The sequence below is a fragment of the Streptomyces sp. NPDC005374 genome, assembly GCF_042872225.1.
Lineage (GTDB): Bacteria > Actinomycetota > Actinomycetes > Streptomycetales > Streptomycetaceae > Streptomyces.
Genome location: NZ_JBIAKA010000006.1, coordinates 60,760 through 162,805 on the forward strand (window position 1 = coordinate 60,760; position 102,046 = coordinate 162,805).

A 102,046-nucleotide genomic window follows, 5' to 3' on the forward strand; every position below is an offset into this window, starting at 1 on the left:
CCCACCCCACCCCCCCAACCTACCACACCCCCCCCCCCCCCCCGCCCCCCCCCCCCCCGGGGGGGGGGCCCCCCCCCGGGGGGGGGGGGCCCCCCCCCCCCCCCCCCCCACCCCCCTTTGCCTGTCCGCTCAGCCGTCCAGCACCGTGAGCGGTACCTGGACCGCGATCGGGGTGCCCGCCTCGCTCGCCGTCCAGCCGCGGCCGGGGGCCAGCGGGGTACGGACCTGCTCGGAGGAGATCCGCACCCCGATGAGGTCGCCCTCGCCGATCGACTTCGGCCCGAGCAGGATGCCGCGCCGCGAGCGGCGGGCCATGCCGACCCAGCCGAGGGAACTCATCGACTCGGGCAGCCCGGCGAGCAGCAGGCCCTGCTGCCGGTCGCGCCCCGAAGTGGCGACCTGGCGGAGCACCTTGTCGGCCCCGCACGACAGGAGCAGGTCCGCGTCGTCCACGACGACGACCACCGGTTTCCCGGCGACCGCGCGCAGGGCCTGGGTGACCGTGTCCGCGGAGGGGTCGTGGTCGGTGATGACCTCGGCGAGGTCGTGTGCGGCGAGCTGGCGCAGCTGCGAGTCGCGCGGCGCGAGGACGACGAGTGCCGTGCCGCCCATCAGCAGGGACACACACATGGAGGCGAGCGTCGTACTGCGTCCCGAGCGCGGGGGCCCTGCGACCACGAAGGAGCCGCCGCCGGCCGCGAAGTCGAAGCCGAGGGGCTCGGCGGTGTCGCCTCCGATGCCCACCAGGGCCCACAACGGTCGGCGCTGCGACTCCGGGACGCGGTCCACCGCCTCCTGGAAGCCGATCAGGGAAGGGAGTTCCTCGATGCGGAAGGGGCGGCGGACGGCCGGGAGCGCGGAGTCGCGGGCGGTGGTGCGGCGGCCGATCTCGGCCAGCGCCTCGCCCTGGTCGGTGCCGTCCTCGGTGGGCAGCAGCGCGATCTGGGCCTCGACACCGCTGGGGGCGTGCCAGCCGCGGCCGGGCGGGATGTGCGCCGGAACCTTGTTGCGGCCCATTCCGGCGACGTTGTAGTCGCTGAGGTCGGCCTGCTTGAGCAGGAACCGGCTGTCGTTGTGGGCGGCGAGGCGGCCGCCCAGCAGGACGCGCTCCGAGGTGGCGATGACATGGATACCGGCGGCCGCGCCCTCCCTCAGCAGCCGTACGACCTCGGAGTACAGGCGGCCTCCGTCGTAGTCGTCGAGCATCGCGCTGAGCGCGTCCCAGCCGTCGATGAGCAGCAGCAGATGGGCCGGGCGGCGGTCCTTGGGGAGCTTGGCGCGCAGTTCGCCGATGCCGGCGGCGCTGTGCTGCGAGACCAGGCGCTGACGGCTCGTCAACTCCGCGGTGAGGCGGGCGATCAGCCGCTCCAGGCGTTCGGTGTCGTGCCGCGAGACGACCGCGCCGCAGTGCGGCAGGGACTCCAGCGCGGCGAGACCGCCGCCGGCCGCGTCGATGCCGTAGATGTGCAGGTCGGAGCTGGGAATGACGAGGGCGGCGGAGCCCGCGACGGTCCTCAGGACCTGGGTGCGCCCGGAGCGGGGCGAGCCGATGACGTAGAGGTGGCCGAAACTCGCGAAGTCGATGGTGCCGAGCCGCTGTTGCTGGAACTGCGGGACGTCCATGAGGGCGTACGGCACCAGCGGCAGCCCACCGGGCTCGGGCGGCGGGCAGGGCGGCAGGGACTCCATGCGGACGGTCTCGGCCAGCGGGGGCAGCCAGGGGCTGCGCTGCGGCTTGTAGTCGTCGAGGAGTTCGGCGGCCCGGCCGAGGGCCTCGACCAGGGCGCTCAGGTCGGTGACGGGTTCCTCGCCGCCGGTGAGGTACTCGGTGAGTTCGTGCTCGTCCTCCGCGGTCAGGTCGACGGGACGGCCCAGCCGGTTCCAGGTCAGCTCGACCCCTCGTACGGGACGGGAGGGCGTCGCCGATTCGGGGGTGGCGGCTCCGGCGCGCTCGGCGCCCACCCAGGCCGTCTGGAACGGGGTGGGGGCGCCGGAGCCGCGCCGGATGAGCGCGCGGCCCGGGGTGGAGGGCGAAATGCTGGCTGCCTCCGGCGCGTTGATGATGTCCTGGCTCTCGGAGCGGTCGGTCACCCGCAGGGCGATGCGGAGGTTGGTGTTGGCCTTGATCTCGTTGCTGACCGAGCCGCCGGGCCGCTGGGTGGCCAGGACGAGGTGCAGGCCAAGCGAGCGGCCGCGCTGGGCGAGGCTGATCAGGCCGGGCACGAACTCGGGCAACTCCCTTACGAGGGTGGCGAATTCGTCGATGACCAGGAGCAGGCGGGGCAGCGCGGGGAGCTTCGGGTCGCGGGCCCGCTTGGCCCGGTACTCGGGATGGTCCTTGGCCTCGACGTCGGCCAGCACGCGCTCACGGCGACGCAGTTCGGCGTCCAGCGAGGCCAGGGCCCGCTGCACCAGATGGCCGTCCAGGTCGGTGATCATGCCGAGGGTGTGCGGGAGTTCGGCGCACTCGCTGAAGGCGCTGCCGCCCTTGTAGTCGACCAGCACGAAGGCCAGTTCGTCGGGCCGGTTGACGGCGGCCAGTGAGGCGATCATGGTCTGCAGCAGCTCGGACTTGCCGGATCCGGTGGTGCCGCCGATCAGCCCGTGCGGCCCGTCCCTGACCAGGTCGAGGCGGAGCTCGCCCTCGTACCCGGCGCCGAGCGTGAACGTGGTGGAGGCGGGCCGGCGGGCCCAACTCGCCGCTATCGCTGCCGGGTTGGGCGGTTCCTGGCCGAGCAGTGGCAGCAGCCGTACGTCGGCGGGCAGCCCGGAGTCGCTGTCGACCGTGACGTCGCGCACGGGCGCGAGCGCGCGGGCGACCTCCTCGCACCAGTCGGCGCCGACCAGGTCGGCGCGGACGTCCTCGACGGAGGGCACCCCGGACGCCCGTACGGTCAGCCGGTTGCCCTCGGTCGTGATGACGGCGGTGCACTCCTCGGGCAGCAGCCGTTCGCGTTCGTCCACGCACAGGCTGAAGATCCGCACACCGGGTCCGCCGGTCAGGACCTGGACGACGCCGGGCACGTCCCGCAGCCGCCGGGCGCCGTCGAGGACGACCAGCACGTCCGGTTCGCGCAGCAGGGTGTGGCCCAGCGCGGAGGTGGCGGCGGAGGTCCTGGCCTGGATGTCGGCGATCAGTTCGCTGACGCGGTGGGCGGTGCTCTCCGGGTCGTTGCCGAGCGCGATGACCGAGCCGCGCCGGTCGGGCCGCAGGTGCGGCAGCCAGCGCACCCAGTTCCAGGCGTCCGCGTGCGCGTCGTCGGTGAGGACGACGATCCGCAGGTCCCGGGGACTGTGCAGGACCGCGGCCTGCGCGACGGCCCAGCAGGCCACCGTACGAGGGGTCTCGCCGGCGCCGGACAGGCCCACGACGCCGAAGTCGGCCAGTTCGACGCCGAACGGCACGTCGGCCAGGCGCCAGTGCACCTGGCGGTGGTTGGACTCGCGGGCCTGGTCGTCGATGCGCTTGAGGGACGGGCGGGTGACCGTGCCGAGCCTGAGGGTGAGGTGGTCGGGGTCGCGGCGGCGGCGCTGCCACAGCAGGCTGCCGGGGCCGGTGGCGGTGAGCAGAACGGTGGCCGGGTCGGGGAACGTGGTGTTGCGCAACTGCCGTTCCGCCACGGTCGCGTCGCGCATCTCCAGCTCCAGGGAGGCGCGGCGCAGCCGGTAGACGCGCAGTGCCTCCTCCTGCTGTTTGCGCCCGGTGCGGCGGCCCATGATCCAGTTGCTGACCGCCATCATCGGCGTGAAGAAGATGAAGATGATGAAGTAGAAGGAGCGGAACAGGCTCATCATGACGAGGCCCATGACCAGCGGCATCAGCATCATCAGCAGGGGGAACGGCCGTGAGCCGCGTTCGCCGGGCGGACCCTGCATACGGATCTGCTCGCCGTCCAGGTGCGGGGCGATGCGCGGCGGCCGGTTGTACTCGATGGCCAGGCCGTCGGCCGAGGGGTTGACGGCGGCGTCCGGGTCGAACATCTGGCAGAGCCTCAGCAGATGGTCGCCGAGCGACAGGTCGGCGTACGCGGGCCAGTCCTCGGAGCCGTCGTCCGGCGGCGGAAGCCAGCCGACCGGGGGCGGCGGGGGCTGTTGCGGCAGACCGTCGGGGCCCGGCCGGGCGGGCTGCGGGGTGTGCCCACCGGGACCGCCGTCCTGCGGGCCCGCCGGTTCCTCGGCGGTCAGCGGGGTCCCGGTCTCCGGGTCGACGGGCGGCGGCGGGGTCAGGCTGCGCAGCCCGCAGCGGGCCGGGTCGGCGTTCCCGGGCAGCCGGTAGGTCACCGTGCCGTCCGTGCCGACGGTGATCCACACGCCCTGCTCGGGCGCGCCCCCGCCGTCCAGCCGCAGGGCGCAGCCCCGGTCGGTACCGGCTTCGTGGCTGCCGGGCCCCAGCCGCCAGGACCGCCCGGCGCCGGGCCCGCCCACATGCCGGATCTCCACCAACTCCGGGTCGGAGGACGGCGGTTCCCATGCGCGGGCGGCGGTGCCGGTCGGCACGGGGGCGCCCAGGCCGACCACGGCGCCCTCCCGGATGCCGCTGGCACCGATGGGCAGATCGGGGCCGAGCAGCCGGTCGCCCAGATACAGCGGGCCCGCCTCCAGGGCGGCGCCGAGGTCGCCGACCGTGGCCCCCTCGGGCAGATCCAGCAGATGGTCCGCCCGGCGCCCGGCCGGGTCGGCGGTGGTGAGGATGAGGTTCACGTGGGTCCAACCGTGAGCGGAGGTCAGCTGTGCGTGGACGTGGTGCCGGGGCCGGTGGCCTGAGCGGAATCCGGGCGGCGGGTGTCGGCCGCGCGGGAGACGCCGGGGCGGGAGCCCTCGGAGAGGGAAGCTTCGCCGCTCTCGTGCAGGGAGGCCAGAGAGGTGGTGGCGGCCGTACCGGAGGTGGCGCGGGCGACGATCGCCGCTCCCTCCCCGGTCCCGGTCGGAGTGCCGCTCTCTTCCTCCTCCTCGAACAGGTCGCGCGCCTGGCGGCCGTCCAGTCCCGTCGAGGCCTCGGCGGCCGGGGCGGGCGGCAGGACGGGCGGGATCGAGGGCAGCACCCTGGCCACGGCTCGGCTCAGCGGGCCGCAGCGGGCCAGCAGCGGGGTCCCGGCGACGGCCACCCGGCCGTGCCGGTCGGTCAGCAGCGAGCGGACGTATGCCCGGCCGGGGCCCAGGACCACGGCCCGGACCGTGGGGTCGCCCCCGGGCGGGGCGGCGAACTCCGGGGGCAGCGGGTCCGGCAGTTCGGCCGCGATCAGCACGGGCGCGATACCGAGCCGGGGCGGGGTCTCCCGGGCGGTGCGGTAGGCGGACCGCACCGGAGGGCCCGGGTAGTCCCGGTGCACGCCCTCAGCGACGACGACCAGCGGGCTCGGCAGCCGTACGTCGAGCTGCGCGGCGACCGCCTGGACCAGGGCCGTGGCCGCCCGGTCGTTCCCGGTGACGGAGAGCACGGGCGGGCCGACGGCCAGGTCGAGGAAGGCCGCCGACCGGTCCGCCTCACCGACGGCGACGACGATCGGGCGGACGTCGGCCGCCTCCGGTGTCACCGAGGGCAGGTCCGCGCGGGCCACGAGCCATCGCTCCGGTTCGTCCGGCTCCGTCCACCACGCCCCGTCGGGGTCGGGCTGCGGGAGTTCGGTCCCGGCCAGGAGCACAGCGACCGAGTCGGAGCCCACCAGCGCGGCGTACGGCCGGCCCGGAGCGGCTGCCAACCGGGCCGCCGCCAGGGCCCGTTCGGCGTCCCGCCAGGTCGCGGGGGTGCCCAACTGCCGTACGAGCAAGCGCAGACTGCTCCGGTGGCGGTACCAGGCCCGCACGGGCGCGGTGAACGCGTAACGCGTGACGGCCACTTCACGGCGCAGCCGCGCCCAGGCGGCGCGCCAGCCGCCCCAGCGCATCGCCCACACGCGTAGCAGCAGGAAGACCAGCAGCAGCGCCCCGGCGATGCCGAGCAGACGGTAGATGGTGTCGCTGTGCTGCCGGAAGAAGACGAAGGGGTCGGTGTTCCTCATGCCGCCTGGATCTGGTCTCGTAGCGCTAACAGGGCATAGTGGTTGCGCGACTTGACAGTGCCCTGCGGGATCCCGATGGTCCGCGCGGCCTCCGCCCGGGTGTGGTCGCGCAAGTGGATGTGGAACAGCACCTCGCGGTGCTCGGGCGACAGTCCCGCCAGGGCCAGCCGGACGACCTGGCGGTCGGCGACGCCGTCGGCCAGGTCGCGGGCACTGTCCGGCCGGTGCACCATGTCGTCCGGAATCACGCCGACCGGGACGGCCCGTTCGCGCCGGTGGGCGTCGACCGCGAGATTGCGGGCGACGCGGTGGAGCCAGGCGATCCGGCGCTCCTCGTCGTGCCGGTCGAGGTCGGCGGCGGCGAGCCAGGCTCTCAACATCGTCTCCTGCACGATGTCCTCGGCGCGGTGCCGGTCTCCGGAGGTGAGCCGGTACACGTAGCGCAGCAGACGGGCCCGGTAGCGCTCAGCGGTGGGGGGAGAGCCGGATAATTGAGCGTGAGACATGGTTTGGCTCCAACGACGCTCTCTGTGGGGCGACATGGGGACACCGGGCCTGCTGGGCCGCGGTGGAACTCCGAGGCTATTGACATCTTGCCGATTTTTCCTGTGTCAGCTTTTGCCCAATAACGACAAACCAGAGCAGAGTTACCTCAGATATAGCTCAGAGTTCCATTTCCAATTAGTCACGGAAACAGGCAAGTTACCCAATCGGGAAGGAATGCGGCACCTTCGCGGGTGATCTTGACCGCGGGCTTCCGGTCTGTTCGGCAGGGAACTCGAAGTCCTGTCCGCCGTGACCCGGGGCAGAGCAACAAGCAGATCGCCCGCGCCCTGCGCCCGTCCGAAGCCACGGTCGGGACTCCGGATTCCGGCAGCACGGGGACGCGGGATCCTGGCAGGTACGGCGCATTTCACGGATGCGTTGCAACTCAGCCATCCAGCTGGGCGGCGCGGGTCGCGGCGACGCACCCCGCCCGGGTTCACTGGTGCGGCGAGTTGGTCATGCGGCGCGGTGCCAGGGTGGCGTGGATCTGGCCACGGATGTCGGCGAGGACGGCTTCGTCGCTGCGGTGCAGGTACACGGTGGCATTCGTGCTGATGTGAATGATCGCGGTGATCACGCGCGCCGGCGTCGCCGCGTCGGCGGCACCGATGGACTCCTCGCGGGCGAGCAGGCCGGTGATGCCGTCCTCGATGCGGGCGGAAAGAGCGAGACCCGCACGCCGGTAGAGCTCGGCCGGGTCACCGAGGACCAGCTCGTGCAGATACGCGCGGCCGTTCTCGATCTGCCCTCTGATACAGGCCACCACGGGCCGGATGAGAGCGACGACTGGCTCCAGCACACCCTGCCCGACGACGGTGTTCGCGGCAAGTGGCGGGGCCGGCTTCCCGGGCGGGGCGTTGACTCGCCAGGGCCACAGCCTGAGCATCGGACCCGGTGAACTTCCAGGTCAGAGCCAAATTACTCGTCAGGCGTTGGAGTGAACACCGATGCCGCCGGAGACGGTGAGGTTGTCGCCGGTGATGTAGCTGGCGGCGTCCGAGGCGACGAAGGCCACGGCTTCGGCGATGTCGTCGGGAGCGCCGACGCGGCCGAGCGGGACGTCCCCGGCCCAGGAGTCGATCATTTCCTGGGAGACACCCATCTTGCGGTAGGCAGGGGTGTTGATCAGTCCTGGGCTGACCGCGTTGACGCGGATGCGGCGGGGGGCGAGTTCGAGCGCGAGGGACCGCATGAGGGGCAGCAGAGCGCCCTTGGCCGCTGTCATCGCGGCCCCGAGCCCTTCGGCGGCGCCCACGGTGAACACGACCGAGGCGCCCTCGTTGAGGAGCGGCAGCGCCTTTTGCAGGGTGAAGAAGTTTCCCTTGACGTTGATGTCGAACAGCGCGTCGAAGGCGTCTTCGTCGGTTGATTCGATCGGGCCGGGGCGGGAGATGCCCGCGTTGAGGAAGAGCAGGTCGAGGGAGCCGAGTTGCCGGCGCGCCTGGTCCATCGCCTGGTCGATGTCCGGCAGGGACCGTGCGTCGGCCCGGACAGCCGTGACGTCTTCGGGAAGTCCGGCGTCGGCGACATTGCCGAGGCCGGTGACCATGACGCGATAGCCGCGGGAGTGGAGCAGTTCGGCGGTCGCCTTGCCGATGCCGCTGGTTCCACCGGTGATCAAGGCTGCGGGTGCAGGCATCGTGCAGCCGAAAGCGCTGGCATCTGGACCTCCCGGAGTTCTTGGCGCTCCAGGTCCGTGTACGGCTGGTACCGGGCGAGACGCCGGAACCCGGCGTCACCGAACTGTCCTGACGGCTGTAGGCAGACACACCAGCCGGGTGCGGGCCGGAAGCCGGGCTCTCCCGACCGCACCCACATCCTCGGCCCGAGCCCCTCATCGCTATGTGTGGGCGTACGGCTCCGCGGTCAGGTCGGCGAAATCGGCCAGCATGGCGGAGGTGTTCGGTTCGAGCCCGGTGAACTCCCGGAAGGCGTCGGCCGCCTGGTGGACGAGCATGCCCCCGCCGTGCATGACCTGACAGCCACGCAGGCGCGCGGCACGAAGCAGTGCCGTCTCCAGTGGGCGGTACACCAGGTCGACGACCCACAGGCCGCCGTGCAATATCTCGGCGGGCAGCGGTAGGCCCGGATGTCCGGCCATACCGATCGGTGACGCGTTCACCAAGCCGTCCGCGCCCGCCAGTTCCACGCCGAGCGTCTCCGGTGCGCATGCTTCGGCACGTTCGGCGCCGGCCTCCTCGTTGAGCGCCTTGGCCAGGGCGCGTGCCCGGTCCGCCACCGCGTCCACGACCGTCAGCCGTGCCGCTCCCAGGTCGAACAGGGCGTGCGCGACGGCAGAACCGGCACCGCCGGCGCCGAGTTGCACCACGTGACGCAGCGATACGCCGGGCAGCCTCCGCGAGAAGGCCGCGCCGAACCCGGTGATGTCGGTGTTGTGTCCGACGGCCCGGCCGTCCGGGGTGAAGACCACGGTGTTGACGGCCCCCAGCCGCACCGCGGTCGCGGACAGGTCGTCGAGATGGGGTACGACGAGCTCTTTGCACGGGTGCGTGATGTTCAGGCCGGTGAAACCGCAGTCGCGGGCGGCTCGGACGAGTCGCGAGACGTCCCCGGGCGGCGTGCCGATGCCATCGATGTCCACCAGCCGGTACAGGCAGCGTACGCCTTGGCGGTCGGCCTCGCGCTCATGGAGCTCGGGACTGAGGGAGTGGCCGATCCCCGATCCGATGAGACCGACCAGATATGAGTCCTGGGCCACGGCTGCTCCACGGGGTTAATGTACGAACCAGTTCGTTATGGATATCAGGGCGTGCGCGTCCCGGGGAACCCCGCGGCAGTGGTCAGTTGGGAAGCGGCCCCTGCGCGCCGGGTTCACAGCCCCAGGTACACCTCCCTGACCCGGGGGTCATGGCTGAGCGCGCCGGAGGTGCCGCTCATCGCCACCTCGCCGTTCTCCATGACCAGGCAGTGGCTGGTGGCGCCGAAGGTCAGTTTGGCGTTCTGCTCGACCAGCAACAGACTCAGCCCTTCCTCCCTCAGCTTCAGCAGTACGTCGAGGATGTTGCCTACGAGCTTGGGAGACAGCCCCATGGAGGGTTCGTCCAGCACAAGCAGTCGGGGGCGTGTCATCAGGGCGCGGCCGATGGCGAGCATCTGCTGCTGTCCGCCCGAGAGGGCGCCTGCGAGCCGGTCACGCATCTCCCCGAGGACCGGGAACAACTCGTAGATCTCGTCGAGTTGTTGGTAGGTCTCCTTGTTCCAGGCGCGTGAGTACGCCCCCAGCAGCAGGTTCTTCTGCACCGGCAGCCCGGGGAAGACGTGCCTGCCCTCCGGGACGTAGCCGATGCCGTGACGCACCATGTCACGTCCCTTGACCTTCGACAGGTCGCGCTCGCCCAGGGTGATGCTGCCACCGCTGCGCGGCACCAGCCCCATCAGCGCTTTGAGGGTCGACGTCTTGCCGGCCCCGTTCGCGCCGATGATGCCCACGGACTCGCCGGGCTCGACGCTGAACCCGATGGAACGGACCGCGCAGACGCCGCCGTAGTGGACGCTCAGGTCCCGCACTGTCAGCTTCTCTGCGGGGCGGGCTTCGACGGCGCTCATGAGGTGGCCTCCTTGGCCCGGGCCGAGGACTCAGCCGTGTCCGGGGCGAGCCCAGCCATCTCGGAGTCGCCGAGGTAGGCCTCGATGACCTCGGGCGACGCCACGACCTCACTGGGTGTCCCCTCTGCGATGACCCTGCCGCTCGACAGCACGGTCACCTTCTCGCAGAGCGACATCACCAGTCCCATGTTGTGTTCGATGAGCACGACGGTCGTCCCGCTGTCGCGGATGGACCGCACGATGCGGATGAGCTGTTGGACCTCCTCGCCGTTCAGTCCCGCCGCGGGTTCGTCGAGCAGGAGCAGCCGGGGCCTCGTGGCCATGGCACGGGCGATCTCGATGCGCCGCTGGATGCCGTACGGCAGAGAGGTCGGGGCGGCCTCCGCGAAGTCTGCGAGGCCGTAGCGGTCCAGGATCTCCTGCGCCTCGGCGCGCAGCCGACGCTCACGGCGGATGACGCCCGGCTGCCACAGTGCGTACTGCCAGATGGAGTGGGTGCGGGTGCGGTCGAGCGCGACGAGGATGTTCTCCGCCACCGTCAACTGCCCGAACAGGCGCAGGTTCTGAAACGTGCGGGCCATGCCCGCGAGGGACAGGGTGTAGGTGGGGGCGGTCGTGATCCCGGCACCCGCGAAGCTCACTTTGCCTGCCGTGGCCCGGTAGAAGCCGCTGATGACGTTGAACAGCGTGGTCTTTCCCGAGCCGTTGGGGCCGACGACCCCGCGGATCTCGCCCGCTTCGACGGCCAGGGACACCTCGTCCAGTGCGCGCAGGCCGCGGAAGTCCTTGCTGACCGCGTCGATGGTCAACAGCAGCTCGTCCTGGGGTGGTTGGGGAGCCGGGTCGTAGGGGACGAAAGGGCGCAGGTCCGCTCGCGCCACGCTGCGCCCGCGCCGGCGGTCGTACAGGCCGCGCAGGCGGGCGGGGACTCCGGCCAGGCCGGTCGGCGCGAAGACGACCATGAGGACCACGACGACGCCGTAGCCGAGTTGGGCGTACGTCGAGAAGTCCGAGAGCCACTCCCGAACCAGTGTGAGGCCGATCGCCCCCACCACGCAGCCGACCAGCGATCGCCGGCCGCCGATGATGACCATGGCGAGCAGGATGAACATGTTGCCGATGGAGAAGGTCTCCGGTGCCACGTACCGGATGAGACCGGCGTAGAGGACTCCGGCGACCCCGCCGAAAAGGCTAGCAAGCAGGAACGCCGTCATCCTCAGCAGCGGGATCTCGGCGCCCATGGCCCCGGCGGCCAGGGCGTCGTCGCGCATCGCGCGCAGCCGGCGGCCGAGCGACGTGTGGACGACGAACAGGCCGAAGGCGAGGGCCAAGGCGAAGACGACCGCTTCCAGGTAGTAGTAGAGGTACTCGCTGGAGAGGTCGATGCCGGGCAGGGTGGGCACCGGGATGGCCGAGATGCCGTCGGCCCCGCCGGTGATGTCCGCGTTGGTGATCCAGTTGATGAAACCCAGGGCGAGGCCGAGGGTGACGATGCCCAGGTAGTGGGACTGCATGCGCAGGGCCGGGACGCCGACGAGCAGACCGGCGGCGACCGAGGCGAGCATCGCCAGGACCGCCGCCGCCCAGAAGCCGTATCCGGAGTGGGTGGTGAGGATGGCCACGGCGTAGGCGCCGACGCCGAAGAAGGCCACCTGGGCGAGGTTGATCTGGCCCGAGACGCCCATGGCCAGGCCCATGCCGAGGGCCAGCAGGGCGTAGATGAGGGCGATGTCCACGACGTGGATCGTGTAGCCGCCCACACCGTAGGGCAATGCCCAGGCTGCGACCGCCACGGCGCCCACGGCGGCGATACGGGACTTCACGCGCGGCTCACCGTCCTCTCGCCGAAGATGCCCGTCGGGCGGATCATGATCGCCACGGTGAAGACGAGGAAGGTGACGAGGACCGAGTACCCCTGGAAGTGGCCCGCGGCGTAGGAGTCCAGGACGCCGATGGCCACCCCGCCGACGACCGCACCGGGGATGGAGCCGAAACCGCCGAGCATCGCCGCGGCGAAGCCCTTGATGCCCAGGGCGCCGCCGAGGGAGGCGTCGACGTAGAGCATGGGGCCGACCAGGCCGCCGGCGAGGGCGGCCAGACCCGCTCCGATGGCGAAGGCGAGGGCGTTGCTGCGGCCGACGTCGATGCCGACCGCGGTGGCCGCCTCGTGATCCATGGCCACCGCCTGCATGGCCGCCCCGCGTTTGGTGCGGGACAGGAAGAAGGCGAGTCCGACGACCGCGAGCGCGGTGACGGCCATCACCAACAGGTCGTACGTGCGTACACGGACCCCGAAGATGTCCAGCGGCGCGGCCCGCAGCGGGGACGGCACGGCACGACCGGTCGTCCCCCAGATGAGGATGGCGACAGCCTGGAGGACGATGCCGAAGCCGATCGTGCCGATCAGCATCAGGTCGAAGTCCTTGTTCTCCAGCGGCCTGAGCACGCGTTCGATGACCAGGCCGATCGCCCCAGTGATCACGATGGCCATCACCATGGCCACGGCGAAGGGGAGTTTGGCGGTCAGATAGAAGGTGGAGGCGGCGTACGCACCGATCATCGCGATGTCCGCGTGGGCGAAGTTGACCAGTCCCATGGTGCGGTACACCAGGGAGAAGCCCATCGCGACCAGGGCGTAGACGGCCCCGAGGCTCAGGCCGCCGACAAGTGTCTGAAAGGTTTCCTGCACGTCCGTCTCACTTCTGTGCGACGAGCTTGCCGTCTTGGATGATGCCGATGCTGGTCCTGGTGATCCCGACACCGTCCTCGCCGTAGGCGAACTGCCCCAGAAGCCCGTCGTACTTGGTGGCACGGATCGCGTCGGCCAGCTTCTTGCCGGTGGCGACATCACTGTTCTTCAGGGCGGTGAGCAGGATGCTGGTGCCGTCGTAGGCCTTGGCTCCGTGAAGTTCGGCGTCCTCGCCGTAGGCGGCCTTGTAGGCGGCGGCGAACTTCTGGGCGGCGAGGCTGACGTCGTTGCCCAGGTAGGGCGAGCTGACGATGGTGCCCTCGGCGGCGGCCTTGCCCGCGGTGTTGATGAAGACCGGAGTGCCCTGCGGGGCGGCGCCCGCGAACGGGGCGGTGATGCCCAGGTCACGGGCCTGCTTCACGATGAGGCCCGCCTCCACCTCCTCCGAGCCGATGAAGATCGCCTGCGGCTTCTTGGAACGAATGGTGGTGAGGGCGGCACTGAAGTCCTTCTGGTCGGTCGTGACCACCTGGTCGGTGACCGGGCTGACGCCGAGTTCCTTGGCGGCCTTGATGAAGGCGTCGTGCTCGCCCTTGCCGAAGGAGCCGTTGTTGGTGATCATCGCGATCTTCTTGTAGCCCTTGTCCTCAAGCAGGTACTTCGCCAGGGTCGTGTCGTACGTCGTGCTGGTGGGCCCGTTGAGGAAGAGGAACTCGCTCTTCTGCTCGACGAGGGCGTCCGCCTGGCCCGAAGTGATGTTGGGGATCCCCGCCTGCTTCAGCACCGGGGCCATGGCGATGGTGACCGCGCTCTCCGCGGTGCCGATCATGGCGATGTACTTCTCGTCGGCTATCTTGCGCGCCAGGTTGGTGCCCGCGGTCGGGTCGCCCTGGTCGTCGAACGACTTGATCTGGATCTTGCGGCCGTTGATGCCGCCCTTCTTGTTCCACTCGTCCACGGCAAGCTTGGCGCCCTTCCACTCCCACTCGCCCAGCGAGGAGAGCTGGCCGCTGCGGGCGTCGACGACGGCGATCTTGATCGGGCCCGAGTCGGACTTGGAGTTGTCGCTGCCGGACTCGCCGGGCGCGCTGCAGGCGGCCAGGGCCGCAGCCAGGGCGACGGCGCCGACGAGCGTGCTGCGGGGGGCCGGAGGCCTGAGGGAGCGGTTCATTGTGGTCACCTCATGAAGGACGGATGGTGGGTGAGGAAGACAGATCCCGGCCCCTTGGGGTGGATCAGACGGCGTCGGCTGGGAAGTCGCCCGCGTAGATGTCCTTGATGTTCCAGTGGCCCGGGGTGGGCACCGGCTCGTTCACCATCGGTACGTCGATCACGGCGGGACGCCGACTGGTGATCGCGTCCGACAGCGCCTTGCGCAGATCCCCGGGAGCACCGACCGCGTAGCCGTCGGCTCCGCAGGACTCGCCGTAGCGGGCGAAGTCAGGGCTGTACGGACGGCCTTCGGGGTCGGTGAACTCACAGCCGTACGACCGTCCGAAGGACGAGGCCTGCAGGTCGGCGATGGTGCCGTGGGCCCGGTTGTTCATCACCACGAAGATGACGGGGGCTCCCTGCTCGACCGCCATGGGAAGGGCGGGCAGTTGGGCGCTCATGCCGCCGTCGCCGATCAACGCCACGACCACGCGGTCCGGTTGGGCGATCTGTACCCCGACGGCCGCGGCAGGACCGAAGCCCATCGTGGAGGCGCCACCCGGCGTGATGAAGCGGCCCTGTTCTGGGAGTTCGTAGCACTGGGCGACGCCGTTCTTGTTCCAGCCGACGTCGGTGACGAGCACGGCGTCGTCGGGGAGGCAGTCGCGCAGGTCGGCGAGGATGCGCTGAGGGCGGAGCGGGAAGTTGTCGCTGCGGCCCGCCTCCCGTGCCGCGCCGAAGACCGCGCCCCGCGCGGCGGCGATGCCCTCGCGCAGTCCGGGCCGGGTGACTGGCGCGTCCTGCCGGGCGCGGACGGCCGCACCGATCGCTTCGAGCGCGAGGCCGGCGTCGGCCACCGCCCCGGTGTCCACGGGGTAGTTGCGGCCGATCTCGGCCGGGTCGATGTCGATCTGGATCAGGCGGCTGGGTGGGAAGTTCCAGGTGTAGGCGCTGTCCCAGGAGCTGGCGTCGGTCTCGGCGAACCGCGTGCCGAGCGCGAGGACGACGTCCGCGCCCTTGGTGTGCTCGTGGGTGGTCTCCAGGCCCCAGAATCCGGGCATGCCGAGCAGCAGGGGATGCCGGTCCGGCAGTACGCCCTTGCCCATCAGGGAGTGGGCGAGCGGGATGTCGAGGTGTTCGGCGAGACCGAGGAGGGCGGTGCGGGCGCGGGGGTCGCGGATGCCGCCGCCGAAGTAGATGAGGGGACGCTCGGCAGTGAGGAGGGCCTCGGCGATGCGGGCCGCGGTGGGCTCGTCCAGGCCGGGGCGGCCCAGGTGGGCGGGGAGCGGGTGGTCGTCGGCGTAGGGCTGGGCGGGACGGTTGAACAGGTCCATGGGGACGTTGACCAGCACGGCTCCGGGGCGGCCGCTGGTCGCGGTCCAGAAGGCGCGCTCGGCGGTCCTGGCCAGGTCCTGGACGCGCTGGACGTGCCAGGTGCGCTTGGTGAAGGGGCGGTAGATGGCGCTCTGGTCGGCGTCGGCGTGGAGGTTGACCTCCTGGTGCGGGTGCCGGCCGTGGTAGTAGGAGGGGATGTCGCCGCTGATCACCACCAGCGGGATCGAGTCGAGGGCGGCGGTGGCGACGCCGGTGACGGCGTTCATCATGCCGGGGCCGACGTGGGTGAGGAGTACTCCGGGTCGGCCCGTGGCGCGGGCGTAGCCGTCGGCCGCGTGGGCGGCGGCCTGTTCGTGGCGGGCGATGACGAACTTGATCGGGCTCGGTCCGAGCGCGTCCAGCAGGGCGATGTTGGTGTGTCCGCAGGTGCCGAAGACGTGACTGATGCCGTAGGACTGGAGTTGGGTGACGAGGGCCTCGGCCGCGGTCACGGTGGTCACGGGGTCTCCTTCGGCAGCTCGCGAAGTTCGCCCCAGGGGGACAGGCCGCGCAGCACGAGGGTCTTGACGACCGTGTAGTCGTCGATGAGCCAGCGGGGGGCCTCGCGGCCGAAGCCGGAGTCCTTCACCCCGCCGAACGGGACATGGTCGAGGCGGAAGTTGGAGGAGCCGTTCACGATCAGCCCGCCGACCTCCAGCCGCCGCCAAGCGGTGATGACGCGGCTGATGTCCTGGGTGAACAGGCCGGCCTGGAGGCCGTACCGGCTGGCGTTGCACTCGTCCAGCACGGCGTCGAAGTCGTCGTACGGCATGACGGCGACGAGTGCGCCGAACACCTCGTGCACGACGACCGAGGCGCTCCTCGGCGGGTCCGCGACGATGGTGGGGGCAGCTGTGGCCCCGTCCCTGGTGCCGCCGCGTACGACGGTCCCGCCGAGGCCGGCGGCCTCCTTCGACCACTCCACCACGCGTTCCGCCGCCGCCTCGTCGACCATCGAGCCGACGTCGGTGGCGTCGTCAAGGGGGTCGCCGACGACGAGCGCGTCGACGGCGGCGGTGAACGCGTCGAGGAAGGTTGCGTAGTTGCTGCGGTGCACGTAGACGCGCTGGACGGAGATGCAGCTCTGGCCGGAGTTGCTGTAGCCGGTGCGGGCGCAGACCGCCGCCGCGGCGGCCGGGTCGGCGTCCTCGCACACGATGGTGGCGGCGTTGCCGCCGAGTTCGAGGGCCATGCGTTTGGCACCGGCGGCACGGGCCACCGCGTTTCCGGTGGCGGCGCTGCCGGTGAAGCTGATGACGTCCACCTCGTCGGCGGCACAGAGCGCGGCACCGGTCTCGCCGCCGCCGTGCAGGAGTTGGACGGCCTGGTGGGGCAGCCCGCTGTCGAGGAGCAGGGCGACCACGGCGGCTGACACGGCCGGGGCCTGGGGAGGCGCCTTCACGAGGGTGGTGTTGCCTGCCGCGAAGGACGCGCCGAGTTTGTGGGCGAGGAGATTGGCCGGAGCGTTGAACGGGGTGATGGCCAGCGCCACTCCGGCCGGGGCACGGTAGGTGAGGGCGGTGTTGCCGATGCCGGTGGGCCAGCCGGCGACCGGCAGGTTCTCGCCGTCGATGCGGCGGGCCTCGGCCGCGCACACGGCGAAGGTCGAGGCCACACGGTCGATCTCGGTACGGCTGTCCTTGCGGGGCTTGCCGAGTTCGAGGGCAAGGAGCCGGGCGAGTTGGTCGCGGTGGGCGACGGCGGTTCGGGAGGCGGTCTCCAGGATGTCGGCGCGGGCGGCGGGAGCCAGTGAGGCGATCTGCGGGGCGTAGCGGCGGGCGTGGCCAAGGGCGCGCCCGATCTCGCCGGAGGTTGCCGTCGGGGCTCGGCTGACAGTGCGCCGCAGGTAGGGGCCGGTGCGGTCGAGAGGCGAGCCCTGTCCGCCCCAGGAGCCGGAGACGAAGGGAAGCACGTCGACGATGTCGTTCGCGCCGGCGGCTTTGAGGAGGTCTTGCAGCATCACACCTCCAGAAACCATCTAGTGGTTTTCATGGACTGCTGTGCGGGTTGGCGTGTAACGTACGGGCGGCTCGGAGGCCGTGGCAAGAGGCCGGGCGAATCGAAGTGGAAACCGGTGGTTCTCTCGGGAGCCCGGACTGGTGGAAGCTGTCGCTCCAGGTGCCGGCGCCCGCTCGCCGGGCGGTGCCGGCTTGTTCGCTGACTCGCGAAGGAGAAACCGTGGACGCGGACCAAGGCCAGGGTGGGGTGCGGAGTGTGCGTCGGGCCCTGGACATCCTGTCGCTGCTGACCGAGGATCAACCCGCCGTCCCCCTGCGGGACATGGTCGAAGCCACGGGTCTGCCCAAGACCACCGTGGTGCGGCTGGTGCAGACCCTCGAGCAGTACGGGCTGCTGTGGGCGGCACCCGGCGGTTACACCGCCGGGCCCGGCCTGTGGCGATGGGCCCATCTGGCGCACACCAGCTGGGAGTTGCCCGCCGACACACAGAAGCTGCTGCGCGAACTGGCGGAGCGACGTGGTGAGACGGCGAACCTGATGATCCGCCGCGACATCCACCGGGTGTGCGTCGCCCAGCAGGAGAGCCCCCAGCCGCTGCGACACGTGGTGCGGGTGGGAGACGAACTGCCCCTGTGGGCGGGTGCCTCGTCCAAGGTGCTGCTGATCGGTGCGACCGAAGGGCTGTTGCAGCGAGTCGCCGCCTCCTCCCCGCACGGGGTGGCACACATCGAGCAGTTGCGGCAGTGGGCCGAGGAGGCGGCGACGCGTGGTTACGCGGTCAGCCACGGTGAGCGCGACGTCGGCCTGACGGCTGTCGCCGTGCCGATCCGGACCCACTCGGGTGTGGTGGTCGCCTCCCTGTCGCTCAGCGGCCCCAGCGCACGCATTCCCGAACAGCTGACCGAGGAGTTCGCCGAGCACCTGGCCCAGGTGGCGGCGCGCGTCGCCTCGCAGGGATTCGACCATCCCCTGGGGCCTGGCACCTGACAGAGCTGCCGGCATGCGGCGCCGTGAACCGGCGCCCGGAAGGAGACGTCACATGCACGTCCGCCCACTCGACGGAATACGCGTCCTCGACCTCACGAACGTACTGGCCGGACCCTATTGCAGTTACCAACTCATGCTGCTGGGGGCCGAAGTGGTCAAGATCGAGCGCCCCGGCCAGGGCGACCTGGCTCGCAACCTGGGCCCCGATCCCTCCCTCAACCGGGACGGGGTCGGGGCTTCCTTCCTCGCTCAGAACGCCGGCAAGAAATCCCTGGAGCTCGACCTCAAGGACACCACGGACCGCACCGTGTTCGAGGACCTGCTCGTCGGCGCCGACGTCCTGCTGGAGAACTTCCGGGCAGGCGTCCTGTCCAGGATGGGCTATGACGCCGAACGCCTCGCTGCACTCAACCAACGGCTCGTCTACTGCTCGATCTCCGGCTTCGGCCACACGGGCCCGATGAGCGACGTACCGGCGTACGACCAGATCATCCAAGGGCTCACCGGCATGATGAGTGTGACCGGCACACCCGAGACCGCACCGCAGCGCGTCGGGTTTCCGGTCTGCGACACGACCGGTGGATTGATGGCCGCGCTGGCCATCAACGCCGCGCTACTGCAACGCGAGCGCACCGGCCTGGGCAGCAGGCTGGACGTCTCGATGCTGGAGGCATCGTTGTCCGCCATGGGATGGGCCGTGTCGAACTACCTGGTCAGCGGGGTACCTCCGGAGCCGCTCGGCGATCAGAACGCGACGGCCGCTCCCTCCGGCACCTTCCACGCCCTCGACGGTCCGCTCAACATCGCCGCCAACCAGCAGCGGCAGTTCGAGACGCTGTGCCGTCTGGTGGGCGCGGAGGAGCTCGTCGCGGATTCCCGGTTCCGGGAACGCGAGCAACGCAAGATGCACCGCACGGAGTTGAACGCGGCACTCAACGACGCACTCTCCGCCCGTCCGGCCGCCGACTGGGAGCGGGAGCTGAACGCGGCCGGGGTCCCCGCCGCACGGGTGCTCACCGTGCCGCAGGCCCTGCGCCAACCGCAGCTGGAACACCGACGGTTCCTGACCGAGGTGGAACACCCGGGGCGCGAGGGGCAGAGGCTACGGGTCCTGGGCAACGGCGTGCTCCACGACGGCGTGGCGTTCACCCCGCCGTCTGCCCCGCCCCTGCTGGGCCAGCACAACCGCGAGCGGGAACACCTCGCCCGTCGCTGGGCGTCCGATGCCGCCGAGGAAGCGGCAGCGTCATGAGCGCCCCCCAGGAGGAGGCCGCCCTGTGGTGGGCCACGGCGGTCAGTCACATCGAGCCGGGCAGCATCGAGCTGCGCGACCGGCCCGTCCAGGAACTCATCGGGACCACCAGCCTGGTCGACGTCATCTGGCTGCTGCTGCGCGGCGACCTGCCGACGTCCCGCCAGTCCGCCTTGCTGGAGGCCGCTTTGGTCGCCGGGGTCGACCACGGTCCGCAGGCCCCGTCGATCGCCGCCGCCCGCATGGCGGCCACCTGCGGCATCGGCCTCAACAACGCCGTCGCGACCGGCGTCAACATGCTCGGTGACACACACGGTGGGGCCGGCCAGCAGTGCGTGGAGATGCTCGCAGACGTCCGGACGCGGCACAGTGAGGGGTTGACCTGGCCCGGCGCGGCCCGCAAGGTGATGGCGGACTGGCAGAGTCGCTCACGCTACCTGCCCGGCTTCGGACACCGTTTCCACCCCGTGGACCCGCGCCGCGACCCACTGCTGAACCTGGTTCAGGAGGCGGTCGCCGACGGCGTGGTGGACGGCGAGTACCTCAAGGCGGCCCTCGCCGTGGAGGAGGCGCTTCGGGTACGCCGCGCCGGCGCCCGGCCGGTACCGATGAACATCGACGGAGCCACCGCCGTCATCTACGCCGAACTGGGCTTCCCCGCCCCGCTCGCACGCGGCCTGTTCGTCCTCAGCCGCTCCGTCGGAGTCCTCGCCCACGCCTGGGAGGAGACCGGGCAGGGCCGCCGCAACAAGGGCCCCCTCCCCCGCAGCATCCTGCCCGCGCGACTGACGGCTCCCCAAGAGATCTGAACTCCCCTCGTCCCTGCTCTTGTCACGTCGGCGCCCTGTCCCTAACGTAGCTAACCGCCAATCGGCAACCATCATGCGGGTTCTCGAAACCGCACAGCGGACCAAGATCCGTACGACTCTCCCTCCCCCTCCTCAGTCCGCGGGCCCCACACCTCCATCGGACTGGTCAGGTTCATGCCACGAAAGTGAGGGATCATGGACAGACGCAGCTTTCTCACCTCGACGGCCGCTGGAACAGCCACGACGGTCGCCCTGCTCAACACCTCCGCCGCCCAGGCCGCCGAGTCCTCCGGCGCCCTGGCGCGCCCGGTGCCGCCCCAGTCGCACGGGGCCACCGGCAGGAACTTCCCCAAGGCGGGCGGCAACCTCGGCAACCACAACCACTCGTCGCTGAAGCGCATCACCGCGGACAACGTCCGCAAGCTGGGCGGCAGCTGGCACATCAACCTGGAGAACGGCTCCACCAGCAGCGCCCAGCAGTGCGCGGTCGTGGCCCAGGACGGCGTCCTCTACCTCGCCACCACCCAGCAGAACGTCTTCGCCGTCGACGGCCGCACGGGCGCGGTGCGCTGGAAGACGAACATCGGCACCGACACCACCAACATGCGCGGCATCGCCCTCGGCGACGGCCTGGCCTACACCATCTCCGGGTCCAACCTGGTGTACGCCCTGGACCAGAAGACCGGTGCCGTCGTCTGGACGCGCGAGCTGCTGGTCGAGGACCAGGGCGACCCCGGCTGCGACCCGCAGAGCGGCCAGTGCGGGGGCAGCAAGGGCGGGCTGGCGGGCGCCGTCGTGTACTGGGACGGGCTCATCTACGTCGGCACACAGGGCAGTACGGCCGGCGCCCGCGGCCGCGGCTACGCGCTGAAGGCGGCCACCGGCGAGGTCGTCTGGACCTTCTGGGGGACCCCCGGTCCCGGCGAGTACGGCCACGACACCTGGGAGGGCGACACCTGGAAGACCGGCGGCGCGGTCTGCTGGATCCACCCCGCCGTCGACCCCGAACTCGGCCTGGTCTACTGGACGTTCGGCAATCCCTATCCCCGCACCGACGGCTCCACCCGCGGCGGCGACAACCTCTTCGCCAACTGCCTCGTCGCCATCGACGCCAAGACCGGCAAGCGGCGCTGGCACTTCCAGTCCGTGCACCACGACATCTGGGACTACGACGGCGTCATGTCCCCCGTCCTCGCCGACCTGCTCATCAAGGGCAGGAAGCGCAAGGTCGTCGTCTACGGCAGCAAGACCGGGATGTACTACATCCTCGACCGCGCCACCGGCGATCCCGTGCACGGCATGGAGGAGCGTCCGGTCCCCCAGCACGCAGCGCAGAAGACCGCGCGGACCCAGCCCTTCCCGGGCGGCGAACCCTTCGTGGAGACCGAGCCCCGCCTGGACAAGGCCACCCGCCCGGTGCCCTTCTACCCGACCGGCGGCATCTTCGCCGCCCACTGGGACCGCGCCACCATCATCTTCCCCGGTGCGGGCGGCGGCGCCGACTGGTCCTTCCCCTCCTTCAGCCACCGCACGGGACTGGTCTACGTCGGCTACGGCCTGATCAACTCCGCCTACTCCAACACCCACGGCGGCCGCGTCAACACCGCGCGCCCGCTGGGCGAGTACTTCGCCGGAGGGCTGGCGGCCGTCGACCCGCGCACCAACACCGTGGCCTGGCGCAAGGAGGGCGACTGGTCCCTCGCCCATGGCAACAGCGTGCTCAGCACCGCGGGCGGTCTCCTCTTCCAGGGCCGCCCGGACGGGGTACTCACCGCCCTCGACGACCGCGACGGGCGAGAGCTGTGGAGCTGGCAGTGCGGCGCCGGGGTCCACACCAGCCCGCTGACGTACGAGATCGACGGCGAGCAGTACGTCGCCGTCCTGGCCGGCGGCAACGGGCTGCCCTACCCGGACGTCCCCAAGGGCGACCACCTGTGGGCGTTCAAGCTCGGGGGCAAGGTCGCACCGGCCGCGGCCCCCACTCCCCCCTCGCGCCGCAACCAGATCCGCACGGCCGCCGTCACCGGCGCCGTCGCGAACAACACCGTCACCCTGGGCCGCATCTGGGACAGCGCCAAGAACGCCCCCGGAACGGCGGAGAACCTGGTCGCCCAGAACGCCATGTCCCCGCAAGCCCTGCGCATAGCGAAGGGCACCACCGTCACCTTCACCAACCCGTCGGACAACAAGTCCGCGCACGGTGCCGTGTCGTTCTTCGAGGCCGAGTTCGACACCGGCCTGCTCATGCCGGGCCAGTCGTACACACACACCTTCGACACGGCCGGCGAGTACTTCTACAACGACCCGATCGCTCCGCAGAGCACCGGCAAGATCGTCGTCCAGTGAACCGGAGGACACCCGTCATGTCTCCCACCACCAGACCGAGATGGCGCACGAAGCCGCTGTACGCGGCGTTGACCGGCGCCGCCACCACGCTGGGCATCAGCGTCGCCCTGATCGCGACCGGCGCCCTCAGCGTGGCCCAGGGCCGGGTCAGCCAGGGTGCCCAGGAACTCGGCGATCCGGACTACGGGGTGTGCCGCGGGGTCGACTCCGACTGCTACCACGACTGGGGCAACTTCGACGCCTCCAAGGGCTATCGGGTCCTCCTCTACACGCGCACGGCAGGTCCCCATCACGCCGACCTCGGTCCGGCGCTGACCGGTGGCCTCAACCCGCCCGTGACCGCCGCGAACGTCGTCCAGAACGCGATGCTCAAGCTCGGCGCGGACAACGGCTTCCAGGTCGACTACACGGAGGACGTCACACAACTCGCCTCCCCGGCAACCCTGTTCAAGTACAACGCCGTGATCTTCTTCTCCACCAGCCGCGACACCCTCGACGACGCGGCACAGACCTCGCTGCGCCAGTACATCCGCGGCGGCGGCGGCTTCGTCGGCATCCACAACGCCTTCGGCACAGAGTACAACTGGCCCTGGTACGAAGGCCTGTTGGGCGGCGCCAACTTCTACGACCACGGTCCCGAGCAGTCCGGCACCGTGCGCACCGTGGACCGCAAGGACACCTCCACGAAGAACCTGCCGTCCTCCTGGACCTTCAGCGACGAGTGGTACAACCTCGTCCCGGCACCGAGCCGCGTGCGCGTGCTCGCCGAGGTCGACGAAAGCACCCTCGCCAAGGGGGTCACCGGCAACTACCGGCATCCCGGCCACGGTAGGCACCACCCCGTCGCCTGGTGCCAGTACTACGACGGCGGCCGAGCCTGGCTCACCACGCTGGGCCACGACGCCAAGGACTTCTCCACCGATGGCTCCTTCCCCGGCGCCGCCGAGTTCCAGAAGCTCATCCTCGGGGGCATCGAGTCCGCCATGGGCAAGAAGCCCTTCTGCAAGTAACCACCTCAATAGGAAAAGGAGTTCACCATGCCCGAATTGTCTTCGGCACAGCACCGGCCCGAGCCGGCCGAGACCGCCATCCTCTGGGAGACCCCCGACTTCACGGTCGTCGACACCGCGCTGGAAGTCACCGCCTACTCACTGCGCTCCGAGTAGTGGACCGCCGTGCTGCTGCGGATCCTCGGAACAGCAGCCGGTGGGGGCCTGCCTCAGTGGAACTGCGCGTGCCCCGGTTGTGCCGGGGCACGCCGGGCCCCCGCCCGGCGGCGACTCCATGACGGACTGGCCGTGCACGGACAGGAACCGTCCTCCTGGTTCCTCGCCAACGCCACACCGGACATCGCCGAACAGCTCGAAAGCCACCCCGGCCTGCGACCGGACGCCGGTGACACCCGCACGCCCGTCGTGCGCGTCGTCCTCACCGACGCCGAACTCGACCACACCCTCGGTCTGTTGCGGTTGCGCGAGGCGTCCCGGATCGAGGTCTGGGCGACCGAACCGGTGCGCCGGGCGCTGGTCTCCCGGCTCCACCTCGCCAACGTACTGGCCCCGTACACCGACCTGACCTGGCACGACCTGCCCCTGGCCGGAGACGGGCCGCCCGCGGACATCGCGGGCGTGGCGGTCGGGGCGGTGCCCCTGTCGGCCAAACGCCCACGCTATGCCGTGGACGAACCCGCCCACCCCGCGTGGAGCGTGGCTCTGTCCCTGCACGACGCACACACCGGAGGATCCGCGCTGTACGCGCCCGCTCTCGCCGCATGGAGCGACGCCTTCGACAAGGAGATCGCCCGGGCCGACTGCGTACTGCTCGACGGAACCTTCCTGGACGACGACGAACCACGCCGCACGGGGATCTCCGAGCGGACGGCCTCCGGCATGGGGCATCTGCCGATCGAGGGCCCGGACGGTACCGCACGCCGCCTGCACCGCTCGGCACCCACCCGGTGCTACTACACCCACCTCAACAACACCAACCCCTTGGTCGATCCCGACGACCCCGCGCACGGCCGACTCGCCCGTCTGGGCCTGCGTGTGGCCGCCGAAAGGATGGTGATCTCCCTGTGACCGTCACAGCGCCCGAACCGATGACGGCCGACACACTCGGCACACGGCCCGCCTGGAGTCCAGACGCGCTTGAGGCACACCTGCGCGAACTGGCCGCCATGCGCTATCACGACCGCCACCCCTTCAACCGCCGTATGCATCAAGGCGAGTTGAGCCCCGAGGAGCTTCGCCGATGGGTGGCGAACCGCTTCTACTACCAGTGCAACATCCCCGTCAAGGACGCTCACATCCTGGCGAAACTGGCCCTCCCCGCCCAGCGGCGCTCCTGGTTGCGGCGCATCCAGGACCATGACGGAGTCACCGAGGGCGACGGCGGCCTGGAGCGCTGGCTCCGCCTCGGCGAGGCCGTCGGACTCGACCGGGAGGAACTCCTCAGCCACGAACACCTGCTGCCCGGCGTCCGCCTCGCCGTCGACGGCTACGTCAACTTCTGCCGGCACGGCACGGCCCTCGAAGCCGTCGCCTCCTCCCTGACCGAGCTCTGCGCACCGAACATCATGCTGACCCGACTGGAGACCTTCCCCCTCCACTACCCGTGGATCGACGCCTCGGGCCTGGCCTACTTCCGCAGCCGGGTCCCCCAGGGTCGACGCGACGGCAGCGAGGCCCTCACATGGGTGAAGGAGTGGGCCGTGACCCGCGACCAGCAGGAGCGGGCGCTCGCGGCCCTGTCGTTCAAGTGTGACGTGCTGTGGGCGCTCCTGGACAGCGTCGCCCTGCGATCGGCCCCGCGATGAGCGGGGCGCCCACCGACTGGCGACCCCGGGTGCCCCGGACCGCCGTGCTCCGCCATGACCACGTTCGCGGCGGCGACGTGCTGCTCCTGCCGGAGCGCGTGGTCGTCCTGCACGGCTCGGCGCGCGCGGTCCTCGACCTGTGCGACGGCAGCCGCACGGTGGACGAGATCATCACGCTGCTCGGCCACGCACACGAATCCCCGAAGGACGCCGTACGGCACGACGTCACGTCGTTCCTCGACCGCCTGCACACCGAAGGGTGGCTGCAGTGACCGCTCCCCCTCCGCCCTGGGCCCTCCTGGCCGAACTCACCCACGCCTGCCCCCTGCACTGCGGATACTGCTCCAACCCTCTTGAATTGACCCGTCGTTCACGCGAACTCACCGCATCCCAGTGGGAGGACGTCTTCCGACAGGCGGCAGACCTCGGCGTACTGCACACGCACCTCTCCGGTGGCGAACCGCTGCTGCGCAACGACCTGGAAGCCATCACGCGCGCCGCCGTCCGTGCCGGGCTCCACACCCAGCTGGTGACAAGTGGAACCGGGCTGGCGGAACAGCGCCTCGACGCTCTGGTGCAAGAGGGTCTGCACAGCGTGCAGTTGTCCGTGCAGCACGCCGACCCGGACCGGTCCGACGAGCTGGCCGGCAGCCGCGCCTTCGCCGCGAAACGAACCGCGGCCGGGCTGGTGAAGGAAAGGGAGTTGCCGCTCGGGGTCAACGTCGTTCTGCACCGACACAACCTGGACGCGATCGACGGTCTGATGGAACTGGCCCTGTCCTGGCAGGCGGACCGCATCGAGCTCGCCAACACCCAGTTCTACGGCTGGGGCCTGCTCAACCGCGCCGCCCTCCTGCCGACCCGTGAGCAACTCGCTGTCGCCGAGGCCGCCGTCGAACGATGGAGGACGCGCCTGAACGGCCGTATGGAGATTGTCTGGGTGATCCCCGACTACTTCTCCGGCACACCCAAGCCGTGCATGGGCGGTTGGGGCGCCGTGTCCCTCACCGTGACCCCCGACGGGACGACTCTGCCGTGCCCCGCCGCGGCGGCACTGCCCGACCTCGACCCACCCAGTGTCCTCCACCGTCCACTGAGATGGATCTGGGAGGAGTCCCAGGCCTTCAACCTCTACCGGGGCACCGCATGGATGCCCTCTCCCTGCCGCGCCTGCGAACGCCGCACGGACGATTTCGGCGGCTGCCGCTGTCAGGCGTTCGCCCTCACGGGAGACGCCTCCAACACGGACCCCGCCTGCTCGCTATCACCCCATCATGCGGACCTCACAGCTCTTACGACCGTGCCGGAGCGACGTAGCGCAATTGTGCCGCGCCGACCTGGCGCACTGGGAGTTCCTTCGCGATGACCTCCACGCCGTCGGCAAGCATCAGGCCAGACCGGTGGACCCGGCCTGGTTCATGACTCGCTCGGCACAACCGGTGCAGATTCCAAGAGACTTGGAAAGGGAAGGGTCTGCGGCCGACGACGAAAGGGAGCCGGATCAGAAACGCGAACCGAGCCAGGGCTCTCTCATGAGGGTTGCGCGCCCGCCTTTGCGGCCTGCTGGGCCGGTGGCGCGCTCTCGACCAGGTTCCGCATGAGGCTCCACACGACCAGAGACCGGCTGGCGCTGTCATGCATCTGTTCGGCGACCGAAGGATCTTCGGCCAGGACGGCGAGCAGCCTGTCGGGATCGGAAGGCAGTAGCCTCGATCGTTCATGAGGGCCCGTCAGCTTGCTGAGGGACCCTTTGTGGTTGGACGTGGTGGAGTTTTCACAGTGCGGTCAGGCTGATGGCCCGGCTCTCGCATCGGGTGGGCGCCGGGTTCCACTGCCTGGTGTGTTGATGCGAGTTGTCGGGATGGGTGAAGTGGCTGGTCAGCCGGGGTTCGGCAGGGCATGGAGCCGGTCGATTGCGTGGGTGATGACGTCGGTCCAGGGCCATCGGGCGGGCAGGCGGAGCCAGTGGCGGCGGCCGGTGTTCACGAACCGAGCGGCGGCAGAGAAGAGCCGCAGGCGAAGCCGTTTGGGTTCCCAGCGGCGGGTGGTGCCGGTCAGGGCGAGCATCGGCATCCAGGCGAGGAGGTCGAGTGCGAGGGAGACGATCTCCAGCCAGATCCGGTTCTGCGCGGTGTCGTGTAGGGGCAGATTCCGCAGTCCGGTGTCGCGGGCGTTTCGGATGCGGTCCTCGCAGCGGGCCCGGCGGCGGTGGCGCAGTTCGAGATCGGCGAGCTGGCCGCCTTGGGTGTTGGTGGCGAGGCAGGTCAGCCGTAGTCCGTCGAGGTCGGTGAACCGCAACTGGGCGCCGGGATTCGGGCGTTCTTTGCGGACGATCAGCCGCATCCCCTTGGGCCAGGAGGAGAGGTCGGGCAGGTCGGTGATCTCTGCGACCCAGGCGCCCGGTCGCTCGGTGCCGCCGGCGTCGTAGGCCGGTGCCCATGCCTTCTTCGGTATCTTCAGCACGGCCTGGTGGATGGCATCGGTGATGGTCATTCCGACGGAATACGACAGCCACCGGCTTGGCCTGGAGAGCCAGTCGAGGAAGGCATGAGTGCCGCCGGCGGAGTCGGTGCGGATCAGTGTCTGGTGTCCCCGCCGCAGGCGTTTGGGTAGTTGGGCCAGGGCGAGTTGGGCGGTTTCGGTGTGGTCGGCAGCGGTGTTGGAGCCCGCGTTGCCCGGCCGCAGCAGCGCGGCCACCGGTTCCCCGGACCCGGTCCGGCCGTGGTCGACGAACGCGACAAGCGGGTGATGGCCGAAGGTCTTCTTCCAGGTCGCGGTGGCGTCCTGCTTCTCGGAATGCGCGAGGACCAGCACCCCGTCGATGTCCACGGTCACCAGGCCGTCGGCGGCCGGACTGTCCGCCCCGGCCAACTCCCAGACGCGCGTACGTACTTCGGAACGTGCGCCCCGGATCGCCGCGAGTGCCTTCGGGCCGGACGTGGCGGGGCGTCGACGAGCCGGGAGACCGTGGGGTCGGAGGCCACCGGGCCGAACACGTCGGGCTCGGCCCGCAGCATGGCGACATCGGCCAGGCAGTCGCCGCCGAGTGCGACGGCCAGGCCACATCCAGCAGGATCTTACCCGGATCGTGCACCGTCCGCGGCTTGCGCCACGGCGCCAGCGCCGCCGATATTGCCGTGTCCAGGCCCGCCTTGCGACCGTTTCGACAAGCAGCACCGCCCCGGCCTGCGAGACCACCCCACGGCCGCTGCCCTCGACACCAACACGCGGATAGGACCCGCTACGCTTCTTCACCTGGGGTGTCGAGCACCACCAGGCTCGGGGCGGCTAATCGTCCCCGGCTCTCACGAACCTGCCAGCGCAGCAGGTCATGGATGACTTCGTCGGTGCCGTCGTCGCGCCATTTGTAGGAGAGTGCTTCTTTCCTTGCAGCTGACAGGACCCTCGACAAGTCCTATCGTTGCAGGTCAGTGGTACTCTCCATCTATTTGATCAAGAGTCGGGCGACCCCAGTCCCGCCGGCGTGTCAGTCGGTAAGGCGTCTGGGCTCCGGCGACCAGGACAGCGGCAACGGGATCTCCTCGTCGTGGTCGATCAGCAGCGGGAAGCGGTCGTGCCACCACCTGCCCTGCGTCGACGACCGCCTGGTCTGAGGGCCCTGCGGTTTGATCAGCCTTGTCGCCGCGAGATACCGGGCATCCCACCTCTCGATCACGGGCTGACACAGCGCCCGCAGCGTGAGAGTGAGCAGAGGCAGTGCCTCGACCAGCCAATCACGGCAGCTGAGACCGCTGTGGTACTCCCAGATCCATGTCGTATCGAAGCCTGCCTCAACGCCGACGACGAAATCCTGCCAGGACCTCATCTGACGGAAGAGAGTAGGGGAGCAACCGGACGAGCCTGCAAGCAGTCGTTGGGCACGATCGGCGGACGCATAGTCCTCGGCCCTGAGTAGAGAGACGTCCACACTGCGCAGCGTTGCAGACGCATCCCCCCGCGTCACGGCGTTTTGTCTTGTCCATCATCGGCCCACTCTGCACCCACGAGGTGCAGAGTAAGAAACGACGGCCGCCGGAAAGCAGCGGCGCATCGTGCCTGGTGAGCAGCAGACGTCAACCCCTCAGCTACAAACGCCCTGCACCCCTCGTGAAAGCCCGAGGGTAGAGCAAGAACGAGACAGGGGGCGGTCATGAGGCCCTGGCTCTTCTGGAGAAGTAGTACTTCACCGCGCCAGGCGGTGGCAGGTCGTGGGGCAGGTACTCCCATTGGCAGCCGGTCCGGGACTGGTACAGGAGCGCGTTGACGATCTCTCGCTTCTCGTAGTTGCCCTGGTGGCCGCTGACGGACGGATACTTCGCCTTCCATGCAGTGGTCACCGGCTCGATCAGCGCCCAGCGTCCGTCGGATAAATCGCTCTTGTAGGGCTTGCGGTCGCTCGCCCCGTCACTCCAGCACGGCCAAGCCCGTCGGCTGGCCGGGAGTCCCCGCAGCCACACGATCAGGCGATACCGAACCGGACATCAGGTCACGTACCACCCTCTACGTGCCCGAAAAACAGGATGTGCGTCAGGTGCCAGGGCGAGCACGCCACGCATCCTGGAGCGCCGGCTGCACGCCTTCCCCGAGAACGAGGTGTGTCGCCCTGCCCGGCAGGGTGGGCAGCTCAGCCCAGTGAGTCACCGTGTCATCGTCGGCACGACCATAGGGCAGACGGACACATCCGTCCGAGTCGACGAAGCAGTCCCAGTGTTCCGTTCCGTCCTCACTGAAGTGCCGAGTCGTGAAGTACATCGGCCTTACCAGCCAGAACGCCTCCCCCACCGCGTTCTCGGGCTCAGCGCTGTCAGCTGGGTACCGGCCCGTGATCGCCGCAGCCACCGGTACACCGTCCCGCGGCAGTCCTTCACGTGCGTCAATCCAGGTCGTCTGGGTGTTCAGATTCGCCATCCCTCTCCTCAGTCAAGCGTTCGGACGCCTGTTTTCTGCCCATGCGCCCGCACATCGGCAAGACCGTTGTACCGATCTCGGCATCCGGTAGGACTGCCCAGCGCTCGCGCAGGTTGAGTGAGCCGGGACGAACCCGGACCGAACACTCCCGACTGCCTGCCCTCCCTCCCGGATCGCCGCGGGTGGTAGCCGAAACCGCGCTTGCAGGTCGCCGCTGCCTGCTCCTTCCCGGAGCGGGAGGTGACCCAGGCGGTGGCTGTGGCCGAGCGCAGGCGCGCGAGTGCAGCCGAATGATGCCGGCCAGCAGGCGCCAGGCGGTCGGAGCGGAGGCAGGGGACGCAATGGCCATCGGCCGACACGACGAGCTGGGGACGCGACCGGCTGGGGTGCACGCAGAAAGTGCCTTCCTGCCGCGATGACAGAGACCTTCGACAAGCCGCAGTGCGTACCGGGGGACGGAGATACCCGTGCCACCACAGGGAGTTGAGGGACCGTACAACCGACCCCCGGAACGCAACCTGAACCCGCCCCTGAAGCGGCCCGAACTCAGACAGTCCCAGGTATCACAAGCCCCGACTCGTACGCCACGATCACCAGCTGTGCCCGGTCCCGCGCCCCCAACTTGCCCATGATCCGGCTGACATGGGTCTTGGCGGTCAGCCGGCTGAGTCCCAACGCGTCGGCGATCTCTTGGTTGTTGAGACCGCGCCCGACCAGCGCGAGCACCTGCCGTTCCCGTTCGGACAGCCCGCCCGGCCCGCCCACCGCGGATGTCGTCGCGGTGTTCGGCGCGCGCAGAAAGCGGGCGATCAGCCGCGAGGTGGGACCGGGCGAGAGGAGGGACTCCCCCGCCGCCACCGTCCGGACGGCGTCGAGGAGTTCGGCCGGCCCGATGTCCTTCACGAGGAAGCCGGACGCCCCGGCCCGCAGCGCCTCGACGATGTTCTCGTCGGTCTCGTACGTCGTCAGGACGAGCACCTTCACCCCCGTGAGATCCTCGTCGGCGGCGATGAGCCCGGTCGCCTCGATCCCGTCGAGGTCGGGCATGCGGATGTCCATCACGATGAGATCCGCCCGCGCCGACCGGGCCAGCGCCACGGCCTGCCGCCCGGTGCCCGCCTCGGCGACGACCTCCATGTCCCCGGCCGACGAAACGAGCATCGCGAAGGAGGCCCGTACGAGGTTCTGGTCGTCGGCCAGCAGTACGCGGATGGTCATCGGACCTCGTCCTGCCGGGACAGCGGCAGTGTGGCGGTGACCTCGAAGCCCCCAGCGGGCCCGGGGCCGGCGTCCAGTGTCCCGCCCACACTGCGGGCCCGCTCCCGCATTCCGATGAGCCCGAACCCCGGCCTGCCGCCGGACGGTTCCACTCCGCCGCCCGGGCCGTCGTCCCCGCCCGTCCCGTCGTCCCTGACACTCACCCGCAGTGCGCCGTCAGCGGTCCACAGACCCACTCGCACGGTGAGGTCCTCGCGGCCGCCGTGACGTGCGGCGTTGGTGAGCGCCTCCTGCACGATGCGGTACGTGGCGGCGCCCACGGAGGGCGGGATGCCGTCCGCGCGGACGGACAGTTCGACCTTGGCCCCGGCCACCCGGCCGGTCTCCGCGAGACCGGCCAGTCCGTCGATCCCTGGCAGCGGCCCCCGCATGTCCACGGCCCCGGAAACAGAACCGGACACGGAACCGGGCCCCGGATCCGCGCCCACTCCCCCGAGCGTGTCATCCGCCCGCAGCACCTCCAGCGTCGTACGCAGTTCCCCCCGGGCGGTCCGGCAGGTCCCCGCGATGTCGTCCAGTGCCTGGGCGACGGCCATGCGGTCCAGGCGCTCGGGGTCGGCGGTCAGGACGTGGGCCGCCACGGACGTCTGCACGCCGATGAGCGTGATGCTGTGGGCGAGCAGATCGTGCAGGTCACGGGCGATCCGCAGCCGTTCCTCTGCGACGCGGCGCCTGGCCTCCTCCTCCCGGGTGTGTTCGGCACGTTCGGCCCGCTCGACAATGGAGGCCACGTACAAGCGGTAGTAGCGGACGGCGATACCGACGAACAGGACCGCGATGATCCAGCCGGAGATCTCCAGGGACTCCAGCGCCCCCTCCGAGTTGGTGAGGCCGTTGCTGATCAGTGTCGGGCCGAGGACGGCGACACCGGTGAGCAGCGTGCGGCGTACGGCGCCGGTCGCCGCCACGGTGTAGAGCGCCAGGACGACCGCGGGGACGGGCAGGGCGGGGTTGTAGTCGAGGGCGTAGTACGGAGCCATGCACGCCACCACCCCGAGCAGGGCCACCAACGGACTGCGCCGCCGCCCTACGAGGGGCACGTGCCCGGCGAGCAGCAGCATCCAGCTGAGATGGTCGGGCCGGGTCCCTTCGCCGCCCATCAAGGTGATGGCTACGGCGAGCACGGCGACGCCCAGCGCGAGGACCGCGTCGTTGCGGGTGCGGTGCGGTGCGGTCAGCGGTTCGCGGTTGATGGCGGACATGATGCGCTCGACGCGACGGGACCGCCCGTCGCCACCGTCCGCCGTCTCCGCCGCCGACCGGTCGCGTACCCCTGTGGTCGTTCCCCGTTCTTCCACGGCTCCCTCTTCCGGTAGTCGTGCGGGGGCCTGGGCGCCCCTCCTGAAGGAGGGGCGCCCAGGCGGGCCCGCCGGATCAAGGCGCACGGTCAGCGTGCTCGGTCAGAGCGTTGAATCGAGGCCTTCGGTCTGCGTGCTCAGGGTGAACTGACGGTTTCCGGCTGCCGGGGCGGCTCGGTCGGTCCGTTCACCCCGGCCGGTTCGGCCGGACCGGGCTCCCGTGAGAGCACGCCCGGCCACCACACCTTCCGGCCCAGGGCGACGCTGGCGCTGGTCACCAGATACGTCCGTACGAGGAAGGTGTCGAGCAGGACGCCGACGGCGATCACGAAGCCGAGCTGAACCAGCTGCACCAGGCCCATGTTCGTCAGCACGGCGAAGGTCGCGGCGAGGACGAGTCCGGCGCAGGCGATGACGCCGCCGGTGGTGCGCAGTGCGGTGAGTGCCGCCGTGGCCGGTTCCGCTCCCGCCAGGGACTCCTCCCTCATCCGGTGCATGAGGAAGATGCCGTAGTCGACGCCGAGGGCGACCAGGAACACGAAGGACAGCAGTCCGAGCCCCGGATCGGTGCCCCCCAGGCCGAGGAGCGGTTCGAAGACCAGTCCGCCGATCCCCAGGGAGGCGCCCCACACCGCGACGACCGCGACCACCAGGAGCAGCGGTGCGACCAGACTCCGCAGCAGCCCGACCAGGATGAGCATCACGAAGACGAGGACGAGCGGTACGACGATCTTCGTGTCCCGGGCGTTGGTGACCTCCAGGTCGATCTGCTGGGCGCTGTCCCCGCCGACGTAGGAGCCCTTCAGCTCGTTCCGCAGGGACTTGATGGTGGCGGTCTCCCCCGCCGACTGGGGTGCGCTCTTCGCGAAGACGGAGATCTCGGTCCAGCCGTCTCCCGTACGCCCCTTCTCCGCACTGCCCACGCCCGGGGTGCCGCGGACGGTCGCGAGGGTCTCCTCGGCACGCCCCTGCGGGGTGATCACGTCGATGGGCTGGCTGCCACTGTCGGGAAAGGACCTGGCGAGAGTCTCCATCGCGACGACGGACTCCGGCTTCTTGACGAAGGAGTCCTCCTGCTTGAGCGATCCCGGCAAGTTGAACGAGCCCAGCGCGAGGGCGCCGAGCAGTACGGCACCGCTCGCCAGGACGGTCAGCGGCCTGCGTCCGGCAGAGCTGCCCATCGCCGAGAACAGGCTCCGCCGCTGCTTGGGCGTGCTCCCGAAGGCGGGCACGAGCGGCCAGAACACCCGCCGTCCGACCAGTACGAGGACGGCGGGGAGCAGGGTGATCATCGCGATCAGCGCGCACAGCACACCGACGGCGCCGAGCGGGCCCATGCCCCGGCTGCTGTTGAGGTCGGCGGCGAGCAGGCACAGCAGTCCGGCGGCGACGGTGCCGGAGGAGGCGAGCACGGCGGGCCCGCAGCCACGCAGGGCGGCGACCATGGCCTCGTACGGCCGTTCGATGCGCCGCAGCTCCTCCCGGTAGCGCGAGACGAGCAGCAGCGCGTAGTCCGTGCCCGCCCCGAACACAAGGATCGTCATCACACCCGAGCTCTGCCCCGTGACGGTCGTGCCGAAGGCCTGGTTGAGGCCGTAGGCCACACCCATCGACATGTAGTCGGCGATCCCGGCGACGACCAGGGGCACGAGCCACAGCACGGGGCTGCGGTAGATCAGGATCAGCAGGAGGGCGACGACGGCGACAGTGGTGTAGAGCAGCGGTCCGCCGAGCGAGTCGTAGACCGCGCCGGAGTCGGTGCCCAGCGCGCCGGTACCGCCCACATCGACGCTCAACCCACCTTCGCCCCGGGCGACTTCGCGCACGTCGGTGACGAGCTTGTCCTGCTTCTTCTCGTCCGCCCCGGGCTCGTTGCTGGCGACCGGGTACATCAGGGTCGTGCCGTCCCTGGACTCAATCCCCTTGGGAGCACCGCCGATCAGCTCGTGCTGCCCGGCGATCTCCGCGACCTGCCCGGCCGCCGTCTTCCGGTCGGCGGCGCTGAGCCCGCCGTCCCGGTGGTAGACGAGCACCATCTCCGTGGTCTCGCCCCCGGGCAACTTCTCCTCGATCTTCGCCGCCTGCGTCGAGTCCGCGCTCGCCGGCAGGTAGTCGGTGACCTTGTCGTGCTGCACGTCGGCCAGCTTCGCCGCGAACGGCCCGACGAGCGCGATCACCGCAATCCACAGCCCGAGCACCGCCCATGGAACGGCTCGCCCGCGCCCCGTCCTCGTCCTCGTCCTGGTTGTCTCTGCGGCCCTCATCGACCGAACTCCCTCCGGATGACGTCTGCTTCGGTCCCCAGACTTCCGGTGAGAACCACGGCTTTCGTCGGGCGGGAGGGCGAGGTGACGCGTACTGCCGGGGGCGACAGCGGGTGCGGATTACTCCCCGGGGTGTAGGCCGTGTCTCCCAACTCCGGCTGGGTGAAGGGCTTCGTCAGCTCCTGGGCTCATGACGTGGCACTCATGAGCACCCCGCACTGCTGCTTCCTGTGATCGGAAGACGTTGAGGGCGACGCCGTCCGGCGTCGCCCTCCTTGATGTGCCTGCTGCATGAATCACGCCTTGCCCACTGCCCGTTCCCCTCCCAGGCAGTCAGTTCTGAGCGCGCGCAGACACCGTCTCTTCCCTTCACCCTTGCAGGAGTGCCTCGTGCCCGTATCGCTTTCCCCTGCCCTCGAACGGTTCCTCGACCTGCTGCGCTGCCCGACGTGCCGTACACACCGGCTGCACCCCGACCGCGGTGCGTTGCGCTGCCCGGTGGGTCACGCCTTCGACGTCGCCCGTCACGGCTACGCCGCCCTGCTGACCGGCACCCGTGCCACCAGCGGTGATGACGCAGCCATGACCCAGACCAGGGACCGTTTTCTGTCCACTGGTATGTACACGCCTATCCGTGAAGTCGTGGCCCGGCCGGCCGCGGACTCTGTCGGCAACCGACTCTTCGTAAGGAGGCCCGGGGCCGGCTGCCCGGCCGGTTTCAGACAGGCCCTTGTCAGTATCCTGACAGGATTCGCATATCGTTCGGCCACAGTGGCCGCCATGACGAACCCCTCTCATCGCAGCCGGCCGGTCACCGGCCGCTCCGCGCGGACAGCCCTGTTCAACGCCATCGGCGCAACGGGCCTTGTCGTCCTCACCGCGTGCGGTGGCGGCGGCTCGGGCAGCGGGAGTGACAGAAGCACTGCCGGCGACAGCGATGTCGCCTCGATCGCGAGCCCGAGCAAGGCAGTTGGGACAACGACGCGGACAACGGACCCCGACGCCGGCCGCCCCGTCATACGGCTGGACAGCTCCACTGAGGAGACCAACCGGATGTGGGACAGCTGGAACGCCTGCCTGAGGGCGAAGGGCGGGCCGCTGAAGGGTGCGCCGACCACCCCGGCCGAGAAGGCCGGAGCGAAGGCCTGCGCGTCGAAGCAGCCGATTACGCCGCCGGAGCTGGACCCGGCCAAGAATCCGGACTACTCCGACGACCTGCGGGTCTGGGTGAAGTGCCTGAACGCCCACGGCGTCAAGGTCACCATGGTCGGCGACTCCGACTACTCCTTCGACTCGAGCCAGCCGAATCCTCCGCACTTCGAGGAGATCGAGACCGCCTGCCAGGTGAAAGCCTTCCAGAAGTAGGCGCATACGCAAGGGCGTTGGGCCCCTCAACGGCCCAACGCCCTTCGCTCATGCCGTTCATGCCGCTCATGTCGTTCATGCCGACGCGAGGGCCTCGGTGGGGGTGAGGCGGGCGGCTCTGATGGACGGGTAGACACCGGCGATCATGCCGACGAGTACGGCACCGCCGAACCCTTCCGCCACCGAGGTGAGCGGGACGACCGGCGGCCAGTGCTGGTAGGTGGCGTAGCCGACGGTGGCCAGGACGCCGAGGACCGTACCGGCCACGCCGCCGAGCGCGGACAGTACGACGGACTCGGTGAGGAACTGGCCGCGGATCTGGCCCCGGTTGGCGCCCAGCGCGCGGCGTAGGCCGATCTCACGGCGGCGTTCGAGGACCGAGATGACCATGGTGTTGGCCACTCCGATACCGCCGACCAGCAACGCGACTCCGGCGAGTCCCAGGAAGAGGGCGGAGAAGGTGGTCTGGGTGGCGCGCTTCGCGGCCAGTGCATCGGACGGGCGGCTGATCTGGACCATGCCGGGCAGTTCCGGGTAGACCGTTGCGGGCAGCACGCCCCGGACCGCCTCCATGGCGGATTCCCTGGCCTTGATGTAGATCACCGTCGGATGTCCGTCGAACTTCAGCTGGGTGCGGGCGGCGTCCCATCCGACGAGTACCGAGCGGTCGATGTCAGGGGAGAGCGGGGTCCGGGCGAGGATGCCGATGACCGTGAACCAGCGGTCGTTGATGTAGATCTGCGGAGCCGGCCCCCGGTCGTTCAGCTTCGCGAAGCCGAGCCGGGTGGCGGCGACCGAACCGAGCACCGCGGTGGGGAACCTCTCGGTGGCGGCGTTGAGGAAGCGGCCCGACCGCACCTCGGCGTTGATGGCCGGGAGCAGGTCGACATCGCTGGCCAGGATAGTGAGTCCGGCGTAGTCGCTGGGGTCGACACGGTCCGAACGGTGCACGGTGGCATGGGTGTTGGCGACGGCACTGGCCATGGTGACCGGACCGATACGGCGGACCATGTCCACCGATTCCGGCGGGAGTAGCACCGGTGAGTTCGGATTGGGGACCGGCTGCGCCTGGAGCATGTTGGTGCCCATCGCCGAGAGCTCGTTCAGCAGCGCCTTCTGGCTGGAGGCCGGGATCCCGGTGACGACGATCATGGTGGCGATGCCGATCGAGATGCCAAGGGCCGACAGCGCGGCCCGCATCTTCCGGGTACGGATGCCGAGCAGACCCAGCCCCAGAAGATCCAGCGGGGCCAGCCGTACCGGCCTGCTGTTCCCCTCGGTGACGCTGCTGTTCCCCTCGGTGACGGTGGTGTTCATGACCCCTCATACGTGTCGGCGACGAGACGCCCGTCGAGGATCTCCACCCGGCGGGGCAGCCGTTCGGCGATGTCCCGGTCGTGGGTGATGATCGCGATGGTGGTGCCCTCGCCGTTCAGCTCGGTCAGCAGTTCGAGGACGGCCCGCCCGTTGGCGGTGTCCAGCGCGCCGGTCGGCTCGTCGGCGAGCACCAGCGCGGGGTTGTTGACCAGCGCCCGGGCGATGGCGACACGCTGGCGTTCACCGCCGGAGAGCTGGTGCGAGAGGTGTCCGGCCCGGTGGCCCAGGCCGACCCGGGCCAGTGCCGCCAGCGCCAGCGGACGGCGCCGGCCGCGCGGCACACCCGCGTAGAGCAGACCGGTGGCGACGTTCTCGGCCGCGGTCAGCCCCTCGGTGAGATGGAACTGCTGGAAGACGAAACCGAGCCAGCGGCCACGCAGCGCGGACAACCGCCGGTCGGAGAGCGAGGAAACGTCCCGGCCGCCGATCTCCACGGTGCCGCTCGTCGGCCGGTCCAGGGTGCCCATGATGTTCAGCAGAGTGGACTTGCCGGACCCGGAAGGTCCGACGATGGCCAGCAGTTCACCGGTCCCGATGGCCAGCGAGACATCGTCCAGCGCATGGACCCCGCCGGGATACGCCATGCTCGCGTGGCGGACGGTGAGTACCGGAGGTATGCGGTCACTCATGAGGCGGTTGCCACCTTGGTGCCCGCGGTGATGCCGGTGCCGCTCACTTCCACCAGTCCCTTGGCGAACATCCCCGTCTCGACGGCCAGCAGACGCCCGCCGGGGAGCTGGAGCGCGTAACCGCCGCCGCTCAGCGCGAGCAGCGCGCCGACCGGCACGGCCAGCACACCCCTCTTGGTCTGCCCGGTGAACTGCACTTTTACGGGTGCGGAATTGAGGCGGCGAAGCGCCGCCGTGCTGTCCAGCGAGAGGGTCACCACCAGCTGCGGTGTGCCGCCGGAGTCACCGCCTGCCTGGTCGGCGGCCTGGGCATCCGTGCTGATGGCCGAGACTGCGCCCTGGGCCGCGGAGTTGTCGGGCAGCGTCACGGTCGCCGTGTCGCCCTGCTGGATCGAGTCGACGTCGGTCGCGTCCACCGGCACCGACACCGACTTGGCGGTACCGGTGACCGCCATCAGCGTTCCGGTGGCCGGGTCGCCGGGCTGCGCCTGTACCGCACCGACCCGTACCTCGCCCGGCAGCACCGCCACGTCGCCGGCGCCCAGGACCCCGGTGGAGGGCATACCCACCTGGGTCTGCCACCTCCCGACCGCCGCGATCAGGGAGGCGGTGAGCACCCCCTCGCCCGGCTTGACCCGGACGTAGGACGGCGACGGCGACGGCGACGGGGAGGAGGACGGCGAGGCGCTCGCCGCGCCGGTCGGCTCCGGCCGCTGCGCGACCCAGCTGCCCGACGCCGGCTGGGCGCCGATGTCGTAGCCGAGCGCCCTGAGGTTGTCCGCGACCACCTTGACGTCCCTGCCCATCAGACCCCTGGTGTCCAGGGGGCGGAACAGCGGTGTGGTCCCGTAGAACACCGGCACCGGACGATCGTCCAGCCGGTACAGGGATTTACCCCTGGACACCTTGGCCCCCACCGCCGGCAGCTGGGTGACCAGGCCGTCCTTGCCGCCCTTCACCGATAGGGTCCTGCCGTAGCCCAGGGTTCCGTTCAGCGAAAGGGTGCTGGACAGGTCGGTCCTGACCACCGCGACGGTGCTCACCGGGGGCGCACCGCTCGCCGCGGCGCCCGACGGCTTCCCGCCACTCCTCACCCCGGTCAGGCTGACCCCCACCACGCCTGCCGTGAGCAGTGCGGCCACCGCGATGACGACCCGTTTCCGCGCTTTCCCCGGCGCCGCGCTGCCGGGCGGCTCGTCGGCCTGAGCGTGCTCACTTCTTCGCACTGAACGCCTCCAGCAGGCAACTGCTCTCGATTTCATCCGAATTGGCCGGCTGGTTGGTGGAGGCGTAGTTCCAGCCCGCGTTGTCGGGCAGCCCGACAACTTTGAGCCCCCTGTAGTTCATGCACCTGATCCATTCGCGGAAGTCATCCACGTAATGCGGGTTCTTCTTCGGGTCCGTCTCCACAGGCTGAAGTGGCTGCTTCAAGGCGCAGACCTTCGCCGATGCGGGAAAGTCCGAAGCGGTCACGCCCGGGAAGATCCATTCGGCGCCCGCCGAGCCTTTCGTGTACGTCTTCACTCCGTGGTCCTGAAGGCAGGACACCCAGGCGTTGTTGAGCTTCCGGTGTTCCTCCTCGCTGCCGTCCAGGCGCAGTTGGGGGCGGCCGGAGCCGGGGTCGGCGCTCGGCCCGGCCGATCCCGCGCTCGCGGCCGGGCTGGACATCGAGGCCACGTCGGTGTCACCGGCCTTGCCCGCACCGGAGGATCCGCCACCGCACGCGGTGAGCGCGGACATCGCCACCACCCCGAGGGCGGCCAACACGACGGATCGGGACCTGGTGCTGTAACCGCATTGGTTCGCCAGGTTGCGCAGCCCTCGGCCGCGCTGTGTCCGCAATCGTCGGACGGGCTGATTGCAGCCCGCCCGACGAACGAGGACAAGGCACAAGGGCCGTCCAGCGGCGATGGAGAACGAACCGGCTACCGGACAGACCCGGGACACGTCCGCGGTCACAGCACCAAGGCCCGGCCGGTCATTGCTGTTCGGCATGGCGGCCACCATGGCCGAGCGATATGAGGATCTTGTCAGGCTGCCATCAAAAACCTGTCTGAATCGCAGCGCTCCGCTCTATGGTCGGCAGCATGTGCGCACATGTCCTGGTGGCCGAGGACGACGTCAGACAGGCCACGGTGATCCGGCGCTATCTGGAACGCGAGGGCCACACCGCCCTTGTGGTGCACGACGGACGTGCCGCGATCGACGAGGCCCGCCGCCGAGCGCCCGATCTGCTCGTCCTCGACGTGATGATGCCGGTGGTCGACGGCCTGGACGTCTGCCGCATTCTGCGGGGGGAGTCGTCCGGCCTCCCGGTGCTGATGCTGACCGCCCGCGCCACCGAGGAGGACCTGCTGCTCGGCCTCGACCTCGGCGCCGACGACTACATGACCAAGCCCTACAGCCCCCGTGAGCTGATGGCCCGTATCCGCACCCTGCTGAGGCGCAGTCGGCGTACCGGCGGCGGCGCCCCCGTCCCGGACGACGGCCGGCCGACCGACCCGGTCCTGCGGGCCGGCGCCCTCTCGGTGGATCCGGTCCGGCACACCGTACACCTCGGCGGGCGGCAGGTGGAATGCACCCCCGGGGAGTTCGAGGTCCTGGCGGTCATGGCCGCCGAGCCCGAACGGGTCTTCACCCGGCGGCAGTTGCTGACCCGGACCCGCGGGTCCGACCGCTTCATCACCGAGCGCTCCATCGACGTGCACATCCTGAACCTGCGCAAGAAGCTCGAAGCCGACCCGAAGCAGCCAGTCCTCCTGCTGACCGTCTTCGGGGTCGGCTACAAGATGGCTGACGGCCCCGAGGGCCACCGTGCGCAGTGAGCCCGCGGTGCACGCCGAGACCCCCGAGGCCAAGGTCCCGCTGCGCAGGAGTCTGCTGGTCAGGCTGCTGGCGTCCTCGCTTCTCGTCGCCCTCTGCGCGATCACCGCCACCGCCTGGCTTGCGGTGCGGACCACCACCAGCGCGATCCGCCAGGAACAGGGACAAGTCCTCTCCGACGACACGGACATCTACAAGACGCTCACCGACTACGCCGCCGTCCACCCGAGTTGGGACGGCGTCGCACCGACGATCCGCCACCTCGGCGACCGGACCGACCGGCGTATCACCCTCACCGCCCAGGACCACGGCCGCCGGACGATCGCGGACTCCGCGCCCGGCGCATCGCCGCTGCCGGACCAGGCGTTCGCGGTCATCGACCCGCTGCAGGTCGACCCCGCACTGTTCCCCGACGCCGGCGCCGACCGTATCGACCCCCGAGCCCTCGGCCCGTTCCGGATTTCCGCCGCACAGCGCCAGGATCTCCTCAGGAGCGCGAACACGCTCAGGGACTGTATCCGCAAGTTCGGCTTCCCCGCCAAGGTCTCCGTCTCGCTCAGCGGTCACCCCAGCGTCGAGACCAACTACGACGGCAAGAAGGCCTACGCCCTGTTCAAGTGCGAATCCAAGCTCCAGCTCGCACTCGCGACACCGGGCGAGCTGAAGGCTCTCGACAGCCTCAACAAGCTGATCAGGACCTGCCTGGCACATCAGGGCCTGCCTGCCGTGGTGCTCGATCTCACGTTCTCCCACAAGCCGGGCGACGCCGACACCCCGGCCACGCAGAACTGTGTCAACTCCAGCCGCCGGGAACAGCTCGCCGCCTACGTCGCCCCGGCGGCACAGCTGTTCGTCAGTGCACCGGCCGGATCGGCGGTACCGGGCTTCGACCTGTCGCAGGCCAACACCATCCGCATCGTCGGGGTCGTCGCCCTCGTCCTCGTGCTCACCATGACCGTGACCGTGGTGATAGGCGTCCGCCTGGTCAGACCGCTGCGCGCGCTCACCAGCGCCGTACGGAACCCGGGCCGCCCGCAGCTCCGTGTCCCGGTGACCACCGGCGACGAGATCGGCCGCCTCACCGCCGCCTTCAACGACCTCTCCGAGCACCGGGAACGCACCGAAGCGCAGCGCAAGGCCATGGTCAGCGACATCGCCCACGAACTGCGGACACCGCTCAGCACCATCCGCAGCTGGCTGGAAGCCACCCAGGACGGTGTGCTCACCCCGGACGACGACGTGACCTCGGTGCTGCTGGAGGAGACCCTGCTGCTCCAGCACATCATCGACGACCTCCGGGACCTGGCGGCGGCCGAGGCCGGCACGCTCCAGCTGCACCGTGAGCTTCTGGACGCGGGCGACCTCCTGCACCATGTCGCCACCGCCCACGGTGGCCAGGCCCAGAGCGCGCGCATCACCCTGGACGTCCGCACCGACGGTGACACCGAGCTGTACGCGGACCCCATGCGGCTGCGCCAGGCCGTCGGCAACCTGGTGTCCAACGCCGTACGCCACACTCCCCCCGGCGGCAGTGTCACCGTGCGGTCCCACCGGACCGGGAACACCGTCCTGATCCAGGTCCGCGACACCGGTTCCGGCATCGGCCCGGAGGACCTGCCTCATGTCTTCGACCGGTTCTGGCGCGCCGAGAAGTCCCGCAACCGGCACACCGGCGGCAGCGGCCTCGGCCTCTCCATCGCCCGCCGGTTCACCGAGGCTCACGGGGGCAGCCTCAGCGTCACCAGCTCCCCCGGAACCGAGACGGTCTTCACTCTCCAACTGCCCGTCTGACCACGGCGGTTCAGGGCATCAGTACGGTGCGTACGCCCGGTACCTCGGGCTCGGTCCACGCGATCCCGTCGTCGGACAGGGGCATCGGCATCCTCCCGATCACCTACCCTGACACCTGGTCCGATGCCGACACCGTCATCGAGTCCGCTGACGTCTTCGCCAGGCGGCGATCTGCGCGCTGCGGCGGGAAGTCCAGCGGATCAGCTCGTGCGGAACGCCGGCGACTTCCGTTACTGGGCTGCGGCCCGGCGTGGACGGTGCGCGGCTCGGAGGCCAGTGCCATCGCCTCGCACGCCTCAGCCATGACGACTTCGTTGTAGAGCGCGGACGCGGTGACGGCCGACCCCGACAGGGCCGTGGAGTGAACCGCACCCCCGACACCGTCCTTCGGGCGCAGGCCCTTGAGGGAAAGAAGGAGGTGATCGTGAAGCAGCGGCATGCCGGAGCGGGTCTCGTAGTGGCGGAAGCGGGCGGCGACCAGGTCGTGCGCGGGGCGAATGCGGTGGATGCCCTGCGTGCCGTAGCGGATGACGGCGCTATCGACCTCGATCCACGCGAGGACGATGGCGATGGCCCGCTCGTGGGCGGCCTCGATCGCCTTCCGTGTCTCCTCATCCCCGAGAGCCCACATAAGTTGCAGCAGAGGTAGCCCGGGAGCTGTTCGCCGCCCGGGATGACGGCGCGGGCGAGCAACAGCAGACGGTGGTCCTCGCCCGCGACGCGGCGTCAGCCCTCGTCAGTCCCCTTGTGGTGCTCGGGGAACCTCAGGTGCGTCTGGATGTGGTCGCCGATGCGCAGGGTGCCGACGGGTTTGGTGAAGGAGACCGCCCGGCGGAGCGGCGAAGTGCCGGCCTTCTTGGAGGCGACGCCGACCGGCCCGGCGAGGTCGCCGCGATCCCCGGGGACTTCTTGCGGGACCCGGGCGCCGATGAACACCGGCTTGCTGGTCGGCCAGGTCGGGTGTGCGGCGTCCCAGGCAAGGCGTTCGGGGTCCACGCCGGTGAGCACCCATTGGCCGCCCGCCGCAACCCGTCGCTGTCACACGGGATTCAAATCTTGACAGGCTCTTGACACTGAATCGGTGGAGGATCAGCATTCAGAAACCTCCCCGTCTTCGACTCGGTAGCCCCACGTCAGGACGGATGTTTACGTAAACATCCGGCAATCGAACAATGGAGTTCGTGTGAATCGCCTCCACTCCCGCACCCGCCTGCGCGCCTTCCTGATCGCAGCACTCCTCGCGCCACTGCTGACGGTTTCCCACGGTGCATCCGCCGCCACCAACTCCTTCCGCGGGGTCAACTGGGCGGACAGCCGCGACAATTACGTGGACGGCTGGGTGATCCCGACCGGCCTCACGGCCGGGGACAGCTACGACAGCGTCCGCTCCAAGGCCGACGGCATCATCAGCGGCTTCCAGCAGCAGCTCGGCGCGAACACCGTGCGGCTGCCGATCAACCCGCAGAGCGTCAACTCGGACTGGTGGGCGCGGTACAAGGGCGCCGCCGACTCGGCCCTGTCCCACGGCATGAAGGTCATCTTCGGCTACTGGGAAGCGAACAAGGACGGCAAAGTCGATGACATGAACGCGTGGAACACCATGTGGGACAAGGTCATCAGCGACTACGGCAGCAACGGCAACGTCTACTTCGAACCGATGAACGAGCCGTTCGGTTACAGCCTGAACGACTGGGTGTCGCTCTGCTCGTCGTGGCTGTCCCGGCATTCGAGCACCCCCCGCGGGCGGGTCCTCATCAGCGGCACCGGTTACAACGACAACGTCACGGGCGTCGGAGCGGCCAGCGCCCTGAACGGCACGCTGCTGTCGCTGCACTTCTACGGATACTGGGCCTCGGACACGACCCGCTCGGCGTGGACCACCAACCTGAGCAACCGGCTCGGCTCGTACTCGTCCCGCACCATCATCGACGAGGCCGGTGCCCCGATGACGACCGGGCTGAACTACTACGGCGGGAACCAGGACGGCAACACCTTCACCGCGTACTTCGCCGCCACCACGGACCTGACGAGGTCCCGTCAGATGGGCGTCGTCTACTGGCCCGGCCTGCGCTCTGGCGACACCTATTCGATCACCCGGCAGGACGGCAGCGGACTGGCGGTGAACAACTCCTCGGGCGTGGCACAACTGCGTTGGGGCTGGGGCCTGTAACCGGAGGGACGGCCGAGGGGGCTTTCCGCCGCATCTTGACGTTCTTCGTCACGACCGTGCGCCCCGGCGGATGCCCACACTCGGCAGCCGTCGGGGCCGCAACTTCCAGCCGGGGCGCCCTGAGCCGCTGGCCGGTCGCCGGTGGCCGACGGACGCGGTGCACGGTCGACGCCGACCGTCTGCCGGGTACCCACGCCCGTCCGGTGAACCGCGTCAGTCGCGCGAACCGACCGCGTGGCTCTTCGGGTACCGGTACTCACGCGACGGCAGGCTCGGCACGGCATCACCGCACGCGAAGCCCCACGCCGTGGCTCAGCGCTGCTCGTCGTCCGCTCTGGCCGGGTGGTTGCCGGGACCGCGGCCGTACCCGGTCAGGGGGGTCGGGGAGAGATCGGTGGGTTCCTCACCGGCCTCCAGCAGCGTGTTCGCGGCGCCCACGATGAGTGGGTCGGGCTTGCCCACGGCCGCGTGATCCTTGGTCGGATAGTCGCAGCGGTCCAGGAGGCTGCGCATCGCTTCCAGCCGGCCGCGGCGTTTGTCGTTGTTCTTCACCACGGTCCACGGGGCGTGTGGAGTGTCCGTCGCCCGGAACATGTCGACCTTGGCCGCGGTGTACTCGTCCCACAGGTCGAGCGAGGCGAGGTCCGTCGGGGAGAGCTTCCAGCGGCGTACGGGGTCGACCGTGCGGATCGCGAAACGGGTCCGCTGCTCGGCCTGGGACACCGAGAACCAGAACTTCACCAACAGGATGCCGTCCCGGGTCAGCATCTCCTCGAACAGCGGGGCCTGCTCCAGGAAGGTGCGGTACTCCGCCTCGGTGCAAAAGCCCATCACCCGCTCGACGCCGGCCCGGTTGTACCAGGACCGGTCGAAGAAGACGATCTCGCCGCGGGACGGCAGATGCGAGACATAGCGCTGGAAGTACCACTGACCCGCTTCCCTCTCGGTCGGCTTCTCCAGCGCCACGACGCGGGCGCCTCGCGGGTTGAGCCGCTCGGTGAACCGTTGGATCGTGCCACCTTTGCCGGCCGCGTCACGGCCCTCGCAGAGCACGACCACCCGCTGGCCGGTCTCCTTCACCCAGCGCTGCATCTTCAGCAGTTCGACCTGCAGAACGCGCTTGGTCCTCTCGTACTCGGACCTCTTCACCTTCCGGTCGTACGGGTAGTTCTCCTGCCACGTGTCCACCGGACTTCCGTCCGCGTCCAGGAGGATCGGTTTCTCCGGCCGGCGTTCGTCCACACGGAGGCCGTCGAGCAGGTCCGCCTCGACCCGGGCCCCCTCGTCCTCGTCCGGCCGGGTCTTGTCGTCGTGCTCCGACATCACCAATCTCCTGATCATCCTCATGTGCCGACGCCGGTGACCGTTGCGACGGCCGGCACCCCTCAGAACGGAAGGCGGCCTCGCGCCCGGCGGCCGGCGGAGCCGCTGCGGCCGACCGCACGGGAGCTGGAGCTGAAGGGTTTGCTGAGCAGCCGCCCCAGGACGCCGGGCGCCTTGGACCCGGCCCGCGAGCCGGCCCCGAGACCACGCTGGGCACCGTTCTGCGGACGCCGGGAAAAGCGCGGCAGGAGGAAGGCCAGCACGGCCAGGAGGACACATGCGGCGATGACAACGGCGATGACCATCAAGGGCTCCGGGGTCGGTGGGAATCTTCGCTCTTCTCCGCTTCTGCTGGACCGCGTGCCCCATCCACCCACAATCACGCCGCACCCGTTCTTCCCGGTCGGTTCACCCACCTCCGGGGCGGTCTCAGCGCGTGCTGTCGTCTCCGTGGCTGCGCACGATCTCCTTGACCTTGGCCACGGCGAAGCCCCAGCCCTGCTCAACGGTCGGCTTGGCCGGCACCGCGATCTCGTCCGGGTTGGTGAGCACGTCGAGCAGCACAGGACCGGGGGTGCCGAAGGCACGGCGTACGGCCTTCTCCAGGTCGGCCGGGTCGGTCACCCGGATTCCGGGGATGCCCATGGCTGTGGCCACGGCGGCGAAGTCAGGGTTGTCCAGGACGGTGCCGAACTCCGGCAGTCCGGCCTGTTCCTGTTCGAGTTTGACCATGCCCAGGCGGCGGTTGTCGAAGACGACGAGCTTCACGGGGAGCTGGTGCGTCTTCAGTGTCATGAGGTCGCCGAGGAGCATGCTCAGCCCGCCGTCCCCGCAGAAGGCCACGACCTGCCGCTCGCGGTCCAGGCACTGGGCGCCGAGCGCCTGCGGCATCGCGTTGGCCATCGAGCCGAGGTTGTAGGAGCCGATGAGCCGCCGCTCGCCCCGCATCTCGACGAACCGCGAGAGCCACACCGTAGCCATGCCCGTGTCAGAGGTGAAGACGGCGTCGTCGTCGGCGAGCCGGTCCACCACGGCCGCCAGCGCCTCCGGCCGGATGTCGTGGGTGCGGTTGTCGAGCGAGGAACGCACACGGCCGAGCAGGCCCCTGTCGTGTGCCGGGTCGGCCAGCCGTGCCTGGCCCTCGCGCCACTGCTCGAAGTGCTCGCGTGCCTTCTCCAGGTGCGAGCGGTCCCGCGCACCGTCCGTCCCGGCGGGCGCGGCGGCGAGGTGGGTGAGGAGGTCGCGGACGGTCACGCCGGTGTCGCCGACGAGACCGACGTCGACCGGCACGCGCCGCCCGATGTGGGCGGGCTCGGTGTCCACCTGGATGACGGTCTTCCCCTCCGGATACCAGTCCCGGTAGGGGAAGTCGGTCCCCAGGAGCAGCAGGGTGTCCGCGTCCTGCAGGGCCGACGCGGCGGCCGGGTTGCCGATCAGTCCGGTCTGGCCGACCTGGAACGGATTGGTGTCGCCCTCGAAGCCCTCCTTGGCCTTGAGCGTGAGCACCATGGGTGCGGCCAGCCGGTCGGCGAGGGCCAGCACGTCCTCGCGTGCGGCGCGTGCGCCCCGTCCGACGAGCAGCGTGATCCGCTCGGAGCGGTCCAGGAGGTCGGCGGCGCGCCGTACGGCGGATTCCTCGGGCCGGCTGAGCGGGGCGTTCAGGGAGAACCGGGCCGGGCGGTCCGAGGTCAGTTCGCGCTCGCCCAGGTCGCCGGGCACGGTCAGGACGGCGACGCCCTTGCGGCCGAGGGCGTGGCGTACCGCTGTCTCGAGCATCTGCGGCAGTTGGTCGGGAGAGGTGATGGTCGCGCGGAAGACGGCGACGTCGCTGAAGAGCGCGTCGTTGTCGACTTCCTGGAAGTAGTCGGTACCGAGTTCGGCAAGCGGTACCTGCCCTGCGATCGCCAGGACGGGGGTGTGGCTCTTGGCCGCGTCGTACAGTCCGTTGAGAAGGTGGACGGAACCGGGTCCGACCGTGCCCATGCAGACACCGAGGGTGCCCGAGAGCTGCGACTGGGCGCTCGCGGCGAACGCCGCCGCCTCCTCGTGCCGGCAACCCACCCACTCCAGGTTCTCGGTGGTGCGAATGGCGTCCGTCAGGGGGTTCAGCGCGTCTCCCACGACGCCGAACACCTGGTGCACGCCGAGTTCGCTCAGTGCGTCCACGATGACGCGGGCAACAGTGCGGGCCACGTGAGTCCTCCGGTTTTTCAGACGGTGAATCGGTCGGGATCGGCGGCGTTCCAGTCGGCCGCCCAGGCGGCAGGCGGCTCGGCGAGCAGCTGCCCCGGTTCGAGCCACTCGTACAACTCCTCGTAGGAGCGCTCGGTGTAGGGATCGATGCGCCTGCGCAGCATGTGCGGGCGCAGGTCGGCGGGATCGGTGACGCCCATGGACGCCATGAGCTGCAGGGCGCTGGCCACGGTCGCTTCCTGGAAGCGCTGGACGCGCGGCGTCTTGTCACGGACGTCGAGGGCGCGGGCGCGTCGGGGGTCCTGGGTCGTCACCCCGGTGGGGCAGGTGTTGGTGTGGCAGCGCTGGGCCTGGATGCAGCCGACGGCGAACATCATCGCCCGCGCCGCGTTGCCGTAGTCGGCGCCCTGCACCAGGCGTTTCACCAGATCGGTGCCCGTGGCGATCTTTCCGCTCGCTCCGACCCTGATCCGGTCGCGCAGACCCGCGCCGACGAGGGCATTGTGCACGGTGAGCAGGCCCTCGGTCAGCGGGGTTCCCACGTGGTCGGCGAACTCCAGAGGAGCGGCTCCGGTGCCGCCTTCGCCTCCGTCCACGATGATGAAATCGGGGGTCGTACCTTCCGCCAGCATGGCCTTGCACACGGCGAGGAACTGCCGGCGCGAGCCCACGCACAGTTTGAATCCGGTCGGCTTGCCACCGGAGAGCTCACGCATCCGGGCGATGAAGCGGACAAGTTCGCGCGGGGTGGAGAACACCTTGTGGTACGGCGGCGAGATCACCGTCCGCCCCTCGGGCACGTCCCGCACCTTCGCGATCTCGGCGTTGACCTTCGCCCCCGGCAGGACTCCGCCGATGCCCGGCTTGGCGCCCTGCGAGAGCTTCAGCGACACACACTTGACGTGATCGTGGGCGGCCTTGTCGGCGAACTCGGCGGGGTCGAAGTCGCCGTCCGGGGTACGGCAGCCGAAGTAGCCGGTGCCGATCTCCCAGACCAGGTCCCCACCCGGCTTCAGGTGGTACTCCGACAGGCCACCCTCCCCCGTGTCGTGGGCGAAACCCCCGGCCGCCGCGCCACCGTTGAGGGCGAGGATCGCGTTGGACGACAGCGAGCCGAAGCTCATCGCCGACACGTTCAGCAAGGCCATGTCGTAGGGGCGGGCGCAGTCGGGTCCGCCGATCCGCACCCTCGGAGGCGTCTTGGGCACCGGGCACGGCGCCATCGACGGCACCAGGAACTCGTAGCCGGGCAGATAGACATCCCGCTCGGTGCCGTACGGCTGCTCGGCGTCGGTGCCTTTCGCCCGCTCGTAGACGATGGTGCGGACATCCCGGTCGAAGGGTCGCCCGTCGAAGTTCCGCTCGATGAAGTACTGCTGCAGCTCCGGACGGATCCGCTCCAGAAGGAAGCGGGCGTGGCCCAGGACGGGATAGTTGCGCAGCACCGAGTGCCGGCGCTGCAACAGGTCCGCCACTCCCAGCAGACCCAGCAGGGTGAGCGGTACGGCGGCCGCCCACCACCAGGGTGAGAGACCTACTGCGGCAACAACCGCCACCGTGCCGGCGGCCAGAGCGAGGACGACGATCGCAATGCGTTTCACTTCTCGCTCATTGCCCTGCGTCGGATGTCCAGTCCTGCCCTTTCGTCAAGAAACCTGCAAGACAGGACCTCCTGGTTTCTCTTCGTCCCCTCTGCTCGTCGCGCGATCCGCTACGAACGCGGCACCAGAGCCTCCGCAGGTGACCCGGGCGACGCTGGGAAGACATACGATCCCGCTCCGGTGCGGGGGCGTGAGAGCCCAGCTGCCGTCGGCTCGGCGCGGCGCCATCGGGTGTCCCATCGAACGCGACCGGGCCGCACTCAGGCACTGCATCCGGACCGCCGCAGTCTCCTGTCCGGCCCGCCGACGGCAGGTCCACGCCTTCTTACGCAACGGCTCACCGTCGCGGGGTGGGGCCGTTCGGGCTGGGGTGTCAGCCTGCGACGTGGATGCCGGGGCGGCGGGCGGGGTCGGGCTGGTGCCGGCGGATGATCTCGCGGGTGACGGGGGCCGTGTCTCCGCGTCCGAGGAGGAAGTAGCGGAACATGTGGGTCAGAGGGCTCCCCTCCGCCCAGGCGAAGTAGCAGTGCGGCTGGACGCCGGTGGTGTCGTGGAGGGTGAGAAGGATCGCGGCGATGGCGTTCGGAGCCGCGGGTGCTTCGGCTCGCAGGATCCGGTGCCCGTCGACTTCGACGCCGTGGACGGTGAGGGTTTCGCTGAAGTCGGAGGGGTCGACGACGTCGATCTCCAGGAACAGGATGTCGGCGAGGCCGGGCACCGGGTTGATGGCACGCTGTTCGCGTTCCTTGTCGGCGTACTCGGCGCCGTCCCCGGCCTCGCGGCGGTTGGCGACGATGTTGATGGCGTTGTCGTGGGCGAGGGTGTCCCTGATGAACTGGCGGGCGGCCTCGTCGAATTCGATTTTGTCCGCGCGCAGTTCGGTGGTGCGGGAGATGCGGGAGATCAGCGAGATGGTGATGATGCCGACGATGAACATCGCGGAGATGGTGATGCCGTCCGGCTTGTCGATGATGTTGGCCACCAGTGCGTAGAGCAACACCGCGGTGAGCGCGGCGAATCCCACGCACAGGGTGCGTTGGCGGCGGCGCAGCGCGGAGACGGTGACGGCGAAGGCCCCGGAGACCATCATGGCGAGGATGCCGGTGGCGTAGGCGCCGGCCTGGGCGTCGATGTCGGCGTCGAAGGCGATGGTGATGATGACGCACAGAACCGTGTAGACGAGGACGACGGGGCGCACCGCGCGACCCCATTCGGGGGCCATGCCGTAGGCGGGGAGATAACGCGGGACGATGTTGACCAGTCCGGCCATCGCGGAGGCGCCCGCGAACCAGAGGATCAGAATGGTGCTGATGTCGTAGGCGGTGCCGAAGGCTTCTCCGACGTGTTCGTGGGCCAGCCAGGCCAGGGCCCGGCCGTTGGCCGCGCCGCCCGCCTCGAACTCCTTGTGCGGGATGAGGACGGTGGTCACGAAACTGGCGGCCAGCAGGTAGACGCTCATGATGAGCGCGGCCGTGGTGAGCAGTTTGCGGGCGTTGCGGATACGGGACTTGAGCCGCTGCTCGGCGGTCTCGCCCTTGGCGGAGATGAGCGGCATCATGCTCACCCCGGTCTCGAATCCGGACAGGCCCAGCACCAGCAGCGGGAAGGCCAGCAGCGCGGGCTCGGCCAGGTCACCGAATCCCCGGCCCTCGGTGAGTGCGCCGGTCCATGACGACAAGGCGGTCGGGCTGGTGAACACATCCACCAGGCCGACACCGATGGTCACCGCGTTCAGCACGAGGAAGACGGCGACCAGAGGGATGGCCACGCTCACCGCTTCGCTGAATCCGAGCAGGAAGACCCCGCCGAGGAGCGCGAGGAGCGTCACGGTGATGGCGACCTCGTGTCCTTGCAGAGCATGCGGGGCGTAGGAGCTCTCCACCAGATGTACGGAGGCGTCGGCCGCGGACAGGGTGATCGTGATGATCCACGAGGTCACCACGAACCCGAGCAGGACCAGGACGAACAGTTTGCCCCGCCAGAACGGCAGCAGGTCCTCGAGCATCGCCACCGATCCGGCCCCGTGCGGACTCTCGCCGGCCACCCGCCGGTACATCGGCAGCATTCCCACCAGGGTCAGCGCCACGAGCAGAAGCGTGGCCAGCGGCGAAACCGCACCGGCCGCGAGCGCGGCGATCGCCGGCACGTAGGCCAGGCTGGAGAAGTAGTCGACGCCGGTCAGGCACATCACCTTCCACCAGGCGTGAGACTCCCCGGCGCCTGCCTCCGACGCCGGATTGACCGCCTGCACCCGGTGGCGCAGCAACCACTGTCCCAGAGCGCCACCTTGGCGCCCCGTTGTGTCAGGATCCTCCACCACGTCCACAGCGGCCAGATCGTCCACGTCGGTCATCTCCCCCACACCCTTCAACCCGCCCAGCGTGCCGGGCCCCACAGCCCGCAACGATCACCGAGTATGCGGCCTCCGGCAACCCTCTCCCCACCCGGGGCGGAGGCCCGCAGCAGAGCGCGCGTCACCGGCCTTCTTCCCCGCCACGCATTCGTTGTGCCCGCTGAAGGCATATCAGCGGGCCAGCCTCAGGTACGGCTGGTCGATGCGTCTGGTGAGCCGGTGGCTGAAGTCGATGAGTTCTTGCGGTTGTTGGCGGTGCGGGCGTACTCGCCGAACACCGTTCGGGCCTACCCTCACGATCTGCAAAAGCTCTACCTGTTCTGCGAGGAGCGCGGCATCGGGGCGGGCGGGTTCACGCCGGCCCGAGCTGTGGAGTTCCTGGAGTGGCTGCGGCTGCTGTCGTCGTCGCGACGCGCTCAGCGCCTCGAACTCGGCACCGCGACGGACGAGGGGCGGGTGCTGTCGGCGACCAGGACGCCCTGGACTGGCTCAAGACCAACTTCTACAAGACCGAACTGGAGCTCGGACGCTGCCTGCGGCTGCCGCAGGAAGGGACATGCGAGTGCGACATCTACCTGACCTGCACCAAGTTCGTCACCACTCCGCAGTACGCGCCACGGCTGCGCGAACGGCTGTGTGTCGAAGAACAGCTGGCGCTCGACGCCGAAGAGCGAGGCTGGGGCCGTGAGGTCGAACGACACCAACGGCTTGCCGAGCGGATCTGCAACCTGCTGGACGAACTCGGCGAACCCCACGCTGAGCTGCCTGGATGACCCGAGCCGGAATATCCCGATCTTGTGGGAGTGCGAACAACTACCCTGTCGCGCATGGCGATACGACAGCGGACGTGGCGGAACGTGGACGGCGAGCGCATTGAGGGAACCTGGCGGCACGCCTTCATCCGTAACGGCGGGAACTACTTCCTCACCGACCTGCTGATCTACGCCGACGGAATGGTCGATTGCTGGGGTCTGGAGACCCTGGAGGGCTTCGCCGGCAAGCTCGCCTCCGGATGGGTCGCCACCGACCTGCCCGAGGGCGCCCAGGCATCGGCCCACCACCTCGCCTCGTGGAAGTTCGCCGAGCCGAAGACCTGGCTGACCCCCGAGATGCTGCTCGGCGAGGTCCGCGACGACATCGACAACCTCAATGGCCGTCCGGACTCCACCGGCCGCTGCCTCACTGCCGTCGACGTCTTCCGAGAGGATCCGACCGAGGCCAACCGGACCGCCGTTCGCGAAGCCTACGAGGCCATCCCGACACATCTGCGGAGATACGCCCTGGGCGACATGGACCGAAAGGACTTCCCCCTCAGGGTGATCGTGACCGGCCCGGAGAACCAGATCGAGCTGTGGAACGGAAACACCGTCGATGTCACCGACGAGATGCACGCCTCCGCCTTGGAGTATTTCGCGGAGCGCGAGCAGTTGCGGAAGCAGCACGAGACGAAGACACCCGTCGACGGCCCGACTGAACCGGTCGACAGCAGCGTGCATCTCAACCAGGTGGTCTTCCCGCGCGGCTGGCCCGAGAACCCGGGCACCCACGTGCTGCGCAACGAGTTCCCCGCGGCGATCGCCATGGGCAGTCGGACCTATCCCACGGTTGCGCACGCCTACTGGGCGCTGTCGGTCGCCGATGAACACCGACAGGCCGAGATCCTCGGCGCAGAACGGCCGTATGACGCGCAGAAGCTCGCTGAGGGTTCCACCCTTCGTGACGACTGGCCCCAGGTTCGGGTTGCCGTCATGACGCGCTTGCTGCGCGCGAAGTTCCAGCAACACCCCGAGTTCGCCGAGACGCTGGTGGCCACCGGCGCCACCCGATTGATCTACACCGAGGTCGGATCGACCTTTTGGGGGCAACGCGGGCTCGAAGGCCGGAACTGGATGGGTCGACTGCTGGAGCTGATCCGTTCCGAACTCGTCGCAGCCAAGCTGAACATCTAGCAGTGACCGACCGGAGCAGCCCGGCGCAGTTCGCCTCGATCGAGTGACACACGACCGCGTGAATCCGCGTCCGTCGATCATGAAAGTGTCCAGATAAACGGCGTACAACCTGTACCGGTACTACGGCACCGGCTACGGCACGTTCGGCGCCCGCACGAAGGTCTTCTCCGACTGGGGCGGCTCCTACAACGTGATCGTTGGCGTCGGCGACATCACCGGCGACGTGAAGGCCGACCTGGTCTCGCGGGACAGCGCGGGGAACGTGTGGCGCAACAACGGCGACGGCAAGGGATCGTTCGGAGCGCGCACGCGCATCGCCACCGACTGGCAGGGCTGCAAGGGCCTCTTCCAGGGGGGCGTCTCCGAAAACGGATCTCACCCAGAACAGGAATGACTCGAGCTTGTTCGCCGCTAGGTAGGGTGTGGCGATTTTCTCTTATCTGGTGGCGATGCAGCAGAAGCCCCAGGATGTGCGCGCCGTCCTGGAAGGGTTGGACCGCGACGCCGCCCGCGACGTGTTCTGGTGGCTGCGCCTCACCCAGCCGCAGATCACCCGGGTCTGGGCCGACCGCGGCAATGCCGGCGACCGTCGAGGTCGGCGATCGCACGTCAGTACATGAGAATTATTAACCAAAGCATGCAACCGTATGACCCTCACATATGTCTCATACTATAACCACCAGTCCCCGACATCTCATAAGGGGGCGTCATGTACACCCGCCATCGCCTCATGGCCATCACCGCCAGCGCACTCCTGCTGGCCGGCACCGCGGCGTCGACCTCTGCCGCCGCCACGTCCCCGGCACCGTCCACGAGTCTCGTGGTCAACGCCAGGATCGCCGGTCACTGCTCCTTCGACCGGGTCGTCATCGATGTGAAGGGCAAACTGCCGCCCACCACCGTCACGCGTGTCAAGGAACTCCGCTACGACAGCTCGGGGAAGAAAGTCCCGCTGGCCGGGAAGCACTTCCTGGAGATCAAGCTCTCCTCAGCCGCAGCCCACAACAACGCGGGCAGGAACGTCTACAAAGGCCCGCGCCTGATCAAGCTGAATCTGCCGAAACTCAAGGGCTTCGCACTGACCGGCGACTTCGAGGGCGTCGTCACCTTCGGGGCCGCGTTCAACAGCAAGCCCTCCTACACGACGAAGCAGCTACACCGCCCCGAGCGCTTCGTCCTCGACATCGCCCACCACAACACCTGCCGTTCCTCGCACTGAGGTGCATGGACGGATCCTGGAGTCGCGAACCGCCTCACAGGAGGGCGGCACCGGGTGTATCTCGTCAGCGGCGTGTCCAGCACGCCGCCGCGAGGCTGATCGGCCGGTCCATCCTCCTCGCGATCAACGCCTGGCGTCTCTGCGTGCACGGCGACAAGCCGCTGCGGCAGGCGGTTGGACTGCTCGTGCGACCCGTTACCAGAGTTCGACGGAGTACGAGGCGCCGGTGACCTCCCAGCCACCGGCGCCTTCGCCGATGTCCTCGACGATGACGTCGTCGATGAAGTGTGCTCGTGGTGGGCGCCGTCTTGCTTATCGCCGCGTGCAACACCCTGTTCGGAAACGGTCCGACGACTCGGACAAAACGCCTTCGCCACAGCCCCCCAGCGTCTCTGCCTCTGCAGTACCCGGTCAGTGACCCTGCTTTCGGCGGAAGACCGACAGGGCCCACTGTCATCTGCTTGCCTTGTCCGGGCTGTTCCCGGAGCAGCAGCTGCAACTCACGCCCAGCAGCCTGTACCGGACGTTCACCGACAAGCACACGCTGTTCCTGCGTGCGCTCGACCACTACCGGGCCACCGAGTCGGCCGAGGCCGGGCAGCGGCTGGAGGTGGCGGACCGTCCGGTTCGGGAGGTGCTGCGGGAATGGATGCTGTGGCTGGTCACCTGCCCGTCCGACGGCAAGTCCGGCCGCGGGTGCTTCGTGGTCAACACGGCCACCGAGCTCGGCACCACCGACGAGAAGGTCCGCCGACGGACCGAGGCCGCCTTCGAGGCCACCCGCCAGGCCCTGCGTTCGGCACTGGCCCAGGGCCATGACCGCGGCGAACTGTCCGCCGGTCTCGACATCGACGACGCCGTGGAGATGCTGTTCACCACGGTGCTCGGCCTGCGGGTGCGGGAACGCGCCGGCCACGACATCGAGCGTCTGACCACCGCGATCGATCTCGCGATCCGCATCCTGGGGCCCACACCCGCGGAGCCTGCCTGAGGGCACCGGGAGGTGCTAGGTCGTTTCTGACGGCTCTTGGTGGGCGGGGTGGATCTCGTGGTCGTCCGGGCAGGACGCTCGTATGGTGCGGCGACACGAGCTCACGGATGCGCAGTGGCGGAAGATTGAGCCTTTCTTGCCGGGCAATGGCAGGCCGGGCGGGCAGTGGGCCGATCACCGGAAGGTCGTCAACGGCATGCTGTTCAGAGCTCGGACGGGGGTCCCCTGGAAGCATGACAGTTGGGCCAACGCCTCTCGCCGGGCATCGCGATGCCGCGGACTCGTCCTCACGGCCGTTGTGCTGAACGTGTGTGTTCCTTGGGTCGGAGCACATGTTCAGGCGAAGGCTGCTTTGGCGTACGGCAGTTACCGAGCCGAGTGATCAAGTTCGAGGCGCCATTCGACGTCGGACGTCAACGATCAAGCCAGTCCGGGAGGTGTCAGAGTTCGCGGAAGTAGACAGTGAGTGGGAGGGGTGTGCATCCGAGCGCCTCATAGAGAGCTCGGGCCGGAGCGTGGAACTGGTCTCCTCCGGTGCCGATCTCGACGACCCCGGCACCGAGGGCCCGCATCTCTTCGAAGGCGTACTCGCACAGTGCACGGCCCACGCGGTGTTGTCGGTGCTGGGCGGAGACGGCGAGGATCGTGATCTCACCCTTTTTATGGACCGGGGCGACGCTCCATGCCACGTAGCCCGCGATGATGCCGTCCGCTTCGGCGACGGCGACGTATGTGTGCCGTTCGGGGGCGTGGAGCTCGGCAACCTGTTTGCGGTAGTCGTTGCGCCAGTTGCCGTACTGAACGGCGAAGACGGCCTCACCCATGAGTGGGCGGAAGGAGTCCTCGTAGAACGGCCGGAACGTGTCGATGGTCAGTTCGGTGAGTGGTGCCAGGTCCGGCTGGGTGAACGCACGGATGAGCATGGAGGTGTACCTCTCAGGCTGAGGGCTTGATACCTGGGCGGAACAAAGGCATCGGTAGCCCCGCTCCCGGCCACAGGATTGGCAGTGAGCAGAGCCCTCAGTGACGTGTGCGCGAGGCGGGAAAGCACTCCATGGTCCGCATCGTAACGCCCGGCCCGCATGTCGAGTACTTCGATTACAGCCACTCGTTGATGGCCGCGACGAGGACGGTCGCTTCGTAGCGAATGGCAAGTTTGATGCCCCTATCGATGTCAACCGGTGGGGGCTGGTTCCGAGGTTGCCTCTTCGCTGTGAGGAGGGTTCGGTAGATCTCGTGGGCGACTGAGCTTGTTCCGCTTTGACGGACACCATTGGTGTGGTGGTCGGGCTGCGAATGCGGTCTCGTATTCGGCGGGACTGCGGTAGCCGAGGCTGCTGTGCAGTCTGTGCAAGTTGTACCAGCCTTCGATGAAATCGAAGATCGCGATGTGGGCGACGACGATCAACGTGCCTCCCTGCGACGATGCCGGATGCTCAGGTGATCGTCCGACGCCGGGGCACGCCTCAATCGGGCCAGCGGCACGCTCCTATCAAGCCACACCGCACCGGACGGCCTACGACCGGCGGGCGGCACATCGCCGACAAGCCACCGCCGTACGGGGCAGCGAAGAAACGAGCCAGCCCGCCGGTCGACAGGATCCTGCCACCGGAAGGCGGCACATCAAGGACCAACCACCAAACGCGGCTTCGGCCCATGCCCACCCGCCGATCGCCAACAGCCTGACATTGACGCGACGAAAGCCGTCACACGCTTGAGGACCTCGACGTCCTCACGCAGACGGCGCTTCTCCCGCCGCAGCGCGGCCAGCTCCTCGCGTTCACTACTGGTCAGGCCGTCCCGCTCACCCGCATCGACCTCGGCCTGCTTCACCCAGGCACGCACCGCGGTCTCGGTCAGATCGAAGTCCTTGGCGATCTGACCGACCGAACGGTCACCGCGTCGGCACAGCTCGACGATCTCCGCCTTGAACTCCGGCGTGAACGAGCGACGAGGGCGAGGCTTCTTCTTCCCCATGCTCTCCATGATGGACATCCTCCCGGGGCAGAACCCCTGATCTCAGATGTCCGTCACAACGGATCAAGCCCACTCCGGGCTTCGTGCGCGATCAAGGGAGGGTCAGCTCCCGCCGCGGAGCACGTCGAGGATGTGGGGCCAGGCAGCCGTCCCCAAAAGCGCGTCAGCTTCGGGCGTGCCTCCGTACTGGAAGCGTGTGGATGCCGATGCCGGGTTCTCGCCAGGAAAACGTGGGCGGTGGCCGGCATCGTGGCGGGAGATCAGACGCACCGTAGCCCCAACTGAGCGCCTGCGTTGTGCCAGTTGTTCGGCAAATGGAAGAGACGGCCACATCGCGTCGTCGCCGCCTGCGACCAGCACGAGATCAGCCCGCGCCGTGTCCACCGGGATCTCGGCCGCAGCGAGCAGACCAGCGAACGTCCGCTCGCTGAGTTCGTACCACCCGCGGATGGCGACCGGCCCACCGTCAGCCTCTGCGGGAGTCCAGGAATCGTCCATCGGGACGAAAGGCAGCGCCTGCTCTCGCCAGGTCCAGGACGATCGATAAGGGTGCCGTGCTCCATCGCGGCCTGGTCCGACGTTGCACCAGACCCGCGACGTGGGCGACATCGCGATGACGACGTCCACGCGCGGATCGTGCACTGCCGTGAGCAGAGCTGCCTCAGCCCCCTTGGAAGTGCCCAGGATGCCGATGCGCTCCGCCCCGTTCAACCGGAGGAAGTCGACGGCTGCGGTGAACGTCTCCAGGGGGATCTCGCAGATCCCGGGAGACTGCCCCGGACCGCCGAACCAGCGGATCGACACGGCCGTCATGCCCTGCTGGGCAAGGACGCGTGCTCTCTCCCGTTCGACCCGCCCGCTGGGACCCGCCAGGACCAGGACACCGATGTCACTGCCTCGGGCGGGCGCGGCCACAACGCCCTCCCACGGGTCGATCAGCTCGCGCTCAGTGACATCCACGTGGCCCCCGTCGGTCCGCCTCGACTGTCAGCGCAGCCTAACCGGCGTTGCCATTCCTCCCGGAACGACCACACCCGACCCGCACAGCCGCCGACGGTGTCAATCCGGTGGTCCCGAATGAACTCGCCCTCCGGAGCCGCCTCACATCGCCCGGCCTTCACCAACCGTCCGCGAAGTGGGGCCAGTTGGAGTCGCCTGGGCGGAGCCGCAGAGCGCCGCACGATGCGCGGCGGGCTCAGGAGAAGCCGTGAAGTCCCACCCGGAGGGATCTGGGGCCCTTCCCCTCCGTCCAGCAGCAGCGCCGACCCTGCACGTCGGCTGTCGCGGCGAGTGCACCTGCCGTGTACCAGGCGATCGTCGTCCTCCCAATGTCCCTCACCTCTTGGTGATGTTGCGCCGGCACACTCGGCCCACGAACCGGAAGCCGCGACTACGCGGTGCAGTCCACGACTACGTCGCAGTGCGGGTCGTCGGAGGGCTGGTGCAGATGCTCGTTCGCCAGGTATGCCGGGGAGACCAGGGCGCCCAGCAGATCGGGGCCGGTGCGGCTGATCAGCACGTCCACCCCGTAGGTGCGGTCCCGTTCAGGGGAACGGAAGTACAGGCGCATGCAGTCCTCCCCGGTGATGACCGCCCCGGTGAAGAGCGGCTTCCACGCCACGTGAGTGGTCACGAAGGAACGGACCACCTCGAGGAGACGGCCGGTGGCCGCCTGCTCGGTGTCGGGGCCGGGAGAGTTCACATCTTGGCCCATGCTGGACACTCGTTCCCCGACTGGTTGTGGCTGTACGCCGTGATGACGCCGATCTTCTGACCGCGCCCGGCATCGTAGCGTTGGTCCGCGGCCTTCCGCGTGCGCCCCTCGACGACCGCATGAGGTCAGCAACAGGCTGGGCTTCACGACCTGCTTCGTCCGGCACGGTCGTGGCGCGCTGTGGCGCTACCGAGATGGGCGACCTGACGGATCGAAGGTCAGCCGCTCACTGCCCGCAGTGCCCCTGGCCTGCGGCCATTGAGACGGTCCAGCGCGGTGGCGGTGGTCTGGTCGGCCGGCAGGTGCACCACCAGGCGACGGCCCTCGTCCGCAAGCACGAGCGTCTCGAACGACAGACGCAGGTGGCCTGCCTCGGGATGCTCGACCACCTCAAGCCCGAAACGGGAGGGCAGGGCCGGAGCAGCGGCGAGCCGGTCACTGAACGGCGCCCCCGCCACCGCCGTCAGCTCGTCGGCCAGGACGGCGACATGAGGGTCGTGCAGCGAGGCCTCGTTGCGCAGATGGGCGATCTGCTCGTCGGCCAGTCGGTCCCACCCGGGGAACACGGCGCGGGACCGGTCGTCGGTGAACAGGTACCGCACCATGTTGGGAGGGTCGCCGTCGAGCAGGCCGAGTGGGCGGGCATACCGCTCGTAGCCCTGTGTGCAGGCCAGGATGTCTCCCATCCTGTTGAGCAGGACGGCCGGCGCGGGCTCCAGAGTCTCCAGGAGTGCCCGCACGGTGGGGCGCACCGTGCGCTCCGGCGGTGCGGTGACCGCCTGGCACAAGTGCTTGTCCTCGCCGTGTTCCCTGGTCAGCCGGTGCAGCAGCAGACGGTCCGCCGTCGACAGCTGGAGGATGTCGCCGAGGGCGGCGAGGACCTTGGGTGAGGGGTTGCGGTCCCGCCCCTGTTCGAGCCGGGTGAGGTATTCGACGCTGATGCCGGCGAGGGTGGCGAGCTCGGCGCGGCGCAGCCCCGGCGTGCGACGGCGAAAGCCCGCAGGCAGGCCCGCCTCGGCTGGGGTGAGGGCTTCGCGGCGGGTACGCAGGAAGGTGCCCAACTCGTTGTCGTTCACCTCTCGAAAGTACAGCGTGCCCCGGCGCGAAGGGTGGCCCTGCCACTACTACCCTTCGGCCGGTCTCCCCTCCCCCGCCGCGGGGCCCGCACGATGAGGGCATGAGCAATGACACCCCTGCGAAAACCGCTGTCACGGCCGTCGCCGCGCTGCCCCTCACTCCCGGCGAGTGGGAACTCGACCCCCACCACTCATCGGTCGACTTCACCATCCGCCACCTCGGGATCAGCAAGGTGCGCGGCCGGTTCACCGAGTTCACGGCCGGGCTGTACGTCGGTGAGACCCTCGACGACGTACGGGTGACCGCCGAGATCGCCCTGGCCTCCGTCGACACCGGGAACGCCGACCGGGACGCGCACACCCGCTCGGCCGAGCTGCTCGATGTGGAGAAGCGTCCGACGATGACGTTCCGCTCGACGCGGATCTCCGGGGACGGTGAGGACTGGACGATGACGGGGGACCTGACCATCGCGGACATCACCCACCCGGTCACGCTCGCCGTCGAGTTCGGCGGGGTGGTGGACTCCCCTCTGGACCAGAGGGAGCACGCCGGGTTCGAGGCGTCGGGCGAGATCCGCCGCGGCGACTTCGGGTTGGACTTCTTCCCCGGCCTGCTGGGTGAGGTCATCAAGATTCGCCTGGACATGCAGTTCGCCGGACCGCAGACCCAGGACGCCTGACCGAGCAACGAGCGCGCACCGCGGAGCGTTTCCGCGGGCGTGACGATCGACGCACCCCTCACATGCGACTTCGACGCGGGGCCGACGACCTCGGGCCTCACGTCGGGAGGAGGACCTCACATGAGCAGTGCCCTCGTACGCAATCCAGGCGACGGGACCACCTTCAGTTACCACATGAACGTGGTCGAACAGGTGGTGAGCAACGCCGAGACGAGCGGATTGGTCAGCGTCACGCGTCAGATCGCGCGCCCCGACCAGGCGCCGCCCCTGCACACCCACAGCCAAGAGGACGAGAGCTGGATCGTCCTGTCCGGCCGCGTCCGGTTCTGGGTCGGATCGACCTCGTTCGACGAGTGCGAGGTGTACGAGGCCGAGCCCGGCGCTTTCGTCTGGGGGCCCCGCTCAGTCCCCCACAGCTACCAGGCCATCACATCGACCGCGGAACTCCTCGTCATGTGCAACCCCGGAGCCATCGAAGGCTACTTCCGCGAGGCCGGAGCCACCGACTCGCGCAGCGACGCCCCGCACAGCCTCATGGAGGAGTACGGCTTCGTGATCCACGGCAACCCACCCCCCGTCCCCGAGACGTACTGATCACTAGTGTCGTCGACGCTCGCCGGGCTCGATCGTGGCGGCGACATCCAGTGTGGTGGAACTGCTTGTACCGCACCACGCGGAGGTCTACGCGTCCCCAAGGCGATGCCCGGCTGACCGTTCGCGGCAGGTCTATGCCCTCCTCGCCGAAGCCATCGCGGGCCGCTCAGTGCCCGGCCCTCGGCACCGCGGCACCGGAACCGCGTCGGCTCCGGGGGCGTGCCCTGGGCAAGCGACAGTCGTTGGCTGGGCGCTACGACCATGACCGACCCCACCGCTCAGACCATGCCCCCCTTGCCGAGCAGGTCGCCTCAGGCGTGCTGCGGGTGCCGGTCACCGCCACCTACCCGCTGGAGCAGCCCGCGGAGGCGTCGCCGCCTTCCGTGCCGGCACCCGGGGCAAGATCCCCGTCTCCTACTCCTGACCACACCCGACAAAAGAGGTACGACCGTGCCCGCCAGGGAGCCCGTCCATGTCGTCTGACCAGCTGGTGATGCGCGCCGTCCGGTACGACCGTTACGGAGGCCCCGAAGTGCTCTCCGTCGGTGACGTTCCGCGTCCGTCCCCCGGGCCGGGCCAGGTGCTCGTTCGGGTCCACGCATCCAGCGTCAACCCGATGGACGTGAAGATCCGCTCCGGCGGGCTGCGTCTGATATCCGGGCGACGCTTTCCCAAAGGCACCGGAGGCGACTTCGCCGGGGAGGTGGTCGCACTCGGCAGCAAGGTCACCGACGTCACGGTGGGAGAACACGTGTGGGGCATCCTCAGCGACATGTCCGGACGGACGGGCGCGGCCGGTGAATACGTCCTGGCCAAGCCCCAGGCCGTCAGCACCGCCCCCAGCGGCACGGACCTGGTGGAAGCCGCCGCCCTGCCCGCGGTCGGCATCACCGCACTGCGCGCCCTGCGGGACACCCTGCGCCTGCGCTCCGGCCAACGGCTGCTCGTGGTCGGCGCGAGCGGCGGCGTCGGCAGTTCGGCGGTCCAGCTGGCCCACGCCTGGGGCGCCCACGTCACCACCATCGCCGGCGCCGCCAACGCCGCGTTCTGCCGCGAACTCGGCGCCGACGTGGCCCAGGACTACGCCACCACCCAACCGAGCGCCCTCAAAGGGCAGTTCGACGCCATCCTCGACTGCCACGGCTCCTCTGTCCGCGCCTACCGACGCGCCCTGCGCCCCGGCGGTCGCATCGCCTCGCCCACCGCCGGCGCCATACTCTTCGCCCTGCTGTCCCTCATCCTGCCCGGTCCGCGCGTACGCCTGATCGTGGCCAGCCCCCGACGCGCGGACCTGAAAAGCCTCGCCGATCACGTCGACAGGAAAGACGTGCGTCCGGTGATCGAGCGCGTGTATCCCCTGGACGAGATCCAGGACGCCCACCGAGCCACCGAAACCGGCCATGCCCGCGGCAAGCACGTCATCCGCCTCGTTTAGCGCCCGGTACTACAGAGCTGAGGGCTGTCCCCGAATGCGGTGCCAGGCTGCACGCCACTACCCCCCGGGGTGGGGGCGTCAGCCGCTGGCCTCGGCACTTGCGTTCGACGCCTGCCCGGGGAAGAGTCCTGTCCCGGACGCCCTTCGGGGCGATGTCGTGCGAGATGGAGCGGGGCAGAGGGATGTGCGTAGTGGATGCGGCGGCCAAGGAGGCTGCCGTCGCTCGATTCCTCCGCGAGTATCCGCAATTGAAGCAAGCTGAAAGCGGCCACCCTGCGCTTCTGGGCTGCGCCGATGTCGCTTGGTCGCAGATTCCCGGGTGTCCCGCCGGGGTCCCGGCGCTGCTTCGTGGTCTCCTTGATCAGGTTGCCGGCCCCGAGGCCATGCGCGTGCTCGACAACCTCCTGATGAACAGCGTCTTTCACCTGAGCCCTGTGATGCCGGCCGCCCTGCCCTTCCTGATCCGACTGGCAGCCCTCCCTGACATCGCGGTGCGCTCCAGCCTGGTCGACCTCTTGATCGTCGCCGCGGAGCTGTCTCAACCCGTCGATGCGGACAACGAACGCCAAGTCCTGCTGCTCGGCGACGAAAGCGATCACCCGGAGCGCGAATGGTGCAGGGCCGCCTTCGCCGCACACGCTTCTGCGGTGCGCGCGTTGTTGGCGGACGAGACTCATCCTGACGGGCTGATCAGCGCGGACGACCGCGAGTGTCTGCTCAGGGCTGTTGAGCCGCAGAGATGTCCCTCCTCATGACTACCCGCAGACCGGCATGGGTGCGGTGCGGGAAAAGATCTTGTGGTGTCTGGTGGGATCACAGCGCCGAACCCTTCCTGGACAGCCCGGTTCTCTGAGCTGAGTCTGCGTCAGTTCCGGGAGCTGATCGCCTCGCTGCGCCGGGAAGGAGCGGATGCGGTCCGTAGGGGTCGACCGTGGAGCCTGCCGTTGGAGGACGGGGTTCTACTGGTCGCCGCGTACTGGCGGACGAACCTGACCCTGCGGCAGCCCGCCCCGCTGTTCGGAGTCTCGAAGTCGACCGCCGACCGCATCATCGACCGTTTCGGACCCCCGCTCGCGCTCCAGCAACGCACGTGGTTCCGCAAGCGCACTGTGCTGATCAGACGGTCTCCTTCAGCTGCGGGGAGGAGTCCTCCACCCGCAACAGATAGGCCGCAGCGACGGCGTAGGAAGCCTCGACGACAAAAACGGCGATCAGCACCGCATGGGGCCACCCATCCGCCACGAAGCTGACCAGGCGCCCCACAGCCAGGCCGCTCATGAAGGTGAACAGCGTGATGAGCGAAGTCCTGGTGTAACGCGGGTTGGAGGCTCCCAGGCAGAACAGGATCGCCATGGCTACGAACAGTGACCCGGAACCGCTCCTGAAAAGGTTCGCCTCCGACGGCGACTGGATGTCGACCCCGTAGACGTCGAGCAAGAGGTGGGGAGCCACGAGATAGACCAACCCGATCACGGCGATCCCGAGACCCGCGGAACCAAGAACCATCTTCTTCAGACTCATCTTTCTGATACCTCCGGTTTGGGAGCTCATCGAAGAAGCTCCAGAACATGCGGCACGAACTGCTCGTGGTGTGGGAAGACGCCCTCACGGCCGGCGTCGGGGCGGATCCGACGTGAGGCGTTCGGCAGGCGATGCACGAGGCTGACCGATACTCGTGCTGGAAGCACGCGGTCGTCCTCGCCGTTCGCGACCAGAACGGGCGCCCGATCAAGGAGATGAACTGCGCTGTTCAGGCGTCGAGATGCCGGCGCAGCCACTGGCCCATCTGCGCGATGGCCTGGTCGACTTCGGGTACGCGGCCAGCGGCGAGGATGAACGAGTGCTGTCCTTCGGGCATCGGGTGGACCTCGGAGGTGACCTGTCATCGTCGGCTCCCCGATCGATTGCATTACGCTCATACTATCATAGGGCGCGAGGGGTTGGAGAGGCGATTGATGGAGGGGCATTACCGAGAGACCGCAAGCAGGCGACGCGACGGCGGATCATCGAGGCAGCCGACCCGCCGGTTCAAAGCCGACGGCATCGACGGTTCAGGGAGCGCCACCTTCATGGCGCACACGCGACTGACCACTCTGGACATCATCAGAAACCGCCACATCAAGCGCGGACAACTCAACTGCACCGCCCCCGGATCCCTCCAAATCCGGCTACGCGCAAGGCGCTACCCACCTGCACGGGTCCGGCCACGTCGTAAACGCCATGAACGGGCAGCCCTGGCAATCGCGTTGACCGAGCCGAAGCACACCCGAGTTTGCGTCCATCATGCGTTCCAGCCGGTGAATCGGGTGCCTCGTGCTGGTGCGTCGCCACCCTCGTATGGTCATCTGGCCTCATGACCGTGCTCGTGACCCGCCGCCACGTTGACTACGTGCGTGTCACCACCACGCTCTGTTCTGCCGTGAGCTGAGTCCGCGCTCGGGTATCCGCACAGTCTTCTCCCACCGCACAGGTCAACCGCCACCCGCAATCCGGGCGCGGCTGTCAACCCTGTGGTTCCTTCACGACGAGGAACAGCTGGCGGCCACCGGCACCCCGGCCTGGCGCGCCTGTCGGTCGGCATCGAGAACCTCGCCGACCTCAAGGCCGACCTGGAGGCAGGGTTCCGCGCGGCGAAGGGCGCGTCCTGAACACCGTACTGACGCCGTCCGAGGTCCCTCTCCCGCCGGCCTCAGGGGCCTGGCGGGAGAGGGACCTCGGACGTCGCCAGTGGTACGAGCGTGACCAACCGCTTCCGTTGGAGGCGGGCGGTGAACTTCCGGGCGTGCGGCCGGCGTTCGAGACGTGGGGGCGGCTCGGCCCCGCCGGACCCGGGCACCCCACCCCCGATTGGTGGGAAGGGCTCGTCGGCCCGGGGCGCGCCCTCGACACGGACCGCTGGTTCGTCGTGGCTCCGGACGTGCTCGGCGGCTGCCAGGGCAGCACCGGACCGTCGTCCTTCACGCCGGGTCGACGCCATTGGGGTAGCGGCTTTCCCTTTCTGACACAGCGTGACCAGGTGGCCGCCGAGGCCGTCGTTGGCCTCTTCGTCGAGCGGGTGGCAGCGGCGGGCCAGACGTTTGAGGACGGTACGGGCGGCAGTGGGCCTCGATCTGCTCGGCGCATCTGGTGGTCGGAGCGGTCGACTTCGCCGATGGTGTGGCTGTGAGCGGTCAGGATGCGGGCGATTTCGACGCCGTAGCTGCCGGCGCCCTCCATGCCCACGGCCAGGACGTCGCGAATCCGTCGGTTCACTGTTCCGCCTCCGACCCACCGGGTGGCCCGCTGCCCGGGCCGGCGCCGACACTCTCGGGGACCAGGCCGATGAGCTCGCCGACCAAGGCGCCGATCCGCTCGTCGATGCGGTCGGCGAGGCGGTCGCGCAGCTCCGTCAACCGGCGGATACGCGCGTCCAGTTCGGCCAGTCGCCGGATGGCCACCTGAGGGACGACACAGGTGGCCGCGCCGGGACCCGTGCGAGCCGGAGGCACCTTCGGGCGGTCGGGCACCGCGTCGAGGATGTCGATGAGGAGACGCACATCGCCGATGGTGAGGCCGGACTCCAGCAGCTCGCGGACGGCGTGCAGTCGGCGTACGTCCTCCTCGCCGTACTCCCGCTGTCCCGACGACGTACGCCGTGCCGTGATCAGGCCGCGCTGCTCGTAGTAGCGCAGGGTTCGTGTGGTGACGCCCATGGCCGCCGCCACGTCGCCGATGCGCATTCCGTCCTCCAGCAGTCGGGTGTCCAGCAGCCGGGTGTCCAGCGACTACAGGTCCACGACCACTGTGCCGATGTGGTGTCCTTCGAGCAGTTCCATGAGGGCGCGGGGTGCCTGGTCGATTCCCGACAGGCGCGCGTGCGGGACGGTGATCGTGCCCTCGCGCAGTGAACGGCCAAACACCTCCTCGTATTCCGCCAGCGCGTCCCGGTGGTGCATGCCGTTGATGCCGCGCAGCTGGACGCCCCGCAGTATGAGTGAGAAGGCGTCGATCTCGACAGGCGCCGCGATCTCGCCCCCCGCCTGTGCGGAGAGCGCGCCGATCAGGCCCACCCGGGCACCGGGGCGGGCGAGGGCCAGGGCGGCCCGGAGTTGTTCCCCGCCGACGTTGTCCACGACTGCGTCGATGCCCTCGGGGGCCGCTTTGCGCAGTTGTTCCTCGATCGGAGCGGCTCCGCGCAGCACTACCGCGTCGTACCCCAGTACCTCGACCAGGTAGTCGGCCTTGTGCTGTGAGCTGGTGCTGCCGATGACCCGACCGGCCCCACGCAGGCGGGCGAACTGCCCGGCCAGGGTGCCGAGTCCGCCTGCCGCGCCCGAGACGAAGACCGTGTCCCCCTCGCGCACCTCAGCCCCCCGGACGACACCGATCCAAGCGGACGGCCCCTGCGAGAGATGCGCCACCAGGTCCGGCAGAACCGTCAGGTCGACAAGCTGCACGGCGCTCGTGTCGACGACCGCGTACTCACGGAACCCCGCCCAGTGCGACACAAGGTCACCGGGGCGCAGTTCCCCGCCGTCGGGGGCAGTCACCACCTCACCGACGGCCGGGGCCGACAGTGGCTGGCCCACCTCGAACGACGGCAACGGCATCCCGGCGTCGCCCCTCATCAGCGTGCGCAGTGAGGCGGCGACACTCATCACACGGTTGCGCACCAGCGCCTGCCCAGGTCCGGGCTCCGGGACGGGGACCTCCGCCATGGTGAAGTGGTCGGGGCTGAGGGCGCCTTCGGGACGGGAGGCGAGACGGATCTCGCGATGAGTGGCGGGAACGGTCGATGTGGACAGGGACATCTACGGGCTCCTGACTGGTCATGGTGGACGCCGCACACCACATGCGACGCCCACCGACACTAGGAGTTGACGCATGCGTCAAGGTCAAGCGTGAACGGGCCCTCAGTCGATTTCGGCGCGTTCCGCTCCCGTCACGATCCACCTGTCGACGTCACGACCGCTGATCGGGGTGTTCGAACCGGATGGCCGCGGCGCAGGATGACGTTGCTGCGGTTCTCCGTACAGGCGATCGACAGCTGCGGCCCACCCTCCAGGTGATCGGGCTGTTCGAAGAACGCCCCGCTCCTGGCGCCGACGGGCCTCCCGGAATCTGTAGCACGGCCGTGTCACCGTCCAGTTCACCGGCGCGGATGTGGTGCAACCGGGCGCGCAGAGGCGTTGCCGAGTCGCTCGGACTGTCGTCGAGATGAGGGTGGAATCCTTCACCGGGGGTGGTCAGCGGCTCGCTCATGAGTCGGACGCCAAAGCCGCTCCGAAAAGAATGTCAACAGGCGCCTATTACGCTTGACCTGCGCCAATGTTCTCGCAACAGAGGACCCAGAAGAGGCGAGGGCCTGGTTCGCGGGCGAGCTCCAGCAGGGCCGCGCCGGTCGAGGTGGTGGAGTGGTGCCATGCGTCGGCCCTCGCGTCATACGGCCGTCGATCCGACACCGGCCGGACCACCAACGGCAGCCCTCACCCCTTGATACGGCCTTCGGGCCTACTTCGCCCCGCGCCGCGTCGGCACCATGACGCCGGCGTGCCGCGCCACCCTCCGCCGCCGTGATCCGCTCGCTTCCTCTCCACCCCTGCGAGGGGCGGAGCGTCTCCGCACTCCTCGATCCAACTGGTCGATGACGCAGGGCGGTTGACCGCGGGAGTGGATCCCCGGTACGGCGGTCCCGGGGCGTCGTACTTCGGCCCGGCCCCGGCTTCACGCTCGCGGGCACCGCCACTCCGGTCACGGCACCCGGGCTCACACAGGGAGCCTGCAAGCGCGGAGCGAGCTCGGTGGACAACTCGCACGGCCGTCCCCATGTCCCCACCCATGACGAAGATGACTCTCGGGTCTTCCCGTTACTTGGAGGCCGTGGGAACGCGATTGAACAACCGGCCGGCGAGGTCGACACCGGTGATCACAGCGTTGTCGTCGCGGGTGAAGAAGCCCCGTTGCCCCTTCAGGCCGCCGCCGGTGACGATGTATTCGTCCGCGTCGCCGGGCAGCAGGCCGAGATCGGCCGGCGGGAGATCCGGGGGCAGTTCGGTGTCCGCCGCCGCGCGGATCTCCGGTTTGATCCCGCATGCGATCGTCAACCCGACCCCGTCCACGGCGATGGTGAGCGTCATCATGTCGTTCGCGTAGCTCCCGACGACTTCCCGGGCCTGCTCCTCGTCGTAGGGCAGCGGCTCCGGGTCCCGGTCGACGACCCCGAGGTAGTTCTCGAGCGCCCACCGGACCGCGGCCTGGTTGAAGGCGAGACCGCCGTCCGGGCCCGCGTTGGACAGGGCAACGACTGCGAAGTTGCGTTCGGGCACGATCAGCAGCTCAGTGAACTGACCGTTGGCCGATCCACCATGGCCGACGGTGCGAACGCCGCCCACGTCGCGCAGGAACCAGCAGATACCGAAGGCGTCGCCGAGCGTGCTGCCCCGCAATTCGACAGTCGGCACTTGCATCTGCTGCAGGACCTCGGCGGGCAACACCTGGGCACCCTCCTGTCCGCGGCCGTCACCGAGATGGAACCGGGCCCAACGAAGCATGTCCGTCACCGAGGACGCGCCGCCCCCGCCGGGGTTGTTGCCGCGGCTGTCCTTCCACTGCCGCGCGACGGCCGGCGTCCCGTTCTCACCGACGTTGTGCCCCACTGCGAAGCGCCGTGTCATGACGTCACCGGTGGCGAAGTAAGTGTGCCCAAGGCCCAACGGCTCGAGCAGAAGCGAGGCGATGGCCTGCTCATAGGTCAGACCCGTGACCATTTCTATGATCCGTCCAGCCAGGTTGTACCCCACCTGACTGTAGGAGGCCCGGGCACCAGGCGGCGCGATCAGCTCCGACTCGGACATCCTTGCCACATACGCGGCCAGGGCATCGTCCCCCTCGCCGGTGTCGACACTCATCCTCCAGTCAAGGCCCGCAGTGTGATTGAGCAGCTGCAACACGGTGATCTCCGCCGCAGCCTGCTCATCTGGGAGCGTGAGGTCGGGAACATACCGGTGCACCGGCGCGTTCAGCTCGACCCGCCCCTCCGCGACCAGGCGCATCAGCGCGGTTGCCGTAAAGGGCTTCGTGACCGAGCCCAGCACGAACAGCGTGTGTTGATCGACGGGCAGCGGGTTCTCGACGCTCGTCACGCCGTGGCACCCGTAGACCTCCCGGCCGTCCGCCCACACCCCGACGGCAGCACCGGGCAACCCGAACTTCGTGGCTGTCGCCTCGACGAACTCCGACAGCGTGTCCCGCTCATCGCTCATGACAACTCCCTCATCGAGGAAGGGGAGGGGTTTCCCCGTCTTCAGCCATGATCCTTGCCCGTCCTCGGCGTTGACCGCTGGAAGATCGGGAAAGTCGCGGGACTGTTCTGGGCGACAGGTCGGCCCGATGTGTGGCCACCTCGACACCGGCCCGTCCGGCGCCACAGCTGCCGCCCCTCCAGTCCACCTGCTGAATCACCCACCAGCCGAACCTTCTGTCTTCTGGCGCGCGAGGGTTGCGGAACCGCCACGCGCCGGTGTCCCGGCTCGTCGCATCGCCGGGATGCTCGCAGCAGGGACAACCCTGGGAGCATCCCGGCGTGTTGTGGCTTCGTCCTCGTCCGGCGGGCTGCCGGCGTTCGGTGTCAGCGTGCGGCCAGCTCCTGCTCGCTCACGGTCATCGCGGCCGTCTCCGTGCTCCGGTCCAGCGAACGTGCGACCACCAGATAGGCCAGGGCGGCCACGACGAGTCCGACGACCCAGGCGATGTCGGTTCCGGCCAGTTGCTGCGCGGCAGGTCCGGTGTAGTGCCAGCCGCCGAGGTCGGGAAGGACCATGAACGGGATCTCCGCGGCGAAACCGATCCCGTAGGCGGTCAGGCCGCGCCAGGACCACGCGCCGTAGACACCGGTGGGGGTGAACAGGTCGGTGATGGCGTAGTGCCCGCGGCGGACCACGAAGAAGTCCACCAGGTTGGTCGCCGTCCACGGGACGAGCAGGTACAGCATCAGGGTGAGTGCGGTGAAGATGGTGGAGACGGCGTCCGCAGTGATCAGCGAGGCGACGGTGTACCACAGCGCGGCAAGTCCCAGGATGGTGACGATGCGCGCTGTCTGGGTGGGCTTGATGCTGCGGACCGAGTCAATGCCCGTCAGCACCGTCAGCATGCCGCCATAGGCGTTCATGCCCATGGTCGCGACCAGGCTGAGCGCGGAGAGCACGGCCGCAGCCGCGCCCAGGCCGGGAATGAAGTTGTCGCCCGCGTCCCGCAGACCGACCAGGCCGTCCGCGGCGCCGAGCCGGATGGCCAGCCAGGCGCCCAGGGCGATCAGCCAGACCGCGGAGCCCGAGGCCCCGAAGAACACGGACGCGATGAGCGCGCGGGGGGAGGTCGTACGGGGCAGGTAGCGCGAGTAGTCCGAGACGTAGGGCGCGTACGTGATGTTGTACGCGGCGGCGGCGGAGAACTGGGCGAAGAAGGCGGCCCAGGTGAAGGCCAGGTGGTGGCTGGGGGCGTGGCCGCCTGCCTGCCCGGTCAGAACGCCCACGGTCAGCAGCACCATCAGGGGCAGCGAGACGTACAGCAGCCAACGGAAGGCCCGATGCACCCAGTCGTGCCCGTAGACGGCGAGCAGGACCGCCAGGAGCGCGGTGCCGACCGCGACCCAGCCGGGGCTCCAACCGAACACGCCGTGCAGTCCCTCGGCGAGCAGTACCTGGTCGGCGACGTTGAAGCCCAGGTAGGTGAACAGAGTGCCGATCAGGACCAGGACGACGCCGCGGTAGCCGAACTGGGCCCGGGACTGGATCATCTGGGGCAGCCCGAGGACCGGGCCCTGCGAGGCGTGGAAGGCCATGAACAGGGTGCCGACGACGATGCCGAGCACCCCCGCGAGAATGGTCTGCCCCAGGGGCAGACCCAACGAGGGGCCGACGAAGCCCAGCGCGACGGTGAAGTACTGGAAGTTGCCCAGGAACCACAGGGGTCCTTGGTGCCAGATCTTTCCGTGCCGTTCGGCGTCGGGAACCCAGTCGATGGACCGGGTCTCCGCCCGAAGGGTTCCGCTGGGTGCCTCGGGGACTTCGGTCCGTGTACTCGTCGTTTCCGCCACGTCGGCGTCTCCTCTGGATCAACGCGATAGGTGATGGGCCGCTGTGCTGCGTACGGCCTGGGCCGCTGGAGGGGAAACGACGGTGTCTTCCGTCCGCGAGAGTCGGCCACCCTCATGAGAGGGGGTGCGGGTCCTTGGGGTGGGCTGAAAAGTGCCTGCCGCCGAAACCGGGTCTCGCGGCTCGTGCCGTGGGGAGGCGCGAGAGTCGGCATCCGGCCCGGGTTGCGGTGGGGGCTGCCTCAGACGGGTCCGCAACGTTGCGGACCCGGCAGGCGGACGGGCTCATTACTTCACGCCCGGGCCCGGCGGGCTGACCAGATCGTACGTGGTGAGACAGCAGGCGCACGGTTGTACGGGCGCAGCGACCTGCTTGGCTCACGCGCTGCCGAGGGACCGAAGCGTGGGCCGGGCCGGTGGAGACCCGTTGTCGAAAGGCACTCCGGCGCCGGCGACGACATCGCACCGATCCACCTGGTCCAGTCGGGGCAACCGCGCGAAGGTCGCGAGGCCGGCGCGGCGCGGGACTCGCGAGGAATCCACAGGTCCCTGGATCGGTCATCGCGGCTCTCCTTCCCGATACGGCGTGTGCCCCAGTGTGTGACCGTCGTAAAGGATCGACAATTGTCTCAGGAATGAAGTATTAGGATCTTTCTTGTGGCCGACCACAAACTTAGCGTTGAGGACCTGCTCTCCTTCCCCGCCCTCCAGCTGACCGTTCTGGCGGGCGCGAGCGGCCTGCGACGGTCCGTGTCCTGGGCCCATGTCAGCGAACTGGAAGACCCCACGCCCTGGCTGCTTGGCGCCGAGATGATTCTGACCACCGGGCTGGCCCTGCCCCGCACGGGAGCCCGCCAGCGCGCCTATCTGGAGCGTCTCGACGACGCGGGCGTGTCCGCACTCGCGCTCTCCGCCCAGCTCCACGTGCCTCCCCTGCATCCCGCCTTCGTCCAGGCGGCGGAGGAACGAGGCATGCCCGTCCTCGAAGTCCCCCTCTCCGTGCCCTTCATCGCCATCGCGCAGGAGGTCGCAGCAGCCGTCCAGGAGATCCCCGGACAGCGCCTCGGAGCGCAGCTGCAGGTCTTCGGCGCCCTGCGCTGGCTTGCCACCGAGCGACTGGAGACCGCCGTACTGTTCCGCCGACTGGAGCGGCTGTCCGGCTACCAGGTGTATCTGTGCACGACACAGGGACGAACCCTGCTGCCTGGCGTCCCCGTGCCCGACCCCGACCTGCTCCCCGGCTCGGTGGATGCGCCGCCGAGCATCCCCGGCGGCTTCGCGGTGCCCGTGCTCGCCCCCGGCGGCCCGGCCGGATTCCTGGTCGCACTGGAGCGCCGGGGCGCCAGTCCGGCGGGGCTCGCGGTGGTTCAGCACATCGCCACCGTCGCCGCCCTGCAGCTGGCCATGGTCCGCCAGGAGCGCGAGACTCTGCGGCGCGAAGGCGCGGAGACGCTGGCCGAACTGCTCCAGGACGTCCTGGACCCCGCCGCCGCGAGGCGCCGCCTGCAGCGGCTGTCCATCGAGGGCGACATCGCGCTCGTGGTGGTGCGCACCGTCAGCGAGGACGACCTACTGCGCAACCTGGACGAACTCCCGTACCTGATGCTCAACCGCGGCGACGAGCGCTATCTTCTCGGTCCCCCGGAGCTGGGGACGGCGATCGCCGCGATTCCCGGTGTCGCGGTCGGCATGAGCCGCTCCTTCGCCCCCGGGGAATCGCTGAGAGTCGCCCAGCGCGAAGCGCTCTGGGCGGTGTCCCAGGCCGCCCAGTCGGGCAGACCACTGGTCCGCTACGGCAACGACCCGACCGGCCGCTGGCTCCCAGACGATCCGACGGTGCTGAGCGCACTGGTCGAGCATGTCCTCGGAGACGTGATGCGTTACGACGCCGCTCACAACGCCGATCTGCTCATCTCCGTGCGCACCTGGATGGAACGCGACCGCCGCACTGATGCCGCAGCAGCGGCTCTGCACATCCACCCCAACACCCTGGCCTACCGACTGCGCCGCTTCGCAGACCTGTCCGGGAGGGGTCTGTCGTCGACCGAAACCTTCGCCGAGGTCTGGTTGGCCATTCGAGCGGCCGGGCAACTCGGACTGACCGACTGACCAGCTGAACGTTCGGAAAGTCTTCACCCCGCAGCGTCGCGACACATACCGCATGGCTGTTCCGGGATCGATGCGCGCCCCCGGGCACCGGTTCCCGGCACCGTCCGCGCAGGTGTGGAGAAGACGGCTGCCGGCTCCGCCGCCCGGGAGCCGAGGGGCCCGGGCGGCGGAGTGCTGGTGTCAGTGCGTCAGGGGGTCAGCTGCCAGCGCGCGATGTACCCGACGTCGATGGACGCCCGGTCCTGCACCCGCAACTTCCAGGTGCCGTTGACCTGTTGGGCGGAGGCGTCGACCGTGAAGGTCTGGTCGACGTTGTCGGCGGAACCGCCGCTGCGGTTGAGCAGGGAGTAGACGGTGCCGTCGGGGCCGACGAGGTCGACGGTCAGGTCACCGCGGTAGGTGTGGACGATGTTGACGTAGACCTTGGTGGTCGCGGAGGCGTTGCCGTCGCGGCCGGTGATGGTCACCGGGGACTCGACGGCGGCCCCGTTGTCGGGGATGTCCACGCGGGAGGCGTTGGCGTAGACGTAGGCGATCTGCCAGCTGAAGGTGTCCGAGGCGCTCGCCCCGGTGCTGTCGGTGACCGTGACCGTGACGTCTGCGGTGCCGAGGGTGGTCGGGGTGCCGCTGATCAGGCCGCTGGGGCTGATGGTCAGGCCGTCGGGCAGGCCGGTGGCCTCATACGTCAGTGCGGCCTCGGAGTTGGTGGTGTAGGCGTCCAGTTGCAGGCTGACCACCTGGTTGACGCCGCTGATCTGGTCGGCGACCGGGGCGAGGTTGACGCCGAGGGAGATGCGGTTGCCGACGTTGATGGCGGCCCAGGCGTCGGCGACGGCGAGGTAGGTCGGGCTGTAGGCGCCGAACAGGTCGGCGGCGGCCGAGAGGGTGGCGGTGCGGGCACCGGCGTAGTCGGTCGTCGAGGTCATGTAGGTGGTGAGCGCGCGGTACCAGATGGCGGCGGCGTTCTCGATGCCGATGCCGGTCACGGGCCGGCCGTCGTAGGTGGGGCTGTCGTAGGAGACGCCGTTGACGGTCTTGGCGCCGCTGCCCTCGGACAGGAGGTAGAAGAAGTGGTTGGCCGGGCCGGAGGAGTAGTGGACGTCGACGCCGCCCAGGGTGGAGCTCCAACTGTCCCTGGACGCACCGTCCTTGGAAGGCTTGTCCATGTACCGCAGCGGCGTGCCGTTGCCGTTGATGTCGATCTTCTCGCCGACCAGGTAGTCGCCGGGGTCGGCCGTGAGGTTCTCGTGGAACTCGACGGCGGCGGCGAAGATGTCGGACGTCGCCTCGTTCAGGCCGCCGGACTCGCCCGAGTAGACCAGGCCCGCGGTGGCGGCGGTGACACCGTGGCTCATCTCGTGGGCGGCCACGTCGAGCGCGGTCAACGGGTGGGTGTTGCCCGAGCCGTCGCCGTACGTCATGCAGAAACAGGAGTCCTGCCAGAAGGCGTTGACGTAGTTGCTGCCGTAATGGGCGCGGCTGTAGGCGGCGACGCCGTCGTTGCGGATGCCGTTGCGGCCGTACGCCTCCTTGTAGAAGTCCCAGGTGGCCGCGGCTCCGAAGGCCACGTCGACGCCGGCCGTCTGGCGGTTGGACGGCAGGCCGTTGCCCCAGACATCGTTGTCGTCCGTGAAGAGGGTGCCGGTTCCCGAGGTGCCCTGGTTCAGGTCGTACGTCTTGTGCCCGGCACGGTCGGCGTCGGTGAGCTGGTACGTCGAGCCGGACAGGGTGGTGCCGAGCGGAACCGTGCCGACGTACTGGCCGGTGCCCTCGCCGGTGTGCACCTTCTCGGCGGCCAGGAGTTCCTTGCCGGTGGCGGCGTCGGTGACGACCTGGAGTTCGCTGGGCGTGCCGTCCTGCTGGACGCCCTCGACGACGGTCTCCCAGGCGAGCACGGGCTTGGTGGTACCGGCCCAGATCACCAGACGGGAGTCGTTCTCCACGTCGGCGCCCTTGACGTGATCCTTCTTGGAGGCGGCAAGGGCCTTGCCGGTGGCGCCGGCGGCCGTGATCTTCGGGCTGAGTGTGGGCACCGAGAGGCGTGCCGCGCTCGCCTTCGTGACGGTCGTACGACCGCTGTCCTCATGGTGGACGACCAGGTCGCCGCCCAGGACCGGCAGTCCGGAGTAGGTGCGCTCGTAGCGGGTGTGCGTGGTGCCGTCGGCGTCGATGACGACGTCCTTGACGACGAGCTTTTCCTTCGCGCCGACGCCTATGCGCTGAGCGGTCGCGGGTGCCGCGGACTGGGCGCTTTTGATCAGGGCGGTGCGGCGGGCGGGGGTCAGGGAGGTCTGGGCCGCGCCGGCCCGGGGGGTGGCGGTGATCCGCGCGGGGCCCTGGTCCGCCGGGGCCGCGGTGGCCAGGTCCGGAGCGGCCAGGGCGAGCAGGGACCCGACCGCTGTGAGGGCGAGGGCGGTGGCGCGTCTGCGCCGGATCTGAGCGCGGTGTTGCAGGGACAACGACGTCTCCTTCGGTACGACGGCCCGGACTGGGTGGGGGCCGCGGACGAGTCGGGCCGGCGGGGTGGGCCGGTCCGGAACGCTGCACGGCATGCGGGTGGAAGGAGGTGGGGGTGAGGGAACGCGCGCCTGTCACGTGAGGAAGCTGTCAAGGAACTGTGAATGACTGGAGAAGGGTGACATCGCGCACGATCTTTTGTCATGCGATCGTCAAGACAACGGCTGGATTTGACCATGCCGCGCCACGCAAACCGGTACACGTGGCATTTGCTTACGGCTCGATCCGGCCCCCGGCGCCTCAGCGATCAACCCTCGCGGGGACGTGACCGCGGGCATGATGGAGGCCATGCCGTACACCGCCCGCCGTATGTTCGAGCTCCTCGAACCGATCTGCCTCGTCACCTTCTTCGCCGACGAGTGCAACGAGGAACTGGCCGCGCTAGGCCACCGCACCTACTGGGACGGCTACTTCGCCAGCCGCGCCGCGCCGCTCGGGCGAGTGCCGGCAGAGGTCGTGCACGCGGCCTTCTACAGCTTCGCGGACGGAGAGGCCGCACGGCACATCCCGAGCGCGTGGGAGACGATCCCGCCCGAGGCGTCCGTCGCGGCGCGGGAGCGGGGCAGCGCGGCCTCCCTCCGGCGGATCCTCGGCGACGAACTGGCCCACTCCCCCGGCCTGGTACGCGCCGCCGACCTGACCACCAAGGCGGCGGCGAACGCGCCCACGGAAGGCCGGGTGATGTACGCCGGCATGCGCACCCTTGCCGTACCGAGCGATCCGGTCGCCCGCCTGTGGCACTCCGCGACCGTGCTGCGCGAGCATCGCGGCGACGGACACATCGCCGCTCTCGTCGGCGCGCGCATCGGAGGCACCGAGGCGCACATCCTCACCGCGCTGGAGCTGGGCATCCACCCGCCGGAGTCGTTCGGGCGGGTCCATCACCTGCCGAAGGAGCGGCTGGCCTCGGTCATGGAGGGCCTGCGCGAGCGCGGACTCGTCGACAGCGAGGGCCGGTTCACGGATGTGGGCCGCGAGACCAAGCAACGCATCGAGGACCTCACCGACGAGCTCGCCGCCCCGCCGTACCAAGCCCTGTCCCCCGCCGAGCTCGACGAGCTGATCGCCCAACTCGAACCCATCACCGCGAGGCTGGTGGCCGCCGGGTCCAAGTGAGCCGTGGGACGCCAGGCCCGGCTGGGCCCGTGGTCTGGAGATGCCGTACGGGGTGGGGCTCCCCCTGCCGCCTCCCCGCAACCCCGGCCCGGGCTGCGCCGCCAACTCCGCCTGCGCCGCCGTTCCGGCGAACGCCGAGTCTCTCCTGTCCTGCCGAGGGTCGAGAGGAGTCCTCCCGGATGCGGGACACTGTCGCGCACGCTTCCCCCCTGGAACATGACCAGGCGGCAGACGAAGTACATTTCGAGCCCGTCCCCCACGCGACCGGCCTGACGTAGCGTGATCGACGTGACGGCTGAGGGCGAAGCTCTGTGGTCGGCGGCATGGCGAACGTGGGCGCGGTCTTCCGGCGCGGCGACCTGGTCGAACGCCCGGCCCCGCGCACCGCACGCGCCCTCCATGCCCATCCACTCCAGCGGTACACCGGGCGTCGCGAAACTTACGGCGAAATCGACCGCGCCGTCGCCTCCCTCCTCTCCGACCGCGCCGCCCGCAGGACCACCCACCGCCGCTAGGGCCTGTCTCTTCGATCACGATCGGAGCCAGTTGAGGAGTGCGGAGGCTGTCACGGTGCCGCCGGGCTGGACGTGGCCGCGCGGTGGTAGCGGGTGATCGCGACCCACGGGTGGCTACTCAAGTCCACCGAGGTGGAGGAGATCTTGGAGCTCACCGAGCTTCGCGGTCGACAGGGCTCCCGCCCGCTCGATCAGGTCTTCCCGGGTGAGGCTGACCAGCCAAGTGCAGGGGATGAGGCCTGGACGCGGGAGTGCGACTCGCAGGACACCTTCAAGAGGTAGTCCTTCGGAGGCGCCTACTGCCAGCTCAGCGGCAACGCCGCTGAGCTCGGTGCCCGCAGGATCGACGACCTGCATCGCCCGGACCTCGGATTCTGCTTCCCCCGAGAGCAGCACGACCAGGCGCCGCTCGCCGAAATCCGCCCACCAGACTTCGCCCCGTTGCATAGGTCCTCCTGACACAGAACGGCGGGCGAACACTGCTGTGCGCCCGGTTTCGAATAGCCCATTGTCGGCCCCAAAAGCTCCAGCCGATCACGAGCGGAGCCAGATGAGGAGTTCTGCGGCGGTGACGGTGCCGAGGTAGACGTATCCGCGCTTGTCATACCGGGTGGCCACGGCTCTGAACTGCTTCAGCTTTCCGATGGCCCGCTCCACCGTGTTGCGATCTTTGTACCGCTCCTTGTCGAAGCCCAGGGGCCGTCCTCCTCGTGAACCCCGGCGTAGGCGGGCGGCCTTGTGGTCCTTCTTCTCCGGGATCACATGCCGGATCCCGCGCTTGCGGAGGTAGGCGCGGATCATACGGTTGCTGTACGCCCTGTCGGCTCCGACGCTGTCCGGCGTGCGGCGAGGACGCCCGAGCCCCGTGCGGGGAACTCGGATCTTGTCCATGACCGGCTCGAACTGGGTGCAGTCCGCCCGCTGTCCCGACGTGATGAGCAGGGACAGCGGGCGGCAGCGGCCCTCTGCAGCGATGTGGATTTTGGTGGTCAGCCCGCCGCGGGACCGGCCGAGGGCTTCGCCTGCTGCACCGCCTCCTCCAGCAGGTCGCGCAGGCTCACCACCGCCGGCAGTCGTTGAACCGATCTTTGCAGAGCCCCTTTTGAGGAGCCCGGCGGTGCGGGCGGTGGGCCCTTGGGCGCCCCCGCGGCGTGCTGGTGAGCACGCGCAACGGTGGAGTCGACGTTGATGTTCCAGTCGATGCCGCCATCGGCATCGGCGACGGACTGGACGTGCTGGAGGAGCCTCTCCCAGGTGCCGTCAGCCGACCACAGCAAGTGCCGTTTGTGAGCGGTCTTCCACGGCCCGAAGCGTTCGGGCAGCTCTCGCCACTGCACTCCGGGGCTCAACCGGTGAATGATCCCGTTGATCACCTGTCGGTGATCGCGCCACCGGCCGCACCGGTTGTTGCTCACTGGCAGCAGCGGTTCCAGCACAGCCCACTCGGCGTCGGTCAGATCCCCCGACTCATCATGACCAGAACAACGAGCGGCATGATCGAAGAGACACGCCTTAGTCCAGCGCCGAACTCGTGCACGTCCGCACGACGGCCTGCTGAATAACCCACCAGCCGAATCCAGGCCGTTCGTGAGTTACTGTAGCTCGTAAGCGGTTTCGAAATCCCGTCCGATCACTTCGATCGGACGGGATTTCGTCGTTTCCGGGCTCGTCGGGAGGTCTGGGTGCGCACATCAAGATGGTTCGGCGGACACCGTACGGCTGCTGGCCCGGGTGCGGGCATGGGTGTGCACGCCGGTCTGCGGGGCGATCGGCGTGCGTGGACGCTCTGGTGTTGTCGTACTGCTCTGGCGTCAGCGGAGTTATGGAGGCGGATGTCGTCCGTTGGCTGTGGCTGCCGGAGGCGCGATCGCCGGGGTGGTGAGTGGGGGCAGGAGGCCAGCGGCGTTGAAGTCCACGTCGGTGAGTTCGTCGGGCCCGGCGCGTTCGAGGAGCCAGGTCTCCAGGATTCTCAGGTTCGCGACGGTGAGCATCGCGGCGAGGAGCAGGGCCTGGGCGACCTGGCCGGGGGCGGGCCGGTGCTTGGGGTTGCCGATGTCGAGCTTGTCGCCCTTGAAGCGGCCGTTGGCCCCTTCGTTCTGGCTGCGGATGGGCTTGTAGGTGTTCAGCCAGGACGTGTCGAGGTAGTGGACGTCCTGGCGGTACTTGGCCAGGCGCCAGTCGGCGGCCTCGGTGTCGGCGGGAACGGTGATCGAGCCCGCCACGCACACCAGCGGCAGGGCTTCTGGTGACGGTGGCGTGAGGCGTTCGGCGTCGGAGATGTGGATGGTGGGCCGGGCTGCCGCGTGGGCGGTGCGGGTTCGCGGGGTGTCGAGGTCGATCACCCGGGCGGGCATTGTGGTGCGGGCTGGAGGGTGCAGCCGGTCGTGGCCGGCGCAATTGTCCGAGGGGCAAGAGCCGCCGGCGGGGCACATGACGCGGATCGCGCCGCGAGCGTCGGGGCCCTCTTTGAGCTTGACGTAGTACGGCCCGCGGGCATCGATCATCGCCTGCAGTTCGTCGTCGGGTGTGCGGATGGTGTCGTCGTCTGCGTCGGCAGTGGCGTGGATGAGCGCGGTGGGGGTGCGCGGGCACAGCAGAAGCCGCTACGAAGAGACCAGGTCCGAAAGTAGATGAAACCATGACGCCCCGAAATTCACCCCGAACCGCTCAAGACGCGGAAGGGCATGGTGATTTCGCGGCTCCGGAGAGTCCTCGCCGCCGACCTGGCCGAACGCAGGCTCGTCGTCAGGGTCGGGGGCAGCGATTCGAAGATTTCCCAAGCCTCGCTGAGGCGACGCAACCGCTCAGCGCCGTCAGCGATCCTGTCTTTGGCCTCAAGGGCGTCCTGATGCCACTTCTCCACATCCGCCGCGACAGCCGCGACTTCACGGCGGAAGCGCTCTTGAACGTCGGCCACGCCACCCTCCCGGAACACGGAACAGCGATGCCTGGACGGTAGAGAGCGCATGACCTTGATCGCACAAGCTGACCGCAACCTGCCGGTGGGCATGCCGAACCTGACAGGCCAGGCCGCAACTCACCCCTATCCGACCGCAGAACAGCAAGGCGTGACCGGAGATGTCGGTGCGCCCTGACGGTGCACTGTGGGCGCTGGAGGGCCCACTGGATGCGGCGAGTGCGTCCATGTGTGACCTCTGGTGGACGGTGATCAGGCAGGTGGCCACCACGCCCAGATGGGGCGTCAACTCCGAGGGCAGTGAGTGAAGTTGGTCGTCGAGATTCTGGGGAACCCGCACTGCGGGGAAGTTTCTCCAGCAGTACGACGGTTCTTCCCAGCGCCTCAGGGTCCGGCGCCACTCGGCGATGTCAGCGAGGGGGCCTGGCGAGACCGTCAGCGCCTCGTGATTCGCCTCGTGCGAGGACTCAGCCCCGCACAACTGAGAGCAACAGCGGTGTACATGCGCCGAGTTGGGCAGCTGAGTCGGCGATCGTCGCGGCCAGCCAGCCCGACGGCGTCGCAGGACCGCCTGACGCCGCAGCGGTCTCATCCGTACCGGCGAAGTCCATCCGCCCTCCCCAACCCGACAACGCCACAGGCGCGACGCCAGACATCGTGGGCAACGCCAGACGTCCCAGACACCCAACCGCCAAACCACGTCTGGCGGTTGGGAAAGCCCGCGGCATCCCGATCCCGGAGACCCGGCTTACGCGTCCGCCATGCCGTCGTGAAGTGCCGGCCCAGCAGGGTGGGCATCCGTGTCGCTCAGCCGGTGAGCGGCGTGGACGGGATGAATCGAGGCGAAGGCTGTGGCGAGCAGGTCGAGCAGGGGCGCTGCACAGGGGTGGGGGTCGCGACGTGGTGTGATCGTGTAGATGCCGCGGGCCGGGGGATCGACGAGACTCACGGTGGTGACATCGGTTCGCAGCGCGCGCGTCAGGACCCCGGGTATCAGCGCGATGGCGTGGCCGGTTGCGACCAGGGCCAACTTGCCGGGCAGATCGGCCGCGGTGAGGTCGATGCGGGCGCTGACTCCGGCGCGGGCGGCGTGCTGGTGCAGGAGCGCCGCCGAACCGTCGTTGTCCTCGACCCAGGTCTGGTCGGCCAGTGTCCGCATGCGCACCGGGCCGCGCTCGGCCAACGGATGGTCGACGGGCAGTGCGACAACCATGTCGTCCAGCCCGAGGAACCGGCGTTCGACCCGCGGGTCATGGGGCAGGCCCGGCGGCGCGTCGGTGACGACGGCGATGTCGAGATCGCCGGTGGTCACACGGTGGTGCAGTTGTGCGCTCAGTCCGGGAAGCAGGGTCCATCGGATGGCACCGGCCTGTTGCAGCAGGGCCCGGACGGCCTCGGGAACGATCCCTGCGGCGAGAGAGGGTGTCGCGCCGACGGTCAGCGGCCGGCTGAACGCCCCGTCGCCTGTCACTCGTGCCGCGCGTACGGCACGGTCGGCCTCGTTGAGCGTGGCCAGAGCGTGGTGGCGGAACACCTCGCCAGCAGCAGTCGGACGCACACCGCGCGCGTGCCGCTCCATCAGGGGCACGCCGAGCTGCCGCTCCAGCCCGGCGATCTGCCGGGAGACGGCCGACTGCGTGTGATGGAGCTCGGCGGCCGCCGCCGACAGCGACCCGAGTCGGCACACGGTCACGAAGGTCCGCCAAACCGTCAGTTCCATGCCTCCAGTATGCCCAGCTGATATGCGGGATCCGCAGGGCTGGCCTGCACAATCTGCGCTTGTCGCAGCCCGTGTGGTGCACCACTCTGGCGCATATGACCACACCGCACACGATCGCCGTCCTCGGCCTGGGGCGCATGGGCGAGGCGATCGCGACACGACTGGCCACCCAGGGCTGGGACATCGTCGGCTGGACACGCTCCGGGCGCACATCAGGCGCCGTCAAGACGACCAGCGATCCGAACGACGCCGTGACGAAGGCCGACCTCGTGCTCCTGGCGCTGTTCGACGGCCCGGCCTGCCAGCAGGTCCTCGACGACATCCGCGACTCGCTGCGAACCGACGCGATCGTGCTGAACACCAGCACCATCGCCCCCTCCGAAGCCGCGGCGCTGGCCCGGCAGCTTGGCCCGGCCTACGTCCACGCGCCCGTACTCGGTTCGGTACCGGCTGTCGCCGTCGGCGCTCTGCAGATTCTCGCCGCAGCCGGCCAAGACGCGCTTGATCGAGTCCGACCGGTTCTGCAAGCACTGGGCACCGTCCGGCACGTCGATGACGTCTTCACCGCCGCCGCGTTCAAGCTGATCGCCAACCACAGCCTCGCGGGCGCCGTCCTCGCGCTGCGTGACTCACTACGGCAAGCCGACGCCCTGCACCTGCCACGTGCCCAGGTGCTGGACGTTCTCGAACTCGGCCAACTCGGCGGGCTCGTGGCCCGCAAACGATCCTTCCTCGCCGACCAACCGGACGTTGGCACGGCCGAATTCACCATCGGCGCGCTGGCCAAGGACATGGCTCTGCTGGCCGCCGCGTCCAACACCCCCTTGCGCAGCGCAGCCAGCCTGGCCGACACCCCTGCCGCCCCTGAGGCCGACATCGCGGTCGCCGCCACGGTCCCCGCCGTAGAAGACGCCGTACTCGAACCGCTCCGCGCCTACATCCGCGGACACTCCACCGGCGACCCCACCCACTTCCGCGACGCGCTCCTTCCTACCGCCCACATCGAGGGAATCCGCGACGGCGCATTCGTCTCGTGGCCCTTGGACGAGTACTGCGCCCTCTTCCAAGGCCAGCCAGCTCCGGACGAACCGACACGCTCCCGGCGCATCGACGCCCTCGACGTCCATGGAACCGTTGCGACCGTGACCATGACGCTCTCGCACGGTCTGGACACGTTCACCGACATCTTCCTGATGGTCCACGTCGACGGCAACTGGCGCATCGCGAACAAGGCTTACTACCGGCACCCTTGAGAGGACAGGGAACGATCACTGCGCGCTCGGGGAACGATCTCCAGCGAGCTCCGAAGACACTGGTCAGTCCTACTCGTGAACACCCCGAACCCCCAGGCCGGCACACCCCCAAATCAATCGCGGAGCAGCCCGTTGGCTCCAATGACCAGATGGACGCGCCGCGTTCGCCTCCAGCTGTGCCCATAGGCTGTCCGTCGGCGCAGGCGACGCGAGGGGAGCGGCCACGTCGGATCCTCATACCGGCGACCGGCACAAACGTGTCAGGGACACTTCGGCGCACGACACGCACTGCCTTCCAGCGGCCTCTTCAGCCGAGGTGAAGGACGGTGGCCCAGTCGGTGACGATGGCCTGCTGCGCGGCCGCGAGCGTGATCGGGCCTGCGCACACCACGGCGTGCAGCTTCGTTTCCACCGGGTCCTTCCCGTTGTTCACCCCGGCCCCCTCTTGTGGGGCTCCGTCAGGTTGCTCTGACTCCTGGGTTCTGGCTGGTGACGGGTGTTCTGGGCAGAGGGCGGTGTCCTATGGTGCACAGGATTCGACCGCGCACTCGCCGCTGGCGCTCCCGCCCGGCGGGAGCGGGACAAGAGGCCGCACACATAGGCGTGATGGGGCAACTCGGTAGGTAAAGAGGCACAGGCTTTGGTGCTCATGGGGTTGCGGACGCTCTGTGATCACAGGGAGGCCTGCGCCTTGTGCCGTGTCCTGGAACTCAGGCAGTGCACGAGGTCGCGGCGGGACGCCGACCCGCGGTGAACGCGGCCGGTGGGACACCCATGAAGTGGCGGAACTCGGCCGTCATGTGGGATTGGTCGTAGTAGCCGGCCGTCGAGGCGATGTCCGCCCATCGGTCGGCATCGGCCGCGAGCACGGTGCGAACGCGGTTGATGCGTGCGAAGTGCTTGGGAGACAAACCGGTGGCGTCGGTGAACAGGGTGCGCAAGCGGCGCTCACTGATGGACAACCGGGCCGCGGTCGCGGTGACAGTGGCGCCGACCAGCAGACGAGCCGCCTCTTCGAGCCGGTCCGACGGCTCTGGGCGGTCGGCCAATGCTCTGTCGAGAGCGGTGACCGGGTCGGCGGCAAGCTGGTCGATGTCCAGACCCGGTAGTTCGTCAAGTGGCAAGGCACCGTCGGCGAGACCATTCAGCGAACGTCCGAGCAGGGCATGGGCACGACCCGGCCGCATACGAACCCGCACACACGAGTGTCCGGGTGTGGCGACGTGATACGCGGCCCTGGTGCGAGGGCCCATGACGATCAACTCGCGCTTGTCGGTGCGCAGGATGAGAGTGGTGGCGTGATCGGGCACGTCAACGGCCGCTGAACCGGCCGCCGTAGCGACATCGATCCCGGTCACCCACCGCAGAAGAGCAGGCGGCACGACGAGAGAAGTCACGCGACCCACGATAGTGCCGAAACTTCCTATCACGAGGTGTGAGAGCGCTGTCATCGTCAGGACATGATCCTTGTTACCGGTGCCACCGGCACCATCGGCAGTCACGTCGTCCGACTGCTCACCGAGCGGGGCCTGCCGTTCCGGGCGATGTCCCGCCGCGAGCAGGCCGGCGGAGTGCGGGCCGACTTCGACGATCCGGCGTCGCTGGCGCGCGCGGTGGCCGACATCGACACGGTCTTCCTGGTGACCGTGCCCCCCGTGCCCACCTCGGACCACGACATCGCCCTGGTCACGGCCGCGCGGGCAGCGGGCGTCCGTAAGATCGTCAAGCTGTCCGCCATCGGCAGCGGCGAACGGTTCGACGGGGCGACCGTCGGCGCGTGGCACCTCGCCGCGGAGGAGGCGATCCAGGCCAGCGGGCTTGCGTGGACGATGCTTCGCCCGCCGAGCTTCGCCTCGAATTTCTTGTGGTACCGGACGCTCATCGAGGCCGGAGAGCCGATCCCGAACCTGGTCGGCGACTCCCGGCAGGCCATCGTCGACCCTAGGGACGTGGTCGCGGTCGCCGTCGCCGCCATGACCAGCGATGCGCACGACGGGCAGCGGTACGACCCGACCGGGCCCGAGTTGCTGACGTTCGCAGACCAGGCGGAGATCCTGGAGGATGTGCTGGAACGGCCAGTCAAGATCACCGATACGCATGCGCTCGACCAGTTGCCGGCAGGGATGAGCACGGGCATCGGCTGGGCGCGCGCCGGCGGTGCGGCCTACGTCACCGACCACGTGCAGCAGGTACTCGGCCGACCGGCGGGCACGTTCAGGCAGTGGGCACGCGACCATCGGGAGGCATTCGCGTCAATGCCGTGACCCACTGCCGCCGACAGCCGCCCGTCCCTACCTGATTGGTGATCGTGACGGGCAGGTTGGTGCCGCTTCGTGTGCGACGACACGGTGAACACGAAGGAGCCTTGGGAACGTGGTTGTCGATGGCTGACGGCCTTGGCACGATCGCGAAATGAAGGGAAGCGGGGACCGAATTGCCTTGTGCATCGCCCTGCTCATCCACTCCATCGAATCTCCGGCACGCGGCACCCTGCCCACCTCATGAATCCCTCTACAGGGCCATGCTCCGAGTCGGCAGAGCACTGGCACGCCGACACCGGGCAAGAGCAACTGGCCTCGGGAACCATGCCGTAGCTGGGGGAGGGTGCGTTCGGCGTCGGTCGGCACCCTTGGTCGTGCCAGGTCTGCCCGGTGGCTCACAGGCGGGCGACGGGGACGTGGCGGTCATGGCGTTGGACTGCCATCCGCTCAAGTACCCCAGGGGCTTCGATACTTGACGCAGCATCAGACTCGCGATCAGCACCCGCGTCTTTGGCCTCGCTCACCATCGGTGGGCCCCCGCGTACCTTCGCCAGGGCGGTCGGTGTAGACGGTCAATCGGTTCGACCGCCGCCGGACATGTTCCATGGCGGAACCTCAGCCAACCCCTGGCACGGCTTCACCGGCTACCTCCACGCCGTCTGCGCCATGCAGGCCGCCGACCGCGGCTTCGCCGACGTCCTGACCATGACCTTCCCCGCCGCCAAGGCCCTGGAGGCCCGCCGCGCCCAGGCGTACGACCGGCTGCTCGAACTCATCACCCGCGCCAAGAACACCGGGCACCTGCGCGACGACTTCACCCACCAGGACGTCGTCATCCTGCTCATCGCCAACGCCGGAGTCGTCACCGCCACCGGCGACTCCGCCCCCGACACCCGGCGCACCACTCCGCCCACTGCCCGAAGCACCAGCGCCCACCGCCCTCTACCGCGCCATGGTCCGCCTCTCACAAACCGACCCGGACCCCGCCCAGGGCGGCGACGTTGACCCTAGGCAGGCATTCGCGCTGTGGCGGACGCCTCCGGACAACGGGGGAGACCGCCTTCGCACAGTCGGTGGAGCCTGAACGAGGTCAGCGGTACGTCCGGCTTCGGCGACTACAGCCTCGTGCGCATGGAGTACCTGCGCAGCGCGCCTGACGGTCGCGAGAACCCGTTCGTCGTGGGCACCCCGGCAACACAGCGCTTGATGAAGATCGTGGTCACCATGCTGCGCGGCCGCATCGCCCGGGACCAGGAGGCCGCCACCCCCACGATGACGACGACGGCTGCCACGAGCACGCGTACGACAGGATGTTGCTGAGCTTCGCGTGCGCAATCCGGTCACCGCCTGCCCGCGCAGCGGCGACCGTAGGACGGTGATGGAGAAAGATCCGCGCCCGACTCCTGCTTGAGGACCTTTCCCTCTTTCCAGCACTTGAGCAGATACAGCTCCGGGTCGCCGAACACGCGGCGTTTTTCGGGTTCACAGCCACGCGGGCAGTTTCGGTACGGATCCGCGGCCGGTGGTGTGGAGGGGGCCCGGTATGGGACGCCCGGTCGCGTAGGCGGCCAGACTCGGGAGGTCACCGGTCACCAGGAGTGTCTTCGCTGCGCCGGGCACGCCCAGGAGCCAGGTTCGGCCGCCGTCCTCGGCCCGTAGCCCGACGGGAGGGATGTCCGTGCGGGCCCGGAAGCCTGTTGCGACGTCGTCCACGAGTGCCGCGCACACCTCGCGGGGGACGTCGTCGAAGTTCGTGCCGGTGTCCAGGTCGACGGCGTGGACCCACACCTCCCGCAGCCGCATCCAGGGAACCTCCCAGACCGGCACCTCGCGTCCCCTTGCGGTCCTGACGGGCGCCTCCCAGCATGCATCGGGCAGTGCGGCGAGTTCTCCGGCGAGCCGGGCGTTGGCCCGGAACAGGTCCGCGCGCAGTTCGCCGGCCGGCCGACGGGCCCCTTCCTCGATCTCGCGGGCACGCTGGTCGGGACTCGTGTACATCGGAGTCTCGACACCCGTGCGGGCCCAGTTCAGCAGATTGAGCAGCGCGTCCGCGTTGCGGGCCAGGTGGGCCAGGAGATGGGCCCGGCTCCAGCCGGGCAGGCCCGAAGGCCGGCTGAGGATCCTGTCGGTCGCCCCGTCCACCTCGGCCTCGAAGGCGGCCGTTCCCTCGGCGACCCACTCCAGCATCGCGTCCGGTCGGCCGCTCACCGCACCTCCCTGCGACAGGTGTTGCGGCACTCGCCGATCCCGTCGATCCGGGTGACGAGCACGGAACCGTCCTGCAGGTAGCGGGCCGGCTTGCGGGCATGTCCGACACCGCCTGGAGTTCCCGTCGCGATCACGTCGCCGGGGGCGAGGGTGACGATCTCGGACACGTACGCGACCAGGGTGGCGGGGTCGAAGACGAGGTCGCCCGTGTCGGCCTTCTGGACCGTGTCGCCGTCGACCTCGCAGGCCAGGCCCAGTCCCCGGGCGGCCACGGCGGGATCGTCGGCGGTGACCAGCCATGGCCCGACGGGTGTCGTGGCCTCGAAGGTCTTGCCCTGGTGCCACTGGGGGGTGCGGAACTGCCAGTCCCGGGCGGTGACGTCGTTGAGCACTGTGTATCCGGCGATCGCGGCGCGCGCCTGGTCCGGGTCCGCGTGCCGGACCTCGGTCCCTATCACGACGGCGAGTTCGGCTTCCCAGTCCATCTGCGTGGCCTTGGCGGGCAGGATCACCTCGTCGTAGGCGCCGACCAGTGCACGTGCATACTTGGAGAACAGTGTGGGGTGCAGGGGCAGTTCCCGGCCCATCTCCAGGATGTGGTTGCGGTAGTTGAGGCCGACGCAGACGACCTTCTCCGGCGTCATGACCACCGGGGCGTAGTCCAGGGGGCCTTCGTAGCGGTGGCCGTCGGCGTTCGCGGCTGCCGTGGACCAGTCGGGGCGGCGCAGGAAGTCGACCAGGTCGCCTTCGCCCAGGTCCACCGCGGTGTCGGCGTCGATGCGGACGGCGCGGGTGGTGCCGTCGATCCGGATGGTGGCCAGCTTCACTTCTGTTCTCCTCGGTAGGTGCGGGCGAGGCCCAGGGCCTCGTAGACGGGCTCGTCGCTGAAGCGGAACAGATCCACCTGGGTGTGCGCGGTGAGAGCGACCTCGCACCAGGACGGGACGGCGAACAGATCACCCTTGGCGACCTCGAAGATCCGGTCGCCGACGTGGGCGGTGGCCTCGCCGTGGAAGACCTGCCAGACCGCCGAGCCGACCGTGCGCACCGCAGTGGTCCGCGTCCCCGCCCGAAGTCGGCGCATCTCGGTACGGATCGTGACCAGGGCGTCCCTGCCGGTGGTGGGGTTGGAGAAGCGGACACCGGCGTGCCCCGGCTCGATCACGCCGACGGCTCCTTCGGACTCGAGCTCCAGCTGCGCGGTGAGCGCGGCGTCGGTGTGTTCCCAGCGGTAGGCGGCCAACGGGGAGTTGGGCCGGTCGGGTTGGCTGATCGGACGCAGGCCCGGGTGGGCCCACAGCCGCTCACCGCGCGAACGCTCGGGCGTGGCCCGGGTGGACAGCTCTTCGGGGCCGAACTCGAAGAAGCCGGCGTCCAGTTGGGAGACCAGTGGGATGTCGAGGCCGTCGATCCAGGCCATCGGCCGGTCAGTGACGTTCTGGTGCTCGTGGAAGGCCCAGCTCGGCGTCAGCAGCAGGTCGCCGCGACGCATCGCCACCGCGTCCCCGTCGACGTTCGTCCACACCCCCTCGCCGTCCACGACGAACCGGAAGGCCCCCTGACTGTGCCGGTGCGAGGGGGCGACCTCGCGCGGTCCCAGGTACTGGATCGCGGCCCACAGGGTCGGGGTCGCGTACGGCAGCCCGGGCAGCCCCGGGTTGGACAGCGCCATCGCCCGGCGCTCACCACCCCGCCCCACGGGCACCAGTTGCCCGGAGCGCTCCGCGATCGGCAGCAGCCGTGCCCACGGCCACAGGTGCGGTACGGCGGCGGGCTGCGGCGACGTCGGCATGAGATCGTCCCGCTGGTTCCACAGGGGTATCAGGCCCGCATCTTCGAAATCTGCATACAGCTCGTCGAGCTGCTTGCGCTGCGTCAGTTCGCTGACTGTGTCGGTCACTGCAACCTCCAGGGCATGCACGAAGGCAGCCCGGTCAAAGTGTGTACAGTTTGACGGAGTCGAAGCTACGCCGATGTATCGCCAACAGGAATCCCCTACGGATAGGATTCCTGTGTGCAGAATCCTTCGTATCCGGTGAGCGCCGCAGGCAATGCCCTGCGCGCGGTTCGGCTCCTGCATGAGCACGGTGAACTGCGCGTCATGGACGTCGCCGACCAACTCGGCGTCGCCCGTTCGACAGCCCACCGGATCCTGGCGATGCTCGTGTTCGAGGGGTTCGCGGAGCAGGACCGTCACAAGGCCTACCGGCCAGGGCCCGCTCTGCGGGCGATCAGAGGCAGCCGGGCCGCCCCGCCGCCCGACCTGATCACACTCGCCCGTCCCCGCTTGCAGCACCTGGCGGACACCGTCCGCGAGACCACGCATCTGATGGTGCTGGAGGGCAACGGCACCCGGTTCCTGGACGGAGTGGAAGGCCCGCAGACGCTGCGCGTGGGCCACCGCGTGGGCTCACTCCTGCCCGCTCACATGACGTCGGGCGGCAAGGCCCTGCTCGCCGAGCTGCCGGCGGAGCGGCTCCGGGCGCTCTATCCCAACGGGCTGCCCGGGGCGGGGACCAAGGCGCCCGACGACGTCGAACGCCTCATGGCCCTGCTGGCTACGATCCGCCGCACCGGCTGGGCCTCCAACCTCCAGGAGAGCGAGCCTGGCGTGGCCGCGGTCGGTGCGTGCGTGCGCGACCGTACGGGTACGGCCGTGGCCGCCGTCGCCGTGGCGGCGCCGTCCATCCGCTGCACCAAGGGCCGGCTGGCCGAACTGGCCCGGCCTCTGCTGCTGATGGCGCAGGACATCAGCCGGGAGCTGTGAACGGCGCACTTCCCTCGCGAGATGTCGGACCAGCCGGGCGCGTCAGGCCTGACCGTTGCCCGCGATCCCCAGGGCGGTCCGGGTGGCCGCGGGTTCGTACTCGGGGGCGATGTCCGCCAGGACGCTCAGGGCGGTGCGCGCCAGATGACGGGCGACCACACGTGCGGCCTCGGCCGGGTCGCTCAGGCGCATCGCGTCCAGGAGCGCTTCGTGCTCCGCGTATGCCTTGCCCCACGATGCGGGGGCGCCCAACTGAGCCAGGCGGATGTAGCGCTCGCTGTGTTCGCCGAGCGACGCGAGCATGCGCTGGAGGTGTGGCCCGACCGCCCGGGTGGCGGTGCTGTGGAACTCATGGTGCGCCGCGTGCCACTCGTCCGGCTGGTCGTCGACCGACAGCCCCTGCATCCGCTTCAGGGCATCGCTCATGCGCTCGATGTCATCGGCCGTGAACGACTTGGCCGTCATGCTGACGGCGAGCGTCTCGAGCATGATGCGGGCCCCGTAGACCGCGTCGAGGTCCTCGGGGTCCACCGAACGCACCCGCGCCCGCTGGTCGGGCCGCGCGTCGATGAGCCCCTCTTCCTGGAGCAGCCGGAACGCCTCACGCATCGGGGTGCGGCTGACGCCCAGTTTCCGGGCCATCTCGGCCTGGAGCAGCACCGACCCCGGGGGCAGCTCGCCGTTGAGAATCATGGCGCGCAGGCGCCCGTGGACGTCGAGAGCCAGTCGGCGCCCGCCCGCGGCTGCCGTGGGGCTCTCGCTCGGCGGCACGGACTTGGGCTGCGTCCCGCCCTTGTTGCCGACCGGCCGCTGTTCCTCGGGGGTCTCGCTTCTGTTCCTGCTCACGGCGAAATCCTACCCAGGGTGTATGCAGCTAATACAGAGCTCCGGTTCAACTGCACAGCGAGAGCCGTCACGTCCGTTCCGGCCCAGGGTGAGGACACTCAAGACTGTATCCACCTGCACGCGATCAGCGGCCGGACTGTGGCCCGGCGACCTGTCGTTCGAGATGAGGGCAAGCCCTGTCCCCCGCCGGTGCACAGGTTCGCCACACCGTCGCCGAGCGGATGGGCGAGGCCGATGGCACCGCCAAGGGGTTACCGGGCTGTGCCTGTCCCGGTCCAGACGGTCGCCGTTCTCGTGGCGAGCGGGGTCGAAGTCTCGCTCGTTCCGGCCTCCGGCCGCCGCGTCCACAAGGCCGGCGTGGTCTGCCGTGTGCTCCAGGGCGGGGCTCTGGAGGTCGAGACGGGACTCGTCCGGGTCCGGGAGAACGGGCGACGGCTCGCCTCAGTGACCTTGCCCGGTTCCGATCAGGGACGTGAGCGGGCAGACGGGTTTCCAGTCCGGCGTGTAGCGACGGCGCAGGCCGGCCACCGCCTCCATGCCGCGCAGGGTCACCTCGGGTGACGTGGACAGGCCGGCGGGCCCGAGGAGGCCGGGGACCGCGGCCCGGACGGCGGCCTCGGGCATGCCGTGCCGCAGCAGAGCCGCCTCGATGCCCGGTGCGCCGGAGGCCAGCAGTTCCTCGGTGCTCGCGCGGCAGACTTCGACGTAGGCACGGGTGTACCAGGTCGTCGCGGTCTCACGCGGGCATACCGCCACGTTGGTGATGAGCTCGGGAGCGACCTGGAGGTGGCCCCCCACACGCACGGAGCCCTGCTCAGCGGCGAGGACGTCGAACGGCGGGTGGAGTGTGGTCCCGTCCACGGCGTCCGCCAGCAGGGCCTGGAACCTCTGCAACGTACCGCCCACGGGGACGAGTTGGCCGTCGGTCACGGGCGAGGCGGAGACGTCGGCGAGTACGGCTCGCAGCACGAACGCGAAGGCGCTCTGCGCGTTGTCGACCGCCCACCGGTCCGTCGGCAGCGGGGCGCCGCCACGCCGGTGAACGACGAGTTCGCCGATGCCCTCGGCCCGGACGGCCACCGGGTCCCGCTTCAGCAGGCCGCGCAGCAGATGGTCCGGGGAGGTGTGCATGAGGTCGAAGTCGCCGTCGTTCCAGCCCGCCAGTTGCTGGTCGGAGGAGGCCACCTGCACGAGGTTCACCTCCAGCCCGGCCTGCTGGAAGTACCCGGAGTCGATGGCGTGGTGCAGATGCACGCCCCCGGCGCCCGGGAAGACACCCACGGTGAGCTGGTGGGAGGGCTCACCGGGCGGCTGCGGTGCGCTCAGCGCGGGAGGCATGAGGAGTTCTCCGAACGTTGCATGGAATGGTTCCTTCGGTACTGGTGACGGGGGACACGCACCCGGGACGGTCACAGGGGCGTTCCGGCGGTCACGCGATGACGGTCAGGCAGGCTTGTCCTCCTGGTTGGTGATGAAGTCGGCCGGTACCTCGGGGCTCCAGACGGCGGCCGGGCAGTCCCAGTCGTTCGGCTGCCAGTTCTCGGTGATGCGGTCCATGTCGCTGGAGTACTCGATCCAGCTGCCCCAGGGGTCCTGGATGTAGTGGAAGAGATTCGAGCCGAGAGTGTGGCGGCCCAGGCCCCAGCCCTTCGCGTAGCCCACGTCGGCCATGCCCTGGGCGCCCCTGGCGATCTGGTCGATGTCCGACACCATCCAGCTGGAGTGGTGCAGGCCGGGGTGCTCCGCGGGGACGAAGCCGAAGACGTGGTGGTCGCCGGGACCCGAGTTCATGAAGACGGGCCCGTCGATGATGCGGTCCGACAGGCGCAGCCCGAGCGTGCGGGTGTAGAACGCCTCGGACGCGCTCACATCGGAGCTGAAGATCAACATGTGGCCGAGACGCTGGGGACGGGCCTTCTCGCTCGCGTTCAGCCAGCGGGCCTGGTCGATCCGGCGGACCCGGTCACCGACGTTGGCGTCCTCGGCGTCCGTGGTTCCGAACTCGCGCCAGCGGGCGATCCCCTCGTCACGGAGGTTGACCAGGTTTCCCTCGTGATCGCGGAACCACAGCCCGCCAGGCACCTCGCCAGGTGCGTCCAGCAGCTTCAGGCCCGCGCCCTCCAGATGGCGCTGCCACTCGGGCAGCGAGTCCGGGTCCACCGCGAACGCCACGTGGTGCAGCCGCTTGGCCGGCCCCTCCATCAGCACCGTCTGGTCCTGCTCACGGCCGTCACAGCGGATCACCACCGCGTTGCCACGCTCCGCCGTCTCCAGTCCGAACGCGCTGTAGAAGTCCGCGCCCGTGTCGAGCGACGGCACCTGGAGTCCGTAATGCAGGAGACCTCTGACACGCAACATGTGCACTCCTCATGGTTCTGGTGAACCCGCATCCCGCACGGGTACCGAGATAAGTGTGTACACCTAAGAGGCTTGACGTCCAGATATCTAGTGGAATCTTTTCCGTCAAGCCGACCCTTCCTCTTCCAATGTGTATGCACTATGGTTCTGCTACTTCAGAGCCGCATGCCGGAGGAAACATGACACCGCTTGACTGGTCACTGGTGCAGTACCGGGTCGACGACTCGGAGAAGGTCGCCGTCGGTGCGTACACCGACGGAGTCGTGGTCCAGGGTCCTCCCGGGACCGCGGGCCTCACGCTGATGGAAGTGCTGGGCCGATGGGAGTCGCTCTCCCCGCTGTTCCGCGACTGGATCCCGGCGGCATCCGACGTCGTGACGGGCGCCCGGCTCGCTCCGCCGCTCACCTATCCGGGCAAGGTGCTCTGCGCGGGCGCCAACTACTGGGACCACATCGCCGAGATGGGCTGCGAACGCCCCGACGAGCTGGGAGACCCGTTCTTCTTCCTCAAGCCGCCGACGACGACCGTGACGGGGCCCGGCGACCCGGTACCGCTGCCCGCCTACCCGGGTGCACGCGTCGACTGGGAGGCGGAACTGGCCGTCGTCATCGGCCGTGGTGGCCGCCACCTCGCTCCCGAGCAGGCCATGGAGCACGTGGCCGGCTACCTCGCCGCGAACGACGTATCCGCGCGTGACCGGATCAAGTCCGACAAGCCGGTCGCCGAGCCGTTCACCTTCGACTGGGTCGCCCACAAGGGGCAGGACGGCTTCTGCCCGCTCGGCCCCGGACTGGTGCCCGCCTGGCAGATCGCCGACCCGCAGAACCTGCGCATCCGCCTCAGCGTGAACGGCGTACTGAAGCAGGACTCCTCCACCGCCCAGATGATGGTGAGGATCCCCGAGGTGATAGCGGCGGCCAGCCGCATCACCCGGCTGGAGCCGGGGGACGTCGTCCTCACCGGCACACCGGCCGGCTGCGGTGTACCGCGCGGGGAGTTCCTGGCCGCCGGGGATGACATAGTCATCGAGATCGAGCGGATCGGCCGCCTGGAGAACAAGGTGGTGGCGTCATGAGCGACACGTCGACCGTTAACGAGCTGGGCTGGTCGGAAACGCTGCCCGTCACCGCGACCATGCGAGCCATGCTGTTCCGCCGGTTCGGACCGCCCGACGTCCTGGAGCAGGCCACGGTGGACACACCGCGGCCCGGCCCCGGAGAGGTCCTCGTCCAGGTCGCCGCGGTCGGCATCGGCCGTCTGCTCGACCTCACGGCACGCGCGGGCGACCACCCCTACGCCACCATCGAACCGCCCCACATCCTGGGCGCGGACCATGCCGGCACGAGCGCCGCGCTGGGCGAGGGTGTGGACTCCGTCCGGGTCGGCGACCGCGTGGCCGCTCTGCCCAGTGTTGCCTGCGGCGTCTGTGCCTACTGCGCCGACGGCCGCGAAGAGGTCTGCGACAGCCTGACCGTGATAGGCACTCATCGCCCCGGCGCCTACGCGCAGTACTGCGTGGTGCCGGCGGCCAACGTCCACAAGATCCCGGACGGCATCCCGGCCGCGATGGCCGCCTCGCTCGCACTCCTCGGCCCGGTCGCCGCCAACCAGATGGCGCAGGCCGGACTCCGCCCCGGACACTGGGTACTCGTCCAGGGCGCGTCCTCCGCACTCGGTTCCACCACGGCCGCCTATGCCCGGCATCTGGGCGCGAAGATCATCTCGACCTCCCGTTCGGCGGACAAGCGCGCGGCCCTGGCCGCGATGGGAGCCGACCTCGTGCTCGACACCAACGCGCCGGACTTCGTGAAGCGGGTGCACGAGGCGACCGGCGGCCGCGGTGTGGACATCGCCGTCGACAACCTCGGCGACCCGGCCGTCTGGGACGCGACCATCGACTCCCTGTCCCGTGGCGGCGCGGTGGTCACCTCAGGTGCCTTCCTCGGCGGCAAGGTGGGAATCGACCTGCGGCGTGTGTACTCCGACTGCCACCGCATCATCGGGGTACGCACGGGCAACCCGGCAGCGGTGGCGGAGCTGTGGACACAGGTGGAGAACGGCTTCCGGGCCGTGGTCGACCGCACGTTCCCCATCGCCCGCGCCGCCGACGCCCACCGTTACATGGAGGACGACAACAGCCTCGGGCGCGTGGCACTCACCGTGGGTCCGGAGGACTGGGACGCGTAACAGCGCACGGCGCCGGCCGGCTCAGCCACACAACGCAGGGCGCCTGAACCGGACTTACGCCCGGCAGGCGCCCTGCGCACAGCAGTGAACGCCCAGTGCGGCTCGCCAGAAGTGGCAGAGCCGGCCAGCCTCTTGGCGCCCTCTCCGTAGAGGCATCGCACGACTCACCCGTCAGGCCCGGCAGGCCGGTCTTGACCGTGAAGCCGACCGCGGTCTGCAGATGGCCGAGATGGCGACAACCCACAGGGAAGCGGTGTCCAGCAACGGGGCACGAGTTGCACGACATCGACATCGTCGACGTCTCACTCCCCGACGGACCGGATACGCGCTCCACTCGAGGGTCGACCCGGGCCGCGACGACATGGGCCGGGCTCAGGCGGCCGCCAATGCCTCCCGGACGGCCAGTTCGGCGTCGTGCCCGTAGATCCAGTCGTTGTGGGCGAAGGGGTCCGCTTCGGAGACGGAGGCGTCCCTGGCCCGCTGGGCAGGGCCGTCGGGCAGGTGGTTGCTCTCCGCCCTGCCCCGGCTCATCTGCTGCACCCTGGTGGCGCGCGGGCGCCGGATGTCCTCATACCGCCTCAGTGCGGCAGAGGGGTCTTCCGGACGGGCGGCGAGGCACCCCACCAGGACGGCGGCGTCCTCCATCGCCTGAGCCGCTCCCTGGGCGAAGAAGGGGAATATCGGGTGTGCCGCGTCGCCGAGGAGTGCGACGGGCCCCTTCGTCCAACGGGGCAGCGGGTCACGGTCGAGCAGCGCCCACCGTCCCGTCCTCCGCGCGGCCGCGAGGAGCGCCCGCAGATCGTCGGACCACCCGGCGAAGTCGGCGCGCAGGTCCTCGATCCGCCTCACCGGGCTACGCCACGCCACCGCCCACCGCCTGGTCGGCGAACTGACGTTGTGGGGAGCGCCGGAGCGCCTGCCCACCAGCGCCTACGTCGTCGGCCTGCGCCTGTGGGAGCTGGGTGCTGGCCGGCCGGGGCATCTCCCGGGGCCTTGGGTCCGGGTCCATGGGCTATTACAGATGACTCCGACCCTTGTTGTGCATACACATAACCTCGCAATGACGTCGTAAATAGGGATGAATCACCCCTCCCGCTTCATTTTCGTACCCGACACTATTTACAGTCCCGACATAGTGTGCACACTTAGCCATGCGAGACGAGCTGCAATCGCGGCGCTCAGGCCGTCACCCCCGACTCTCGCCGATCGAGCCGACGTGCCGCCGGTCTCCGCCCGCACGCCAGGACAGCGCGCCGCTTCCATGGGCGGCGGAGCCCCGTACCCACAAGCGTTGTGAGAGGAATTGTCATGCTCGAATACAGTCGCGGAGCAAGCCGCGGCCATGCCACCTGGCCCCCGGTGACCTTGCTGGTCCTCGCCATCTGCGGGCTGGCGATCGTCGCCGACGGGTACGACGTCGTGATCTACGGCGCCGTGATCCCGTCCCTGCTCCACGAATCCGGGTGGGGTCTGACGCCCGCCGGTGCCGGTCTGATCGGTTCGGTCGCTCTGGTCGGCATGCTCATCGGAGCCACGACGGTGGGGACGCTCACCGACACATGGGGCCGCCGCAAGATGCTGGTCGTGTGTCTGACCTGGTTCTCGGTGATGACCGGCCTGTGCGCGACCGCGACCTCGCCGGAGATGTTCGGGCTCCTCCGGTTCCTCTCAGGCCTTGGCCTCGGTGGCGTACTGCCGACCGCCAGTGCTCTCAGCGGTGAGTACTCGCACCCCAGAGCACGCAACCTGGTGTTCGCGATCATCTTCAGCGGCTTCCCGGTGGGCGGTATCGTCGCCGCTCTGGCAGGCATGTCGGTGATACCCCGGTTCGGCTGGCAGGGGATGTTCCTCCTCGGGCTGCTGCCGGTCGTCCTGCTCGTGCCCGTGGCCCTGAAGTTTCTGCCCGAGTCGATGGTCTTCCTCCAGGCCAAGGGCCGGCACGCCGAGGCGGAGCAGACTGCTCGGCACTGGAACATCACTCTCGAAGGCACACCGAACGAAAGGACGCCGTCGGCCCGGTCGCAGGCCGCGAACGGCCCGGACGGCATGTCACCGGTGAAGACCCTGCTCTCGGGCCATCACATCGTGGCGACGCTCTGCTTCCTGGCCATGTCGTGCCTGTGTCTGTTCATGATCTACGGATACAACACCTGGCTCCCGGAGATCATGCGCCGGGCCGGCTACTCCTCCGGGTCGGCACTCGGCTTCCTGCTCATGTTCAACTTCGGAGCCGTCGTCGGCCAGCTCCTCATCTCCCTGGCCGCCGACCGCATCGGCTCGAAGCCGATCATCGTCACGACGTGCCTCCTGGCCGCGGCGGCCGTGGTCCTTCTCAGCCTGCGACTGCCCACGGCGGTGCTGTACGGGGCCGTCGCACTGGGGGGTGTCGGCGCGATGGGAACGCAGACGTTCCTCCTCGCCTACATATCCAAGTACTACCCGGCGCGCGTGGGCGCCACAGCGATGGGGTGGGCGCTGGGCTTCGGCCGCATCGGCTCGATGCTCGCCCCGCCCCTGCTCGGACTCATCATCGGGGCGGGCCTGGCCTACCAGTGGAACTTCTACGCCCTCGCGGTACCCGGCGTCATCGGTGCGGCGCTGATCGGACTGGTCCCCCGCGCTGCCCATGACCCGTCGCCGGTGGGGTACCCACGCGCCGAAGGGACAGCGCACACCCTGCCGGAACCGACCTGATCCGCCGGGGCCGCCCCCTTGATTCGGGTCCCGAAGACACTGAGATCGAGGGCGTCGACCTCACGCTCACCCTTCTCAGAGGCAAGCGTGAGGAAGCCCCCGGCTCACACCAGCAGCCGTATCGAGGGAACCTCCGCGTCCACCGCGATCTGTGTCTTGCATGCACCGCAATGGACGACCCGGGGACGCCGTACGTTCGTCTGGACCGAGCCTTCGCTGGACGCCTTCGGCTCAACGCAGTAGCAGCCGTGGTACAGCCGGACCCAACTGCTCAGTGGCGTGGCTTCACCGCCCCGCTTGGCGTCCTTGAACGGCGCCCACCAGAAGTCCACCACTGTTCTCAACATCAGCCGGTCGTCCTGGCTCGTCACGTCGAACGCAGAGATCCGAGCCGCGGAGGGGTGCTGCTCGTTCCTACCACTCACGCAGAGGCCCCGTTCGGCCCCCAACTCCAGCACGTTGGTCCGACCAACCCGCTCGCAGATGAAGCAATCCAAACTCAGCTCGATCCTGGGTTTCCAGAACAACCGATCACGATGAACCTTCTCGACGTCAGACAGAACAGCGTTGATCTCCAGGCTGCGCAACATCGCGAGATCGTCGCACAGCCGTCAGAGCGAGGCCATGGGCGAACCCGATCTGCCCCCTCTACGACACGGGAATCGACGTCGTCGTCCAGGAGGAGGTCGCCGCCGAAACCGCGGCCGCCGCCCGGGCCGATGAGCTCCGGTCGCTGCGCGAGCTGGGCTCGCCGGAGCGGACTGAACCCCGCGAGGGCGACGAAGCCGTCCGGGACGAACTCACCCGGCGCGCCGGGTCGTAGGTACAACAGGACGTCGACGCGTGGTTCGCCCCACGGTGGTGGGGGGGGGGGGGGGGGGGGGGGGGGGGGGGGGGGGCGGGGCGCCGGGGGGGGGGGCGGGGGGGGCGGGGGGGGGGCCGGCGCCCCCCCCCGCGGGGGGGCGCCGCCCCCGCCCCCCCCCCCCCCCCCCCCCCCCGGGCAC

90 protein-coding genes and 11 pseudogenes are annotated in these 102,046 nt (G+C 69.3%); 42 read left to right on the forward strand and 59 right to left on the reverse strand.

What is annotated here, in order from left to right; translation table 11 throughout:
• Nucleotides 1-129: 129 nt before the first annotated feature.
• The 12 genes from ACFYRX_RS16505 to ACFYRX_RS16560 all read right to left on the reverse strand — a co-directional run bounded on the left by ACFYRX_RS16505 (nt 130) and on the right by ACFYRX_RS16560 (nt 17,287).
• Nucleotides 130-4,701 (reverse strand): FtsK/SpoIIIE domain-containing protein, encoded by a 4,572-nt coding sequence (locus ACFYRX_RS16505; RefSeq protein WP_389100082.1) that lies wholly within the window; start codon nt 4,699-4,701, stop codon nt 130-132.
• A 23-nt stretch (nt 4,702-4,724) separates the two neighbouring features.
• Nucleotides 4,725-5,999 carry a hypothetical protein gene (locus tag ACFYRX_RS16510; RefSeq protein ID WP_389100084.1) on the reverse strand — a complete coding sequence of 425 codons (1,275 nt, stop codon included), beginning with the start codon at nt 5,997-5,999 and terminating at the stop codon, nt 4,725-4,727.
• Nucleotides 5,996-6,505, reverse strand: a complete 510-nt coding sequence (locus ACFYRX_RS16515; protein ID WP_389100086.1) for a sigma-70 family RNA polymerase sigma factor — start codon at nt 6,503-6,505, stop codon at nt 5,996-5,998. The genes ACFYRX_RS16510 and ACFYRX_RS16515 overlap by 4 nt, the downstream gene beginning before the upstream one ends.
• Before the next feature lie 476 nt (nt 6,506-6,981).
• Nucleotides 6,982-7,308 (reverse strand): hypothetical protein, encoded by a 327-nt coding sequence (locus ACFYRX_RS16520; RefSeq protein WP_389100088.1) that lies wholly within the window; start codon nt 7,306-7,308, stop codon nt 6,982-6,984.
• 162 nt (nt 7,309-7,470) lie between these two features.
• Nucleotides 7,471-8,184, reverse strand: a complete 714-nt coding sequence (locus tag ACFYRX_RS16525; RefSeq protein ID WP_389100090.1) for an SDR family NAD(P)-dependent oxidoreductase — start codon at nt 8,182-8,184, stop codon at nt 7,471-7,473.
• Nucleotides 8,185-8,385: 201 nt separating this feature from the next.
• A complete protein-coding gene (locus tag ACFYRX_RS16530) occupies nt 8,386-9,264 on the reverse strand; it encodes a shikimate dehydrogenase (protein WP_389100092.1) in 879 nt (292 codons plus the stop codon).
• Nucleotides 9,265-9,377: 113 nt separating this feature from the next.
• Nucleotides 9,378-10,112 carry an ABC transporter ATP-binding protein gene (locus ACFYRX_RS16535; RefSeq protein ID WP_389100094.1) on the reverse strand — a complete coding sequence of 245 codons (735 nt, stop codon included), beginning with the start codon at nt 10,110-10,112 and terminating at the stop codon, nt 9,378-9,380.
• Complete coding sequence (locus ACFYRX_RS16540; protein ID WP_389100096.1) at nt 10,109-11,935, reverse strand: ATP-binding cassette domain-containing protein; 1,827 nt, start codon at nt 11,933-11,935, stop codon at nt 10,109-10,111. The genes ACFYRX_RS16535 and ACFYRX_RS16540 overlap by 4 nt, the downstream gene beginning before the upstream one ends.
• Nucleotides 11,932-12,801, reverse strand: a complete 870-nt coding sequence (locus tag ACFYRX_RS16545; protein WP_389100098.1) for a branched-chain amino acid ABC transporter permease — start codon at nt 12,799-12,801, stop codon at nt 11,932-11,934. Before ACFYRX_RS16545 ends, ACFYRX_RS16540 begins: the two co-directional genes overlap by 4 nt.
• A gap of 7 nt (nt 12,802-12,808) precedes the next feature.
• Nucleotides 12,809-13,972: an ABC transporter substrate-binding protein gene (locus ACFYRX_RS16550; protein ID WP_389100100.1), complete on the reverse strand. Its 1,164-nt coding sequence runs from the start codon at nt 13,970-13,972 to the stop codon at nt 12,809-12,811.
• A 64-nt stretch (nt 13,973-14,036) separates the two neighbouring features.
• A complete protein-coding gene (locus ACFYRX_RS16555; RefSeq protein ID WP_389100102.1) occupies nt 14,037-15,788 on the reverse strand; it encodes a thiamine pyrophosphate-binding protein in 1,752 nt (583 codons plus the stop codon).
• Complete coding sequence (locus tag ACFYRX_RS16560; RefSeq protein WP_389100104.1) at nt 15,785-17,287, reverse strand: aldehyde dehydrogenase family protein; 1,503 nt, start codon at nt 17,285-17,287, stop codon at nt 15,785-15,787. Before ACFYRX_RS16560 ends, ACFYRX_RS16555 begins: the two co-directional genes overlap by 4 nt.
• A 218-nt stretch (nt 17,288-17,505) precedes the next feature.
• Here ACFYRX_RS16560 and ACFYRX_RS16565 point away from each other — a divergent pair, with 218 nt between their 5' ends.
• The 10 genes from ACFYRX_RS16565 to pqqE all read left to right on the forward strand — a co-directional run bounded on the left by ACFYRX_RS16565 (nt 17,506) and on the right by pqqE (nt 26,861).
• Nucleotides 17,506-18,273, forward strand: a complete 768-nt coding sequence (locus ACFYRX_RS16565) for an IclR family transcriptional regulator (protein WP_389100106.1) — start codon at nt 17,506-17,508, stop codon at nt 18,271-18,273.
• A 52-nt stretch (nt 18,274-18,325) separates the two neighbouring features.
• Nucleotides 18,326-19,525: a CaiB/BaiF CoA transferase family protein gene (locus ACFYRX_RS16570; RefSeq protein WP_389100108.1), complete on the forward strand. Its 1,200-nt coding sequence runs from the start codon at nt 18,326-18,328 to the stop codon at nt 19,523-19,525.
• Nucleotides 19,522-20,334 carry a citryl-CoA lyase gene (locus ACFYRX_RS16575; RefSeq protein ID WP_389100110.1) on the forward strand — a complete coding sequence of 271 codons (813 nt, stop codon included), beginning with the start codon at nt 19,522-19,524 and terminating at the stop codon, nt 20,332-20,334. Before ACFYRX_RS16570 ends, ACFYRX_RS16575 begins: the two co-directional genes overlap by 4 nt.
• A 195-nt stretch (nt 20,335-20,529) precedes the next feature.
• A complete protein-coding gene (locus tag ACFYRX_RS16580) occupies nt 20,530-22,680 on the forward strand; it encodes a PQQ-binding-like beta-propeller repeat protein (RefSeq protein ID WP_389100111.1) in 2,151 nt (716 codons plus the stop codon).
• A gap of 17 nt (nt 22,681-22,697) precedes the next feature.
• A complete protein-coding gene (locus tag ACFYRX_RS16585) occupies nt 22,698-23,690 on the forward strand; it encodes a ThuA domain-containing protein (protein ID WP_389100113.1) in 993 nt (330 codons plus the stop codon).
• Between the two features lie 27 nt (nt 23,691-23,717).
• Nucleotides 23,718-23,846 carry a pyrroloquinoline quinone precursor peptide PqqA gene (gene pqqA / locus ACFYRX_RS16590; protein ID WP_389100115.1) on the forward strand — a complete coding sequence of 43 codons (129 nt, stop codon included), beginning with the start codon at nt 23,718-23,720 and terminating at the stop codon, nt 23,844-23,846.
• A 9-nt stretch (nt 23,847-23,855) separates the two neighbouring features.
• Nucleotides 23,856-24,758 (forward strand): pyrroloquinoline quinone biosynthesis protein PqqB, encoded by a 903-nt coding sequence (pqqB, locus tag ACFYRX_RS16595; protein ID WP_389100117.1) that lies wholly within the window; start codon nt 23,856-23,858, stop codon nt 24,756-24,758.
• 20 nt (nt 24,759-24,778) lie between these two features.
• The gene (pqqC, locus tag ACFYRX_RS16600) at nt 24,779-25,495 is read left to right on the forward strand and encodes a pyrroloquinoline-quinone synthase PqqC (RefSeq protein ID WP_389100827.1); all 717 of its coding nucleotides are present in this window, start codon (nt 24,779-24,781) and stop codon (nt 25,493-25,495) included.
• Nucleotides 25,492-25,767, forward strand: coding sequence for a pyrroloquinoline quinone biosynthesis peptide chaperone PqqD (gene pqqD, locus ACFYRX_RS16605; RefSeq protein ID WP_389100119.1), 276 nt, complete (start codon nt 25,492-25,494; stop codon nt 25,765-25,767). Before pqqC ends, pqqD begins: the two co-directional genes overlap by 4 nt.
• Nucleotides 25,764-26,861 (forward strand): pyrroloquinoline quinone biosynthesis protein PqqE, encoded by a 1,098-nt coding sequence (gene pqqE, locus ACFYRX_RS16610; RefSeq protein ID WP_389100121.1) that lies wholly within the window; start codon nt 25,764-25,766, stop codon nt 26,859-26,861. The genes pqqD and pqqE overlap by 4 nt, the downstream gene beginning before the upstream one ends.
• Before the next feature lie 512 nt (nt 26,862-27,373).
• Here pqqE and ACFYRX_RS16615 read toward each other — a convergent pair.
• The 7 genes and pseudogenes from ACFYRX_RS16615 to ACFYRX_RS16645 form a co-directional block, all read right to left on the reverse strand.
• Nucleotides 27,374-28,750 (reverse strand): annotated as a pseudogene (locus ACFYRX_RS16615) (IS1380 family transposase).
• Nucleotides 28,751-28,982: 232 nt separating this feature from the next.
• Entirely contained in the window at nt 28,983-29,321 is a 339-nt protein-coding gene (locus tag ACFYRX_RS16620; protein WP_389100123.1) for a hypothetical protein, read from the reverse strand.
• Nucleotides 29,322-29,664: 343 nt separating this feature from the next.
• A pseudogene (locus ACFYRX_RS16625) lies at nt 29,665-29,946 on the reverse strand (transposase); the annotation flags it as partial.
• Nucleotides 29,947-30,022: 76 nt separating this feature from the next.
• A complete protein-coding gene (locus tag ACFYRX_RS16630) occupies nt 30,023-30,403 on the reverse strand; it encodes an AQJ64_40280 family protein (protein WP_389100125.1) in 381 nt (126 codons plus the stop codon).
• Between the two features lie 546 nt (nt 30,404-30,949).
• Nucleotides 30,950-31,621, reverse strand: coding sequence for a response regulator (locus tag ACFYRX_RS16635; protein WP_389100127.1), 672 nt, complete (start codon nt 31,619-31,621; stop codon nt 30,950-30,952).
• Nucleotides 31,618-32,979 carry a sensor histidine kinase gene (locus ACFYRX_RS16640; RefSeq protein WP_389100129.1) on the reverse strand — a complete coding sequence of 454 codons (1,362 nt, stop codon included), beginning with the start codon at nt 32,977-32,979 and terminating at the stop codon, nt 31,618-31,620. The genes ACFYRX_RS16635 and ACFYRX_RS16640 overlap by 4 nt, the downstream gene beginning before the upstream one ends.
• 137 nt (nt 32,980-33,116) lie before the next feature.
• Entirely contained in the window at nt 33,117-35,243 is a 2,127-nt protein-coding gene (locus tag ACFYRX_RS16645; RefSeq protein ID WP_389100131.1) for an MMPL family transporter, read from the reverse strand.
• A 390-nt stretch (nt 35,244-35,633) separates the two neighbouring features.
• Here ACFYRX_RS16645 and ACFYRX_RS16650 point away from each other — a divergent pair.
• Together ACFYRX_RS16650 and ACFYRX_RS16655 are read left to right on the forward strand one after the other, a co-directional pair.
• Nucleotides 35,634-35,963, forward strand: a pseudogene (locus tag ACFYRX_RS16650) (putative RNA methyltransferase); the annotation flags it as partial.
• A gap of 60 nt (nt 35,964-36,023) precedes the next feature.
• A complete protein-coding gene (locus ACFYRX_RS16655; protein ID WP_389100874.1) occupies nt 36,024-36,608 on the forward strand; it encodes a hypothetical protein in 585 nt (194 codons plus the stop codon).
• A 75-nt stretch (nt 36,609-36,683) separates the two neighbouring features.
• On the opposite strand, the gene ACFYRX_RS16660 is transcribed toward ACFYRX_RS16655, so the two are convergent.
• The 4 genes from ACFYRX_RS16660 to ACFYRX_RS16675 are packed head-to-tail and all read right to left on the reverse strand — an operon-like array spanning nt 36,684 to nt 40,609.
• The gene (locus ACFYRX_RS16660) at nt 36,684-37,925 is read right to left on the reverse strand and encodes an ABC transporter permease (RefSeq protein WP_389100133.1); all 1,242 of its coding nucleotides are present in this window, start codon (nt 37,923-37,925) and stop codon (nt 36,684-36,686) included.
• The gene (locus tag ACFYRX_RS16665) at nt 37,922-38,614 is read right to left on the reverse strand and encodes an ABC transporter ATP-binding protein (RefSeq protein ID WP_389100135.1); all 693 of its coding nucleotides are present in this window, start codon (nt 38,612-38,614) and stop codon (nt 37,922-37,924) included. Before ACFYRX_RS16665 ends, ACFYRX_RS16660 begins: the two co-directional genes overlap by 4 nt.
• Nucleotides 38,611-39,840 carry a hypothetical protein gene (locus ACFYRX_RS16670; RefSeq protein ID WP_389100137.1) on the reverse strand — a complete coding sequence of 410 codons (1,230 nt, stop codon included), beginning with the start codon at nt 39,838-39,840 and terminating at the stop codon, nt 38,611-38,613. Before ACFYRX_RS16670 ends, ACFYRX_RS16665 begins: the two co-directional genes overlap by 4 nt.
• A complete protein-coding gene (locus ACFYRX_RS16675; protein ID WP_389100139.1) occupies nt 39,827-40,609 on the reverse strand; it encodes a hypothetical protein in 783 nt (260 codons plus the stop codon). Before ACFYRX_RS16675 ends, ACFYRX_RS16670 begins: the two co-directional genes overlap by 14 nt.
• A gap of 92 nt (nt 40,610-40,701) precedes the next feature.
• On the opposite strand from ACFYRX_RS16675, the gene ACFYRX_RS16680 reads away from it, so the two are divergent.
• Nucleotides 40,702-41,439, forward strand: coding sequence for a response regulator transcription factor (locus ACFYRX_RS16680; protein WP_389100141.1), 738 nt, complete (start codon nt 40,702-40,704; stop codon nt 41,437-41,439).
• Nucleotides 41,429-43,228 carry a sensor histidine kinase gene (locus ACFYRX_RS16685; RefSeq protein WP_389100143.1) on the forward strand — a complete coding sequence of 600 codons (1,800 nt, stop codon included), beginning with the start codon at nt 41,429-41,431 and terminating at the stop codon, nt 43,226-43,228. Before ACFYRX_RS16680 ends, ACFYRX_RS16685 begins: the two co-directional genes overlap by 11 nt.
• Before the next feature lie 103 nt (nt 43,229-43,331).
• Here the strand turns inward: ACFYRX_RS16685 and ACFYRX_RS16690 are convergent, their stop codons facing one another.
• Together ACFYRX_RS16690 and ACFYRX_RS16695 are read right to left on the reverse strand one after the other, a co-directional pair.
• Nucleotides 43,332-43,859: a relaxase domain-containing protein gene (locus tag ACFYRX_RS16690; protein ID WP_389100145.1), complete on the reverse strand. Its 528-nt coding sequence runs from the start codon at nt 43,857-43,859 to the stop codon at nt 43,332-43,334.
• Between the two features lie 95 nt (nt 43,860-43,954).
• A complete protein-coding gene (locus ACFYRX_RS16695) occupies nt 43,955-44,224 on the reverse strand; it encodes a hypothetical protein (protein ID WP_389100147.1) in 270 nt (89 codons plus the stop codon).
• Nucleotides 44,225-44,411: 187 nt separating this feature from the next.
• Here ACFYRX_RS16695 and ACFYRX_RS16700 point away from each other — a divergent pair, with 187 nt between their 5' ends.
• Nucleotides 44,412-45,398 carry a cellulase family glycosylhydrolase gene (locus ACFYRX_RS16700; protein WP_389100149.1) on the forward strand — a complete coding sequence of 329 codons (987 nt, stop codon included), beginning with the start codon at nt 44,412-44,414 and terminating at the stop codon, nt 45,396-45,398.
• Nucleotides 45,399-45,710: 312 nt separating this feature from the next.
• Here ACFYRX_RS16700 and ppk2 read toward each other — a convergent pair whose 3' ends face one another.
• The 5 genes from ppk2 to ACFYRX_RS16725 form a co-directional block, all read right to left on the reverse strand.
• Nucleotides 45,711-46,721 carry a polyphosphate kinase 2 gene (gene ppk2, locus ACFYRX_RS16705; RefSeq protein WP_389100151.1) on the reverse strand — a complete coding sequence of 337 codons (1,011 nt, stop codon included), beginning with the start codon at nt 46,719-46,721 and terminating at the stop codon, nt 45,711-45,713.
• Between the two features lie 62 nt (nt 46,722-46,783).
• Nucleotides 46,784-47,026 (reverse strand): DUF6411 family protein, encoded by a 243-nt coding sequence (locus tag ACFYRX_RS16710; RefSeq protein WP_389100153.1) that lies wholly within the window; start codon nt 47,024-47,026, stop codon nt 46,784-46,786.
• Between the two features lie 124 nt (nt 47,027-47,150).
• Complete coding sequence (locus tag ACFYRX_RS16715; protein WP_389100154.1) at nt 47,151-48,914, reverse strand: thiamine pyrophosphate-dependent enzyme; 1,764 nt, start codon at nt 48,912-48,914, stop codon at nt 47,151-47,153.
• A gap of 17 nt (nt 48,915-48,931) precedes the next feature.
• A complete protein-coding gene (locus tag ACFYRX_RS16720; RefSeq protein ID WP_389100156.1) occupies nt 48,932-50,515 on the reverse strand; it encodes an FMN-binding glutamate synthase family protein in 1,584 nt (527 codons plus the stop codon).
• Nucleotides 50,516-50,888: 373 nt separating this feature from the next.
• A complete protein-coding gene (locus tag ACFYRX_RS16725) occupies nt 50,889-52,868 on the reverse strand; it encodes an amino acid transporter (RefSeq protein WP_389100158.1) in 1,980 nt (659 codons plus the stop codon).
• A 63-nt stretch (nt 52,869-52,931) separates the two neighbouring features.
• On the opposite strand from ACFYRX_RS16725, the pseudogene ACFYRX_RS16730 reads away from it, so the two are divergent.
• The 8 genes and pseudogenes from ACFYRX_RS16730 to ACFYRX_RS16765 all read left to right on the forward strand — a co-directional run.
• A pseudogene (locus tag ACFYRX_RS16730) lies at nt 52,932-53,204 on the forward strand (hypothetical protein); the annotation flags it as partial.
• A gap of 47 nt (nt 53,205-53,251) precedes the next feature.
• The gene (locus tag ACFYRX_RS16735; protein WP_389100876.1) at nt 53,252-53,641 is read left to right on the forward strand and encodes a hypothetical protein; all 390 of its coding nucleotides are present in this window, start codon (nt 53,252-53,254) and stop codon (nt 53,639-53,641) included.
• A gap of 54 nt (nt 53,642-53,695) precedes the next feature.
• A complete protein-coding gene (locus ACFYRX_RS16740; RefSeq protein WP_389100160.1) occupies nt 53,696-54,817 on the forward strand; it encodes an NADAR family protein in 1,122 nt (373 codons plus the stop codon).
• Nucleotides 54,818-55,007: 190 nt separating this feature from the next.
• Nucleotides 55,008-55,211: a hypothetical protein gene (locus tag ACFYRX_RS16745; RefSeq protein WP_389100162.1), complete on the forward strand. Its 204-nt coding sequence runs from the start codon at nt 55,008-55,010 to the stop codon at nt 55,209-55,211.
• Nucleotides 55,212-55,239: 28 nt separating this feature from the next.
• Entirely contained in the window at nt 55,240-55,437 is a 198-nt protein-coding gene (locus tag ACFYRX_RS16750) for a hypothetical protein (protein WP_389100164.1), read from the forward strand.
• A gap of 89 nt (nt 55,438-55,526) precedes the next feature.
• Entirely contained in the window at nt 55,527-56,036 is a 510-nt protein-coding gene (locus ACFYRX_RS16755) for a hypothetical protein (protein ID WP_389100166.1), read from the forward strand.
• 466 nt (nt 56,037-56,502) lie between these two features.
• Nucleotides 56,503-57,027: a TetR family transcriptional regulator C-terminal domain-containing protein gene (locus tag ACFYRX_RS16760; protein WP_389100168.1), complete on the forward strand. Its 525-nt coding sequence runs from the start codon at nt 56,503-56,505 to the stop codon at nt 57,025-57,027.
• 82 nt (nt 57,028-57,109) lie between these two features.
• The gene (locus ACFYRX_RS16765) at nt 57,110-57,409 is read left to right on the forward strand and encodes a transposase (protein ID WP_389100169.1); all 300 of its coding nucleotides are present in this window, start codon (nt 57,110-57,112) and stop codon (nt 57,407-57,409) included.
• 58 nt (nt 57,410-57,467) lie between these two features.
• Here ACFYRX_RS16765 and ACFYRX_RS16770 read toward each other — a convergent pair whose 3' ends face one another.
• From ACFYRX_RS16770 to ACFYRX_RS16795, 6 genes and pseudogenes are all read right to left on the reverse strand, one after another.
• A complete protein-coding gene (locus ACFYRX_RS16770; protein WP_389100171.1) occupies nt 57,468-57,950 on the reverse strand; it encodes a GNAT family N-acetyltransferase in 483 nt (160 codons plus the stop codon).
• A 380-nt stretch (nt 57,951-58,330) separates the two neighbouring features.
• Nucleotides 58,331-58,423 (reverse strand): annotated as a pseudogene (locus ACFYRX_RS16775) (IS3 family transposase); the annotation flags it as partial.
• 227 nt (nt 58,424-58,650) lie between these two features.
• Nucleotides 58,651-59,004: a transposase gene (locus ACFYRX_RS16780; protein WP_389100173.1), complete on the reverse strand. Its 354-nt coding sequence runs from the start codon at nt 59,002-59,004 to the stop codon at nt 58,651-58,653.
• Nucleotides 59,005-59,106: 102 nt separating this feature from the next.
• Complete coding sequence (locus ACFYRX_RS16785) at nt 59,107-59,964, reverse strand: acyl-CoA thioester hydrolase/BAAT C-terminal domain-containing protein (protein ID WP_389100175.1); 858 nt, start codon at nt 59,962-59,964, stop codon at nt 59,107-59,109.
• Between the two features lie 430 nt (nt 59,965-60,394).
• Nucleotides 60,395-60,718 (reverse strand): hypothetical protein, encoded by a 324-nt coding sequence (locus ACFYRX_RS16790; protein WP_389100177.1) that lies wholly within the window; start codon nt 60,716-60,718, stop codon nt 60,395-60,397.
• A 218-nt stretch (nt 60,719-60,936) separates the two neighbouring features.
• Nucleotides 60,937-61,794: a helix-turn-helix domain-containing protein gene (locus ACFYRX_RS16795; protein ID WP_389100179.1), complete on the reverse strand. Its 858-nt coding sequence runs from the start codon at nt 61,792-61,794 to the stop codon at nt 60,937-60,939.
• A gap of 101 nt (nt 61,795-61,895) precedes the next feature.
• Between ACFYRX_RS16795 and ACFYRX_RS16800 the strand changes: the two genes are divergently transcribed.
• From ACFYRX_RS16800 to ACFYRX_RS16820, 5 genes and pseudogenes are all read left to right on the forward strand, one after another.
• Nucleotides 61,896-62,474, forward strand: coding sequence for a YceI family protein (locus ACFYRX_RS16800; RefSeq protein WP_389100181.1), 579 nt, complete (start codon nt 61,896-61,898; stop codon nt 62,472-62,474).
• 120 nt (nt 62,475-62,594) lie between these two features.
• Nucleotides 62,595-63,068, forward strand: a complete 474-nt coding sequence (locus tag ACFYRX_RS16805) for a cupin domain-containing protein (RefSeq protein WP_389100183.1) — start codon at nt 62,595-62,597, stop codon at nt 63,066-63,068.
• Nucleotides 63,069-63,540: 472 nt separating this feature from the next.
• The gene (locus ACFYRX_RS16810) at nt 63,541-64,503 is read left to right on the forward strand and encodes an NAD(P)-dependent alcohol dehydrogenase (RefSeq protein ID WP_389100185.1); all 963 of its coding nucleotides are present in this window, start codon (nt 63,541-63,543) and stop codon (nt 64,501-64,503) included.
• Nucleotides 64,504-64,694: 191 nt separating this feature from the next.
• Nucleotides 64,695-65,258, forward strand: coding sequence for a hypothetical protein (locus ACFYRX_RS16815; protein WP_389100187.1), 564 nt, complete (start codon nt 64,695-64,697; stop codon nt 65,256-65,258).
• A gap of 45 nt (nt 65,259-65,303) precedes the next feature.
• A pseudogene (locus tag ACFYRX_RS16820) lies at nt 65,304-65,621 on the forward strand (transposase family protein); the annotation flags it as partial.
• On the opposite strand, the gene ACFYRX_RS16825 reads toward ACFYRX_RS16820, so the two are convergent.
• Nucleotides 65,620-66,054: a DUF4345 domain-containing protein gene (locus ACFYRX_RS16825; RefSeq protein WP_389100189.1), complete on the reverse strand. Its 435-nt coding sequence runs from the start codon at nt 66,052-66,054 to the stop codon at nt 65,620-65,622. The pseudogene ACFYRX_RS16820 and the gene ACFYRX_RS16825 sit on opposite strands and share 2 nt — an antisense overlap.
• Before the next feature lie 972 nt (nt 66,055-67,026).
• Between ACFYRX_RS16825 and ACFYRX_RS16830 the strand changes: the two are divergent.
• Nucleotides 67,027-67,151: pseudogene (locus ACFYRX_RS16830) on the forward strand (PLP-dependent transferase); the annotation flags it as partial.
• Nucleotides 67,148-67,534, forward strand: a pseudogene (locus tag ACFYRX_RS16835) (homoserine O-acetyltransferase); the annotation flags it as partial. The pseudogenes ACFYRX_RS16830 and ACFYRX_RS16835, both read left to right, overlap by 4 nt.
• 217 nt (nt 67,535-67,751) lie before the next feature.
• On the opposite strand, the gene ACFYRX_RS16840 reads toward ACFYRX_RS16835, so the two are convergent.
• The 6 genes and pseudogenes from ACFYRX_RS16840 to ACFYRX_RS16865 form a co-directional block, all read right to left on the reverse strand.
• Entirely contained in the window at nt 67,752-68,222 is a 471-nt protein-coding gene (locus tag ACFYRX_RS16840; protein ID WP_389100191.1) for a MerR family transcriptional regulator, read from the reverse strand.
• Nucleotides 68,223-68,267: 45 nt separating this feature from the next.
• The gene (locus ACFYRX_RS16845) at nt 68,268-69,293 is read right to left on the reverse strand and encodes an MDR family NADP-dependent oxidoreductase (protein WP_389100193.1); all 1,026 of its coding nucleotides are present in this window, start codon (nt 69,291-69,293) and stop codon (nt 68,268-68,270) included.
• A 319-nt stretch (nt 69,294-69,612) separates the two neighbouring features.
• Nucleotides 69,613-69,744: pseudogene (locus tag ACFYRX_RS16850) on the reverse strand (cupin); the annotation flags it as partial.
• A gap of 605 nt (nt 69,745-70,349) precedes the next feature.
• Nucleotides 70,350-71,744, reverse strand: a complete 1,395-nt coding sequence (locus ACFYRX_RS16855; protein WP_389100195.1) for a serine hydrolase domain-containing protein — start codon at nt 71,742-71,744, stop codon at nt 70,350-70,352.
• A gap of 365 nt (nt 71,745-72,109) precedes the next feature.
• A complete protein-coding gene (locus tag ACFYRX_RS16860; protein ID WP_389100197.1) occupies nt 72,110-73,576 on the reverse strand; it encodes a purine-cytosine permease family protein in 1,467 nt (488 codons plus the stop codon).
• A 326-nt stretch (nt 73,577-73,902) separates the two neighbouring features.
• Nucleotides 73,903-74,128: pseudogene (locus ACFYRX_RS16865) on the reverse strand (arginase family protein); the annotation flags it as partial.
• Nucleotides 74,129-74,230: 102 nt separating this feature from the next.
• Between ACFYRX_RS16865 and ACFYRX_RS16870 the strand changes: the two are divergent.
• Nucleotides 74,231-75,682, forward strand: coding sequence for a PucR family transcriptional regulator (locus ACFYRX_RS16870; RefSeq protein ID WP_389100199.1), 1,452 nt, complete (start codon nt 74,231-74,233; stop codon nt 75,680-75,682).
• 188 nt (nt 75,683-75,870) lie between these two features.
• Here ACFYRX_RS16870 and ACFYRX_RS16875 read toward each other — a convergent pair whose 3' ends face one another.
• Nucleotides 75,871-78,141: a M4 family metallopeptidase gene (locus ACFYRX_RS16875; RefSeq protein WP_389100201.1), complete on the reverse strand. Its 2,271-nt coding sequence runs from the start codon at nt 78,139-78,141 to the stop codon at nt 75,871-75,873.
• Nucleotides 78,142-78,487: 346 nt separating this feature from the next.
• On the opposite strand from ACFYRX_RS16875, the gene ACFYRX_RS16880 reads away from it, so the two are divergent.
• Nucleotides 78,488-79,315, forward strand: coding sequence for a MarR family transcriptional regulator (locus tag ACFYRX_RS16880; RefSeq protein ID WP_389100203.1), 828 nt, complete (start codon nt 78,488-78,490; stop codon nt 79,313-79,315).
• 279 nt (nt 79,316-79,594) lie between these two features.
• A pseudogene (locus ACFYRX_RS16885) lies at nt 79,595-79,728 on the forward strand (aminoglycoside phosphotransferase family protein); the annotation flags it as partial.
• A 216-nt stretch (nt 79,729-79,944) separates the two neighbouring features.
• Here the strand turns inward: ACFYRX_RS16885 and ACFYRX_RS16890 are convergent.
• The 4 genes from ACFYRX_RS16890 to ACFYRX_RS16905 all read right to left on the reverse strand — a co-directional run bounded on the left by ACFYRX_RS16890 (nt 79,945) and on the right by ACFYRX_RS16905 (nt 82,747).
• Nucleotides 79,945-80,277: a type II toxin-antitoxin system PemK/MazF family toxin gene (locus ACFYRX_RS16890; RefSeq protein WP_389100205.1), complete on the reverse strand. Its 333-nt coding sequence runs from the start codon at nt 80,275-80,277 to the stop codon at nt 79,945-79,947.
• Between the two features lie 87 nt (nt 80,278-80,364).
• A protein-coding gene (locus tag ACFYRX_RS16895; RefSeq protein WP_389100829.1) for an IS5 family transposase occupies nt 80,365-81,287 on the reverse strand; the annotation gives its coding sequence in 2 pieces (ribosomal slippage) (nt 80,365-80,861 and nt 80,861-81,287; 924 coding nt in all).
• Between the two features lie 363 nt (nt 81,288-81,650).
• Nucleotides 81,651-82,334: a hypothetical protein gene (locus ACFYRX_RS16900; RefSeq protein ID WP_389100207.1), complete on the reverse strand. Its 684-nt coding sequence runs from the start codon at nt 82,332-82,334 to the stop codon at nt 81,651-81,653.
• 149 nt (nt 82,335-82,483) lie between these two features.
• The gene (locus ACFYRX_RS16905; protein ID WP_389100209.1) at nt 82,484-82,747 is read right to left on the reverse strand and encodes a hypothetical protein; all 264 of its coding nucleotides are present in this window, start codon (nt 82,745-82,747) and stop codon (nt 82,484-82,486) included.
• 49 nt (nt 82,748-82,796) lie between these two features.
• Here ACFYRX_RS16905 and ACFYRX_RS16910 point away from each other — a divergent pair, with 49 nt between their 5' ends.
• A complete protein-coding gene (locus tag ACFYRX_RS16910) occupies nt 82,797-82,925 on the forward strand; it encodes a hypothetical protein (RefSeq protein WP_389100211.1) in 129 nt (42 codons plus the stop codon).
• Between the two features lie 570 nt (nt 82,926-83,495).
• On the opposite strand, the gene ACFYRX_RS16915 is transcribed toward ACFYRX_RS16910, so the two are convergent.
• The gene (locus ACFYRX_RS16915; RefSeq protein WP_389100213.1) at nt 83,496-84,467 is read right to left on the reverse strand and encodes a LysR family transcriptional regulator; all 972 of its coding nucleotides are present in this window, start codon (nt 84,465-84,467) and stop codon (nt 83,496-83,498) included.
• Between the two features lie 86 nt (nt 84,468-84,553).
• Here ACFYRX_RS16915 and ACFYRX_RS16920 point away from each other — a divergent pair, with 86 nt between their 5' ends.
• Nucleotides 84,554-85,720: a nuclear transport factor 2 family protein gene (locus ACFYRX_RS16920; protein WP_389100830.1), complete on the forward strand. Its 1,167-nt coding sequence runs from the start codon at nt 84,554-84,556 to the stop codon at nt 85,718-85,720.
• 307 nt (nt 85,721-86,027) lie between these two features.
• Here ACFYRX_RS16920 and ACFYRX_RS16925 read toward each other — a convergent pair whose 3' ends face one another.
• Entirely contained in the window at nt 86,028-86,153 is a 126-nt protein-coding gene (locus ACFYRX_RS16925) for a hypothetical protein (RefSeq protein WP_389100215.1), read from the reverse strand.
• 277 nt (nt 86,154-86,430) lie between these two features.
• On the reverse strand, nt 86,431-87,171 hold the full coding sequence (locus tag ACFYRX_RS16930; RefSeq protein WP_389100217.1) for a helix-turn-helix domain-containing protein: 741 nt from the start codon (nt 87,169-87,171) through the stop codon (nt 86,431-86,433).
• Between the two features lie 9 nt (nt 87,172-87,180).
• Here ACFYRX_RS16930 and ACFYRX_RS16935 point away from each other — a divergent pair, with 9 nt between their 5' ends.
• The 3 genes from ACFYRX_RS16935 (at nt 87,181) to ACFYRX_RS16945 (ending at nt 89,301) form a co-directional block, all read left to right on the forward strand.
• Complete coding sequence (locus ACFYRX_RS16935; protein WP_389100219.1) at nt 87,181-87,984, forward strand: NAD(P)H-binding protein; 804 nt, start codon at nt 87,181-87,183, stop codon at nt 87,982-87,984.
• Nucleotides 87,985-88,578: 594 nt separating this feature from the next.
• The gene (locus ACFYRX_RS16940) at nt 88,579-88,986 is read left to right on the forward strand and encodes a hypothetical protein (RefSeq protein ID WP_389100221.1); all 408 of its coding nucleotides are present in this window, start codon (nt 88,579-88,581) and stop codon (nt 88,984-88,986) included.
• 126 nt (nt 88,987-89,112) lie between these two features.
• Nucleotides 89,113-89,301 carry a hypothetical protein gene (locus ACFYRX_RS16945; RefSeq protein WP_389100223.1) on the forward strand — a complete coding sequence of 63 codons (189 nt, stop codon included), beginning with the start codon at nt 89,113-89,115 and terminating at the stop codon, nt 89,299-89,301.
• Nucleotides 89,302-89,463: 162 nt separating this feature from the next.
• Here ACFYRX_RS16945 and ACFYRX_RS16950 read toward each other — a convergent pair whose 3' ends face one another.
• From ACFYRX_RS16950 to ACFYRX_RS16960, 3 genes are read right to left on the reverse strand one after another with little or no spacing between them, the layout of a single operon-like run.
• The gene (locus ACFYRX_RS16950; protein ID WP_389100225.1) at nt 89,464-90,189 is read right to left on the reverse strand and encodes a maleylpyruvate isomerase family mycothiol-dependent enzyme; all 726 of its coding nucleotides are present in this window, start codon (nt 90,187-90,189) and stop codon (nt 89,464-89,466) included.
• A complete protein-coding gene (locus ACFYRX_RS16955) occupies nt 90,186-91,016 on the reverse strand; it encodes a fumarylacetoacetate hydrolase family protein (protein WP_389100227.1) in 831 nt (276 codons plus the stop codon). Before ACFYRX_RS16955 ends, ACFYRX_RS16950 begins: the two co-directional genes overlap by 4 nt.
• Entirely contained in the window at nt 91,013-92,110 is a 1,098-nt protein-coding gene (locus ACFYRX_RS16960) for a cupin domain-containing protein (protein WP_389100229.1), read from the reverse strand. Before ACFYRX_RS16960 ends, ACFYRX_RS16955 begins: the two co-directional genes overlap by 4 nt.
• A 93-nt stretch (nt 92,111-92,203) precedes the next feature.
• On the opposite strand from ACFYRX_RS16960, the gene ACFYRX_RS16965 reads away from it, so the two are divergent.
• Nucleotides 92,204-92,956: an IclR family transcriptional regulator gene (locus ACFYRX_RS16965; RefSeq protein ID WP_389100231.1), complete on the forward strand. Its 753-nt coding sequence runs from the start codon at nt 92,204-92,206 to the stop codon at nt 92,954-92,956.
• Nucleotides 92,957-92,998: 42 nt separating this feature from the next.
• Here the strand turns inward: ACFYRX_RS16965 and ACFYRX_RS16970 are convergent, their stop codons facing one another.
• From ACFYRX_RS16970 to ACFYRX_RS16980, 3 genes are all read right to left on the reverse strand, one after another.
• Nucleotides 92,999-93,802: a GntR family transcriptional regulator gene (locus ACFYRX_RS16970; protein WP_389100233.1), complete on the reverse strand. Its 804-nt coding sequence runs from the start codon at nt 93,800-93,802 to the stop codon at nt 92,999-93,001.
• A 441-nt stretch (nt 93,803-94,243) separates the two neighbouring features.
• Complete coding sequence (locus ACFYRX_RS16975) at nt 94,244-95,140, reverse strand: ABC transporter substrate-binding protein (RefSeq protein WP_389100235.1); 897 nt, start codon at nt 95,138-95,140, stop codon at nt 94,244-94,246.
• A 105-nt stretch (nt 95,141-95,245) separates the two neighbouring features.
• The gene (locus tag ACFYRX_RS16980; protein WP_389100237.1) at nt 95,246-96,160 is read right to left on the reverse strand and encodes a VOC family protein; all 915 of its coding nucleotides are present in this window, start codon (nt 96,158-96,160) and stop codon (nt 95,246-95,248) included.
• 179 nt (nt 96,161-96,339) lie between these two features.
• Between ACFYRX_RS16980 and ACFYRX_RS16985 the strand changes: the two genes are divergently transcribed.
• Together ACFYRX_RS16985 and ACFYRX_RS16990 are read left to right on the forward strand one after the other, a co-directional pair.
• Nucleotides 96,340-97,236, forward strand: a complete 897-nt coding sequence (locus ACFYRX_RS16985; RefSeq protein WP_389100239.1) for a fumarylacetoacetate hydrolase family protein — start codon at nt 96,340-96,342, stop codon at nt 97,234-97,236.
• Nucleotides 97,233-98,348, forward strand: a complete 1,116-nt coding sequence (locus tag ACFYRX_RS16990) for a zinc-binding dehydrogenase (protein WP_389100241.1) — start codon at nt 97,233-97,235, stop codon at nt 98,346-98,348. The genes ACFYRX_RS16985 and ACFYRX_RS16990 overlap by 4 nt, the downstream gene beginning before the upstream one ends.
• Nucleotides 98,349-98,720: 372 nt before the next feature.
• On the opposite strand, the gene ACFYRX_RS16995 is transcribed toward ACFYRX_RS16990, so the two are convergent.
• A complete protein-coding gene (locus ACFYRX_RS16995) occupies nt 98,721-99,197 on the reverse strand; it encodes an FAD-dependent monooxygenase (protein WP_389100243.1) in 477 nt (158 codons plus the stop codon).
• Between the two features lie 459 nt (nt 99,198-99,656).
• Here ACFYRX_RS16995 and ACFYRX_RS17000 point away from each other — a divergent pair, with 459 nt between their 5' ends.
• Nucleotides 99,657-101,042, forward strand: a complete 1,386-nt coding sequence (locus ACFYRX_RS17000) for an MFS transporter (protein WP_389100245.1) — start codon at nt 99,657-99,659, stop codon at nt 101,040-101,042.
• Nucleotides 101,043-101,146: 104 nt separating this feature from the next.
• On the opposite strand, the gene ACFYRX_RS17005 is transcribed toward ACFYRX_RS17000, so the two are convergent.
• Nucleotides 101,147-101,632, reverse strand: coding sequence for a hypothetical protein (locus tag ACFYRX_RS17005; RefSeq protein WP_389100247.1), 486 nt, complete (start codon nt 101,630-101,632; stop codon nt 101,147-101,149).
• Nucleotides 101,633-102,046 lie beyond the last annotated feature (414 nt).

Excerpts from the sequence above, each read along its gene's own strand:
- ACFYRX_RS16755 (WP_389100166.1), top strand. The coding sequence starts at position 55,527 with ATGTACACCCGCCATCGCCTCATGGCCATCACCGCCAGCGCACTCCTG.
- ACFYRX_RS16645 (WP_389100131.1), bottom strand. The coding sequence starts at position 35,243 with ATGAGGGCCGCAGAGACAACCAGGACGAGGACGAGGACGGGGCGCGGG.
- ACFYRX_RS16825 (WP_389100189.1), bottom strand. The coding sequence starts at position 66,054 with ATGAGCTCCCAAACCGGAGGTATCAGAAAGATGAGTCTGAAGAAGATG.
- ACFYRX_RS16660 (WP_389100133.1), bottom strand. The coding sequence starts at position 37,925 with ATGAACACCACCGTCACCGAGGGGAACAGCAGCGTCACCGAGGGGAAC.
- ACFYRX_RS16855 (WP_389100195.1), bottom strand. The coding sequence starts at position 71,744 with ATGAGCGATGAGCGGGACACGCTGTCGGAGTTCGTCGAGGCGACAGCC.
- ACFYRX_RS16515 (WP_389100086.1), bottom strand. The coding sequence starts at position 6,505 with ATGTCTCACGCTCAATTATCCGGCTCTCCCCCCACCGCTGAGCGCTAC.
- ACFYRX_RS16910 (WP_389100211.1), top strand. The coding sequence starts at position 82,797 with ATGACCTTGATCGCACAAGCTGACCGCAACCTGCCGGTGGGCATGCCG.
- ACFYRX_RS16990 (WP_389100241.1), top strand. The coding sequence starts at position 97,233 with ATGAGCGACACGTCGACCGTTAACGAGCTGGGCTGGTCGGAAACGCTG.
- ACFYRX_RS16525 (WP_389100090.1), bottom strand. The coding sequence starts at position 8,184 with ATGCCTGCACCCGCAGCCTTGATCACCGGTGGAACCAGCGGCATCGGC.
- ACFYRX_RS16560 (WP_389100104.1), bottom strand. The coding sequence starts at position 17,287 with ATGCTGCAAGACCTCCTCAAAGCCGCCGGCGCGAACGACATCGTCGAC.
- pqqC (WP_389100827.1), top strand. The coding sequence starts at position 24,779 with ATGACGGCCGACACACTCGGCACACGGCCCGCCTGGAGTCCAGACGCG.
- ACFYRX_RS16585 (WP_389100113.1), top strand. The coding sequence starts at position 22,698 with ATGTCTCCCACCACCAGACCGAGATGGCGCACGAAGCCGCTGTACGCG.
- ACFYRX_RS16680 (WP_389100141.1), top strand. The coding sequence starts at position 40,702 with ATGTGCGCACATGTCCTGGTGGCCGAGGACGACGTCAGACAGGCCACG.
- ACFYRX_RS16690 (WP_389100145.1), bottom strand. The coding sequence starts at position 43,859 with ATGTGGGCTCTCGGGGATGAGGAGACACGGAAGGCGATCGAGGCCGCC.
- ACFYRX_RS16740 (WP_389100160.1), top strand. The coding sequence starts at position 53,696 with ATGGCGATACGACAGCGGACGTGGCGGAACGTGGACGGCGAGCGCATT.
- ACFYRX_RS16535 (WP_389100094.1), bottom strand. The coding sequence starts at position 10,112 with ATGAGCGCCGTCGAAGCCCGCCCCGCAGAGAAGCTGACAGTGCGGGAC.
- ppk2 (WP_389100151.1), bottom strand. The coding sequence starts at position 46,721 with ATGTCGGAGCACGACGACAAGACCCGGCCGGACGAGGACGAGGGGGCC.
- ACFYRX_RS16725 (WP_389100158.1), bottom strand. The coding sequence starts at position 52,868 with ATGACCGACGTGGACGATCTGGCCGCTGTGGACGTGGTGGAGGATCCT.
- ACFYRX_RS16985 (WP_389100239.1), top strand. The coding sequence starts at position 96,340 with ATGACACCGCTTGACTGGTCACTGGTGCAGTACCGGGTCGACGACTCG.
- ACFYRX_RS16630 (WP_389100125.1), bottom strand. The coding sequence starts at position 30,403 with ATGGCGAATCTGAACACCCAGACGACCTGGATTGACGCACGTGAAGGA.
- ACFYRX_RS16655 (WP_389100874.1), top strand. The coding sequence starts at position 36,024 with ATGACGAACCCCTCTCATCGCAGCCGGCCGGTCACCGGCCGCTCCGCG.
- ACFYRX_RS16840 (WP_389100191.1), bottom strand. The coding sequence starts at position 68,222 with ATGCGCATCGGCGACGTGGCGGCGGCCATGGGCGTCACCACACGAACC.
- ACFYRX_RS16880 (WP_389100203.1), top strand. The coding sequence starts at position 78,488 with ATGCCGTACACCGCCCGCCGTATGTTCGAGCTCCTCGAACCGATCTGC.
- ACFYRX_RS16550 (WP_389100100.1), bottom strand. The coding sequence starts at position 13,972 with ATGAACCGCTCCCTCAGGCCTCCGGCCCCCCGCAGCACGCTCGTCGGC.
- ACFYRX_RS16620 (WP_389100123.1), bottom strand. The coding sequence starts at position 29,321 with ATGAGGTCCTGGCAGGATTTCGTCGTCGGCGTTGAGGCAGGCTTCGAT.
- ACFYRX_RS16945 (WP_389100223.1), top strand. The coding sequence starts at position 89,113 with ATGGAGTACCTGCGCAGCGCGCCTGACGGTCGCGAGAACCCGTTCGTC.
- ACFYRX_RS16510 (WP_389100084.1), bottom strand. The coding sequence starts at position 5,999 with ATGAGGAACACCGACCCCTTCGTCTTCTTCCGGCAGCACAGCGACACC.
- ACFYRX_RS17000 (WP_389100245.1), top strand. The coding sequence starts at position 99,657 with ATGCTCGAATACAGTCGCGGAGCAAGCCGCGGCCATGCCACCTGGCCC.
- ACFYRX_RS16810 (WP_389100185.1), top strand. The coding sequence starts at position 63,541 with ATGTCGTCTGACCAGCTGGTGATGCGCGCCGTCCGGTACGACCGTTAC.
- ACFYRX_RS16675 (WP_389100139.1), bottom strand. The coding sequence starts at position 40,609 with ATGCCGAACAGCAATGACCGGCCGGGCCTTGGTGCTGTGACCGCGGAC.
- ACFYRX_RS16980 (WP_389100237.1), bottom strand. The coding sequence starts at position 96,160 with ATGTTGCGTGTCAGAGGTCTCCTGCATTACGGACTCCAGGTGCCGTCG.
- ACFYRX_RS16780 (WP_389100173.1), bottom strand. The coding sequence starts at position 59,004 with ATGGGGAAGAAGAAGCCTCGCCCTCGTCGCTCGTTCACGCCGGAGTTC.
- ACFYRX_RS16710 (WP_389100153.1), bottom strand. The coding sequence starts at position 47,026 with ATGGTCATCGCCGTTGTCATCGCCGCATGTGTCCTCCTGGCCGTGCTG.
- ACFYRX_RS17005 (WP_389100247.1), bottom strand. The coding sequence starts at position 101,632 with ATGTTGCGCAGCCTGGAGATCAACGCTGTTCTGTCTGACGTCGAGAAG.
- ACFYRX_RS16930 (WP_389100217.1), bottom strand. The coding sequence starts at position 87,171 with ATGACAGCGCTCTCACACCTCGTGATAGGAAGTTTCGGCACTATCGTG.
- pqqA (WP_389100115.1), top strand. The coding sequence starts at position 23,718 with ATGCCCGAATTGTCTTCGGCACAGCACCGGCCCGAGCCGGCCGAGACC.
- ACFYRX_RS16890 (WP_389100205.1), bottom strand. The coding sequence starts at position 80,277 with ATGCAACGGGGCGAAGTCTGGTGGGCGGATTTCGGCGAGCGGCGCCTG.
- ACFYRX_RS16900 (WP_389100207.1), bottom strand. The coding sequence starts at position 82,334 with ATGATCGATGCCCGCGGGCCGTACTACGTCAAGCTCAAAGAGGGCCCC.
- ACFYRX_RS16765 (WP_389100169.1), top strand. The coding sequence starts at position 57,110 with ATGGTGCGGCGACACGAGCTCACGGATGCGCAGTGGCGGAAGATTGAG.
- ACFYRX_RS16805 (WP_389100183.1), top strand. The coding sequence starts at position 62,595 with ATGAGCAGTGCCCTCGTACGCAATCCAGGCGACGGGACCACCTTCAGT.
- ACFYRX_RS16570 (WP_389100108.1), top strand. The coding sequence starts at position 18,326 with ATGCACGTCCGCCCACTCGACGGAATACGCGTCCTCGACCTCACGAAC.
- ACFYRX_RS16665 (WP_389100135.1), bottom strand. The coding sequence starts at position 38,614 with ATGAGTGACCGCATACCTCCGGTACTCACCGTCCGCCACGCGAGCATG.
- ACFYRX_RS16790 (WP_389100177.1), bottom strand. The coding sequence starts at position 60,718 with ATGGGCCAAGATGTGAACTCTCCCGGCCCCGACACCGAGCAGGCGGCC.
- ACFYRX_RS16800 (WP_389100181.1), top strand. The coding sequence starts at position 61,896 with ATGAGCAATGACACCCCTGCGAAAACCGCTGTCACGGCCGTCGCCGCG.
- ACFYRX_RS16935 (WP_389100219.1), top strand. The coding sequence starts at position 87,181 with ATGATCCTTGTTACCGGTGCCACCGGCACCATCGGCAGTCACGTCGTC.
- ACFYRX_RS16940 (WP_389100221.1), top strand. The coding sequence starts at position 88,579 with ATGTTCCATGGCGGAACCTCAGCCAACCCCTGGCACGGCTTCACCGGC.
- ACFYRX_RS16975 (WP_389100235.1), bottom strand. The coding sequence starts at position 95,140 with ATGCCTCCCGCGCTGAGCGCACCGCAGCCGCCCGGTGAGCCCTCCCAC.
- ACFYRX_RS16770 (WP_389100171.1), bottom strand. The coding sequence starts at position 57,950 with ATGCTCATCCGTGCGTTCACCCAGCCGGACCTGGCACCACTCACCGAA.
- ACFYRX_RS16580 (WP_389100111.1), top strand. The coding sequence starts at position 20,530 with ATGGACAGACGCAGCTTTCTCACCTCGACGGCCGCTGGAACAGCCACG.
- ACFYRX_RS16915 (WP_389100213.1), bottom strand. The coding sequence starts at position 84,467 with ATGGAACTGACGGTTTGGCGGACCTTCGTGACCGTGTGCCGACTCGGG.
- ACFYRX_RS16575 (WP_389100110.1), top strand. The coding sequence starts at position 19,522 with ATGAGCGCCCCCCAGGAGGAGGCCGCCCTGTGGTGGGCCACGGCGGTC.
- pqqD (WP_389100119.1), top strand. The coding sequence starts at position 25,492 with ATGAGCGGGGCGCCCACCGACTGGCGACCCCGGGTGCCCCGGACCGCC.
- ACFYRX_RS16635 (WP_389100127.1), bottom strand. The coding sequence starts at position 31,621 with ATGACCATCCGCGTACTGCTGGCCGACGACCAGAACCTCGTACGGGCC.
- ACFYRX_RS16845 (WP_389100193.1), bottom strand. The coding sequence starts at position 69,293 with ATGTCCCTGTCCACATCGACCGTTCCCGCCACTCATCGCGAGATCCGT.